General features: G+C 45.9%; 106 protein-coding genes, 1 tRNA gene and 1 pseudogene (2 of these 108 cut by a window edge). 73 read left to right on the top strand and 35 right to left on the bottom strand.

Annotated features, from left to right (window positions below; all coding sequences use genetic code 11):
• Nucleotides 1-403 carry the 5' portion of a glycine cleavage system transcriptional repressor gene (locus tag AC121Z_RS13080; protein WP_498124460.1) on the bottom strand. 101 nt of this gene lie to the left of the window's left edge, so 403 of the gene's 504 nt are visible here — the first part of the coding sequence; its start codon is at nucleotides 401-403; its stop codon lies beyond the left edge, outside the window.
• 131 nt (nucleotides 404-534) lie between these two features.
• Here AC121Z_RS13080 and AC121Z_RS13075 point away from each other — a divergent pair, with 131 nt between their 5' ends.
• The 9 genes from AC121Z_RS13075 (at nucleotide 535) to AC121Z_RS13035 (ending at nucleotide 10,497) form a co-directional block, all read left to right on the top strand.
• The gene (locus tag AC121Z_RS13075; RefSeq protein WP_498124459.1) at nucleotides 535-2,655 is read left to right on the top strand and encodes an ABC transporter permease subunit; all 2,121 of its coding nucleotides are present in this window, start codon (nucleotides 535-537) and stop codon (nucleotides 2,653-2,655) included.
• The gene (pstA, locus tag AC121Z_RS13070; protein ID WP_498124458.1) at nucleotides 2,655-4,253 is read left to right on the top strand and encodes a phosphate ABC transporter permease PstA; all 1,599 of its coding nucleotides are present in this window, start codon (nucleotides 2,655-2,657) and stop codon (nucleotides 4,251-4,253) included. Before AC121Z_RS13075 ends, pstA begins: the two co-directional genes overlap by 1 nt.
• A 6-nt stretch (nucleotides 4,254-4,259) precedes the next feature.
• A complete protein-coding gene (pstB, locus tag AC121Z_RS13065; RefSeq protein ID WP_498124457.1) occupies nucleotides 4,260-5,066 on the top strand; it encodes a phosphate ABC transporter ATP-binding protein PstB in 807 nt (268 codons plus the stop codon).
• Between the two features lie 14 nt (nucleotides 5,067-5,080).
• Nucleotides 5,081-5,800: a phosphate signaling complex protein PhoU gene (gene phoU, locus AC121Z_RS13060; RefSeq protein ID WP_100656016.1), complete on the top strand. Its 720-nt coding sequence runs from the start codon at nucleotides 5,081-5,083 to the stop codon at nucleotides 5,798-5,800.
• 168 nt (nucleotides 5,801-5,968) lie between these two features.
• Nucleotides 5,969-7,240 carry an inorganic phosphate transporter gene (locus AC121Z_RS13055; RefSeq protein ID WP_498124456.1) on the top strand — a complete coding sequence of 424 codons (1,272 nt, stop codon included), beginning with the start codon at nucleotides 5,969-5,971 and terminating at the stop codon, nucleotides 7,238-7,240.
• Between the two features lie 88 nt (nucleotides 7,241-7,328).
• The gene (locus AC121Z_RS13050; protein WP_498124455.1) at nucleotides 7,329-8,246 is read left to right on the top strand and encodes a hydrogen peroxide-inducible genes activator; all 918 of its coding nucleotides are present in this window, start codon (nucleotides 7,329-7,331) and stop codon (nucleotides 8,244-8,246) included.
• A 95-nt stretch (nucleotides 8,247-8,341) separates the two neighbouring features.
• On the top strand, nucleotides 8,342-8,890 hold the full coding sequence (locus AC121Z_RS13045) for an RNA polymerase sigma factor (protein ID WP_498124454.1): 549 nt from the start codon (nucleotides 8,342-8,344) through the stop codon (nucleotides 8,888-8,890).
• Entirely contained in the window at nucleotides 8,883-9,569 is a 687-nt protein-coding gene (locus tag AC121Z_RS13040; protein WP_498124453.1) for a hypothetical protein, read from the top strand. The genes AC121Z_RS13045 and AC121Z_RS13040 overlap by 8 nt, the downstream gene beginning before the upstream one ends.
• Before the next feature lie 10 nt (nucleotides 9,570-9,579).
• Entirely contained in the window at nucleotides 9,580-10,497 is a 918-nt protein-coding gene (locus tag AC121Z_RS13035; protein WP_498124452.1) for a hypothetical protein, read from the top strand.
• Nucleotides 10,498-10,618: 121 nt separating this feature from the next.
• Here the strand turns inward: AC121Z_RS13035 and AC121Z_RS13030 are convergent, their stop codons facing one another.
• Nucleotides 10,619-11,701, bottom strand: a complete 1,083-nt coding sequence (locus AC121Z_RS13030) for a hypothetical protein (RefSeq protein WP_498124451.1) — start codon at nucleotides 11,699-11,701, stop codon at nucleotides 10,619-10,621.
• 425 nt (nucleotides 11,702-12,126) lie between these two features.
• On the opposite strand from AC121Z_RS13030, the gene iscR reads away from it, so the two are divergent.
• The 9 genes from iscR (at nucleotide 12,127) to trhP (ending at nucleotide 20,285) form a co-directional block, all read left to right on the top strand.
• Nucleotides 12,127-12,609: a Fe-S cluster assembly transcriptional regulator IscR gene (gene iscR / locus AC121Z_RS13025; RefSeq protein WP_498124450.1), complete on the top strand. Its 483-nt coding sequence runs from the start codon at nucleotides 12,127-12,129 to the stop codon at nucleotides 12,607-12,609.
• Between the two features lie 226 nt (nucleotides 12,610-12,835).
• Nucleotides 12,836-14,272 carry a Fe-S cluster assembly protein SufB gene (gene sufB / locus AC121Z_RS13020; protein ID WP_498124449.1) on the top strand — a complete coding sequence of 479 codons (1,437 nt, stop codon included), beginning with the start codon at nucleotides 12,836-12,838 and terminating at the stop codon, nucleotides 14,270-14,272.
• Between the two features lie 2 nt (nucleotides 14,273-14,274).
• Entirely contained in the window at nucleotides 14,275-15,036 is a 762-nt protein-coding gene (sufC, locus tag AC121Z_RS13015) for a Fe-S cluster assembly ATPase SufC (RefSeq protein WP_498124448.1), read from the top strand.
• A complete protein-coding gene (gene sufD / locus AC121Z_RS13010; protein ID WP_498124447.1) occupies nucleotides 15,033-16,292 on the top strand; it encodes a Fe-S cluster assembly protein SufD in 1,260 nt (419 codons plus the stop codon). Before sufC ends, sufD begins: the two co-directional genes overlap by 4 nt.
• Nucleotides 16,289-17,506 carry an aminotransferase class V-fold PLP-dependent enzyme gene (locus AC121Z_RS13005; protein ID WP_498124446.1) on the top strand — a complete coding sequence of 406 codons (1,218 nt, stop codon included), beginning with the start codon at nucleotides 16,289-16,291 and terminating at the stop codon, nucleotides 17,504-17,506. The genes sufD and AC121Z_RS13005 overlap by 4 nt, the downstream gene beginning before the upstream one ends.
• Before the next feature lie 9 nt (nucleotides 17,507-17,515).
• Nucleotides 17,516-17,872 (top strand): HesB/IscA family protein, encoded by a 357-nt coding sequence (locus AC121Z_RS13000; RefSeq protein ID WP_498124445.1) that lies wholly within the window; start codon nucleotides 17,516-17,518, stop codon nucleotides 17,870-17,872.
• 12 nt (nucleotides 17,873-17,884) lie between these two features.
• Nucleotides 17,885-18,418 (top strand): putative Fe-S cluster assembly protein SufT, encoded by a 534-nt coding sequence (gene sufT / locus AC121Z_RS12995; RefSeq protein WP_498124444.1) that lies wholly within the window; start codon nucleotides 17,885-17,887, stop codon nucleotides 18,416-18,418.
• Nucleotides 18,419-18,433: 15 nt separating this feature from the next.
• Nucleotides 18,434-18,841 carry a SufE family protein gene (locus AC121Z_RS12990; RefSeq protein WP_498124443.1) on the top strand — a complete coding sequence of 136 codons (408 nt, stop codon included), beginning with the start codon at nucleotides 18,434-18,436 and terminating at the stop codon, nucleotides 18,839-18,841.
• Between the two features lie 70 nt (nucleotides 18,842-18,911).
• On the top strand, nucleotides 18,912-20,285 hold the full coding sequence (gene trhP / locus AC121Z_RS12985) for a prephenate-dependent tRNA uridine(34) hydroxylase TrhP (protein ID WP_498128253.1): 1,374 nt from the start codon (nucleotides 18,912-18,914) through the stop codon (nucleotides 20,283-20,285).
• On the opposite strand, the gene AC121Z_RS12980 is transcribed toward trhP, so the two are convergent.
• Nucleotides 20,282-21,172, bottom strand: coding sequence for a glucosamine kinase nucleotide-binding domain-containing protein (locus tag AC121Z_RS12980; RefSeq protein WP_498124442.1), 891 nt, complete (start codon nucleotides 21,170-21,172; stop codon nucleotides 20,282-20,284). The genes trhP and AC121Z_RS12980 overlap by 4 nt on opposite strands.
• 310 nt (nucleotides 21,173-21,482) lie before the next feature.
• Between AC121Z_RS12980 and AC121Z_RS12975 the strand changes: the two genes are divergently transcribed.
• Nucleotides 21,483-22,184 carry a hypothetical protein gene (locus tag AC121Z_RS12975; RefSeq protein WP_498124441.1) on the top strand — a complete coding sequence of 234 codons (702 nt, stop codon included), beginning with the start codon at nucleotides 21,483-21,485 and terminating at the stop codon, nucleotides 22,182-22,184.
• Nucleotides 22,185-22,242: 58 nt separating this feature from the next.
• Here the strand turns inward: AC121Z_RS12975 and tmpT are convergent, their stop codons facing one another.
• Both tmpT and chrA read right to left on the bottom strand, forming a co-directional pair.
• Nucleotides 22,243-22,878, bottom strand: coding sequence for a thiopurine S-methyltransferase (gene tmpT / locus AC121Z_RS12970; RefSeq protein ID WP_498124440.1), 636 nt, complete (start codon nucleotides 22,876-22,878; stop codon nucleotides 22,243-22,245).
• Nucleotides 22,879-23,002: 124 nt separating this feature from the next.
• Nucleotides 23,003-24,171, bottom strand: a pseudogene (gene chrA, locus AC121Z_RS12965) (chromate efflux transporter).
• Between the two features lie 400 nt (nucleotides 24,172-24,571).
• Here chrA and AC121Z_RS12960 point away from each other — a divergent pair.
• A complete protein-coding gene (locus AC121Z_RS12960) occupies nucleotides 24,572-25,033 on the top strand; it encodes a GAF domain-containing protein (protein WP_498124439.1) in 462 nt (153 codons plus the stop codon).
• A 220-nt stretch (nucleotides 25,034-25,253) separates the two neighbouring features.
• Here the strand turns inward: AC121Z_RS12960 and AC121Z_RS12955 are convergent, their stop codons facing one another.
• Both AC121Z_RS12955 and AC121Z_RS12950 read right to left on the bottom strand, forming a co-directional pair.
• Nucleotides 25,254-25,937 carry a helix-turn-helix domain-containing protein gene (locus AC121Z_RS12955; protein ID WP_498124438.1) on the bottom strand — a complete coding sequence of 228 codons (684 nt, stop codon included), beginning with the start codon at nucleotides 25,935-25,937 and terminating at the stop codon, nucleotides 25,254-25,256.
• A gap of 406 nt (nucleotides 25,938-26,343) precedes the next feature.
• Nucleotides 26,344-26,829 (bottom strand): DUF2505 domain-containing protein, encoded by a 486-nt coding sequence (locus AC121Z_RS12950; protein ID WP_498124437.1) that lies wholly within the window; start codon nucleotides 26,827-26,829, stop codon nucleotides 26,344-26,346.
• A 235-nt stretch (nucleotides 26,830-27,064) separates the two neighbouring features.
• On the opposite strand from AC121Z_RS12950, the gene AC121Z_RS12945 reads away from it, so the two are divergent.
• The 5 genes from AC121Z_RS12945 (at nucleotide 27,065) to AC121Z_RS12925 (ending at nucleotide 34,335) form a co-directional block, all read left to right on the top strand.
• Complete coding sequence (locus AC121Z_RS12945) at nucleotides 27,065-27,940, top strand: WYL domain-containing protein (protein ID WP_498124436.1); 876 nt, start codon at nucleotides 27,065-27,067, stop codon at nucleotides 27,938-27,940.
• A 90-nt stretch (nucleotides 27,941-28,030) separates the two neighbouring features.
• Complete coding sequence (locus tag AC121Z_RS12940; protein ID WP_498124435.1) at nucleotides 28,031-31,720, top strand: ATP-binding protein; 3,690 nt, start codon at nucleotides 28,031-28,033, stop codon at nucleotides 31,718-31,720.
• The gene (locus AC121Z_RS12935) at nucleotides 31,717-32,352 is read left to right on the top strand and encodes a condensin complex protein MksE (protein ID WP_498124434.1); all 636 of its coding nucleotides are present in this window, start codon (nucleotides 31,717-31,719) and stop codon (nucleotides 32,350-32,352) included. Before AC121Z_RS12940 ends, AC121Z_RS12935 begins: the two co-directional genes overlap by 4 nt.
• The gene (locus tag AC121Z_RS12930; RefSeq protein ID WP_498124433.1) at nucleotides 32,349-33,569 is read left to right on the top strand and encodes a phosphoenolpyruvate carboxylase; all 1,221 of its coding nucleotides are present in this window, start codon (nucleotides 32,349-32,351) and stop codon (nucleotides 33,567-33,569) included. Before AC121Z_RS12935 ends, AC121Z_RS12930 begins: the two co-directional genes overlap by 4 nt.
• A 382-nt stretch (nucleotides 33,570-33,951) precedes the next feature.
• The gene (locus tag AC121Z_RS12925; RefSeq protein WP_498124432.1) at nucleotides 33,952-34,335 is read left to right on the top strand and encodes a tellurite resistance TerB family protein; all 384 of its coding nucleotides are present in this window, start codon (nucleotides 33,952-33,954) and stop codon (nucleotides 34,333-34,335) included.
• Between the two features lie 82 nt (nucleotides 34,336-34,417).
• On the opposite strand, the gene AC121Z_RS12920 is transcribed toward AC121Z_RS12925, so the two are convergent.
• The 4 genes from AC121Z_RS12920 to AC121Z_RS12905 form a co-directional block, all read right to left on the bottom strand.
• A complete protein-coding gene (locus AC121Z_RS12920) occupies nucleotides 34,418-36,985 on the bottom strand; it encodes a zinc-dependent metalloprotease (RefSeq protein ID WP_498124431.1) in 2,568 nt (855 codons plus the stop codon).
• Between the two features lie 322 nt (nucleotides 36,986-37,307).
• A complete protein-coding gene (locus AC121Z_RS12915; RefSeq protein WP_498124430.1) occupies nucleotides 37,308-39,065 on the bottom strand; it encodes an ABC transporter transmembrane domain-containing protein in 1,758 nt (585 codons plus the stop codon).
• An 84-nt stretch (nucleotides 39,066-39,149) separates the two neighbouring features.
• The gene (locus tag AC121Z_RS12910) at nucleotides 39,150-40,121 is read right to left on the bottom strand and encodes a universal stress protein (protein WP_498124429.1); all 972 of its coding nucleotides are present in this window, start codon (nucleotides 40,119-40,121) and stop codon (nucleotides 39,150-39,152) included.
• A 138-nt stretch (nucleotides 40,122-40,259) separates the two neighbouring features.
• A complete protein-coding gene (locus AC121Z_RS12905) occupies nucleotides 40,260-40,532 on the bottom strand; it encodes a hypothetical protein (RefSeq protein ID WP_498124428.1) in 273 nt (90 codons plus the stop codon).
• A 436-nt stretch (nucleotides 40,533-40,968) separates the two neighbouring features.
• Here AC121Z_RS12905 and AC121Z_RS12900 point away from each other — a divergent pair, with 436 nt between their 5' ends.
• The gene (locus AC121Z_RS12900) at nucleotides 40,969-43,059 is read left to right on the top strand and encodes a TonB-dependent receptor (RefSeq protein ID WP_498124427.1); all 2,091 of its coding nucleotides are present in this window, start codon (nucleotides 40,969-40,971) and stop codon (nucleotides 43,057-43,059) included.
• Between the two features lie 120 nt (nucleotides 43,060-43,179).
• The gene (locus AC121Z_RS12895; protein WP_498124426.1) at nucleotides 43,180-43,914 is read left to right on the top strand and encodes a Tim44 domain-containing protein; all 735 of its coding nucleotides are present in this window, start codon (nucleotides 43,180-43,182) and stop codon (nucleotides 43,912-43,914) included.
• Between the two features lie 64 nt (nucleotides 43,915-43,978).
• On the opposite strand, the gene AC121Z_RS12890 is transcribed toward AC121Z_RS12895, so the two are convergent.
• Entirely contained in the window at nucleotides 43,979-44,578 is a 600-nt protein-coding gene (locus tag AC121Z_RS12890) for an IMPACT family protein (protein ID WP_498124425.1), read from the bottom strand.
• 121 nt (nucleotides 44,579-44,699) lie between these two features.
• Between AC121Z_RS12890 and AC121Z_RS12885 the strand changes: the two genes are divergently transcribed.
• The 3 genes from AC121Z_RS12885 to AC121Z_RS12875 are packed head-to-tail and all read left to right on the top strand — an operon-like array spanning nucleotide 44,700 to nucleotide 47,579.
• A complete protein-coding gene (locus AC121Z_RS12885) occupies nucleotides 44,700-45,605 on the top strand; it encodes an aminotransferase class IV (RefSeq protein ID WP_498124424.1) in 906 nt (301 codons plus the stop codon).
• Complete coding sequence (locus AC121Z_RS12880) at nucleotides 45,602-46,336, top strand: sulfotransferase-like domain-containing protein (RefSeq protein ID WP_498124423.1); 735 nt, start codon at nucleotides 45,602-45,604, stop codon at nucleotides 46,334-46,336. The genes AC121Z_RS12885 and AC121Z_RS12880 overlap by 4 nt, the downstream gene beginning before the upstream one ends.
• A gap of 55 nt (nucleotides 46,337-46,391) precedes the next feature.
• On the top strand, nucleotides 46,392-47,579 hold the full coding sequence (locus tag AC121Z_RS12875; protein WP_498124422.1) for an integrase core domain-containing protein: 1,188 nt from the start codon (nucleotides 46,392-46,394) through the stop codon (nucleotides 47,577-47,579).
• Between the two features lie 38 nt (nucleotides 47,580-47,617).
• On the opposite strand, the gene AC121Z_RS12870 is transcribed toward AC121Z_RS12875, so the two are convergent.
• Both AC121Z_RS12870 and AC121Z_RS12865 read right to left on the bottom strand, forming a co-directional pair.
• Nucleotides 47,618-47,694, bottom strand: a tRNA-Ile gene (locus tag AC121Z_RS12870).
• A 130-nt stretch (nucleotides 47,695-47,824) separates the two neighbouring features.
• Entirely contained in the window at nucleotides 47,825-50,545 is a 2,721-nt protein-coding gene (locus AC121Z_RS12865; RefSeq protein ID WP_498124421.1) for a choice-of-anchor B family protein, read from the bottom strand.
• A 73-nt stretch (nucleotides 50,546-50,618) separates the two neighbouring features.
• Here AC121Z_RS12865 and AC121Z_RS12860 point away from each other — a divergent pair, with 73 nt between their 5' ends.
• The 13 genes from AC121Z_RS12860 (at nucleotide 50,619) to AC121Z_RS12800 (ending at nucleotide 61,036) form a co-directional block, all read left to right on the top strand.
• Entirely contained in the window at nucleotides 50,619-51,371 is a 753-nt protein-coding gene (locus tag AC121Z_RS12860; RefSeq protein WP_498124420.1) for an MbnP family copper-binding protein, read from the top strand.
• 4 nt (nucleotides 51,372-51,375) lie between these two features.
• On the top strand, nucleotides 51,376-52,497 hold the full coding sequence (locus AC121Z_RS12855) for an MbnH family di-heme enzyme (protein WP_498124419.1): 1,122 nt from the start codon (nucleotides 51,376-51,378) through the stop codon (nucleotides 52,495-52,497).
• An 84-nt stretch (nucleotides 52,498-52,581) separates the two neighbouring features.
• On the top strand, nucleotides 52,582-52,911 hold the full coding sequence (locus tag AC121Z_RS12850) for a hypothetical protein (RefSeq protein ID WP_498124418.1): 330 nt from the start codon (nucleotides 52,582-52,584) through the stop codon (nucleotides 52,909-52,911).
• A gap of 226 nt (nucleotides 52,912-53,137) precedes the next feature.
• Nucleotides 53,138-53,476 carry a DUF3718 domain-containing protein gene (locus AC121Z_RS12845; RefSeq protein ID WP_498124417.1) on the top strand — a complete coding sequence of 113 codons (339 nt, stop codon included), beginning with the start codon at nucleotides 53,138-53,140 and terminating at the stop codon, nucleotides 53,474-53,476.
• Nucleotides 53,477-53,706: 230 nt separating this feature from the next.
• A complete protein-coding gene (locus AC121Z_RS12840; protein ID WP_498124416.1) occupies nucleotides 53,707-54,471 on the top strand; it encodes a LytR/AlgR family response regulator transcription factor in 765 nt (254 codons plus the stop codon).
• 99 nt (nucleotides 54,472-54,570) lie between these two features.
• The gene (locus AC121Z_RS12835; RefSeq protein WP_498124415.1) at nucleotides 54,571-54,942 is read left to right on the top strand and encodes a CidA/LrgA family protein; all 372 of its coding nucleotides are present in this window, start codon (nucleotides 54,571-54,573) and stop codon (nucleotides 54,940-54,942) included.
• The gene (locus AC121Z_RS12830) at nucleotides 54,939-55,637 is read left to right on the top strand and encodes an LrgB family protein (RefSeq protein ID WP_498124414.1); all 699 of its coding nucleotides are present in this window, start codon (nucleotides 54,939-54,941) and stop codon (nucleotides 55,635-55,637) included. The genes AC121Z_RS12835 and AC121Z_RS12830 overlap by 4 nt, the downstream gene beginning before the upstream one ends.
• Before the next feature lie 160 nt (nucleotides 55,638-55,797).
• The gene (locus AC121Z_RS12825; protein ID WP_498124413.1) at nucleotides 55,798-56,787 is read left to right on the top strand and encodes a response regulator; all 990 of its coding nucleotides are present in this window, start codon (nucleotides 55,798-55,800) and stop codon (nucleotides 56,785-56,787) included.
• A gap of 2 nt (nucleotides 56,788-56,789) precedes the next feature.
• Nucleotides 56,790-57,290 carry a PAS domain-containing protein gene (locus tag AC121Z_RS12820; protein WP_498124412.1) on the top strand — a complete coding sequence of 167 codons (501 nt, stop codon included), beginning with the start codon at nucleotides 56,790-56,792 and terminating at the stop codon, nucleotides 57,288-57,290.
• A gap of 86 nt (nucleotides 57,291-57,376) precedes the next feature.
• Nucleotides 57,377-59,065, top strand: a complete 1,689-nt coding sequence (locus AC121Z_RS12815) for an Lcl C-terminal domain-containing protein (RefSeq protein WP_498124411.1) — start codon at nucleotides 57,377-57,379, stop codon at nucleotides 59,063-59,065.
• Nucleotides 59,066-59,067: 2 nt separating this feature from the next.
• The gene (locus AC121Z_RS12810) at nucleotides 59,068-59,601 is read left to right on the top strand and encodes an Lcl C-terminal domain-containing protein (RefSeq protein WP_498124410.1); all 534 of its coding nucleotides are present in this window, start codon (nucleotides 59,068-59,070) and stop codon (nucleotides 59,599-59,601) included.
• 52 nt (nucleotides 59,602-59,653) lie between these two features.
• Complete coding sequence (locus AC121Z_RS12805) at nucleotides 59,654-60,148, top strand: DUF2937 family protein (RefSeq protein ID WP_498124409.1); 495 nt, start codon at nucleotides 59,654-59,656, stop codon at nucleotides 60,146-60,148.
• 105 nt (nucleotides 60,149-60,253) lie between these two features.
• A complete protein-coding gene (locus tag AC121Z_RS12800) occupies nucleotides 60,254-61,036 on the top strand; it encodes a DUF2884 family protein (protein ID WP_498124408.1) in 783 nt (260 codons plus the stop codon).
• A 21-nt stretch (nucleotides 61,037-61,057) separates the two neighbouring features.
• On the opposite strand, the gene hemW is transcribed toward AC121Z_RS12800, so the two are convergent.
• From hemW to srmB, 3 genes are read right to left on the bottom strand one after another with little or no spacing between them, the layout of a single operon-like run.
• Nucleotides 61,058-62,197, bottom strand: coding sequence for a radical SAM family heme chaperone HemW (hemW, locus tag AC121Z_RS12795; RefSeq protein ID WP_498124407.1), 1,140 nt, complete (start codon nucleotides 62,195-62,197; stop codon nucleotides 61,058-61,060).
• Nucleotides 62,190-62,789: an RdgB/HAM1 family non-canonical purine NTP pyrophosphatase gene (gene rdgB / locus AC121Z_RS12790; protein ID WP_498124406.1), complete on the bottom strand. Its 600-nt coding sequence runs from the start codon at nucleotides 62,787-62,789 to the stop codon at nucleotides 62,190-62,192. Before rdgB ends, hemW begins: the two co-directional genes overlap by 8 nt.
• A gap of 16 nt (nucleotides 62,790-62,805) precedes the next feature.
• Nucleotides 62,806-64,050 carry an ATP-dependent RNA helicase SrmB gene (gene srmB, locus AC121Z_RS12785; RefSeq protein ID WP_498124405.1) on the bottom strand — a complete coding sequence of 415 codons (1,245 nt, stop codon included), beginning with the start codon at nucleotides 64,048-64,050 and terminating at the stop codon, nucleotides 62,806-62,808.
• Between the two features lie 150 nt (nucleotides 64,051-64,200).
• Between srmB and AC121Z_RS12780 the strand changes: the two genes are divergently transcribed.
• On the top strand, nucleotides 64,201-65,112 hold the full coding sequence (locus AC121Z_RS12780) for an ExeA family protein (protein ID WP_498124404.1): 912 nt from the start codon (nucleotides 64,201-64,203) through the stop codon (nucleotides 65,110-65,112).
• Complete coding sequence (locus tag AC121Z_RS12775) at nucleotides 65,105-66,229, top strand: general secretion pathway protein GspB (protein WP_498124403.1); 1,125 nt, start codon at nucleotides 65,105-65,107, stop codon at nucleotides 66,227-66,229. The genes AC121Z_RS12780 and AC121Z_RS12775 overlap by 8 nt, the downstream gene beginning before the upstream one ends.
• A 68-nt stretch (nucleotides 66,230-66,297) precedes the next feature.
• On the opposite strand, the gene AC121Z_RS12770 is transcribed toward AC121Z_RS12775, so the two are convergent.
• The 5 genes from AC121Z_RS12770 to leuA all read right to left on the bottom strand — a co-directional run bounded on the left by AC121Z_RS12770 (nucleotide 66,298) and on the right by leuA (nucleotide 72,360).
• The gene (locus tag AC121Z_RS12770; protein ID WP_498124402.1) at nucleotides 66,298-67,500 is read right to left on the bottom strand and encodes a cyclic di-GMP phosphodiesterase; all 1,203 of its coding nucleotides are present in this window, start codon (nucleotides 67,498-67,500) and stop codon (nucleotides 66,298-66,300) included.
• A 183-nt stretch (nucleotides 67,501-67,683) separates the two neighbouring features.
• A complete protein-coding gene (leuD, locus tag AC121Z_RS12765; protein ID WP_498124401.1) occupies nucleotides 67,684-68,289 on the bottom strand; it encodes a 3-isopropylmalate dehydratase small subunit in 606 nt (201 codons plus the stop codon).
• Between the two features lie 5 nt (nucleotides 68,290-68,294).
• Nucleotides 68,295-69,695, bottom strand: a complete 1,401-nt coding sequence (leuC, locus tag AC121Z_RS12760; protein WP_498124400.1) for a 3-isopropylmalate dehydratase large subunit — start codon at nucleotides 69,693-69,695, stop codon at nucleotides 68,295-68,297.
• A 4-nt stretch (nucleotides 69,696-69,699) separates the two neighbouring features.
• On the bottom strand, nucleotides 69,700-70,800 hold the full coding sequence (gene leuB / locus AC121Z_RS12755) for a 3-isopropylmalate dehydrogenase (protein WP_498124399.1): 1,101 nt from the start codon (nucleotides 70,798-70,800) through the stop codon (nucleotides 69,700-69,702).
• Nucleotides 70,801-72,360, bottom strand: coding sequence for a 2-isopropylmalate synthase (gene leuA / locus AC121Z_RS12750; protein WP_498128251.1), 1,560 nt, complete (start codon nucleotides 72,358-72,360; stop codon nucleotides 70,801-70,803).
• Nucleotides 72,361-72,888: 528 nt separating this feature from the next.
• Here leuA and AC121Z_RS12745 point away from each other — a divergent pair.
• The gene (locus AC121Z_RS12745) at nucleotides 72,889-73,896 is read left to right on the top strand and encodes a M28 family peptidase (protein ID WP_498124398.1); all 1,008 of its coding nucleotides are present in this window, start codon (nucleotides 72,889-72,891) and stop codon (nucleotides 73,894-73,896) included.
• Between the two features lie 117 nt (nucleotides 73,897-74,013).
• On the opposite strand, the gene AC121Z_RS12740 is transcribed toward AC121Z_RS12745, so the two are convergent.
• From AC121Z_RS12740 to mutS, 4 genes are all read right to left on the bottom strand, one after another.
• Nucleotides 74,014-74,691 (bottom strand): hypothetical protein, encoded by a 678-nt coding sequence (locus AC121Z_RS12740; RefSeq protein ID WP_498124397.1) that lies wholly within the window; start codon nucleotides 74,689-74,691, stop codon nucleotides 74,014-74,016.
• 83 nt (nucleotides 74,692-74,774) lie between these two features.
• Nucleotides 74,775-76,067, bottom strand: coding sequence for a phosphopyruvate hydratase (gene eno / locus AC121Z_RS12735; protein ID WP_498124396.1), 1,293 nt, complete (start codon nucleotides 76,065-76,067; stop codon nucleotides 74,775-74,777).
• Nucleotides 76,068-76,082: 15 nt separating this feature from the next.
• On the bottom strand, nucleotides 76,083-77,714 hold the full coding sequence (gene pyrG, locus AC121Z_RS12730) for a CTP synthase (protein ID WP_498124395.1): 1,632 nt from the start codon (nucleotides 77,712-77,714) through the stop codon (nucleotides 76,083-76,085).
• Between the two features lie 153 nt (nucleotides 77,715-77,867).
• A complete protein-coding gene (gene mutS, locus AC121Z_RS12725; RefSeq protein ID WP_498124394.1) occupies nucleotides 77,868-80,468 on the bottom strand; it encodes a DNA mismatch repair protein MutS in 2,601 nt (866 codons plus the stop codon).
• A gap of 36 nt (nucleotides 80,469-80,504) precedes the next feature.
• Here mutS and AC121Z_RS12720 point away from each other — a divergent pair, with 36 nt between their 5' ends.
• On the top strand, nucleotides 80,505-81,041 hold the full coding sequence (locus AC121Z_RS12720; protein ID WP_498124393.1) for a CinA family protein: 537 nt from the start codon (nucleotides 80,505-80,507) through the stop codon (nucleotides 81,039-81,041).
• 111 nt (nucleotides 81,042-81,152) lie between these two features.
• Nucleotides 81,153-82,181, top strand: a complete 1,029-nt coding sequence (recA, locus tag AC121Z_RS12715; RefSeq protein ID WP_498124392.1) for a recombinase RecA — start codon at nucleotides 81,153-81,155, stop codon at nucleotides 82,179-82,181.
• A 70-nt stretch (nucleotides 82,182-82,251) separates the two neighbouring features.
• On the opposite strand, the gene AC121Z_RS12710 is transcribed toward recA, so the two are convergent.
• Both AC121Z_RS12710 and AC121Z_RS12705 read right to left on the bottom strand, forming a co-directional pair.
• On the bottom strand, nucleotides 82,252-82,572 hold the full coding sequence (locus AC121Z_RS12710) for an EscU/YscU/HrcU family type III secretion system export apparatus switch protein (RefSeq protein WP_498124391.1): 321 nt from the start codon (nucleotides 82,570-82,572) through the stop codon (nucleotides 82,252-82,254).
• 1 nt (nucleotide 82,573) lies between these two features.
• Nucleotides 82,574-84,754 carry a hypothetical protein gene (locus AC121Z_RS12705; protein WP_498124390.1) on the bottom strand — a complete coding sequence of 727 codons (2,181 nt, stop codon included), beginning with the start codon at nucleotides 84,752-84,754 and terminating at the stop codon, nucleotides 82,574-82,576.
• A gap of 175 nt (nucleotides 84,755-84,929) precedes the next feature.
• On the opposite strand from AC121Z_RS12705, the gene ccmA reads away from it, so the two are divergent.
• The 10 genes from ccmA to AC121Z_RS12655 are packed head-to-tail and all read left to right on the top strand — an operon-like array spanning nucleotide 84,930 to nucleotide 92,786.
• Nucleotides 84,930-85,565: a cytochrome c biogenesis heme-transporting ATPase CcmA gene (ccmA, locus tag AC121Z_RS12700; RefSeq protein ID WP_498124389.1), complete on the top strand. Its 636-nt coding sequence runs from the start codon at nucleotides 84,930-84,932 to the stop codon at nucleotides 85,563-85,565.
• Complete coding sequence (gene ccmB / locus AC121Z_RS12695) at nucleotides 85,565-86,233, top strand: heme exporter protein CcmB (protein WP_498128249.1); 669 nt, start codon at nucleotides 85,565-85,567, stop codon at nucleotides 86,231-86,233. Before ccmA ends, ccmB begins: the two co-directional genes overlap by 1 nt.
• On the top strand, nucleotides 86,233-86,976 hold the full coding sequence (locus tag AC121Z_RS12690; protein ID WP_498124388.1) for a heme ABC transporter permease: 744 nt from the start codon (nucleotides 86,233-86,235) through the stop codon (nucleotides 86,974-86,976). Before ccmB ends, AC121Z_RS12690 begins: the two co-directional genes overlap by 1 nt.
• A gap of 25 nt (nucleotides 86,977-87,001) precedes the next feature.
• Nucleotides 87,002-87,214 (top strand): heme exporter protein CcmD, encoded by a 213-nt coding sequence (gene ccmD, locus AC121Z_RS12685; RefSeq protein WP_498124387.1) that lies wholly within the window; start codon nucleotides 87,002-87,004, stop codon nucleotides 87,212-87,214.
• Nucleotides 87,215-87,228: 14 nt separating this feature from the next.
• Nucleotides 87,229-87,693: a cytochrome c maturation protein CcmE gene (ccmE, locus tag AC121Z_RS12680; RefSeq protein WP_498124386.1), complete on the top strand. Its 465-nt coding sequence runs from the start codon at nucleotides 87,229-87,231 to the stop codon at nucleotides 87,691-87,693.
• Between the two features lie 2 nt (nucleotides 87,694-87,695).
• Nucleotides 87,696-89,696 carry a heme lyase CcmF/NrfE family subunit gene (locus tag AC121Z_RS12675; protein ID WP_498124385.1) on the top strand — a complete coding sequence of 667 codons (2,001 nt, stop codon included), beginning with the start codon at nucleotides 87,696-87,698 and terminating at the stop codon, nucleotides 89,694-89,696.
• Entirely contained in the window at nucleotides 89,696-90,295 is a 600-nt protein-coding gene (locus AC121Z_RS12670; RefSeq protein WP_498128248.1) for a redoxin family protein, read from the top strand. Before AC121Z_RS12675 ends, AC121Z_RS12670 begins: the two co-directional genes overlap by 1 nt.
• Nucleotides 90,292-90,765 carry a cytochrome c-type biogenesis protein gene (locus tag AC121Z_RS12665; RefSeq protein ID WP_498124384.1) on the top strand — a complete coding sequence of 158 codons (474 nt, stop codon included), beginning with the start codon at nucleotides 90,292-90,294 and terminating at the stop codon, nucleotides 90,763-90,765. Before AC121Z_RS12670 ends, AC121Z_RS12665 begins: the two co-directional genes overlap by 4 nt.
• The gene (ccmI, locus tag AC121Z_RS12660; protein WP_498124383.1) at nucleotides 90,766-92,010 is read left to right on the top strand and encodes a c-type cytochrome biogenesis protein CcmI; all 1,245 of its coding nucleotides are present in this window, start codon (nucleotides 90,766-90,768) and stop codon (nucleotides 92,008-92,010) included.
• Entirely contained in the window at nucleotides 92,007-92,786 is a 780-nt protein-coding gene (locus AC121Z_RS12655) for an MlaA family lipoprotein (RefSeq protein WP_498124382.1), read from the top strand. Before ccmI ends, AC121Z_RS12655 begins: the two co-directional genes overlap by 4 nt.
• 106 nt (nucleotides 92,787-92,892) lie before the next feature.
• Here the strand turns inward: AC121Z_RS12655 and AC121Z_RS12650 are convergent, their stop codons facing one another.
• The 4 genes from AC121Z_RS12650 to AC121Z_RS12635 form a co-directional block, all read right to left on the bottom strand.
• On the bottom strand, nucleotides 92,893-93,390 hold the full coding sequence (locus AC121Z_RS12650; RefSeq protein ID WP_498124381.1) for a GNAT family N-acetyltransferase: 498 nt from the start codon (nucleotides 93,388-93,390) through the stop codon (nucleotides 92,893-92,895).
• 64 nt (nucleotides 93,391-93,454) lie between these two features.
• The gene (gene galE, locus AC121Z_RS12645; RefSeq protein WP_498124380.1) at nucleotides 93,455-94,483 is read right to left on the bottom strand and encodes a UDP-glucose 4-epimerase GalE; all 1,029 of its coding nucleotides are present in this window, start codon (nucleotides 94,481-94,483) and stop codon (nucleotides 93,455-93,457) included.
• Nucleotides 94,480-94,779, bottom strand: a complete 300-nt coding sequence (locus AC121Z_RS12640; protein ID WP_498124379.1) for a DUF6170 family protein — start codon at nucleotides 94,777-94,779, stop codon at nucleotides 94,480-94,482. The genes galE and AC121Z_RS12640 overlap by 4 nt, the downstream gene beginning before the upstream one ends.
• Nucleotides 94,776-96,281: a peptide MFS transporter gene (locus AC121Z_RS12635; RefSeq protein WP_498124378.1), complete on the bottom strand. Its 1,506-nt coding sequence runs from the start codon at nucleotides 96,279-96,281 to the stop codon at nucleotides 94,776-94,778. Before AC121Z_RS12635 ends, AC121Z_RS12640 begins: the two co-directional genes overlap by 4 nt.
• 191 nt (nucleotides 96,282-96,472) lie before the next feature.
• Here AC121Z_RS12635 and rfbA point away from each other — a divergent pair, with 191 nt between their 5' ends.
• The 15 genes from rfbA (at nucleotide 96,473) to AC121Z_RS12560 (ending at nucleotide 112,290) form a co-directional block, all read left to right on the top strand.
• Complete coding sequence (gene rfbA / locus AC121Z_RS12630; RefSeq protein WP_498124377.1) at nucleotides 96,473-97,354, top strand: glucose-1-phosphate thymidylyltransferase RfbA; 882 nt, start codon at nucleotides 96,473-96,475, stop codon at nucleotides 97,352-97,354.
• Nucleotides 97,355-97,903, top strand: a complete 549-nt coding sequence (gene rfbC, locus AC121Z_RS12625) for a dTDP-4-dehydrorhamnose 3,5-epimerase (protein WP_498124376.1) — start codon at nucleotides 97,355-97,357, stop codon at nucleotides 97,901-97,903. It abuts the gene before it with no gap.
• Nucleotides 97,904-97,905: 2 nt separating this feature from the next.
• Nucleotides 97,906-98,799, top strand: coding sequence for a dTDP-4-dehydrorhamnose reductase (gene rfbD, locus AC121Z_RS12620; RefSeq protein WP_498124375.1), 894 nt, complete (start codon nucleotides 97,906-97,908; stop codon nucleotides 98,797-98,799).
• A complete protein-coding gene (gene rfbB / locus AC121Z_RS12615; RefSeq protein ID WP_498124374.1) occupies nucleotides 98,792-99,865 on the top strand; it encodes a dTDP-glucose 4,6-dehydratase in 1,074 nt (357 codons plus the stop codon). Before rfbD ends, rfbB begins: the two co-directional genes overlap by 8 nt.
• A 225-nt stretch (nucleotides 99,866-100,090) precedes the next feature.
• Complete coding sequence (gene wecA, locus AC121Z_RS12610) at nucleotides 100,091-101,155, top strand: UDP-N-acetylglucosamine--undecaprenyl-phosphate N-acetylglucosaminephosphotransferase (RefSeq protein ID WP_498124373.1); 1,065 nt, start codon at nucleotides 100,091-100,093, stop codon at nucleotides 101,153-101,155.
• A gap of 80 nt (nucleotides 101,156-101,235) precedes the next feature.
• On the top strand, nucleotides 101,236-101,592 hold the full coding sequence (locus tag AC121Z_RS12605) for a hypothetical protein (protein WP_498124372.1): 357 nt from the start codon (nucleotides 101,236-101,238) through the stop codon (nucleotides 101,590-101,592).
• Complete coding sequence (locus AC121Z_RS12600; RefSeq protein ID WP_498124371.1) at nucleotides 101,589-103,349, top strand: polysaccharide biosynthesis/export family protein; 1,761 nt, start codon at nucleotides 101,589-101,591, stop codon at nucleotides 103,347-103,349. The genes AC121Z_RS12605 and AC121Z_RS12600 overlap by 4 nt, the downstream gene beginning before the upstream one ends.
• Before the next feature lie 15 nt (nucleotides 103,350-103,364).
• Entirely contained in the window at nucleotides 103,365-104,156 is a 792-nt protein-coding gene (locus AC121Z_RS12595) for an ABC transporter permease (protein ID WP_498124370.1), read from the top strand.
• The gene (locus AC121Z_RS12590; protein ID WP_498128246.1) at nucleotides 104,153-104,803 is read left to right on the top strand and encodes an ABC transporter ATP-binding protein; all 651 of its coding nucleotides are present in this window, start codon (nucleotides 104,153-104,155) and stop codon (nucleotides 104,801-104,803) included. Before AC121Z_RS12595 ends, AC121Z_RS12590 begins: the two co-directional genes overlap by 4 nt.
• A gap of 2 nt (nucleotides 104,804-104,805) precedes the next feature.
• Nucleotides 104,806-105,963: a KpsE/RkpR family capsule polysaccharide export protein gene (locus AC121Z_RS12585; RefSeq protein ID WP_498124369.1), complete on the top strand. Its 1,158-nt coding sequence runs from the start codon at nucleotides 104,806-104,808 to the stop codon at nucleotides 105,961-105,963.
• Between the two features lie 170 nt (nucleotides 105,964-106,133).
• Nucleotides 106,134-107,729 carry a glycosyltransferase family 2 protein gene (locus tag AC121Z_RS12580; protein ID WP_498124368.1) on the top strand — a complete coding sequence of 532 codons (1,596 nt, stop codon included), beginning with the start codon at nucleotides 106,134-106,136 and terminating at the stop codon, nucleotides 107,727-107,729.
• Nucleotides 107,730-107,886: 157 nt separating this feature from the next.
• A complete protein-coding gene (locus AC121Z_RS12575; RefSeq protein ID WP_498124367.1) occupies nucleotides 107,887-108,768 on the top strand; it encodes a glycosyltransferase in 882 nt (293 codons plus the stop codon).
• A 44-nt stretch (nucleotides 108,769-108,812) separates the two neighbouring features.
• Nucleotides 108,813-109,646, top strand: a complete 834-nt coding sequence (locus AC121Z_RS12570; RefSeq protein WP_498124366.1) for a glycosyltransferase family 2 protein — start codon at nucleotides 108,813-108,815, stop codon at nucleotides 109,644-109,646.
• A 212-nt stretch (nucleotides 109,647-109,858) separates the two neighbouring features.
• Nucleotides 109,859-110,491 (top strand): sulfotransferase family 2 domain-containing protein, encoded by a 633-nt coding sequence (locus AC121Z_RS12565; protein ID WP_498124365.1) that lies wholly within the window; start codon nucleotides 109,859-109,861, stop codon nucleotides 110,489-110,491.
• Between the two features lie 44 nt (nucleotides 110,492-110,535).
• On the top strand, nucleotides 110,536-112,290 hold the full coding sequence (locus tag AC121Z_RS12560) for a sulfotransferase family protein (RefSeq protein ID WP_498124364.1): 1,755 nt from the start codon (nucleotides 110,536-110,538) through the stop codon (nucleotides 112,288-112,290).
• A 74-nt stretch (nucleotides 112,291-112,364) separates the two neighbouring features.
• On the opposite strand, the gene AC121Z_RS12555 is transcribed toward AC121Z_RS12560, so the two are convergent.
• The 3 genes in view from AC121Z_RS12555 to AC121Z_RS12545 are tightly spaced (at most 44 nt apart) and all read right to left on the bottom strand, a layout consistent with a single transcriptional unit that may run on beyond the window.
• The gene (locus tag AC121Z_RS12555) at nucleotides 112,365-112,823 is read right to left on the bottom strand and encodes a ribonuclease E inhibitor RraB (protein WP_498124363.1); all 459 of its coding nucleotides are present in this window, start codon (nucleotides 112,821-112,823) and stop codon (nucleotides 112,365-112,367) included.
• Between the two features lie 44 nt (nucleotides 112,824-112,867).
• Nucleotides 112,868-114,907: a secretin GspD/PilQ domain-containing protein gene (locus AC121Z_RS12550; protein ID WP_498124362.1), complete on the bottom strand. Its 2,040-nt coding sequence runs from the start codon at nucleotides 114,905-114,907 to the stop codon at nucleotides 112,868-112,870.
• A gap of 44 nt (nucleotides 114,908-114,951) precedes the next feature.
• Nucleotides 114,952-115,343 carry the 3' portion of a hypothetical protein gene (locus AC121Z_RS12545; RefSeq protein ID WP_498124361.1) on the bottom strand. Its footprint extends 73 nt past the window's final position, so only the last 392 of its 465 coding nucleotides appear in the window; the start codon falls outside the window, past its right edge; the stop codon is at nucleotides 114,952-114,954.

Here is a 115,343-nt window from a genome sequence, read left to right as displayed (position 1 = left end):
CAGCTTGAAACATCAAATTCCCCCAATTCGGGGCACTTACGCATTCAGAGCTGAATTTTTGTATGTTAATGTTGAATTGCTGCAAGATCGCGGTGATTTCACTAACAATTCCCGGTTTATCATTACCCATAACGCTAAAGTGAACGACTTTGCCAGATGGCTTTTCTGTCGCTTTAACGGTAACCATTTGAATGGCTACGTGAGGTAACTGATTGATAGCTTCGACCAACTCGTCAGCCTGCTCTTCGGCGATAGTGACTTCGACAAAACCGGCAAACTGACCGGCCATATGGGCAAACCGACTGGCTTGCCAATTACCACCATGGTTGCGCACGGCTTTTGCTAAACTATCAACTAACCCAGTTTTATCTTCGCCGATCAATGTCATCACCAAGGATTTCATAAATTCTCCATTGCAAATCAGTAGGGGAGACTCTGCTTTAACAGAATCTTAACTAATTAATACTTGCTATTACCATAGCACGACTTACACTGCTGCAAGACGTTAAATAGTAACGATGTTTTATCTTTTTCATGCAACACGCCACGCTTTCCCGCCAACGACATCGCGACAGAATAGACTATTTTGCGCAACGAGTTGTTGTGTTTTTTGGTTGGGCAGTACTGCTCACGTTGGGCGTGCTGATTTGGCATTTGCTAAGTCAAGCTTTACCTTTGTTCCAGTCCCCCAAAATTGCTGCATTAGGTGAGTTGAATATGCCCCCGCACGACTCGGTGGAGTATATTGGCGATCTGGACCAAGGCGGGTTGCTAATCACTAAGAGTAATGATTGTGCCTTACATTTTTATATTTTATCCGTTAGTAATCAGTTTAAGTTAGTAAAAAACACACCACATTCCTGCTCATCTTCTCTACGCGTCATTGGACAGGGGGAAAATATCTATGTGGTTGAAGTATCTAATCAGCAACTAGCGCGCGTGCAACAAGTAGTTACTGCTGGCAGCGACCTGACGATACAGCCGATTCTTTCACGCGCAATACCGCATGAGTATCATCAAGCAACGATTGAACAGATCGAGGTTACTGATGCATGGGTTATCCTGCGACTGCGCGATGGTCAACAGAGTCCTTTACTTTGGGTTGAGCGAGACAATCCGTCAGTCGTGCAGACGCAGAATTACAGCACTGATGATTGGTATGTGGCATTGCCCTCGGCGAACGCATCTGCGTATGTAACAAGCGGCGGGGTTGAATTATGGAAGCTGGGCGATGCAAAGCCCAGCATCGAACGCCTGGCACAACCAGCCGCTGGATTTTTGCTCGCAACCGACGACCCTCGCTCCTTGTATCTTAGCGAAAGCCCGGGTGGTGTTAGCAAGTGGACGTTATTTAACCGAGAAGGACAATTCTTACTTGCTGAATTGTATCGCATCGCTTTAGACACGGGAGAGAATCCGTTAAGTGTGCATATTGATCCGAGTGTAAATCTCGGACTGATCCTAACGGATCAAGCGCGCACTTTGCTTTTCAACCGAGTCAGTGGTGAGGTGCTACACCGTTACCAATTTGCAGAGCAACCTGCGGCGCTCGCTTGGTTTGGTAATAATTTGTACATGCACACTGGCCAGCGTGTGACGCAATGGTTGGTGAAAAACCGGGATAGCACGGCGACCTTCTCGACATTGTTTGAGCCACAACTGTATGGCGGTTACCAACAACAGGATTATGTTTGGCAAACAACTAATGCTACTGATTATCAGCTGAGTAAATTTAACGTTGTTCCGCTAATTATCGGTTCGTTAAAAGCATCGTTAGTGGCGTTGCTGATAGCCATTCCACTAGCACTCGGGGCTGCTATATATAGCGCCTTTTTTGTGCATCCAAGCTTACGCACAAAAATCAAACCCGCGATCGAAATGCTGGAAGCAATCCCATCGGTGATTATCGGCTTTATTGCTGCAATTTGGTTAGCACCACTTGCCGAACAGTTTTTAGTAGCAATCTGTTTTTTCGTTGTTTTAATGCCGTTGGTGCTCATGGCGATTGCCTCAATCCACGCATGGCTTGCTGGCTCATTGCCTGAGCGAATACGCAAGTATTGGGAATTACCTGCTGTTAGTATAATCGTTATTGCTATTGCGATGATTTGTCTATTTTTTGCATTTGATGTTTTTGTTGCTTTGTTTAATGCCTTCGACTTTATGCAAGGTTATCTCAGTATTAGTGCGCAAATCAGTAAGACGACGCTGGTTGTTGCAATTGCTTTAGGTCTTGCAATTTCACCAACGATTTATTCACTCGCTGAAGATGCCATCGAAGGGGTGCCTGAAAGTTTAAAGCGGGCCTCTTTTGCACTAGGAGCAACACGTTTACAGACCTTGCGTAATGTTGTAATCAAAGTAGCCTTTCCAGGCATATTGGCAGCCTTAATGCTCGGGTTTGGGCGCGCCTTTGGTGAAACTATGATTGTGCTAATGGTAACTGGCAATACGCCCGTGGCTGATTGGGATCTATTAGCCGGATTGCGAGCAATGACCGCCAATTTAGCCATAGAATTACCTGAGGCGGAAGTGGGTAGTGCACATTATCGGGTGTTATTTTTGACGGCTTGTTTGTTATTTTTGTTCACCTTTGTGATAAATACATTCGCAGAGTTGCTGCGCATGAGAGCGCGGCGAGGTCACTTAAGCTGATGAAGGAAAAGCTATTTAGTCATACTCAGCGGCAGTCACTCGCTATAGTTACGGCAGCCACAATGACCGCAATTTTATTGGTCGCTTTAGTCACTCTATTGCTTTTTATCATGATCCGTGGGGCTGCATTTTTCTGGCCGCAAGAAATTGAGACTATTAACTTTCGCGAGCTCGAAGGACAAACTCGCCACGTGTTTGCCAAGAAACAGTTGACCAACGCGTCGGCTAACCGCTGGGGGCAACATGCTAAAAACCAGGAACTCGATCTTGAGTATAGTTTGCAGTCGAGTTTCATAATGGCCGGTGGGATCCAATCTGAGACCGTGATCATCAACGCTCAGCAGTTAATTGAGAGCCGCATTGATCCCAACGTTATCGAGCTACACATGGATAACGGTGATCACTTTTTCTTTCTAGCGCAATCGCTGAAAACTCCCAGCCAAAGCATGGTAACGATCACTCAACTACCTTCAGTGCGAGCCCAAGTTGAGGCTTTGGAAGTACAGATAACACGTATCCGGGACGGACATTTATCACCAATCCATCGGCAAATCGCACAGCTTAATCGCTCAGGAGTTGCTGATGATGCGCCAGCCCGCGAGAAACTAGAGCAACAATTTTTCCATTTCCAGAATGCAATCAATGAATTACAGAACTCATTGAATGATTATGCACTGCAGGTCGCGGATGCTACAGGACAACAAGCAACCATTCGCTTGTCTGAAGTGGCCCATGTGTATTTTCCTAATCGTCTATCAACGTTAAGTAAGATCGGTCTCAGTTTATCGCGCGTCGCTGTTTTTTTGCTTGAGTCACCGAAGCAAACGAATACAACGGGTGGGATATTTCCTGCTTTATTCGGCACAATTCTGATGGTTTTATTAATGACCTTAATTGTTACGCCGTTCGGTGTGCTAGCGGCCATCTATTTAAGTGAATATGCGCCCGCGAATGCCTTTACTAGTGCCTTGCGTATAGGCGTGAGTAATATGGCCGGTGTGCCTTCAATTGTGTATGGCGTGTTCGGGCTGGGATTCTTTGTATACGGTATTGGTGGCAGTATTGATAGTTTGTTCTTTGCCGAGCATCTACCCTCGCCAACTTTTGGTAGTCCAGGACTGTTTTGGGCGTCGCTCACCATGGCACTACTCACACTACCGGTAGTGGTGGTGGCCACTGAAGAGGGGCTGAAGCGTGTGCCACAAGGGATCCGCAACAGTAGCTATGCGTTAGGTGCAACTAAAATTGAAACCATATGGTATACCGTGTTACCCATTGCGAGCCCAGGGATAATGACTGGTATGATCCTGGCCATCGCTCGAGCCGCTGGCGAAGTTGCACCGTTAATGCTAGTAGGCGCAGTCAAGTTTGCGCCGTCGTTACCAGTGGATGGCGAGTTTCCTTTTTTACATTTAGAGCGTCAGTTTATGCACCTAGGCGTATTAATTTATGACGGTGCGTTTCATAGCCAAACCAGTTTGCAGGGCACATCAATGATGTTTGCGGCTTGTCTGTTGCTGCTAGTCTGTGTGTTTGGGCTGAATTTGATTGCAATTAACTTACGTTCTCGGCTTCGACAGCGCTATTCGCAGGAATAATTGACCATGTTAAACCTCTTTGAGCATGACAAACTAGATCTTACTGAACTGTCTGACGAGCAAACCGCCATTAACGTCAAGAATTTAAATCTATGGTTTCACAAAAAGCAGGTGTTAACGGATGTTTCGATGCGGATCCCGCGGCATCAGATAACTGCGTTAATCGGTCAAAGTGGGTGTGGTAAGTCTACTCTTATCGGTAGTTTTAACCGGATGAATGATTTGATTGATGGGTGCCGTTATCAAGGAGAAGTCGAAATTGATGGGCGCAATATTAATCATCCGCGCGAGAACGTCGCACGTTTGCGCGCACGAGTGGGTATGGTATTCCAGCGGCCCAATCCATTTCCAATGAGTATTTACGAGAATGTCTGTTACGGCTTAAAACTGCAAGGCATCAATCAACGCCGCAGTTTAGACGATGCGGTGGAGCAAGCATTGCGCGATGCTGCACTGTGGGACGAAGTGAAGGATCGGTTATTTGATTCAGCCAATATTTTATCGGGTGGTCAACAGCAACGTTTAGTGTTTGCTCGCGCGCTTGCGCTACAACCCGAAATATTATTGCTTGATGAGCCGACTTCAGCGCTAGACCCGCTAACGACGTTGTACATTGAAGAGCTTATGATCAGTTTAAAAAAGCGCTGCACGGTAGTCATTGTGACACATAATATGCAACAAGCTGCTCGGGTCTCTGATTACACGGCATTTATTCATCAAGGTGAAGTTGTGGAATATGCGGACAGTGATTCTCTGTTTACAATGCCGAAGAAGAAACAAACTGAAGATTATATTACCGGCCGTTACGGCTAACGATTGGGGATACTATGCGCCAAGTAAAATTTAATACCCATATTTCAGGTCGGTTTAATATTGAATTGGAAAATCTGCGCAACTCGGTTTTAACCATGGGCGGCGAGGTTGAGCAGCAAATGGTCGATACATTGCGAGCCATACGCGAAAATAATGCCGGTTTGGCTGAAAAAGTGGTTCTTAATGATCTCAAGGTCAATTCGATGGAAGTACAGATCGACGAAGAATGCATGCGGATAATTGCCAAACGTCATCCAACCGCTAGCGATTTACGTTTAGTTATGACTATTTCCAAGGCAACCACTGACATAGAACGGATCGGCGATGAAATTGAACGCATTGCTAAGTTGGTGACAAAAAATAACTTGCCAGCTTCAGAAACGATAAAAAGCAGTATGTTGGCCATTGGTGAGCACATTATTCACATGATGCGAGGCACGTTTAACGCATTTGCTCGGCAAGATGAACAAGCAGCGCTTGATGTATACGAACAGGATAACCGAATTGATAGCCAATATAAGGCCTTGCTTAGTTATACGTCGAAGGAAATGCAGCAGCATCCAGAGTTGATGGATGACTGGCTTGAAGTACTTTGGGCATTGCGCTCACTTGAGCGAGTGGGTGATCGCTGTAAAAATATTTGCGAATACGTGGTGTATTTATCCGGCGGAGCTGATGTGCGTCATGCGTCCATTGAAAGCATGCAAAAGAAAATAGATGAGTTGTCGGAATAAAATTTTCGACAAATATACTATGGCTTCTTATGTGCTTAAGGTATCATGCGCGGCAGTTTGGTTTTCAGTAATGCTTCTACAGCGGCAATACTATGGTTATATTCAACAGTGAACACGTACATCGTGCGTCTAAACTGGAAGTGTTTTCAACGATAAGGGCCTGATAGCGTGGATATTATTCAAAGTTATGGCCTCATTCTTATTGTTCTCGCCGCGCTATTTGGCTTTGTTATGGCGTGGGGTATTGGCGCAAACGACGTCGCTAATGCAATGGGGACGTCTGTCGGCTCTAAAGCGCTAACGATCAAGCAGGCAATTATTATTGCCATGGTGTTTGAGTTCGCTGGCGCATACTTAGCGGGTGGTGAGGTCACTTCGACCATTCGCAAAGGGATCATCGACGCAGATTATTTTATTCCTACGCCTGAGTACTTGGTACTCGGCATGATTGCTTCGCTCCTAGCGGCGGGCATATGGTTAGCGGTCGCCTCATTTAAAGGTTGGCCGGTATCAACTACCCACTCAATCATTGGTGCAATCGTAGGTTTCACCGCGGTTGGTGTCAGCTCAGACGCGGTTGCTTGGGGTAAAGTTGGTGGGATCGTAGGGAGTTGGGTTATTACGCCGGCTATTTCCGGATTGATCGCATACGGCATATTTATGAGTGCCGACAAGCTAATATTTCAAACCAAAACCCCATTTCTTAATGCGCGTCGCTATGTGCCTTTTTATATGGCGCTCGCCGGTTTTGTCATGTCTTTGGTTACGATCAAGAAAGGTCTCAAGCACGTGGGCTTGGGTCTGCCCGATGCACACGGCTATTTACTGGCAGTGGCTATCGCAGTTGGTGTAGGGCTATTGGGTGTGTGGCTGATCAATCGGATTAAATTCGACGCCAATGACACGCTCGAACATCAACAATCGAATGTTGAGAAAGTATTCGCGATCCTGATGATTGTGACTGCCTGTTGTATGGCATTCGCACATGGGTCAAATGACGTCGCTAACGCAATTGGTCCCCTCGCAGCAGTAGTCAGTGTTGTAAGCAATGGTGGACAAATAACGTCCAGTGCAAGTCTCGCTTGGTGGATCTTACCCTTGGGCGGTATCGGAATTGTTGCTGGTTTAGCCCTGTTTGGTCACCGAGTGATAAAAACTATTGGTCAAGGGATCACGCATTTAACGCCCAGCCGCGGCTTTGCGGCTGAGATGGCAGCGGCAACGACAGTTGTGATTGCTTCTGGTACCGGATTACCGATATCAACAACACAAACCTTGGTAGGTGCGGTATTGGGCGTTGGTTTAGCACGGGGTATTTCGGCGCTGAACTTTGGCATTATTCGTACAATCGTCGTTTCCTGGGTAGTCACGCTGCCGGCGGGTGCCGGTTTAGCGATTATTTTCTTCTTCTCACTCAAGTGGATTTTCGGTGTTGCCTAACCAGAGTGGTAAACCGATTTAAAACGGTTTTAATTTTATAAACGATTGGTTAGTCTATTAATAGTTTGAAATTTAATAGACTAACTCAATGAAGTGGCCGAATCTTAAACACCTCCATTACCTCGTTGTGCTGCATCAAGAGCAGCACTTTCATCGCGCCGCAGAGCGGTGTCACGTTACTCAGTCAACACTCAGTACTGCAATTCAGAACCTAGAGGAACATTTTGGCGCTCAGCTGTTGGAAAGAGAGCATAAGTCATTTGTATTTTCTGCCTACGGCCTTGAAATTGTTGAGCGCAGCAAACGAATTATCAATGAGGCTCGCGAGCTGATGGAATACGCCACACATGCGGGGGATTGGCGTCGTGGCACGCTTAAACTGGGCGTGATTCCCACTATAGCGCCATTTATGTTTGAGGGGCTAATCAAATCGGTAAAGCGCATCTATCCAGAGCTGGCGCTTCACCTACAAGAAGATACAACCGATAATCTATTGGCGCAGTTAAACGAAGGTACGCTAGATTTATTAATCTTAGCATTACCGTTTGAAACACCTGGGTGCAAACAACTGGTCATCGGTCATGATCCTTTTCATCTGGTTATGCATCGATCAGTCAGTCCTTCCGAAAATCAGGGTATTGAAGTAAAAGACTTGCCCAAAAACAGTATATTTTTATTGCAGCAAGAGCATTGCATGACCGGCCATGCAGTTAGTGCGTGCGGCTTAAAATATAGTGAACAAGTCAATAGTCTGGCCGCCACGTCGTTGCACACGCTGGTTCAGCTTGCCAATGCAAAGCTTGGGTATACGTTTATCCCTGAATTGGCCTTACAGCAGGATATTCTTGCACGCTCTGAACTGGTCGCTTTACCTGCTGAAGATAATGCTTATCGAGAAATTGGACTGGTTTGGCGTAATGGTACAACCCGAGTCCAGTTATTTCGCTCGTTAGCTGAATGCTTGGCACCACTAATGCCGATCGACACACTCACTGCTAGTCGTTAAGCCAATAAAAATGGCCAAAAAAATAAAAAATAATCAAACTTTTTGGCCAATCCCCTCGACTTTAACTGCACATAACCAATTTCAGGAATAACTAGGTGTTCACCAAGACCGATGAACAACTAATTAGTAAGGCATTAACCGGTAATAAACGGGCTTGGTTTGCTTTGATTAATCGTTACGAAAAATCAATTTTTAACTATGGCATTCGAATGACGGGAAGCCGAGAGGATAGTCTGGATCTAATGCAGGAAATTTTTGTCTCTGTATTTCGCAATTTAGCCAGTTACCAGGGCACTGGAGCCTTTAAAAGTTGGCTCTTTAAGATCGCGCATTATCGTTGCGTTGAGTTTTATCGCCGGCGTAAGCCAAATCAGAGTTTGGATGATACGCCTGAGCTTGAGGTGCAATCCGAACAACGCTGTCCAGAAGGCGAACTGACGGACACACAAGATAATGCGCAACTGCATCGCGCGATGCAGCAGTTACCGGTGAATCAACGTGCAGTAGTTGAATTGAAATTTTTTGGTCAATTTACTTTTGACGAAATTGCAGATCAATTAGGGGTGTCTCCTAATACCGTAAAGTCTCGCCTTTACAGTGCATTAGATAAGTTAAAAGGGCAATTGGAGGTGGAGTATGTATAACGAAGAGCAGAAATCCGAATTATTCGCTGCTTGGTTAGACGATCGTTTGAATGATGAGCAACGCAAGATCTTTGAACATCTGTGCATTGATGATGAAGAATTTTCGGCACGCGTTGCCAGTGCAAATTTACTGAGTAACTTAAGCGATAATTATGTGCCCGGGAGTGCTCCACAGTGGGACAAGTCGGCAACCTTTGTTAGTCCGCAGCCGAGCCCCTGGTGGCAATCACCCAAGCTATCGCTAACTTCACTGGCTTGCTCGGTGTTGGCCATTGTGCTGACCCTAGGTAATGTGCAAGTCACAGTAAACGACGGCGCATTATCCGTGGGTGTCACAGAGGCTGTGAGTGATGCAGAGCTGAATGCCATAGTCGAGCAGCGTATAAGCGCGTACCAAGCGTCAAACCAAGCAATGTTTGCGCAATATGTTGATGCGCTGAATCAGCAGCAACAGGAAAGCAGTGTGAAGCTAGCAGAATATTTGTTGTCATCGAGCCGCCAAGAGCGGCGCGAAGACTTTGCTGAATTGATCAAGTTTATCAATGAGCAACGCAGTGACGACCAACTGTTTTACGCGCGCCAGTTAAATAATTTACAACAAGAAATTGATGCGCAGAGTGGAGTCCGCGCGAATCTACCGTCTTTAAATTCTGGTGCAAGCCAGTTACCGAATGAGTAATGTGGAGTTTATGATGAAAAAACAGCTATTAATATCGGGAATGGTGGCAATGTCGGTGGCTTTGCAAGCCAGTGCTACGACCAACTATGACGAATTACGCAAAGAACTCGAAATCATGGATAGTGTGCTGGTAACGGCATTTAGACAATCAGATAATACGGCGGCAATTCGATTCAGGGGATTGGAGACCAGTTATCTTGCCGGGCAAGGTGTGGTCTTCGAGATCAACACTTCGCGCCGCAGATTAGGACTGGATTTAGATCTACGTCGATTCATTCCCCGGGCGCCCGAAGCGCCAACACCCCCAGTGATTATCGGCGAAGATGGTGATGGTATCAGTATTGAGATTGCTGAAGATTGGGAACACATGATTGAAGATACTATGCGTAACTTTGAGGAAGTGTTTCGTGAAGCTCATGAGCAGATGCGCGACGTGCGTTCAGATGCGCGAGAATTGGAATGGGAAGCGCGGGAGTTAGAGCGGCGTCAACGTGATTTAAACTTTGAATTACGTAGTGCTGATAAAGAGCGCAAAAAAGAACTTGAAGAAGAGTTAAAAGAAATTCGCCAAGCCAGTGATAAATTGCAAGCTCGAAAACAGGAGCTAAATGAATACGCTGATACTCTCGAAGCTGAGCAGAAAGCTCAAGTTGAAAAACAGCGGCAAGCGCGCCTACAAGCTGATAAAGCCTTCTTATCGTCGTTTGAAGAGCGTATAGGTGACACGTTATGCCGCTTCGGCTCAGGAATAAGAGCATTACCGAAAAATGAGCATATTAGTTTTGTATTAAAACAATTTGATGTGGATGAGCAGCGCCAAGCTCGTGATCGGGTATACGTTTTCGCCCTTGATCAAGTTAAAGCCTGTGTGCAGGAAAAAATTGATGCCAACAAATTGTTAAGCAACGCCACTATATATTCTTTCTAAACTTTCTGTTGATTAATGTTGGAAATGACACAAAATAAGCCCCTGCAACAGGGGCTTATGCGTTTAAAGTTGATGGCTTATCGCTAGAATTTAGTGTGGCTTTAGATCCGAACGCGCAGTACTAACGACTTTTCCGTTTAAACGTATCATCACCTGGAGAACCAGTATAGGCTCCGCGATCCTGGATCACTCCCCAGTTTTGCCGCATCAGCGTATTGATCTGATTGTTAGTCGATGATGCCGAAGGAGCGTCTAACGAAGTATAGCGAACGTCTAAGGTATCAAATGCCTTGGACCAGAAATACCAAGTGACTGCGGCTAAATGCTTTTCGGTGAGCTGCCACCAAGAAAAATTCCAGGGCTTCAGTTCGCTAAACGCGGTTTTACGCAATAACGCAGTATTCGCATCTCCTACAAAGATCGTGCTAGTTACTGGTGAAGAGCGGTATGCCTCGATAACCACGCCGGCACTAATTAACTGATCAGTGTTATCGCGAGCAACTTCCCCTGGCCATTGACCGGACAAGTAACTCTTTGCACCATTGGAATAAAAAGGGTCAAGCAGGGCGATACGATCAGGGCGAAGGTGGGCATTCAGTTGACCAGCGTTTACGGCTGCTAGCAATTGGGTGCCGATGGCTAGTGCGACTTGATTACCCAAAGAATGCCCTGCCAAGCGCAATTCGCTGTTATTGAAATCAGCCATATTGTCGCGGATCGCCTCAAACAAAAGTTGCGCAACGGGCTTATTGGGTCCGCTCGCATAACTACCGTTAAGGCGCTTCCAGCGCATGCCGCGCGGTCCATTTGTCGTATAAATCTTTGCTTCGGCATCTTTAACTTCAGACTCATCAGCAAACTGATTCCAATACAGAATGCCGACATTGTAGCCCTGATCGAGCCAATACCAGGCTAAGTCCTCAGCTGGCCCGCCGCTACCTCGTCGATCGAGTGTTTCGCGCTTGGCTTGCGTGACTGAATTGTTTTGCCAGCCATGAATATAAATGACGGTTTTTTTATTGCGGTCGTAGTATCGGTTTGATTGCCCTGGGACAGCTTTATCGGCATCAGTGTATCCAAACCAGTAGAGGCCATAATCTAAATTTTGAAAGACGCTGTCTGGAAATTGCACTTCCGCTTTGGCTAGAGACGAGAAGAGCATTATGAATAGGCAGATTATGCTCAGGCGTTGTTTGTTTTGCATTGTTATGTCCTGTCGATTTTTGTGCTTGAATTACTTTGCTTAGACAGTTCTGTGCTGCTCTGACCAGAACGCAACAAGACTAATATAATGTTATTTATATGTTAAATAAACGTTTATAACTTTTTAAACTGGTACACCTAACTAACCGCATAAATCGAGTGTTCTATGACCCCGAGCACAAAAAGTGGGATTCTGGAACGCCAATCAGATTTTTTTGCTGCAGATTAATACTAGTCACTGATCTCATTAAATCTCGAGCAGTAAAGGAGTTGAATAAGCTTTTTCCAAATCCCTTAATCAGGGGGGGACTTCGCTGCGGGTTACTAGGGTCAATATTAATACCTGACTAAATCAGTAGGGTAAATACTTGACCAAAATACTAGGTTATGACACAATCCACGCCTCTATCAATGGGGATAATAACCATGAAGCTGACCTCTAAAGGGCGCTACGCCGTGACCGCGATGCTTGACTTAGCGTTGCATTCCACCAAGGGGCCTGTACCTCTTGCTGATATCTCTGAACGCCAAGAAATATCCTTGTCTTATTTGGAGCAATTGTTTTCTAAGCTACGTAAAGAGCAGTTAGTCGACAGTGTGCGTGGGCCGGGTGGTGGTTATTTACTGGGTCGCGACGCTCAGACTATCTCGATTGGTGAAGTCATTCGTGCTGTACATGAAAGCGTTGACGCTACGCGTTGTCACGGACAATCCGATTGTCAAGCCGGAGAGCGGTGTTTGACCCACAGTTTGTGGCAAGACTTAAGTGACCGAATCAATCATTTTCTTGATGCCATTTCCTTGGGCGAGTTAATGGCCAAACGCGATGTGAAGAAGGTGGCTGGACGCCAAGATAAGTGCCAATCAATCAGCCTAGGTAGCGACATCGAAGTCAGCATCCAACTTTAACCACTGAAAGCGGCTATAAGCCAACCAAAGCGTGGTTAATTAACCCCGTTAAATTTTGAGTAAATGACTCAGGTATTATAAAATTGCGGATTAATTTTTTGTTGTGTGGGGCCTGCAATCTCTAACGTCAACACGCGGTTTTTTGCAATCTAACAACCGCTAAGCACGACCATTTATCAATGGCATCGACGTTCAGGCACAACAGTCAAATAAGCGAGTTCAAAGTATGAGTGAACAAATTGAACAGGCATTAGAACGGAAGTATGAAGCCGGTTTTTATTCAGAGATCGAGTCTGAAACTTTTGAGGCCGGTTTGGATGAATCCGTGATCCGGCGAATTTCAGCAATGAAAGGCGAGCCAGAGTGGATGTTGGAATGGCGTTTAAAAGCCTATGAAGCCTGGTTAAAAATGGAAGAGCCTGATTGGGCTCATGTGGATTATCCAAAAATCGACTACCAAGCCATTTCATACTATTCCGCGCCAAAAAGCATGAAGGACAAACCCAAGTCATTGGACGAAGTTGATCCTGAGCTGCTGCGCACTTACGAAAAATTGGGCATTCCGTTGCACGAACAGGAGATGCTCGCGGGTGTCGCAGTTGATGCTGTGTTTGATTCAGTGTCGGTGGTAACCACATTTCGGGAGAAGCTAGAAGAAGCAGGGGTTATTTTTTGCCCGATTTCCGAAGCTGTGCACAAATACCCAGACCTAGTGAAAAAGTATATTGGCTCTGTCGTACCGCGCACTGATAATTTTTTTGCGGCGCTGAATTGTGCTGTGTTTACTGATGGTTCCTTCGTTTATATTCCTAAGGGTGTGCGTTGCCCAATGGAATTGTCGACCTATTTCCGCATTAACGAAATGAATACCGGGCAGTTTGAGCGGACATTAATTGTTGCCGATGAGGGCAGCTACGTGAGTTATCTTGAAGGCTGTACTGCACCGCAACGTGATGAGAACCAATTGCATGCAGCAGTGGTTGAGTTGGTTGCGTTAGATAACGCAAAAATCAAGTACTCTACAGTGCAAAACTGGTATCCGGGTGATGAAAACGGTAAAGGCGGGATTTATAATTTCGTAACCAAGCGCGGTGTGTGTCATACCAATGCGCACATCTCATGGACGCAAGTCGAAACGGGTTCTGCAGTCACCTGGAAGTACCCCAGTTGCATTTTGAAAGGTGATAACAGCGTCGGCGAATTTTATTCTGTGGCGCTCACACGCGGGCGTCAACAAGCGGATACTGGTACTAAGATGATCCACCTTGGCAAGAATACGCGTTCAACAATCATTTCAAAGGGTATATCAGCTGGTAAGAGTAACAATGCCTACCGCGGTTTGGTCAAAATGGGGCCAAAGGCTGATGGCGCACGTAATTTCACTGAATGTGATTCGTTGCTAATCGGTGATCAATGCGGTGCACATACATTCCCCTATATTGAAAGTCGCAATCCATCGGCGATTGTTGAGCATGAGGCAACCACCTCGAAAGTCAGTGATGAACAATTATTTTTATGTCAACAACGCGGTCTTGATCCTGAAAAAGCAGTATCAATGATCGTGAATGGTTTCTGCAAAGAAGTATTTAAAGAGCTGCCGATGGAATTTGCTGTCGAAGCAGGAAAGTTACTTGAGATTAGTCTTGAAGGGTCAGTGGGGTAGTAATGTTAAAGATCAATAATTTACATGCAAGCGTGGAAGATAAGGCCATTCTCAAGGGCTTAAACCTCGAAATTAACCCAGGTGAAGTACACGCTATCATGGGGCCAAATGGTGCCGGTAAGAGTACGCTTGGCTATGTTCTGTCGGGTCGAGAAGGCTACGAGGTGACGGATGGGAGTGTCACCCTGAATGACCAAGATCTGCTCGACATGGAAGTGGAAGAACGCGCCTGTAACGGCTTGTTCTTAGCGTTTCAATACCCCGTTGAAATTCCAGGTGTCAGTAACATGGAATTTATGAAGGAGTCAGTCAATGCGGTACGTGAAAGTCGCGGTGAAGAAGCGCTATCAGCGGCTGAATTCCTAAAACTCGCCAAAGAAGCCTGTAAGCAAGTGCATTTACCTTTAGAGTTTCTTAAGCGTGGTGTAAACGAGGGCTTTAGTGGAGGAGAGAAAAAGCGTAACGAAATTATGCAGATGATCTTACTGCAACCCTCCTTATGTATTCTTGATGAGTCAGACTCTGGACTCGACGTTGATGCGTTGCAAGTAGTTGCTGATGGTGTCAACAGTCAGCGTGATGGCAAGCGCAGCTTTATTGTGGTCACTCACTATCAACGTCTTTTGGATTATATCAAGCCTGATTTCGTACATATCCTTGCCAATGGTGAAATTGTCAAAAGCGGAGATGCGTCACTTGCCCTGCAAGTTGAGAAAGAAGGATATGCATTTCTAGGTAAAGCGATTGCGGAGGCAGAGGCATGAGTCAATGGCTTGAACAGGTCATTGCGGCGGCCGACGGAGTCGACGATTATCTCTCGCCAGCAAGAGAGCAGGCCTTAGCTAAGCTCAAAACTGACGGGTGGCCAAAGGCTCGCAGTGAGGCATGGCAATTTACCCCGCTAACATCGGTCGCTAATCGCTCAATGACTACCCGTGCTGCTGTGGCGGTTCATTCAGCCCCTGAAATCACTGGGCTGGGGGCGCTTGATCTAGTGTTCTGCGACGGTCAGTTAGTGACTGATATAGAAAGCCTAGAATTACCCGAGGGAGTTAATATTATCTCTCTAGCGACAGCGGATAGGCAGGCTCAGCAAGCGATATTAGATGTGTTTGCAAAAGTGAAGCCTCAGCGCCATATTTTTGGTTTAGTGAATGACACCTTATGCCAACAGGGTGTTTATATCGATATTGCGGCTAACACCAAGATTGAACAACCGCTCCGTATCGTAAATATTGCTACGCAAGATATTGATGCCCATACGCGTGTGTTAGTTAACCTGCAAGCAAACAGTCAAGCCACTGTAATCGAACACGGCAGTGGCGATGCTGCAAGCTTTACCACGGCTTTTGCTGAATACAGCATTGGCGAGCAAGCAAGGCTTGAGCACTACCGGTTTGCTATGCATTCAGGTGCAGCTAAACAAGTGGGAGGCAGCCATTTCAATTTGTTGTCTAAAGCTAGGCTTAACAGCACGTTGGTGGGTTTTGGCAGTGAGTTATCGCGTATTGATGTGGATATCATTCACGCGGGTGAACATGCCAAAGCTAAAATGAACGCGATTTATTTGTTGGCAGAAGGCGAGTTATTTGATTTGCACTCGACCATCGAACATGCGATGCCCAATGGGACTACTGAGGAAAACGCTCGCGGTATTATTGGTGACCGCGCTCGCGCGGTGTTTAATGGGCGTATTCATATTCATCGCGATGCCCAAAAAACGTTGGCAGAATTAAATAACCGAAACCTGCTACTATCCCGCCGCGCCTTGGTTAATACCAAGCCTGAGTTAGAAATTTACGCAGACGATGTTCAGTGTGCCCATGGTGCTACGGTGGCGGAAATTGAAGAAAAGGCGCTGTATTACCTATTAAGCCGCGGCATTGAACGCTCCAAGGCGTTGATAATGCTGAATTTTGGTTTTATCCAAGAACTCGTGAATGACATGCCAAATGCAGCGTTAAGAGATTGGTTAACACCACTGTTGCGCAATCGCTTTGCTGAGATGGAGGTCAAATGAGTTTTGACGTTCAGGCTGTGCGCGCTGAGTTTCCATTGCTCTCCAAAGAGGTCGATGGCAAGCCGCTGGTGTATTTAGACAACGCTGCTACAACGCAAAAGCCACAAGCCGTTATTGATGCATTGGTTGATTTTTATACTAACTGCAATGCCAACGTGCATCGCGGCGCACACCATTTATCCGATGAAGCCACGCGACGCTATGAGAAAGCGCGTGATACGGTGGCGTCGTTTTTAAATGCCGAACACCGTGAAGAAGTGATTTGGACCAGTGGCACGACAGAAGCGATCAATTTGGTCGCCAATGGTGCTGGGCAGTTACTCAAGCCAGGTGATGAGGTATTGGTAACCGAGCTAGAACATCACGCTAACTTAGTGACTTGGCAGCAAGCGTGCAAGCGCAGTGGTGCCACGTTAAAAGTTGTTCCTATCTTCGAGAATGGTGAGCTTGATATTGCCGCTTTCGATAACTTGCTAAATGAAAATACGCGTTTGCTTGCCATGCCACATGTATCTAACGCATTAGGCACAGTCAATCCAATTAAAGAGCTGACTGCAAAAGCCAAAGCTAAGGGCGCTTGGGTGCTGATTGACGGGGCGCAAGGTATAGCTCATGGCGGCGTTGATGTGCAAGCCATAGGTTGTGATTTTTACGCTTTTTCTGGGCACAAAATATTCGCCCCTACGGGTATTGGCGCTTTATGGGGTAAACGTAGCGTGCTTGAAACCTGGCCGGTTTGGCAGGTTGGCGGTGAGATGATCCAGGATGTGGAATACCAAAGTGCTACTTGGGGTTCATTACCCAATCGTCTAGAAGCTGGCACACCCAACATCGCTGGAGCGATTGGCTTGGGGGCTGCTATTGCGTGGTTTAGTGAGCTAGATTTAGTAGCGGTTCAGCAGCATGAGCAACATTTACTGCAATATGCCACCGCCAAGGCTGAAGCGTTTGCAGGCATGGAATTGATCGGCACTGCTGCGCATAAAGTGGGTGTATTGAGCTTTATGCTAACTGGCGCACATCCGGCAGACGTTGGATTTATCTTAGATAAACAGGGCGTGGCAATCCGTACGGGGGATAATTGTGCGCAACCGTTAATGAAGCGGCTAGGAATTCCAGGTACGGCGCGAGCGTCCTTCTCGTTGTACAATACGACCGACGATATTGACCGTTTCTTTGTCGCCCTAGGTAAAGCCAAAATGATGTTGGCGTAGGAGAATTCTATGAGTGTTGAAACTTTTGTACCAAGTAAGCAAGTCATTTCACTAACAGACAGTGCTATTCGTCATTTTGAAAGTAAGTTAAAGCAACATCCAGAACAGCTTATTCGTTTGTCGACTAAGGCCAGTGGCTGTACCGGTTATGCCTATGTTCTTGATTTTGCAGATAAAGCTCAAGAAGGTGATGAAGTTATTACGATTAACGATCGCCTGACCGTGGCAGTGGCAGCGGAAGCTATGGATATTGTGCGGAATACTGAAATTGATTATGTCAAAGAGGGTATCAACGGTGTAATCAAGTATAATAACCCGAATGTCGTTGATGAATGCGGCTGCGGTGAAAGCTTTAACGTCGGATAAACACTAACCAATATGCAACAGAAAATGGTAGTCACTGAGCGTGACTGTAAAGCGCGTTTGGTGCCGGCGGGAAATCCAGTCACCATCCCTGAAGGTGAATTCGTTAATATTACCCAAGATTTAGGCGGTAACTATACCGTTACGTGGCGTGGTAATATGTATCGTATTGACGGTACTGACGCTGATGCTATTGGTCGTAAGGTCACCGAACTACGTTTCACACCCCCGACGGATGGACAAATAGATGAACAACAAGTGTGGGACGCATTAGAGTCAGTTTATGATCCTGAAATTCCGATTAACTTGGTATCTTTGGGCTTGATTTATAGTGTTAATATCGATCAAAGCCAGCATTTAGTAACCATTGCGATGACTTTAACTGCCCCCGGTTGTGGCATGGGGCCAGTATTAGTCGGGGATGTCGAGTACCGTGTTAAGATGGTGCCATTTGTCAATGACGTAAAAGTTGAATTGGTGTTTGATCCACCATGGTCACGCGAGATGATGAGTGAAGAAGCGCAGCTCGAAGCGGGCGTCTTTTTTTAACTGCAAGGATAAATAATGGCATTGCCAACGAGTGAAGAAATTGTCGATGATTTGGCGTTTTTTGATGACTGGGAACAACGCTATCAGTACATCATTGATCTAGGCAAACATCTATCAGGACTGCCAGAGAATGAGCGAACGCCGGATAAGTTAGTTAAAGGCTGTCAAAGTAATGTGTGGCTAAAGGCAAATCATTCCAATGGGAACTTCGAATTTGAAGTGGATAGTGATGCCGTCATCGTACAAGGCCTACTCGCCCTAGTAATGGCTGCATATAACCATAAATCTGCTGCGCAAATTTTGGCCTTCGATATTGACGGCTACTTCACCGAACTGGATCTTGAGCGACATATCACTCCAACCCGTGGTAATGGCTTGCGCGCCATTGTTGGTAAAATCCGCGAGATGGCTAGTCAGGCATAGATAATCTGATCTTGGTCAATACAGGCCAGATCCTCTTAGGGTATTCTCGCGCGTTTTTAGTCTAGCGAGAATAATAATGCCCGAACTTCTTTCTCCAGCGGGAAGCTTAAAGAATATGCGCTATGCATTTGCTTATGGCGCGGATGCTGTCTACGCCGGTCAACCGCGCTATTCATTGCGCGTACGAAACAATGAGTTCAGCCTTGATAACTTAGCCGTCGGAATTTCTGAGGCACATTCAGCAGGCAAACACTTTTATGTGGTGAGTAATGTTGCGCCTCATAATAATAAATTAAACACTTACCTATCTGACATTGCGCCGGTTATCGCGCTGAAGCCAGATGCTTTGATCATGTCTGATCCGGGCTTGATCATGCTGGTCAGAGAAGCCTTTCCCGAGCAAACTATTCATCTTTCGGTACAAGCTAATGCGGTTAATTATGCCAGCGTGCAGTTTTGGGCCAAGCAAGGGATCAAACGGGTGATCTTGTCGCGTGAATTAGGCTTGTCTGAAATCGCTGAAATCCGAGAACGCTGTCCAGATACAGAATTGGAAGTTTTTGTTCACGGAGCACTGTGTATGGCTTACTCGGGGCGTTGTTTATTATCGGGCTATATGAATAAACGCGACCCTAATCAGGGCGCGTGTACCAACGCCTGTCGTTGGCAGTACAGCGTGCAACCTGCACAGCGTGATGACGTAGGAAACGTAGTTGCTAAATGGACACCTCAAGGAGAGCGAATAGAGCCAACTTTAGGTTTAGGCCCAACAGCCGCAAATGAATATTTGCTGACGGAAAAAATGCGTCCAGAAGAGAATATGAGTGCGTTTGAGGATGAACATGGTACTTACATAATGAACTCGCGTGATTTGCGAGCCGTTCAACATGTGCATGAATTAACCCGGATTGGCGTTGATTCTCTTAAGATCGAAGGACGTACCAAATCGTTTTATTACTGCGCCCGCACTGCACAAGTTTATCGGCAGGTAATTGAAGACGCCAAGCGTGGTGAAAAGTTTGATCCTGAATATTTGTATGAACTCGATAAATTGGCGAATCGCGGCTATACCGAGGGATTCTTGCGACGCCATACCCATGATATGTATCAAAACTACAACCAGGGAGCCTCGGTCTCGGATAAACAGCAATTGGTTGGCGAAGTCATCGCAATCGAGGACGGAATAGCAACGATTGATGTTAAGAATCGTTTTGCTATAGACGACTCCTTAGAATTAATGTCACCACAGGGAAATATTACTTTTATTCTGACCACAATGACAGATGCTGGAAAGCGACCAATTTCAATTGCCCCGGGCTCAGGCTATCAAGTCAACATAAAGCTGCCGAAACACGCAAAGCCCAATGCTTTCAGTATCTTACTGCGCAACTTACCCGAGGGAGAGACGACCACAGGAGTAAAGTCGTTAGCGAATATATGTTAGTTAACTTGAGCTTGGTGCCAAATGACGGCACCAATTTCGGCGCCATAGGCGGACTCACCCAGTGCGGATTGAATGTCTTTTGCCAGCCACTGACTCATCGTCTCGCTCATACCACCCGACACAACCAACTGCCCGCCGCTGTTTTCCAGAGCGTGGGACGCAATAGTCGAAAGGTATTCTGCGCCCTCATGCACGATTTGTGACGCTGTTTCTGAACCTTTTTCAGCTAGGTTCATGACGGTTGGTGCTAATTTAGCAAAAGTCGCAGGTGATGCTTGGCAGAATTGTTCGACAAGGCCAGGTGCTTCTCGTGTGCCCACTTGGTCACATAGCGTGGAAAAAAATAACTCGTCAGTTTGTATTTCGGCATTATCGATGGTGAGTAATACTCGCTTGATGGCTTGTTGCCCCAACCAGGCACCACTACCTTTATCACCGATCAGAAAACCGTGGCCACCCCACTGCTCAATATGGCCGTTATTAAGTGCAGCGGAGCATGAGCCTGTACCAATAATCAATACACTACCATTTTTTCCGGCATGAGCGCCGTAAAGAGAGGCTTCAAGGTCACTCGTCGCATGAAATGAGGGAAACTGGGTTGCCCACAAAGCCAGCTTCTTTTGTGCACTTTGTACATTGTAGCCAGCAAATCCTGCGACAATAGGAGGCATTTCAGAAGCTGATGTGATCAATAAACTCGCATCATTGAGTGCCGCTTTGATCGCTGATTCGATGGATAGGCTAGCATTATCAAAATCGCGTGCAATGTTAGCTGAACCTGCAATGCCTCTGCCAAGTATCTGTAATTCACTATTGATTACATAGGCACTGCATTTAGTACCGCCACCATCAATGCCAATGCAGAGGTTATGATTTAATGTCGCCAAAAAATTTCAACTTTCTTCGTTATAAATTAAGCGATTATGTATACCATTAGGTCATGCGACAGTAAACTTGCGTATAGTAACATCAGTATAAATTCTTAATCATACGCATGTTTATCATGGGTGTTTAAATAAGTGCTGTCTGTTTTTTCGTGCGATTTTTAACCAGAATTGTCAGATATTTTTACATAAACTCTCTCCCATCCCTTAAAAATCACTCTAACATTATGATTTTCAACATTTATATTTTTTGGCGTTGATCTTGCATTGTTTGAATAATTATAAAAAAGCGTTAAAAAAAAGGATAGCGAATATGTTAAAACGAATTTTGTTTTCTGCGGTGTTGATGAGTGTGACTTTGTCATCGGCTAATGCTGCATTCATTCAGTTTTTTGGTCAGGGTGGCAATGTAGCTGCAGGGAGCGCTGCAGATGCGCGGGCTGACTTCCTAGCGGGCTTGAGTGCGTTGGTTGGCACGGAAACATTCGAGAGTTTGTCAGTTGGAGCGACCAACCCTGTGTTATCTTTTCCTGGATCCTCGGGTAGTATCACGGCAACATTAACTGGTGCAGGTAGCGTTAATACGAGTAATGCTCAGCGTTATAATACGTCGGCTGGTGGCAGCAAGTATTTTGATACGGGTGCCGGTGGCGATTTTAACATTGTATTCAGTAGCGGTATTGCGGCATTCGGTTTCTTCGGCACAGACATTGGTGACGTAAGTGGCGATCTTGCGTTGGGATTAACAGGTGATGTAGCTCAAAATATCGTTTTAGACACGTCAGGCTCAGCAAATGCTAACCTACTGTTTTGGGGATTTATTGACACAGTTAACACATACTCTGCAATCTCTTTCACCAATACTGCTTCTGGTGACTACTTTGGTTACGATGACATGACGATTGGTGACTTGAAACAAGTGACAATCAATCAAGTTCCAGCACCAGCAACTTTTGCATTGTTTGTGCTTGGCGTGCTTGCTACGGGCGCTATGTCACGCAAGAAGAAGGCTTGATTATTTTTGACCGGCGATGATTAGATGCATCGCCGGCAAGTTGCCCGAGAGGTAACTATTAAGCTTGTAATTTAAATACCAGCGCTGATGCTGGTATTTTGCCTTTTAGGCCACCTGCAATCTGTTTTTCCTCCAATAGATAAATCTGGTAATTCGCTCTGTATAAGCTCTCTACCTTTGAGCAGGATACAGCAAACGGCGGTCCCTGCATCAGCGACTGTTGATAATCAAAGGTCAAAAGCAGTTGCGGTGCTTGACCGGTTATCTTGGCAACGTGGTTGGTGTATTGTTGCTGCATCTTCGGCGGCAACGCGACAAGTGCTGCACGGTCATAGACTGCGGTTACACCATCCAAATGACTTGCAGTCAGTGCAAATACGTCACCGACAAAAATTTTGATATTGTGCGCTTGATAAACCGTAAAAAAAGAATCGTGCGTAATCTTTGGCTGTATTTGGAGCTCATTAAACAATTGCTCGATTGCCAGTTCACTAAGCTCTACGCCAATCACTTTGCAGCCTTGCGCAAGTAAATAGGCAATATCCTGGGTTTTTCCGCATAACGGTACAAAGATGCAGGGGCTATTAGTGGTGGTAAGTAGTCCAATATATTTGCGTAATAAAGGATTACCCTCTGGCTCATGAAATCCTATTTCATTGTTCTGCCAGCGCTGATGCCAAAAATCAGGTTCCATATAAATTCTCTATACAAGTAATAACGACTTAAGGGCTTAGTTTATAATCCCGGGACAAATTTTTAACCCAGTGATATAACAAAATGCGTTTCTGAGAGACAGCAGTTAGCCAGATAGAAATGCATCAAGGCTTTATCTGCACCATTCCCAGTGCAAAGGCTAAAGCACAAACAATAATCCAGCCAGGATGTAGGTTTAATCGCAACATAGCCACAGTTGCTGCAACAAAAAAGGCAATGTCAGTCCAATTTGTAAAAGCATCTTTGAGCAGAGGGTCGATAAAAATTGCACCGAGTATTCCCACCACAACAACGTTAATACCGGCTATTGCGCCCTGTAATGCAGGCCTGGTTTGCATCGATTTCCAAATGGGTAGGGCGGCAAATAACAGCAACATGCCGGGCAGGAAAATAGCGACAGTAGCAAACACAGCATATATCAGCGGCGCTGAGCTGTCGACGCTTGCCCCGATGTAAGCGCTCAAAGTGAAAAGCGGGCCAGGTATGGCTTGGGCAGCACGTAACCCGTGATGAATTGTGAGTTGTTCAACCAACCCGTCGGAACAAATTCAGCATGGAGTAAAGGTAATACAACATGACCACCGCCAAATACCATCGCGCCGCTGCGATACAAGCGCTCACAGAGGTCGAGGAGCGAATAATCCGCTGGCGAAACAAAGGTTAACGCCAGTAGAGTAAAAAAAGCCGTCAAACAAAGTTTACTTGCTCGGCCAATCCTGAACTTTGGCTTGGTATGCACTGCTTGCTTTGGCGCTAGGATTTGCCATCCGAGGAGCGCGCCAATGAGGATCAATACCAGTGGTGTCAGAACATTGGCAAACAATACTAGCCAGGCTGCACAAATCAGAGCTGAAATCTTTCGGTAACTGGTTGGGCACAGTGAACGCTGCATTCCCCACACTGCGTGCGCAACAATCACTGCAGCTACGAGTTTTAATGCATGCACTGTTGGTTGTAGCAGGCTCGATTCCAATTGGACTATAGACAATGCAAATCCAGCCATGAGTGCGGCAGAGGGAAGGGTAAACCCAACCCACGCCATAAATGCGCCCCAATAACCGGCATGATAGTAACCGATTGCAGCACCGACTTGGCTACTCGCCGGACCTGGAATGAACTGACACAGCGCTACGGTGTTGGCAAAGTCGCTTTCCGTTAACCATTGTCGCCGATTCACGAAGGCATCGCGGAAATAGCCAAGGTGAGCTACTGGGCCACCAAAGCTAGTACACCCTAATTTTAAGAAAACCCAAAAAACTTCTAGCCCGCGCATTAACTTTAAGTGTCGGTAAAGATGACGACAGTGTAATACAAATCATGCTTATTGGTAGCTTGAAGCGATTACCTGCGGCCAACAAGAGTATAGGTAGTCTGGCAATGAGCAACTTTTGGACTATTTGTATTCTGAGGTTAGAGGATCGATTTTTGGCCCGATTTTGTAAAAGCACCAAATGGTTGGGAACTGTTTTTTTAGGGACGCTTAGTGCCAGTAGTTGCCGTTGATAGGTAACCTAGCGAACGGCAGCTGCTTTAAGCTTTGCGGGCTGTCAGATTTTGATGATTCCCACTGGTATTAAAGTGTTAGCTCTAAATACTGTTAATCTAAAGTTTTGTTGCATGTGCTCTTTTTCTAGTCTTAAATTGTAAGCGTTGCAATCTGACGAGTTAGTAAGTTGGACTGGGAATCAAAGTTTCAGAAAATCATCTCCGAACCAGACCAATCAAAAAAAGAGAAAATAAACTCTTTACTTGAACTGGGATTAAATATTTTAGGGCTTGGCATAGGGTTGGTAAGTCTTGTCAAGAATGAACTCTATGAAGTCGTTTACGCCAATAGTCCTGGAGACATAATCGAGCCAGGCGCAACGTTTGCAGTTGGTGAGACCTATTGTTGCCATACTTTGCTAGCGAATGACACCGTTGGTTTTCATGATGCAGGTAACAGCGATGTTGCAACGCATCCATGTTATAAAAATTTCAAACTTGAATCGTACATAGGTTCTCCTATCACAATGGATGGGCTAGTCGTTGGCACCGTCAACTTTTCTGCCGCAGCTCCGAGAGACCCTTTTACAGCGGAAGATTTTCGTTTTGTAGCTTGTTTAGCAAGCTGGCTAGGAGAGAATATGAGTTAATTGAAACAAGAAAGTTGTAGAGATCTATTTTGACCAATGACAGAAATCCAGTGTCATTAGCCTGACCGTCTGCAAATTGTCTAACTGAGCCAGTCAGCGCTGGCCGTGGGGCAGAAAAGTACGTATTTCAGATCTTGATGACATTGATATTCAGTGTCGGTAATTAACGATTTATTAGTCAATTTTTTAGGTGTAATTTCTGCTTCGGAAAATATAATGACTACTGAGTCATATCGCAGGTGAACAGTTTAGTTTTTAAAGGTCTTAAAACAACTTCGCTAAAAACAGCGGCCCAGAATATCGCCAGTAAGTTTATTGCCCAAGTATAGTGAAGAGAGAATTTTCCCACCTCGTAACTACTGTGGATACCGATACTGCCAATAATCAATGCTAACAACGCGGACGCATAACAGAATTTAATCTGCGCTCTCAAGATGGTTGCAAGATAAGCCGCTTTTGCTCCACCGACCATCTCATCTGTAAATAGATATTTAAAACAAGTTATAGACTTTGCTGCTCCATCGGTGCCAAAGGTAATTATAGTTGCTGAATACGTAAATAAAAAAACAAATGCGATTGACGGAACATTGACGTAAAAGTAAGGATCGTTCCCCAAACCCATAGCGGTTAAGACTGTTGCTACTAACAGCAAAAAAATGATTAGATTCTTCATAACTTTTTTCCTCGACCAATTGACTTGAATTTCATTGGGTGTGGCCTGCAATTCTTTCGGAGATAAGTCAAAAACCGCAGCGATAGACAACATAGTTTCGGCTGATGCATTACCATCAGATTCAATGCGCTGAATTGTACGCACAGATAACCCGGACATCTTGGCAAGAAGCTCTTGAGACCAGCCTTTTTCCTGTCGCAGTGTTTTTAACTTGTTAGTCGAAATGAACATGAAACAACTCCAGATGTTAGCCACGTAGTGCAGCAGAATCAGTATCGAAAACATTGTGACTGTAAGCCAGAAGTTTATCACGACAAAAACCTGACATAACCCGACAATCGAGGGAAGATAGCTAAGTTTTGGTGGCAATTTATAACACTTTGGAAGAGACAGGGGGGGGATTAAATCAAAGATAGACATTGGATTTGATGAACGACCGCTCCTTGTCTTTAGCGGTAATTGGTTGAAGTTCTCGTGAGTGTCGCCTTATCGCTCATTGCAGACTAACGGACGGTACTTTTTAATGACCAAAATCAGTCCTTCCGAATCGTTAGCGGATTTATGGATGAGTCCGACTCTTGTTGATAGAAGTAATTCACAATAGGCGTTGGAATTGTCGGCTGGTTCAATAATAGTTTTAACCAAGGTATTGTTTTAAAAACGTAAACTCTTGTGCGATAGACTTTTCAATACTACTCGCGACAAACTTTTCCATCTGACCGCCCAGCAATGGAATACTAGAGGAAATCTCAATTTCAACTTGGTTGGTGGTTAGGATTCCGGATGACGTTATTGTCATGTTTCCGGTGATTTTGACGGGTACGCCGTCGATCTCAATGTTTAATGCACATTCGTAACCGTGTTCAGGAGCCCTAGTCCAAGTTTCGGTCTGTTTGACAATATTCCATTCGCCCAAGACTGGTTTCAATACGCTCGGTACTTCGGCAGGCATAGTGCGTTCAATACTTGCGGTAAAGCCTGCTTCCAAATGTGTCAGTTCGACGGTTACATTTTTTGCTCCAGAGTCTAAAAGCTTAGCTTTAACGACACTGGGGTCTTTAAACGCTTTGATCAGTGTATCGCTGTCAAACGAATAGAAGTGTTTTGCAGTTACTTTTTTCAAAGGTATGACTCCAGTTATTGTTGCGGGAATGCAAGAGGCAGCCCCTCAAGTTGCGTTGCTAGGTTAAGTTCAACATACCTCGCTATGATTTTAACATTTTGACCTGACTCAATGACCGAGCAAAATTTACGTAGTTTGTATGATTTTAATAAAATCAAAATGGTCGCATCATAATGATTGCATTGTGCCGCGAGAATAAATATAGTGGTTCGAAAGTTACCGACAAGAGTAAATTATGGACTTAGATACACTACCGCATGCGCAACGCGAGAGACTCGCGTTTATCGATTTTTCACTGCAATATTTTGGTCAGGTTGCAAGAACTGACTTGATCCAGCGTTTTCAAACCGGATTAGCGGCGAGCACGCGTGACTTTTCGTTGTATCGCTCATTGGCACCGGATAACTTACAGTTGGTTCACCAGGATAAGCGTTATCATCGTACAGCTGCATTCAGCCCTGTTTTTAATCATGATCCCGAAGTGATTTTACAAAACTTAAGTCGTGGTTTTGGCGATGGTATTTCGTCACCTGTGCAACCCTCTGCGCAATGCTTTGATGCCGTGCGTTTGGTGCACCCGAATGCCCAAATCATAGCTGCTTTGATGCGCGCAATCCATCAACAAAAAGCGATTACGTGTGACTATGTCTCAGCCAGTTCGGGAGAGCACGAACGTGAGTTAGTGCCACACGCTTTGGTCAATAATGGTCACCGTTGGCACGTGCGCGCTTTTGACGTTTCGCATCAGGCATTTCGTGATTATGTGTGTACACGATTTACTCGCATCAATTTATTGACCCGTTCTTTACTACCGTCAGAAGAAGCGAAGGCCGATGATCAATTTAACAGCACGGTGAAATTAGAACTTATTCCTCATCCAAGTTTGCAACATCCGCATGCAGTAGAGCTGGACTTCGACATGCAGGATGGGCGCTATGAACTGCACGTAAAGGCGGCTCTGGCGGCGTACGTTTTGCGTCATTGGCAGGTTGATTGTTCGCCTGGATATCGCTTTACTGGGCAAGGATGTCAGTTGGCGCTTGCTAACCTAGATGTGCTTAAAAATATTGAAAATCCGACACTTGCGCCGGGTTACTCGCTGGCGCGATAAATTTATCGCAAAAGCGGGTTGCATCCGACTTTGCGGTCAGTATAGTTGAGCCTTCGCGCAACGCGTATTGATAATAATTACAGGACAGATATGCCCGGTTTACATCGTATTATTCTTATCGACACACATTTACCTGGCGTGGTCGAACTCAAACTCAGTGGACACACAAATATTTGTGGAACTAATGCCTCGGGCAAAACCACTTTACAGCGCTTGATCCCGGTCTTTTATGGCGAATATCCCAGTCGGGTCGTACCGGCGACGCGCGACAGTTTTGAACGGTGGTACTTACCGCGTGAATCCAGTTACATCATTTATGAATTCATCAATCATGACGAGAGTTTGTGTCAAGCCGTCTTAACCTCAACCGGTACGGGCGTTACCTACCGCTTAATTGGCAAACCTTTTGAGCTGGACGACTACGTGTTTCAAAACAAGGCGGGTGAACACGTGCCGACCAGCCCGCAAGATGTCGTGCGAAGCCTAAAACGTAATAATGTGATGGTTACCAACCAGCTCAACACCAAGGATTTCCGCGCGGTTATACAGAATGATCTGACGACAATGCAGGTGTCCAGTAGTGCGCGTGAACTGATTGGCTATGCACGCATATTTAGTTTGTGTCAAAGCAAGCAGCATATCCGGCATATCGAAAAGTTGGCAAAAGCCGTGCACTCGAAAGAGGGTAAGATGGAAACCATCAAGGCCATGATTGCTGCGATACTCGAGGAGGATGGCGTGCAACCCCCCACCTCCAATTTAAGTCGCAAGCACGTTGATGACTGGTTGCGCGAGCGTCAGTTGATCCAAGAGTTTGATGTGATCCGGCCAGAATTCAGTCAGCTAGAGTCAGCAGATGTGCAACTAACGGATGCGGAACAGCGGTTAGCCGAGCTGGCTTCGGTGTTTACCCATGACCAATCATTCCTCGCAGCCACGCAAGTTGAACAAAGTGCGCTCGTGGATGAAACCCGTCAGGCGATTAAGCAGTTAGAATCTGATTGGCAGCAATCACGAGAGACGCTGAATCAAACCCTTTCTGCGGCCAAGGGCGATATTGCGAAGTATGAGCAAGAACTCGACAACGTTGAAGACGAATATCAGCGTTGGCAGGATCAAGATATTGATCAATTGCAAAGTAATGTTAAGAAACTAGCACAATGGCAAGATGACTTGCACACGGCACAGTCACGCTATCAATTGATGACGGATAAACATCAGGATATCCAAGCGACGTTTGATAAACGGATAGCGGAATTAACGGAAAAATTAAACCGTCAATTGGATTCGTTGAACTCACAACAGCGTGAATTGTTGGCCAGTCAAGCGCATAAACAACGTGAAGGACAGCAACAACGAGATGCGATCAAAGATGATTTCATTCAGCAAAAAGATCATTTAAAAGAAACGCATCAAGAACAACTAGCCGCTACTGTTGAGCAGCGCGCGAATGTCAATGCACGTTTGCAGAACGTCGGGTTTTCAGAATTTGAACAAAGCCAGCTGGATCTGCTAGATGCGGCGATTGATGAAGCTGTGACTGCCGAAGATATTGCGCGCGACAACCTGCGCAAACAGCAAAAACTGTTAGCTACCGAGCAACAACAGCGCAATACCAACAATGAACGCTTGCAAAAGATTAGTCGTGAAGTGATGGCGTGTCAGGCACGCTTGGATAAGGCAGAAGCATTATTGCATCCTAAAGACGACACGCTCCTCGCGTTTTTGCGTGAAAATGCCGCAGACTGGGAGCAAACGTTAGGTAAGGTATTGGCTCCCGAGTTACTAGCACGTAAAGACTTAAAGCCTGCAATGGCGAAAAAAACGGCGCACTCGTTGTTTGGATTGACGCTTGACCTGAGTCATCTTGATTTACCGGAATATGCGCAAACAGAGCAACATTTAAAGCAGCAACTGCTCGACATTCAAGCCGAACTTGAACGCTCCGTAGCGGCGCAAAGCGAGGCTGAACAAGCATTAACCCAGGCCAGTGATCGTGTGCGTCAGGCTGAACTTGGCGTGAGCAAGGCGGAGAGCCAGCTAAAAAGTGCAGAAGCGAATCGCAAGCGTAGTCAGCAAGATCGCCATTCATTGCACCGTGAGTATCAAGCGGCACTGGCTGAGCGTAAGCAAGCCGGTAAACAACAATTACAACAATTGGAAACCCAACAAGCCAAGTTAAAGGCGCAATTTAGTCAAGCCATGGCTGAGATCGACGACCAGCAGCGTGAAGCATTGTCCGAGTGCGATTTCCACTGGCAACAAGTGGTAGACGATATAATCGCTGAGGAACAAGCGGTTGCGGAACAACTTGCTGAGGCTAAAGCTAATGCGAAAAAGGATCGGAAAGCAATAGAAAAATGGTTAGCGGATGAACTTGCCAATCGTGGAGTAGATATCGATGAGATTGGCACGCTTAAGAAGCATATCGAACAGCTCAAGCAAGATATTGACTACACCGAGCGTCACCGTCACTTAGTGGTTGATTATCAGCGCTGGTATAAGCATGTGTTCAGCGAACAGAAAGTAACGTGGCAAAAGTTATTAGCCGCAGCCAAAAAAACCTCTAGTCAGGCCGAGCGCGAACTTAACGAACGGATGCAGCAGGTTAAGACGCTGCGCGAACAATTAAATGAGGCGCAAATCCGCTCAGAGCAACAATTGCGTCAGGCAAATGAGGCCATTGGCAGTGTTGAACAATTGCTAAAATCCTTACAAAAAATCAATTTGAAGGGAGCTAAGACTGGAGCAGCGGATACGGGAAGTGATTTAACCTCGATTGTGCAACGGGTCACAGAAACCAATGAACTGCTGCAACAACGCGAGCGTTTGTTAGGGGATATCCGCGCCTATGTTGAACGGTTTGATCAGCTCATTGCGGCCCAAGCCGGCACCGGGTTGTCGGATACATGGGAGCGTTCACGTGAAGAATGTACGCAGATAGACAAGGACGGCGGCAGACACATTGACCACCGCCGTTTGGTCAGCCACCTTGCGCGTTTACTTAATGAGATCGTGCCACAAAAATTACAGGGGCTACGTGAACAAGGGCGGATTTTTGGTGCAGACCTCACCCAGTATTATCACGTGTTAGATGATATCGATAAGCGCATTGCTAGCCAAAGTCGCCGCATCAGTAAAGAAGTTGATGAAGAGTTGTATCTTGATGGTGTGTCTGACTCTGCAGTTAAAATACGTTCTAAAATCAGCGAGTTGGAATTTTGGCCAGAGCTGGAAGCCTTTCAAAAGCAATATCGGCAATGGATGGACTCGGGCGCAACAGAGTTACCCGATGAGGAGTACGGCCACTCGATGCGCCGGGTATTGGATATCCTAGGCCGTGCCGCGCTCAGCGGCGGAATAAGTAAACTATTGGATATTGAGCTGCACTTACGCGAGGGCAACTCTAATCTGGTTATTCGCACCGACCGTCAACTCAACGAGAGTTCGAGCCACGGGATGGCCTACTTGATCCTGTGTAAATTCTTATTAGCGTTTACGCGGTTGTTGCGCGATGACGCCGCGGTGACCATTCATTGGCCTATTGATGAGCTTGGTACCTTACACCAAAGCAACGTTAAGAAAATATTCGATGCCTGTCAGAACAATGCCATTTCGGTCGTTGGCGCTTTTCCTAATCCCGAGTCAGATGTTTTGAAATTGTTTGAAAATAGGTATCTGATCGATAAAGCGACGCGCAAATTGCAGGTAGTGCAACCGAAAGTTAGTCAATTAAGCGAACGCTTGAAAGCCCGATTAGCAGAGGAGGCAAGCGCATGATCAATGAGCAAGGCCGCGTGTTGACTCACTTACTGGAAGGCCAGTTTATATGTCAGATCAGTGATGAAGAAGCGTGGCGCTATTTAAAACAAAGCGCTAACCGTGACGCCATTGAACCGCATCTCAATTTATTGAATCGTACCTTGGCAACGACGGTTGAGGGCGATGTGTTTTACGCTGCCTATCAGTCGTTGGGTGAAACAGAGCGCAAATATGTGGGCAGTCAATTTCAAGAGGTCGCCAGCAGTCTACGCCCCTTGGTTGATTGGTTGTTGCTCGTACAGCAAGCGAATGGAAGTGATGTGCCCGTCACCATGGGGACACCTATACGTTTGGCAGAATTACAAACGATTATTGAAGATACTCCCGCCTTCGCAGAGCAGCTTGAGAAGCTTTCTCGCTATCGTTTATTTAATTCCACGAGCACTCAAACCGATGGTCAACTAAAGCAAGTCTTCAAGCGTTTAACGGATCTCGGCTACTTGCTCAAACCAAATCCAGAGAAGCAAATTTACATTGCGACTGGGAAATTGGATTATTTGTATGAGGTGTTGCGGTTTATTGATGAAACCGAGTCACTTTCACTGGCAGAGCAAGCGCAGTCTGCCAGTCAACAAGGTAGCTTGCTGTGAATCAGAATCTCTTCCAGGCCGGGGTCAAACTGCTGAATGCTCTGAGTCGGCATAGTGATGTGATTATGCGTGCCTACTTGGCCGGTAGTGTCAGTGAGCGAGATGTGAATCCTAAAGTGCTAGAAGCACTGATCCAGCAAGGTGTGCTGTGGCGTCCAGAGCCTGATGCAGAGCTGCGGTTAAAGAGTTCAGTACGTAATCTACTGGAAGGTAGCTTGCAAGACGAACGGAACCGCCAAATCGATACCAATATGGCCAGTGCTTTAGCGGCGATTAAAACGTTAGCGCAACATTACAAAGAGGCACTACATTACGGCCGCTTTGTCGAGTCACAGGGGCATTTAAGTGATCTGCGCGAGCATGTTTATGGCCTCACTGAATCGTTGGCGAATCATGTTCGTGTTTTGTTTAGCCGGATCAACAATGAGTTTGGTTATGTCGCGTCAGTCGATGCCAAGATTCGCGAAAATGAACTCGCTCAGTCACAGGTCAGTGATTTGTTGAATCAACTGGAATTATTGCGCTTTGATGAATTGGGGCAATTAGCCGGTAACAATCGGGATCTCAGGCATCTATTAGTGGTCGCGTTGCAACAAAGTTTTACTCGCGTCACTAAAGAGTTGGCGGCAGCTCAAGCGCGATTAATTGAATTAATTGGTCGCTTTCGTGAATTCAGAGGTAAGACACGCTTACTTAAAGGGTTTGTCCTGCATTGCGAACAACACCCTGACTTCGCGCCGCGGGACTACACCACGCAAAGCCAGGTACCGATGTTATTTAATCAGGCTAAGCCTATTTTAGCTCCAGCCAGCGTTGATGTGAATAATGTTGAACAAGAGCTCGAGTTACAACAGCTAGTGAGTCAAATTCGACAGGTCAATCGAGTGCGGAACCAAACTCAGCGCAACAAGGCTGCGGTGCGCATTAATATTGAGCAAATAGCGGCGATTGAAATGGATGACTCGCAGCTTAGAGAAGCCGTTGAAGCTTACTTTTGTTACGTGATTGACAGTGGTGAACCCATCACGGCATTACAATACATGCAATGGCAGTCACTGGAGTTTGATCCTGAAGCTTGGCTGTATCAGGTCATCGGTGGATATCAATCATTGGATGACGAGGAACAGCGTTACTTTGCTATCGAAGCAACAGGCGAAGTGCACCCCCAATATTCCGGGAATTACTTAATTCATGATGTTTATCTGGGATTGAGGTAGTCAATCCCAGCCTCCATAACGCCAATCAACTGACATGCAATGATGTTGATTTATGCAGTGCAGCGATGATAATCACTCTCACATAGTTGCAGAGTCATTGCTCTAATGCGGGATTCAGTTGTTGTAGACCCATTACTGAGATAGCGGTAGGCGTGTCCTTTTATTTCAACCTAGTCATTCAAGTTATAGGGAATAAGCAGTCCCAAACAATACACCATGGTCTCAATGGTTCTTTGGGCCAGACCGCCATGCTCTGCAAGACCACCCATTAATTGGATAATTTGTTAACAATTTTGCAACTTTCTTTGTGTGCTCCAGTCTAAATGCCATTGAACTGCTATTCGTCAACCCCATATTCCTTTGAGTGCAGTAAGGAGTGAACATGCAGCTAACCGAAGAACAAGGCTTTAACGAAGCATTAATAAAATTATCGGTTTTACTCTACCAAGTGGATGGAAGAGTTACCTTAAGTGAACAGGATTACTTGGATGAGATTTTAGCCACATTAGATTGGGGCAGCACTATCTGTCGCCAAGCGTTTCTTAATGACGCCATTCATCAAGCCAGACAGGCGTTGGACAACAATGATTGCAAGGCGTTTATGCAGTCATTGAGCGAAGAGCTTAATCAAGATGCTAATAAGGCGTTAGAAGTTGCTATGGAACTTACGGCAATCGATGGCGAGCGCAGTGAACAAGAAACAGAACTGCTGGCGTATCTCACCAATCGGATCTTGGGTAAGTCATTAACGGCCCAGATGGCCTAATTCCAGGGGCGATCTCCCAAACAAAAAGCCCCCGAAAGAGGGGGCTTGCATCACTATTGGCACTATCGCCTAAAGCTAGTCGTTAGCTCATACTTTTATGAAACGCACGATTAATACGATCCGTTAGGTAAAAGCGATGTACTTTAGTGGCTTGATCACCGCGTTTGCTACTTACCATATCACGCACTTTATTCAGCTCATAAAGGGCAGCTGCTTTAGCGAAGTTATCGTGCTTACTGGCTTGCTCTAGTCCACTGATAGCAATGAGTCGTTCAACGTACTCGCTTTGCAGGTTACGCCGGAAACTATTCACATCACGCTTTATGTCGGCAGCAAAAACAGCGGCAGTCAGATCGGAGAAGAGTTGCTCTACCTTGTACTCGTTGCCATATAACGCCGTATCGCTTAGGCGCAATGTGACCGCGGGATGTAACAAGTGATTTAAAACGTTCTTCTGTGCACCGAGAAGCATATCATGCAGTTTAGGATCTTCGTTTTTACCAAAGTGGTCGAAACCCCTGCGCTGCCGCTGAATATAGGCAAACAGTGGTTCCATTGAGCTAATCGCGTCGGGCGCGAAAACATAATCACGTAGCGTTTGCATGGCTCGTTGCTGGTCGGCTAGGGCCACTGGAGTGAAAGGTTGTTGATATCCTTCTTGGCCAACCAAGCTACGATCCACATAGACACCGCCAACATAGCGCGACACCACGCTGGCTTGGCGAGCGAATTCACCAAACACCACATTCACCCCAACCACGAGATCGTTGTGAGAGCGACCATCGGTTAGCGTTTTTTCCTTGAGCTTCGTTGCCGTTGATTTGATCAAGCCGAAACGATCTTGTGCGTAGGCAATGGCATCGCTCGACATATCAAAAATGTTGACCCGTGGATCGAGGTGCCGACCCGGTGCGCGCATGTCGTCGGCATCGTTACCAAAGGCCAGCTCAGGTTCTGCACTACGGGCTAGGATAGCTGACAAACGGGCTTCTTCGGCAACAGGGTCAGCGAGAGCAGTTGAGTACCCATACTCAATCACCCAATCGTCGTAAGGGCCAGGTTTTTCACTGTAAAAGTCACCTTGCTCCATTCCCTCAGGTGCGTAGTTTACTGATGGATAGTCCATAACTGAGCCCGCTAAGATGCCTTGAGTAATACTTGCATCATGGGCTTCCTTTGGACCATGCAATTGCGTGGCTTTCATATTGTGGTTGAGTCCCAAGGTGTGACCCACTTCGTGCAAAATCAAATAGTACATGGATTGACGAAGAAGCTTGTCTTGCTCAATGTCGCCCATATCATGGGCTAATCCGGCATACTGGCCGAATAACATACCCGCATGCAATTGATGGCCAAGTGAACACAAATTCATCTGCTCAGCTTCAAGGCCTGCAGGGAGGGGATTCTCCAACGCATTGACACCGTCAGTAAACATTTGCGCGGCTAACCAGCGGCCTTTCATAAAGGTATATTCAAGCATGATGTCAGCAGAGATAATTTGCCCGGTAAGCGGGTTCGCGATGCTTGGTCCGTAGCCACCGAAAGGAGGGGTTGGTGAGGAGGTCCAGCGCAACACGTTATAGCGCACATCTTCAGCTTTCCAATCTGCATCATCCGGTTGTACACGTACTTCAATGGCGTTACTGATCCCGGCTTTTTCGAACGCTGAATTCCAAGCTAAGGTGGCATCGCGAATAGTATCGCGCCACTCCATGGGAGTGGTGTTCTCGATCCACCATACGATGGGCTCGACTGGATCGGATACTGCAGCATTAGGGTCTTTCTTTTTTAAATGCCAGCGATTAATCACATCACGACCAATAAATGTTTGGTCTGAGGTTAGGTCGTCAAATTGTTGGGTAAAGTAACCTACCCGTGGATCATCGCGACGTGGTTGAAAATCGCTTTCCGGTAGCTCTATAAATGCATGCTGCAAACTAATAGTCGTATAACGGGGGTCAGTAATTTCATTCCCACCGCGCACTTTTGGCGTGTCATTTTCATACACATAATCGACCACAACATGGGTGTTTTGCGCAAAGTTATCGATGCTAGCGACCTTGGTTTTATCAGCACTAAGCTTGCCTAACTTGAAGCGTTTTTTGTCGGCCTTTGGGTCGTCCGCAGGCATTGGAGCAATGCGATGCAGATTTTCGTTAGCAACTACGTCATCCAATTTTATGGCTATCTTGCCATCGTCTTCATGGGCGATTTTGGCAGAAACTAAAATCGCTTCACTGATATTGGCATCGGCAGCTTTGCTGATCGCATTATCGGGGTCAAAGTAGTAACGCGGTGTAGTCGCGACAAATTCGATACGATCAAAATCACGGCGCATTTCAATTAAGCGATATTGACGGAAACCGCCACGAAAGTGTCCAGCGGCAACGGGTCCATCTACCGTTTTGGCAAAATATAGGAAGGGTTTGTTTAACTTTTCTGTGTCGATGACGAGTAAACTGGTACCATCTTTTTCGTCTTGGTAGATGGGTAAAAAACCGTTATAAGCTGACTTATTCTCAAGGACTTGAGTCAACGTTTTTTCTTCTTTCTTTTCACTTTTCTCGTCGTCGGCGTATACCGCTGTGTGACCAATCGCAAGGCCAATAGCGAGTGCTAACGATGATGCCTTTATCAGGGTTTTCTTCATAGTGGGTCCTTTTCATTGTTAATTGCTGAGCGGTCGTATTCCATCTTAAAAACGGGTACTCTCGTCAGCCCAGATGCTGAAATGTAGGGCATATGCATCTATCTAGGTTCGCTGACTATTGTTGAGGATCTGAGCGGTCCAGTGCGGTCGCCTGTCGTAAAAAATCGGTCAACTAACGTACTGGTAGGGATAAGTGGAATGGACAAAACTAGCGATTACTTATTGGGGCTGGCTTAGGCGTTGATGACCATGTGTCCGGTACGAGTAGTCGCAGAGTGATAGCAATATCGTGTTAATTGAATATGGGGCCTGTTTTTTTTCTTCAATCCAATAACTGCAGTTCGGCCAGCTCTCGATACAGCGGGCTTTGTTGCAACAACGCTTGATGGCTGCCTTCGGCAACAATTTCTCCGCGTTGCAACACGACGATCCGGTCAGCATTGATCACCGTGGATAATCGATGGGCGATGATCAGTGTTGTTCTGCTTTGCATCAGATTGTCTAACCCTTGCTTTACCGCTTGTTCACTCATGGCATCCAGTGCGCTGGTGGCTTCATCTAAGAGTAAAATCGGGCGGTCGGCTAAGATAGCGCGGGCGATGGCAATGCGCTGTTTTTGTCCCCCAGATAATTTAACTCCGCGCTCACCCAGATTTGTATTGTAACCGTCAGACAAGTCCAAAATGAATTCGTCAGCCATCGCCGTTTGGGCAGCCGCATGCACTTCGTCATCAGATGCGTCAGGTCGACCATAGCGAATGTTAGCTAACACTGTGTCAGCAAAAATTACTGATTCCTGTGGCACCAGCGCGAAATGTCGACGTAATGTGGCAACGGGTAATGTGTTGTGTGCCTGACCAAAAAGGAGAATGTCACCTTCGGTTACATCATAAAAACGCATCAAGAGTTGATACAGTGTTGATTTACCTGCACCACTGGCACCAACTAGGGCGACTTTTTCTCCTTGAGTAACCCGCAAATTGATCTGTTTCAGTACTGATTTGAGTGGGTCGCTAGGGTAGTGAAAACTTACGTTTTTCAGCACTAATGCGGCTTCTTGGCTACAGTCTACAGGTGCTGTAGGGAGTGTTTCTGCGTTGGACTTTTGTTCAATGCTTGGGGATTGAGCCAATAATTCCATCAACCGTTCAGACGCGCCAGCCGCTTTTTGGATCTCACCAATCACTTCACTAACAGTGGCAACGCTGCCGCCTGCTAACACGGCATAAAACATAAAAGCGGTGAGCTCACCGGCTGACATATCACCCTGCAGTACGTCGGTTGCGCCGAGCCAAGCAACGATGACAATGGCACACATACTAATGGCCATGATACTGACGATGAGTAACGAACGATAGTGAATCCGCTGCTGCGCAACTGACATCACTCGCTCAATGCGTTCACTAAAGGCTTGGCGATCAATATTTTCATGATTGTAGGCTTGTACCGTTTGGATTTCGTGCAACGTTTCATCAACGTAGGCACCGATATCGGCAACACGATCCTGACTAAGCCGCGAAAAATGTCGGACTTGTTTACCTAACAGTTTTATCGGTAATAATACGATGGGTACTGCGATTAAAACATACAGGGTTAGCATTGGGCTGGAGAATAACATCAGTAATAATGCGCCAATGAATGTTACGCTTGAGCGCAGAGCCATGGATATACTCATACCAATCACACTTTGTAACACTGTTGTGTCAGCAGTAAAGCGTGATATCACCTCGCCGGTGCGTGTCTGGCTGAAGAACTCTGGGCTCAAGGCTAACAAATGGTGATAGACAGCAATGCGAATATCCGCGCTGACACGCTCACCGAGCCATGTCATTAGGGAAAAACGAAAATAGGTGGCTAGGCTGGCAAGCAGACTAATGATCAACACACCGAAAAGTAACTGATCCAGTTTCGCCGCGTTGCTGGCAACAAAGCCTTGATCAACGGCTAAGCGAATCCCTTGACCAAGCAGTAACCAGGCAAAAGAGCCGACAAACAACGCCATGATTGCGGCAGCAACCTTGCGTTTGTAGGGCCGTAAATAACCGAATAACCATGCGACTACTGACGTTGTTTGGATCACGCGTCGTTACCTTGTTTACCGAATCGATTGCGAGAAGATTAAGTTTACGCGACAAAACGACGCTTGTATCAGTTAAACCCTAAGTTAGGTGATTAACGGCGAGGTGAACCCATGTGGTTTCAGTGCCAATACGCTGCAATTGACTTGGTTTAAAATGGCTTCAGCGGTATTACCCATAAAGAAACCCGGTATACCGACACGTGCGACCGTTCCCATTACCAGTAAGTCAGCATTTAGCTCTTTGACTGCGCGCGGAATGTCTTGGCGGGCGTTACCACTTAGTATACTGGTTTGAATATGCAAATCTGCGACCACATCCTCAGGATTCGCAGAGGTCACAAGGTCAACTAAAGTCTGAACTGCAGCTTGCCGTTCTTGCTCAGTGTCCTGTTGATTTTCAATAAATGCATTGGCACCGATATCGACAATTCCGTCGTAGACTACCATATCAATGTGATTGTCGATCACGTGGACGATATGCAATTCAGCCTGTTCTTTGACGGCAATTTGTGCAGCTTGAATGACCACATTTTCGTTCAACTGTTTGCGGATCTTAAGTTCGTGTTCAGGGTAATGATAATTCACATCTACAGCAGCAACGACGCGTTTGTACTGTGTGGTGTCGCCTTTGTGGACAAGCCATACAGGAGCAGGGCACTTAGAAAGAAGGCGCATATCTTCATGCCCGAATAAGCGGTCAAGAAGATCTGTTTTGGCTTTTTTGAGGACGAGATCAACATGCAATTCGTTGGCTGTTTTAGCGATCTCAACAAACCCATGGCCAATCCGTAGCTGGGTTTCTAATGGCATGGTTTGACGCCATTCTGCGGCCTTTTTATCGAGTCGAGCTTGCGCAGCATTTTGCATACTTTCAAAGGTGTCAATATAAGCAAATGACTCCATGACCATATTTGCATTCGGTGGTAGCGGCTCCAGTGTTAACAGCACCGTCAACTTAGCGTTGTGTTGCTGACAAATGTGCATTGCATGCTGAACCACTTCGTCGGGGGCTTGTAATTCTGTTAATACGCATAAGACATGTTTAAATGTACTCATAGATTCCTCAAAGACTGGGTAATAAGACCGTTCGCCGCTATTCCATAATTAACTGTAGCATAAGCTTTTTTACAAAATGTTGAAGATCAGGGTTTTTGATTTAGTTTATTGATTTAAGACAATTAAGTAAGAGTCGATTCAAGCAAAATCACAAGCGGAATAGACGTCCTTGAGTAGCTGTTTGATACGCTCAGTATCTAGAGAATGCGCGTCAGCAAACTTAATATGTCTGGCGTGCTTCCCTGTTCCTTCCAGCCTGAAATCATTGGTGTTCACCGCAGCAAATTGATGAATAAATAGCTTTACGTTTTGATTATTTACTTGCAGCCCACAAACCACCTGACTGTCGATATTTAAACTGTACAGCGCGTTGGCCACTTTTAAACCGCCTGACACTGTTTCTGTCAACATAGGTAATGCGCTATTGATAATGCTTCGCAGCTGCTGTGCGGTCGCTTGAATATTAACAGGGACCGGCGCGAGCATTTCCGAAAATGTGGTAGGTGCATTGGTGTAGATACGTGCGATACTCCTCTCCCGTAAGCTGTCACTTTTACATCAAATTTCGGTAGATAAGTGGTGTTGAATAGGCAAAGTATAGATGAGTGTGGTGTGTTAAATGGTGATTTTTGAAATGCTGAGACAACTCACTGATTAGTCAATGCAGCAAGCGGTTATGGATTAAATATTCGTCAAAAAACCAATTTTTACTCGCAAATAAGAATAATTCGTATTAAGATTTGCGAAATCATTCAGTTTATACGCCGATAACGTCTCTAGTGCCTAATCAATTTGGCTCTAGAGCGACAGTTATCTGAGCTTTTTCCAATAACAGCAGAGGTTTGCTTTGAAATTGAAATTAACCGGTGTTGCTACCGCACTATTGTTGAGTCAGTCGTTAGCTGCAGAAACACTTGCAGAATTTGAACGCATTGTGGTCGAAGGTCGTTATCTTTCTGTCAACGAGTCAAACTCGGTTAAAACCCCAACTCCAATTATTGATGTACCACAAAGCCTCTCAATTATGACCGCTGATGAATTAACCCAACGCGGGATAAACAGCATTGGTCAGATTATTGATTACACGCCAGGGGTTAATACTTCGCAGGGCGAAGGGCATCGCGACTCGGTGGTTTTTCGAGGGGTTCGCTCAACGGCGGATTTCTATTTAGACGGTAACCGCGACGATGTGCAATATTATCGAGCGTTATATAATGTTGAACAAGTCGAGATCCTGCGTGGCCCCAATGCCTTGTTATTTGGACGCGGTGGCACCGGTGGGATCTTGAATCGTGTTGCTAAGAAAGCACAGCTAGGCGAGGAGTTTACTGGGTATAAAGCCAACTTGAATAGTTTTGGTGGATACGGTGTCGAATTGGATACCAATGTCGCAAGCAGTGAAAGCTCTGCATTACGTTTAAATGCAATGTACGAGCAACTAGAGAACCATCGCGACTTTTATGACGGGGAAAGGATTGGCTTTAATCCAACCGCTCGGTTCGAACTCGACCGGGATACCACGTTGGACGTATCTTACGAGTACATCAATCATGAACGTTTCATCGATCGCGGAGTACCTACGGGCGCTGATGGACGCCCTGTGGAAGCCTTTGAAGATATTGTTTTCGCTGATCCAGACAACAATTATCATGAACTAGAAGCCCATATCTTTCGCGCCAACATTGAGCACCAGTTTACTGACTTTATCAAAGGTAACTTCAACGCCTTTTATGGCGATTATGATAAGGTTTACGCCAACTTTTATGCCAGTAACTATGACCCTGTTGCCAACGAAGTTGAACTCGATGGTTATATTGATGAAACCGTGCGAGATAATCTTATCCTGTCGGGAAATATTGTAAGCGAGTTTCAAACGGGTGGTATTGGTCATACGTTGATTGTAGGCGCTGAATGGATTGATACCAGTTCAGATCAATTCCGTTTTAATCCGGTTTTTTCAACCAACAATTCCGATCGTGAATGGTTCGATATACAACGCCCATTGAACTTTCGCGCAATGGCTGGAGTTAATGCACAGGGTGAAAACTTCACTGTTGCATTCAGCAGCTTGAATGATGATACGCGTGTTGATCTCGGCGTAATGTCGCTGTACGTACAAGATGAAATCGAATTATCTGAAAACCTCGATATTGTTATCGGTGCACGTTTTGATCGCTTCGATATCGATGTTTTTAACGTGAAAACCGATGAATCTCGCAGCCGCACCGACGAAGAAGTATCACCACGTGCCGGGATCATCTACAAACCGCAAGAAAACATTTCTTTATATGCCAGTTACAGCGAGTCTTTCTTGCCGCGCAGTGGTGAGCAATTCACTGATATCAATGGTGATAAGGCCCAGCTCGATCCTGATTCTTATTCGAATCGTGAAATCGGCCTGAAATGGGATTTTGACGGGGGTTTAAGTTTCACTGCGGCGATTTTCGAAAACGAACAAAGCTCCCCTCAAGTGGCTGATAATGATCCAGCCACACTGGATGTTATCGACTCAGAAATTTCAGGTTTTGAATTACAATTGAGTGGTTATATTAATGAGGGTTGGTCCCTCGCTGTGAACTACAGCAACTTGGACGGTGAAATTGTTGACCGTACAGGACCTACAGGGCGCGCACCGCGCGAACTTCCTGAGAATATGTTCTCAATTTGGAGCATGTATCAAGTCAACGACGCGTTTGGCTTTGGTGTGGGTGCCACTTATCAAGATGAAAGTTTTATTGATAATGGTAATTCAGCCGTGTTACCAAGTTATACTCGCGTGGATGCGGCGGCATTCTATGACGTGTCTGACACCCTGCGGGTTCAGTTGAATGTCGAAAACCTGACTGACGAATTATATTTCCCGAATGCCCATTCGACGCATCAGGCGACAGTCGCTGCGCCAATCAATGCGACGTTGAGTGTGATTGGTTCTTTTTAGTCTAGTGAATTGGTTACCGTTACATAACGGTAGCCAATTGCTTTAAAATCGTGACTTTTGTCACAATCATCCTTTCAATCACGCTGATAATCTGCATAAAACTTTTACTTAAGGATTATTATGCAGACACTACAACAGCTCTCGCGCGCGTTCGCGTACCTTTTATCTATTGTTCTTTATCTTTTTCCCATTATCGCCCAAGCAGCCCCCAGCGGCCGGATTGCTAATACGTTATTTGATGGTCCATTAGGTAAGATTTTATTGGGTTTATTTATCGTTTTCTTCTTACCGCTCATTGTGTTGCGTATGTTCAAAACTCGCCGACTCAGCCGTTTGGCAATGCGCAATTTAACAGTCCTAGGGCGTAAACATCGGGAATTCGAGTGGCTACATTTAAAGCAAGTGGCACAAACCGCCTTTCAACGTATACATCAAGCATGGACGTCTGAAGATTTGTCGATTGCTGCAGAGTATTTGGAAGAGAGTTTTATGCAACACCAACAGGTCACTTACTTGGATGATTGGCGGCAGCGCGGATTGAAGAATATATGCCGAATCAGCAAGATAACTAAAACGTTCCCGGTTTTGGTGTTGCCACGCAATGACGAGGGGATCACCAATAATCAAAGCATTGTAGTTTTGTACATGGCAGCCAATATGCAAGATTACTTGCAAGACAAAACCAGTGGCGAAATTGTAGAAGGCAATGACAAAGACAAGGACGTCGCCAGTATTTGGACATTGACCTTGATCGAGGGTAAGTGGCGAGTGAGTAATATCGAGTCGGATGGATTACTTGAAGACTATCTGGATATTGCTAAGCAACAACCGCCGTTGAGTGTTGAGTTGGTATAGGTGCTAGGTAGTGGGCTGCTTTTTCTTTTCAACCGAAATTGGCATAAGAAACGATGACAACAGCCTACTCGTTAACTTGCCATTGCAGGTTCATGCTGGCGCACACACCCGCGAGGTGCCCGAGTTCTGCGGTCGCAATTTCCGCCTCAAGGCATATCTCAGTACTGTAGATGCAATGCTGAATCGAACCGCCGCGTTGCTCAAGCCAATGCCGAAGGTATTGCTCATGCTTAAAATCGGCTGTGATTTGGACACGTGACGTTGGTACTAAAATGCGAGTTGGTATGTTTTCAATCACTTGTTGAGCAGCACTTGAATAGGCCCGCACCAGTCCTCCTGCACCCAACTTAATACCGCCAAAATAACGGCTAACAATGACTACTACGTCACCAACTGGATTGTGCTGGAGAACATTTAGGATGGGTTTGCCTGCGGTACCACTAGGCTCACCATCATCCGACATCGCCATACTTTTTGGCTGGTCAGCCCTACCAAGCAGATAGGCCCAGCAGTGGTGGCGCGCGTCTGGGTAGCGACTTTGCATCTCTTGCAACCAGTGCATCGCCATCTGCCGATCACTAGCGGGGGCAGCGAGCGCATGGAATTGGCTCTTTTTGACTTCAAGCAATGCATATTCGGCTTGAGTTGGAATAGTATAACTCATGCTACAAGTATACTGCTCTTAACCTATTCCAAACTATAACTATTTGAACTTAGGCAGAATATTATTGCGTTGTTCGGCATTTACTTTTAGTGTGAGTAAACCCTCAAGTGAAGGAATTCTGATGGCGACGCACCAATACCATGATGACCCCCGCAATGCTGACATTGTGATCAATATTAATGGTCAATTGTTTAAGCGAGATGAGGCAAAAATATCGGTCTTTGACAGTGGCTTTATTCTTGGTGATGGCGTCTGGGAAGGGCTTCGAATGCACGCTGGCCGACTGGTATTTGCCCGCGAGCATATGCAGCGTTTGTACGACGGGGCCAAAGCGCTCGATATGGACATTGGCCTATCGAAGCAGGATTTGGTCGACCGAATTATAGCCACATGCCAGGCCAATAATATGCATGATGATGTGCATATTCGGCTGATGATAACGCGAGGGATCAAAGCAACGCCGTACCAAGATCCGCGGGTGACAATTACGCCACCTACCATTGTTATAATACCCGAATACAAGGCACCCAAAGTGCCCAGTGACGAAGGCTTACGATTATTTACTACCCATGTGCGGCGGGGGTATTCTGACGTGCAAGATCCGAAGCTTAACACCCATTCTAAGTTAAATTGCATCTTTGCCTGCATTCAAGCAGCTAAGGCGGGTGTTGACGAAGCGCTAATGCTGGATCCCCACGGTTTCGTTGCAACCTGTAACTCCACCCACTTTTTTATTGTGCGCCATGGTGAGGTTTGGACTTCTAGTGGTGATTATTGTCTCGATGGGATCACGCGTCGCAAGGTTATCGATTTATGTAAAGCGAATCAGATCCCCGTGTTTGAAAAAAACTTTACTTTATCAGAGGTGTATGGCGCGGACGAGGCCTTCATTACAGGCACTTTTGCCGGACTATCTCCGGTCGGTGAAGTTGATGGGCGGCGAATTGGCGAGGGCGATTTTACCTTAATGAAGCAACTCCAAGACTATTATAAGCGGGCAATACAAGCCGAGGATGGTCGGTTGTGACACATCGAATAGCCATGTGGTCTGGTCCACGCAATATTTCGACGGCGATGATGCGCAGTTTTGAAAACAGAGCAGATTGTGAGGTTGTGGATGAGCCCTTCTATGCGTATTACCTCACCAAAACGCAGAGTCCACATCCTATGTTTGACGAAGTGGTTGCCAGTCAGCCAGCCGCCTATATTGATGTAGTGAAGCAGCTCACTAAGGCGCCATGCCCGAGTCAATATCAATACCAAAAGCTAATGACGCATCATATGTTGCCTGATGTTGACTTGGCCTGGACACAAAAACTGACGCATTGTTTTTTGATCCGCGATCCTGCGCAAATCATTGATTCTTATACCCGGAGTCGGGGGGTATGTTGTGCAGAGGACATTGGCATTATTCGCCAATGGGAATTGTACCAAGCCATCTCTGAAATTTCGGGGCAAGATATTCCGGTAATCGATTCAAACTGGGTGTTGAAAGATCCCGCTCATGCCATGCAGTCTCTGTGCAACGCCCTTGGCATGCCCTATTCAGAACACATGTTAAGCTGGCCGGCAGGTCGGCGCGATAGCGACGGTGTATGGGCCTCGCATTGGTACCACAATGTTGAGAAGTCGACAGGCTTTGGTGAATATCACGCGCGCGAGGTTACCCTTACAGAGCAGCAACAGCGAGTTTTGGCCGAGGTGTTGCCGGCGTATGAGGCGCTTAAACAACATCACATTGAGCTTACCGATAGATAGGTTACATTTCATTCCGATTACATAGGTTACACTTTTAGCATTTGGAGTAATCCAGATGCCTTGGACAGTGAGTAACCTGATGGATGAACGAATTAAATTTGTCGGTCGCCTGTTAGAAAGCGAAAAAATGGCACCTCTGTGTCGTGAGTTTGGTATTTCTCGTAAGACTGGCTATAAGCTTTTTAGCCGTTACAAAGAGGCCGGACTCGATGGCTTGAAAGATCAATCCAGAGCCCCTTACAAGCACGGAATGAGGATACCTTTTCAAGTTGAGAGAAGTATCTTAGGTCTTAAAAAAGAGTACCCACACTGGGGGGCTCCTAAGATACGCGAAAAACTCCAACGCCAATATCCTCAAGTGAAGCCGCCAGCCATCAGTACCGTGCATGCAGTGTTATCACGTCACGGACTCGTCAACAGCAAGCGAAAGCGCCGCTATAAGGCTCGTGGCACAACATTAAGCGACCCTAAACGCGCAAATAGTCTATGGTGCGCCGACTTTAAAGGCGAGTTTTTGTTAGGCAATAAGAGGTACTGCTACCCTCTCACCATCACGGATTATAGCTCGCGCTATTTACTCGCCTGTGACGCCCTTGACTCTACTCGCACCATCGACTCATTTACCGTGTTCGAGCGCGCATTTAAAGAATACGGACTACCTGACGCTATTCGCACTGATAACGGTCTACCTTTTGCCTCGCCAAACGCCCTGTTTGGTCTAAGTCGCCTCTCCGTTTGGTGGTTACGGCTAGGCATTAATATTGAACGCATTAAGCCAGGCAATCCCCAACAAAATGGCCGCCATGAGCGTATGCACCTGACCTTAAAAAAAGAGGCCACAAAGCCTGCACAGTTTAACTTTTTACAGCAGCAAGAACGCTTTGATAGTTTTATTGAGCAGTATAATAACGATAGACCTCACCAAGCCATTGGCATGCGTTACCCTGGTGAACTGTATACACCTTCTACCCGTGAATTCTTTCACCCTGAAGCCCTAGAGTATCCCATGCATGACAAAACGCTATTAGTCACTCAATGCGGGCGAATTTGTGTACGTCGAAGAAAAATCAATCTTAGTACCGTATTTGCTGGGCAGCACGTGGGGATCAGTGAAGTCGATGACAAAATATGGTCTGTTAATTTTATGGAATATGAACTAGGATTTTTTGATGAAGAAGTTGGCCGGGTCGAACCAGCTAACAATCCCTTTTTACCGAAAGTGTCACCTATGCATCCGGTATAAAGTGTTACCTATGTATTAGGTAAGCACCCATTTAAAAATGGTGGCCCGACCCTGACTTGAACAGGGGACCTGCCGATTATGAGTCGGATGCTCTAACCAACTGAGCTATCGGGCCTTTGTGTAGAATAGCTTGAAACAAGCGTGGCGCAGTATAAGCAGTTTTAAAAGGCTTGTCATCTGTTGTGTCGCTTGGGTAGGTTTGCCTGAGTGTTTTTTAACCATTTCACTCAGGCATACTCTTTTGATTAGCTGCGTCTGCGGACAAATATTAGTGTGAGTAAACCGGCGAGTAACCAATAAACCGCCCCGCCTGAACTGCCATTTGAGGTCACAACTTCTGCACTGCTCGCATTGACAGTGATGACGATGGTATCTGTCGTGGTGGCACCAAAATCATCCTCTGCAGTCAATTGTAACTCAATCGTTGTAGCATTCGCCGGCGCTGAGAAGCGAGGTGACAAGGTATCTGTTTCACCCAAGGTAACGCTGCTACCACCCGTTTGTTGCCAGCTGAAAGTCATAGGTTGTTCTTCTGGATCACTTGCAACCGCAGTCAGCACCACGGTTTGGCGGGTATTTACATTAATATCTGTGCCTGCATCAACGGTGGGCGCAAGATTAGTCTCATCGTCCCGAATGGAGACTACGGTAGAGATTGATTCACTCAGCACGTTTGGGTCGGTTGCACTTAAAGTCACTTGCAGTTGTTCAAGTCCTTCACTTTCTTCATCGTTGAGTATAGTGAGCGAAATTTGCTGAGTCTGGTCCTCGCCGTCGTTCCAGGTTAGCGTACCATTGCTAATCTCTACATCACTACCGAGCGTCGCGCCTTGCGCGGTAACTGTATAATCAACCGTTATACTTTGGTCGGAACCGCCATTCCTAAATACCGTTAGGTTGACGACACCATCAATTTCTTTAACGACATACTCGGCCTGCTCAAACCCGACAAGACCGCGGACAATAGGTGAACCATTGATAGTCGCGAACGCTAAGTTTTGATTGTCTAAGCTCCCCCCAGAAGGATTACTTAGGCGCACGAAAAACAGCTCGTCATGCTCTTCTTTGTCGTCTGTATTCAAGGTTATTGAGATTGTGCGATCGCTGGGATCATTTGCCGACCAACTAAGACGGCCATTGCTATAATCAATATCACTAGTTGTTGCAGAGCCTGTCACTACTTGGTAATCGACACTCATTGCGCCACTACCTGTTCTGCTGACTACAACAGACAGTTCTTCGCCTTCGTTGCCAGCCACTTGTGTCGTGACAAATCCAACGCGGTTGGTTTCACTCGAGCGAGTGTCATCGCTTAAAATATACAATCCGCCCTGAATATCACTCGCAAGAATAATACCGCTAGGGAGATACGGATAGACCCCCCAAGTACCATTAAATGACGGGCTATTAGAAGTACCAAAGGTGTCAAAATAGCCGACCTCTTGCGGTGCAAGTGGGTTACTAATGTCTAGAATGGTTACGCCTCGTTCATAGTTCGACATGTAGTAACGGTCACCACGTACGAAGCCGTTGTGGTCGATCGCGCGCGTCGGGCCAACCCATGAAGAAACTAAAAGTGGTGCATTTAAATCGCTAATATCAAAAAAATGTACCGTGGTGTTTATACCAACCCGTTGCTCATCGAGTTCGTCATGCAAGATTACATATTGTTTATCTTCACTCCACCATCCCGAGTGCACGTATTGAGCGTTGGGGTAGGTCTGCTTACCCAGTTCGGTCGCCTTGGAAGGCGCAGTATGGTCCCACAGAATTAACTCATCTTCATTAAAGTCGAGCATGACATTACACACGCCGTTTTCTGCATCGGTGCAATCACGTTCTGCACGGTGATCGTCAATTAATACGCTGGATGCATCGTGCGTATAGTAGCGACTGGGAGTTTTACTGTTGTTACTGTATTCAGCATCGGGATTCGTGGGATCTTTAAAACTAAAGGTCCGCCAAGCGCCACCAAAGTTATTGGTGCCTGCGGCGTGCAGTAACGGCGTCCGCCCGGTTAATGCCGTGTTAGTGGTGTAATCCACGTTACTAATGTAAACATTGTGTGCGCGACTATCGTCGGTGGCGCGATTTGCCAAGCTAATACTCTCTGGCAAGCCGGATAAATCTATGATGGCGAGGCCTTCGGTGACACTGTCTGCACCGGCGTATGCATAAGCTAACCAGCGTTGTTCAGCAGCAGAATAATATTGATACACTTTAATGTCGCGCCACGTCGTTGCTTGCCCTGTTACTGAGCCAATCACCTGCGGATTCTCTGGATCGCTCACTTCCACAACGGCGATACCGCGGCGTAAACCAATAATGGCATATTCGCGCATGGTATTGAGATCAACATGGCCCCATATATCATTGGCCGAGCTACTGTTGGTGGGAAGAGCGGAGAGCGGTAAGTGCGCTAGCAAGCTGATATTGTGGCATTCAAACCCAGCCGCCTGGCCATCCACACAGGCTGCACGGCCATGCGCAGTGGTCATGCGTTGCACCGAATCCAATTTTGCATCTAATACGCTGGTAGCGGCACCTTTGGTGTCGACTATCACATCAAAACCCTTGGCGTAAAGTGCGTCGGCATAGTGTAATGGCACACCGACCAAGGTGGTTGAAGATACGGAAGGTTGCTGTACTTGATAGTTGTCAATCGTGCTGTACCCGCCTAACACTGGCTGCAGTTCCGATACTAGGTAAAGGAGCTCTTGCTCATCCTGAATGTTATAGGTGCCAGCAGCGACCAAAATGTTGTCACCTTTGTTGGCTTGTTGCACCGCATAGCGAATACTTGCACATGGCCTGAAACGATTATTACACGTCCCGGCATCAATGCCCGACTCTGCAACAAAGCGAGCTTTTTCCTTGTCACTGTGTGCGTGCGCAGCTTGACTGAGGGTGATGGTGCCAAGCATCATAGTGACACTTAATAAACGAAGTAGAGTAACGGACGACATGCTGGATTCCTTGTCTTTGCGTTGGGCAATCATAGCGCTGTTATTAATGTTTAGCCAGTTTAGCTGCAAGCCTGTGCCGGTCCAGACTAGTACAATTACTGAGTCGTTCGATGTGCCTTTTGAACTGGTTTATGCGGATAGCGCAATCGAATGCCCTGCAACCTTTGTGCACAACCAACAGAATTGGCAAATCGACCGATTGGCTCTGTTTATCTCCGATATCGCCATAAAGGAAGCGCAAAATGAGCAATGGACCCGCGTGTCTCTGCTCCCCAATGACTGGCAAACCAATGATGTAGCGCTACTTTGGTTTGCAACTGATTGCCCACCGACGGAGATAAATTCAGTCAGTAATACACAGCTTTCATTGGCTAGCGCTGGACACAACCTAGCAACGGCAACAGCATTGCGCTTTTCTTTGGCGGTTCCCTTCGCGCTCAACCATGCAAATCCGTTGTTACAATCAACACCGCTGAATATTCCGGAGATGTTTTGGTCGTGGCGGATGGGTTACAAGTTTTTGCGTTTTGATATCAGCGCAGTGCCAACCAATGCGCATGCGCCATGGTCATTTCACTTAGGGAGTGTGGGCTGTGTCAGCGAGTCCGTGGTAAGGCCGCCTAACGAAGCTTGTGCTCAGCCGAATCGATTTACTGTGGAAGTGGAGTTAACTCGCCCGCTTGCGGGGCTAAAGTTTGATTTAGCGACTCTGTTACAAACGGTGCACCCTGAAAGAGTGGGGCATTGCATGTTACAACCGGCAATGCAAAAAGAATGTGCGCAGTTATTTGCTAATCTGCAACAAGAAAACCTGATTAGGCAATAGACGCATGCAGCGACTTCTGATTTATTTTATTCTCGGACTGCTCACGGCAGGTGCAATTTACAGTGGTCTGCCACAATCACCTACGCCGTTTGTATGGCAACTACCTGAAGGCTTTCCGGAGCCTAGTGTGCCCAAAGATAATCCAATGACAGAAGAGAAAGTTGCGCTAGGGCGAGCCTTGTTCTTCGAACCCGGGCTCAGTGGCAATGGCGCAATGAGTTGCAGCACTTGTCACATGCCAGAGCATGCCTTTGCAGAACCACGAACAACATCCTCAGGCTCTACAGGGGAGCCCTTGCGACGCAATGCGTTGGCGCTTGTCAATGTTGCTTACAACGGCAGTTTAACCTGGGCACACAACGGATTAAAAACGATCGAACAGCAGCTACTGATCCCGTTGTTTGGTGAGCATCCTGTAGAGATGGGGATCACGGGGAATGAAGAAAAGGTATTAACCCGCTTTGCTACTGATGAGTATCAGGCTCTATTCAGTGCCGCATTTGGCGATGACAGCATTACCTTTGACCGTATAGTTAAGGCATTAGCCAGTTATGTGCGTAGTTTGGTGTCATTTAACTCAGCGTTTGATGATTATGCTTACCGCCAAATTGACGGTGCATTATCACCCTCAGAGTTGCGCGGGATGGAGTTGTTTTTTTCTGAACGGCTTGAATGTTTTCATTGCCACGGTGGCTTTAATTTTACCCAGTCCAGCCAACATGCGTTTCAGCAGTTGGATCTCAAGCCCTTTCACAACACCGGATTGTATAATGTGGATGGACAAGGGGCATATCCGAGCAAAGACACCGGCTTGATAGAAATCACGCTTGAGCCACGTGATATGGGGCGATTTCGCGCCCCAACCCTACGTAACATTGCACAAACTGCGCCCTATATGCATGACGGGAGTTTGCCCTCATTGGATGCAGTCATCGCTTTTTATGCGGCTGGTGGCCGCGGCGAAGGCACAAATAGTCCATTCAAAAGTCCGTTTATGCAAGGTTTTGAGTTAACGACACAACAGCATGCCGATCTAAAAGCGTTTCTGTTAAGTTTGACGGATCATAGTTTTTTACGTGACCCTAGCCTCCATGCACCAGTAAACCCACCATCTATCAGGGATTAAGCGCACATTAGCTAGTGCATCAAGGATTATTCTTTGCTATCTTCGAAGAATTAAAAGTCATACTTGTGCGTGGAGATAATAATAATGACAGAAAAGCCATTTTTGGTGAGTGGGCGTAACACCATCATTCATAAAATTCGTAAACTTGATTTGTTGATCTTAAACGGCGAAGACTATCCACCGGTAGTCGTAACCCATCGGGGCATCAAACAATACGAAGGTAAAGTACCGGATAATAAGCGTGAAGCTAAATTGATGGACATGGAATTGGTTGACGTGACAACCAGTGACGTATTTGGTGATGAAAAGACACTGTTATTTATCCAAACGCTAAACGGTAAAGAATACAAAATTGATTATTCAAAAGTCGGCACACCACTATTCATAAAAATTCACCTCGATAGCGCACTGTAAAAAAAGGACGATTTATCGTCCTTTTTTAATGTGATCATCGCTCGCGTTACAAAATATGTCTTAGGCAAGGCCAATCCCTCTTCCTTACAGACCAATTATCGTGCTCATCAGCAGATTTGTCGCGCCGTCGCAAATAATTTGCCCTGACCGCAAATGGCAGGCGTAAAGCCGTTCCATCCATTAGTTTTTGTTCTGCACTATCCCATTGTGCCGAAAAGAGGAAAAAATGATGAGAACAACCGTACGTAAATTAATGACTTTCAGCACCGTAGCAGCCGCCACGGTATTAGTGTCAACATCCGTAACTGCGACTCCAATGGATGACACACTCAAGCAAGATCTCGTGAATATATGTGTCGCTCTAAAAAGCGACAGCAAGCTGGCCTTACACCGGGCAGTGAAACGCAGTCGACTAACGTACCAGCAAGTCAATGAAGGGCTGGTATGCAATGGTGAATCTGCACAAGATTTTGCCCTAAGCCATAATGCAGAAACCACCGCAGCTCTGCTGGAACGCAAATCTAGAGTGAATACCCAAATGTTAACAGCAAAGCGATTTGAGTGAGGGAAAGAGCGAATTCGACACATTTTGTCGTAATTCGGGCAGTTCACCCCTCAACATCGGTATCTAATCACATCGGTATGGAAGGAATTGAAGGGTGGACTATAGTTTAGTTGTCGGCGTAGTGAACCGGCCAATACATATAGCAGTAAGTGTGTATTTATTCCTGGTATGTTGGGCTGATTGGTAACAAGCAGCCCTTTTTTTTCGCAAACTCTCAGGTGACCAGATTAGTGTATTCTTTTCTAATCATAGATGATGACCATAAATCCAGACAAGCGCTGCAACTGCAACTGAAATCTGCTTGTACGGACGCAGTCAGCATTTGTTGTGAGGACGCACAGCAGGCGCGACAATACATGCAGGATGAACGCATTGACGTAATATTCTTGGATATTGACTTACCCGGCGTCAGCGGTTTTGGCTTTCTCGATTCTCTAATGGCAGAACGTGCATCGTTGCCGCCGATTGTGTTTACTACTGGGCATGCGCAATTTGCGCTTAAAGCATTTGAGTATCCGGTCTTAGACTATTTAATTAAACCGTTGCAGACGTCGCAAGTACGTCGGGCCTTGAGCAAAGTTGAGCATTGGTACTTGCGGCGTGTTGACTCGTCTACGCCAGTAAAAGAGCCGCCACTGAATGCATCACAAGCGGCGGCAAGAGTTCAGTTTCGTAACGGCTCTTCTTGGCTTAACTTATTGGTTACGGATATTTTCTGGATTGAAGCCGCAGGTGATTACATGTGTATTCATGCCCATGATAACAATCACATTATTCGGGCGACATTAAAAGCACTGGAACAACAACTATCCGGTCACCACTTTGTGCGCATTAACCGCTCATGTTTGGTCAATTTACAGCACGTCATTAGTTGTCATCCCAACGCCAATGGCAGTTATCAACTGTGCCTCTCTGATCAGCAATCCTTGCGAGTGAGTCGCAAGTATAAAATGTTGATAGATGAAGCCAACGAAGCGTTACTCGCAATAAGTTAAATTGGCGCTTAAGCTTTTAGTCGTATCTCGCATTCTAGATAGCTGCTTAGTGTATTATTAGTTACCATCTTAGCCAGTATGTTTTGGTGCGTAACTATTGTGAAATCACACCTATTATCGTTGTTGACTGTATTGTCGGGATTGTTAATTGTCGTGGCTTGTTACCTCGGCGGGCGTTGGTTAGCTCCCGTATTACCAATACCTTTACCCGGTGCACTGATTGGCCTGTTATTGCTATTGTCCTTGCTGCTATTGATGCGCAAGGTGCCTAAGTGTATCGCGCAGGCAAGCTCGCCTTTACTCTCGCACATGTCTTTATTTTTTGTCCCCGCTGTGATTGGCATCTGGCATTTTCGCACAATGCTAATGACGCAGTGGCCAAGCTTTGTTGCAGTGATTGTCATCTCGACAATAGTGGCATTAGCAGTGGTAACCTACATAGCGCATCGTTTTACCCGGAGAAGCCAATGAATGATGTGTCATCACTGATGGCTGTGGTTCTTTGGCTAGCTGTAACTGGCGTTTGTTATTGGTTGGCGCTGCAAGTCTTTAAAATGACTGGACGCAACCTACTATTTCATCCAATCATTATAACGGTACTATTTATTGCTTTGGTCTTAACGCTCGTTGAACAAGATGTCGCTGGCTATCAAAGCTACGTGGCAGTGTTGAATTGGCTATTAGGACCGGCTACAGTCGCGTTGGCAGTGCCCATGTACCGTCAACTGCATATAATCAGAACACTCGGTTGGCGAGTGATTGCGCCCATATTATTAGGCGGGATAATTGCTCCGTTACTTGCACTGGCATCAATCAAGCTGTTTAACCCCGCATTAAGCTTGCAAATGACCGTGCTTGCTAAATCAATAACCACGCCTTTGGCGATGGATGTGGCGGAGGTTATTGGTGGGATCCCGGCAATGGCTGCGGTTATCGTTATTCTTACCGGCATTGTGGGAGCCATGGCTTCACCCTGGGTATTTCGTTGGCTAAGCCCTCGCAACAGCGTGGCACAAGGTATTGCCTTGGGTACTGTTGCGCATGCAGTCGGCACTGCTCGTGCCTTACAGTTAAATCCCACGACTGCAGCTTTGGCATCCTTGTCGTTATGTCTAAACGGTGTATTCACTGCAATTTTATTGCCGTTAATCTTTTCGAGTGTTTAATCTAAAGCTGCACAAGGAATAGCCGTTAACTAGGTAGGCGAATGTGCTGCAGCGCTGATAATGCATAGCGCTTTATTTGCATTGGCAATATTGCTGCACTCGACTAATACTTAACAACAAACATAACCAAACTCATTCCGCGTTTAAGGTGTTATCAACGATGTACTCGGTTTTAATTTGTGATGATTCTTTAGTGGCACGCAAACAGGTCGCTAAATGTTTGCCACAAGATTGGGAAGTAGCAGTGCACTTTGCTAAGCACGGGCGTGAGGCGATAGAAGCACTGGAAAGCGGCAAAGGGCAACTGCTACTTCTGGACTTGAATATGCCAGTTATGGATGGTTATGAAACCCTCAAGGCCATCCAAAGCAAAGGCTTGGCAACCAAAGTTGTGGTGATTTCTGGCGATATTCAGCCAGAAGCCCATGAGCGAGTAAAAAATCTGGGGGCTGTTGATTTTATTAAAAAGCCAGTGAACGCAGCGGTCCTTCAGCAAGTTCTAACGACTAATCATATCCTCAAAGCAGAAACCGAAGAAAGCGAAGCACCTGAGCTTGACCCTGAGATTCGTGATTGTTATCAGGAGATTACGAATATCGCCATGGGGCAAGCGGGTGACCATTTGGCGCGGATCATGAACGTCTTCGTGGAGCTTCCAATCCCCAACGTCAATCTAATTGAAGTGTCTGAACTGCATATGATGCTTTCGGATATTGAAACCCATGAACAAGTATCCGCGGTATGTCAGGGATTTTTAGGCCCGGGAGTAAGTGGTGAAGCGCTATGTATTTTAAGTGATTCCTCGTTCGGTGATTTTGCCAAAATTTTAAATATCGATGGTGAAGTTGATGACCAGTTGCAGCTTGAAGTGTTGATGGATGCCGCAAGTATTTTAATTGGTACTTGCCTGTCAGGTCTTGCGACGCAGATGGACTTGGCATTTAGCCAAGGCCATCCAGTGGTGTTAGGCCAGCACCAAAGTGTGAGTGATATCATCAATGCTAACAAAATGAAGTGGAAGAGAACCTTAGCCATTGAGCTGAGCTATGGGCTAGAGGGGTATAATGTACAGTGCGATTTGGTACTTCTTTTTACTGAAGACTCGATGACAACCATGAATGCAAAATTAGCGCATCTGCTAGAGGATTAACAATGGCTGACGAAAATCTCAAGGAGCTGTTGGAGTTCCATTGGATGATGGATATGCTGCAAACCGTTGATGTCGGAATTGTGGTGTTGGATCGTGAGTTTAAAATCAAAGTCTGGAACGGTTTCATGGAGAGCCACAGTGGGCTATTGCCCAGTGAAGTCCGCAATAAATCCCTCTTCGAACTGTTTCCCAAAATTAGTCAGGATTGGTTTGCACAAAAATGTAAACCCGTATTCGAGTTACGTACTCGGGCATTTATGACCTGGGAACAGCGCCCCTATTTATTACAATTTCCCAATTACCGTCCGATCACCGGTGGCGAAGACTATATGTATCAGAACATCACACTCGCACCTTTAGTGTCGGCCACCGGAGCGGTAGAGAATATCAGTATGATGATTTACGATGTGACTGATATTGCGGTGGGAAAGAAACAGTTGGAATCCTTGCAAGTTAGCGTAACCGAAGACAGTGAGCGTAGAGCCAAGGCAAAGCGCGCTTGATAAGTCGATTGAACTTGCGCTCTAACCATTCTGGCAAGTGATTTGCTATAAAGCTCATAGCGCGATGTTCTGTAGGTTTTCAGTTTATGCTTCAAGTTGTTTTACGCTGCTGTTTTTTGAGTGTTTTATGCACGGGATTAGCTGGGTGCGGTGGTGGCAGCTCCAGCGATGCACCGGGTCCGTCATTATTTGTTAATGCTGGACCCGACCGACAGGTGTCTGAACTCACAACAGTATCCCTGTCAGGCCAAGTCCAAGCGGATAGTGAGAGTCTTACCTATACATGGACTTCGTCACCCATGGTAACCATTGACCATCCTGATCGTAACGCATCCAATGCAACCTTCATCGCTCCAGAGGTGACACAGGTTACGCCCTACACATTGACTTTGCGGGTGACTGACGCTTCAGGTAACACCGCATCTGATGACGTTATTATTTCAATTGCGCCGGTCAATGAAGCGCCAGTTGCTGATATACAATTAGCACCTTGGCCCGGTCTTGATAATGGCGTGTATCCAGCAGGAGAGACACTTCTCCTCGATGGCAGTGGCAGTACTGATCCAGATAATACCAGTAGTGATGCGATTGTTGCCTATGAGTGGCAACAGCTTGCCGGAGCCAACGTACTTGAGGGCGTAATAACCGATGCAGTAACGTTAGCTATCACCACTCCAATCGCCTTACAGTCGCAACAGTTAGATTTTCGCCTAACTGTAACCGACAGCGAAGGTGCTCAATCCAGTGATGAAATTAGTTTCTTTATTCAAAGTGAATCGGACACACTCCCACAAGTAATGGCAGGCGTTGATCATGCGGTTTTCAGTGGCGAAACGATCATACTCAATGGTACTGCAACGACTTCAGTGCCACGCGCTGAGCCACTCGAAGTCGTTTGGCGTGTAGACAGTGGTCAAGTCGTGAGCATTGCTATGCCAAATAGTCGACAGACCTATGCCATTGCGCCACAAGTCGACTCATTAACGACAGTACGTTTTAGTCTCAGTGCAACCGATGCGTTTGCTAACCAAGTAGAAGATACCTTGATTGTTCAGGTGCGCCCGCAGCCATTAACGGCGTTAAATGATACCGGCGTCAGTCAGCAGGCAACAACCGATCAAAACACTCAGGTTCATCAAGGTGATTACCCTGGGCAGGATGGACAACGCGGACAGGATATTATTGCCCTCAATGGCCAATTAGAAAAGGCCGGTAGAGGTGACCAAGGTTTTGATTTCACCCGCTTGAATCAAAATGGCGATGAAGTTGACGACATTACACAGGCTTGGCGCTGTGTGCGCGATAACATCACCGGTCTAGTATGGGAAATCAAAACGGAAGATCCTGGTCTGCATGCGGTCGACAATACCTATAGCTGGTATCAAGAAGACGATAATGGCGGCTTTGCAGGAGCACTTAATGGGCCAGATACGCAATGCACGTTGCCTAATTGTAATACGACGGATTTCGTGCAAGCAGTCAATGCCGAAGGTTTATGCGGGTTTTTCGATTGGCGTCTGCCACGCCATGATGAGTTGTTATCAATCATCCACTACGGTTTGAGTAATACGCCAATGGTTGATGCAGATTATTTCCCATACAGCGGCGCTATAAGTGCGGCACCACTGTGGTATTGGACGTCACAACCGAACGCTGATGGTGTGCAAGACGACGAGGCGCGCAGTGCCTGGGCAATTGATTTTGCTACTGGCACAGATAACTTTCTCAATAAACAGTCGGCGGGAAGAATACGCTTAGTTAGGGCAGGTCGATAATCATGAATAAGCTAACTCGTTGGATCCGCATCCTCACCTGTACGGTTTTCGCTCTGGTCACGCCGCTAGCGGTGGCTCAGGAATGTCTATCGAATAGTCCAGAAACAACGCCAAGTGCTGAATTTAGTGAGCTCACGGGGCAACAAATCAAACATGCACGTACAGGACTGGTTTGGATGCGATGTGCGATTGGTCAGGCATGGGATGGCAATAGCTGTGAAGGCGATGCATTGCAATTGACTTGGCAGCAAGCGTTACAAGCCGCCCATGGCTTCGAGCTTGAGGACACGCTAGGGTGGCGAGTGCCTAACCTTAAAGAATTAGCGACCTTGACTGAGCGGCGCTGTGTTCGCCCATCAATTAATGAGCAATTTTTCCCTAACACGCCCGCTGATGATTTCTGGACCTCAACACCCTCTGTCGCAGACCCGCAGCGCGCTTGGGTTGTGGCTTTTTTCAATAGCAGTAATTCGATTAAAGACAAAGATCGCTTTGTATTCCTGAGACTTGTTCGTACTGCGTTGCCAAATGAATAAGTACGGTTCATCATAGCCGCTATTGAATGCCTGAAGCAGAGTCGCACAAGTCATGTTTAAAGATACGCTGAACAAGTTATGGTTTGCATTATTGTTGATCGCGTTGCTACAGGTTCCCGTGCTTTGTACTCAGTATATTCAATACCTCGGTGGTTATGTCGAAGCCAATCAACAACAGATCAGGCAATGGCAGCTAATGGGGGAGCGATATAATTTAACCTCAGTTGCAGCACTGTTGCAGCGCTTGAGTGAAAATGCTGATGCCGTGGTGCGCCAAGACGCCAAGAATAAACTGGCGTTACTCGAAGAAACCAAGCAACTAGAGGCTGATCTAGCGCATTTATCTCTCGCCAATTATCCGCAGCAATTGATTTATCTGCTTAATCCCAGACAATATGAGCGTCTCAGTGCTGTACTAAAACGCTTCAAACCAGGCATTCCCCTAACTTTGCAGCAACTAGCATGGAGTTTTGGTCTTGCCATAGGTCTTAATTTATTGCTTTTGCTGCTTGGCCGCGGCGTCAAGCGGATAGTCGCGCGCCACTAGCGTAAAACTGTCAATGAGCGAATATTTTGCAATTCTTATCTTAACTCAGTTGAATTTTCACCCCAGCACGCCACACTAGCAGAACAAACAAGTGGTAATGTTGAAATGAAAAGATCTGCGGTACTGACATTGTGTATTTTGTTGACGACCTTCGTTGCAGCTCAAGCTGTCGCGGGCATGAAGTGCCGTATTGATTTTAAATACGGGGTGGTTGTTAATAACAGCCACATTCGCGTTCTAGAAGAGTCACGCACAGTGTTGCAGATCAACAATCGCCAGCAACTGTTTATTCGTGGTGAGTGGATTGATTTGGATGCACAGCAAGAGAAGCTCGTATCGCAATATGCTGAGGGGTTGCATTATGTCGTGCCCAAAATGATAGTGTTGGCGACCGAAGGCGTCGATCTGGCGATCGATACTATCGACCAAGTTTATCAAGGCATCGTTGGTGTTGACCATGATAGTTACCAACGTTTACACCGGGCAATGGACCGCGCCAAAGATAAAATCCAAGGTAAATTTCGCCATGCCAGCAACCATTACTTCATCGGCCCGGGATCTCTGGAACAAGTAGACGATTTTGTCGATGAACAGATTGAAGCACAGTTAGGTGAAGCCATTAGTACCTCGTTGGGTGGTATTTTGTCTGCGATTAGTGGCCTAAATAGTGGTGATGGAGCCACCGAGGAACGCATGCAAGCACTATCTCAGCGTTTGGAGCAAATGTCTGTAGAGTTAGAAGATGAAGTGGGTTCACGAGCTGAAAACCTGCGTGATAAAGCCAAATGGTTTTGTAAGAAAATTGAACAGTTGAATCGAGTTGAGGAGCGTATGCGCGACTCGATCCCACAATTTGCCGCCTACGACATCATTATTGAGGCGAAGTAGTTACCTCAGAGCCGAGTGCTACTAGACAAACATTTCCAATAGCGAATTCAAATAACGGCGCCCGTGCTCAGTGACGGTCAGCGTGTCAGAGTTGAGGGTAATAAGCCCAAGCCCGTCAGCCCGTTGGAGAATCGTGTTTAAATTTTTATCAATATCCAAGCCTGTAAACGCATTAAATTCTTCTAAAGGACAGGGCTCGCACAAGCGTAATCGGTTCATGAAAAACTCAAACGGCCGCTCTTCTTCGCTAACCTCAGTCAGATGATCAGTATATGCGCGGCCTATTTGCATGTAGCCTCTGGGGTGTTTGACTTTAACGCGTCGTTCAATGCGCCTGTTCGAGGCATCGGTAATTTTACTGTGTGCGCCACAACCAATGCCTAAATAGTCACCAAAGCGCCAATAATTAAGATTATGCTGGCATTGGTGCCCGGGTTTTGCATAACCTGAAATCTCATAATGTTGGTACCCCGCAGCCACTAGACGCTGGTGACCTTGCTCTTGAATTTGCCATAAGATGTCATCATCAGGTAGCACTGGCGGTTTGGAATAAAACGGTGTATTCGGCTCCAAGGTGAGTTGGTACCAGGATAAATGTGGCGGTGCTTGTGCAATCGCCAGAGAGAGATCGGCGAGTGCATTCTCAACGTTTTGCTGCGGTAATCCATGCATCAAATCAAGATTAAAGGACTGTAAACCGGCACTGCGCGCATAGCCCGCGGCATCACTTGCTTGTTGACTGTCATGGATCCGACCCAGTGCTTGCAAGTGCTTGGCTTGGAAGCTCTGCACACCGATTGAAATGCGATTCACACCAGCTGCTTGAAATCCGTTGAAGCGACCGACTTCAACCGTCCCCGGATTGGCTTCTAGCGTAATTTCTGCTTGGGTGGCAAGATTGACGCGCTGTTTTACTCCGCTAAGTAGGGTATCTAGGGCTTCTGGCGACAACAGACTTGGCGTACCACCGCCAATAAAAATGGTCTCAACAGCACGGTCACCGACCAATTGCGCATCATTGGCAAGATCATCGAGTAAGTGCGCAACATATTCTTGCTCAGGTAATGCCTGCTTTAGAGTATGTGAATTAAAGTCACAATACGGACACTTTTGCACACACCACGGAATATGAATATATAAGCTAAGCGGAGGATTACGCAAAATAGTCGTTAACCTGAGGTAGCAGTATTTCTAAGGCCTTGGCGCGATGACTAATGGCGCTTTTTTGCTCTTTACTAAGCTCAGCTGCTGTGCCGCCTAGCGAGGGAATATAAAACACAGGGTCGTAACCAAACCCCGATTGTCCGGCGCGTTGTTGTGCGATTTCACCCTGCCAAATGCCCTGACTAATCAGTGGAACAGGATCATCCGCATGCCGCATGAATACTAAACAGCAATAAAAGTGAGCACAGCGATTGGTTTGCGTTTGCAGCGCAGTGAGGAGTTTGTCGATATTGTCACTGTCACTGGCATCTTCCCCAGCATAGCGCGAGCTATAAATACCTGGGGCCCCTTGCAACGCATCAACCACCAGTCCAGAATCATCGGCGATGGCTGGCATACCGGTTTGCGCCGCTGCATGCCGGGCTTTTATAATCGCATTCTCGATAAATGTGGTGCCGGTTTCGGGCACTGAACATACGTTTAGGTCGGTTTGTGCGGTAACAGTAATCTGTTGAGCACTAAACAAATGATTGAATTCAGCCACTTTTCCAGCATTACCTGACGCCAGTACGATGTGTTTCTTATGCATAGTCTTAGTATTGGTATTAAGGTTTACTCAAATTAGGACGTGGTCCTTTGGCTTTTTTCCGAGCCTTTGATTTTTTGGCGGCTTTCTTAACCTTATTTTTGGGTTTTTTAGTAACCGTCGGCGCTTTATTTTTAGGGCGCAATTCGTCGATCACCCGAGCTTTAAATGCCTCTTGGGTATAACGTGCTACTTTGCCCACCATTAGGAAATCATGGGCTTCAACCAATGAAATCGCGATACCTTTTGCACCAGCACGACCGGTCCGGCCAATTCGATGTAAATATACGTCGGCTTTTCGCGGCATATCAAAATTGATCACGTGACTGACATTCGGTACATCAATCCCGCGCGCGGCAACATCGGTTGCGATTAAGATCGGCACTTCGCCAGATTTAAACGACGCCATTGCTGCGTTACGGCGATCTTGCGGCATTTCACCCTGTAACCAACAGGCTTTAAAACCATCGGCTAGAAGTTTATCTTTTAACTGCTGCAAGCGTTCTCGGGTTTTTACGAACACAATCGCTGTTTTAATGTCATGGGTTAGGATGTGCTTCAACAGGGCGTACTTATGATTGGTATCATCAGCCAAGTGATACCACTGCAAGATTTTGGCTTTTTCTTTACGCGACGGCGAGGCGCTAACTTCTACCGGTTCATTCAGTAGCTCATCAGCAAAGCGCCGGATCCCGCCACCCTCAAGCGTTGCTGAGAACAATAAAGTCTGTTTACGCCAACGTGCTTCAGCAGCAATTTGATTAACAATGGCCGAGAAACCCATATCCAACATGCGGTCTGCCTCATCTAAAATGAGCCATTCAATATCGCGACAATCTGCACTTTCTTTTTCAATATGTTCAAACAACCGCCCTGGAGTCGCGACCAAAATATCCAGATTCTGACTTAAGGTTTCTTTATCCGTGCCATAGTTTATACCGCCAGTAATAACCCCGCAGGTTAACCCCGTATTTTGTGTGACCGCCACTGCTTGTTGGTGTATTTGCAGCGCTAGCTCTCGTGTGGGAGATAGAATCAAAATCCGTGCTGTCCCGGGTTTTTTGCGCGGAAAGTCCAGTAAAAACTGACAGGCTGGTAATAAAAACGCCAACGTTTTACCGGTGCCGGTAGGCGCTGAAGCAAGGACATCTTTACCGTCCAGTGCTGCGGGAATTGCCATCTGTTGAATTGTGGTGGGTGAACTCAATCCCATGGCTGCTAGCGACGCGCACAACGAGTCATCTAGCTCTAATTGATCGAACATAGTGATAAACCTTAAATAAACTGCGCCGATTATAGCATTACCCGCAGTTATTACGCGTGTTAATACTACTTTAAATTGCTAAATATGATATTTTGACTTCTCTTGAGCAAGCCGCTAGTTTAACCCCGACATTTGACTTAACGACGTTCCATGTATCTCAATTATTTTGGTTTAAAAGACAACCCTTTTTCGATTGCGCCGAATCCCGCATATTTGTACATGAGCCCGCGCCACAAGGAGGCGTTAGCGCATTTGACCTTTGGTTTGCGCGAAAGTGGTGGCTTTGTGATGTTGACCGGCGAGGTAGGCACAGGCAAAACCACGGTCTCGCGTAAACTATTACAACAATTGCCGGACTCAACCCAGGTTGCAATGATCCTTAACCCAACCCTGTCGGCACTGGAATTATTGGCCACTATTTGCGATGAACTTGGAATTGAGGTTCCTGAGCACAAACAAAGTCTAAAGCAACTCACTGACGCGATACTGCAGCAGCTAGCGAATAATCATCAACAAAATAAAAATACGGTTTTAATTGTGGATGAAGCGCAGCACTTACAGCCAGAAGTGTTAGAGCAGTTACGTTTATTAACCAACTTAGAAACCAATCGGGAAAAGTTACTTAAAGTCGTATTGATTGGGCAACCCGAGCTACAACAATTATTAAAGCGCAACGAGTTGCGGCAATTAGCACAGCGAATAACGGCTCGATACCACTTGTTGCCATTAACCGAAGAAGAAGTTAAGTCGTACATTGCCCATCGTTTGGAAGTGGCGGGTGGCGACCCAAGCGTATTTCAGCGCAGCGCTATGGAGGCTGTTTTTCGGATCACCGGCGGTATTCCCCGAGTGATAAATCTATTGTGTGACCGTGCTCTGACATTGTCATTTACTATGCAAGCGCCGCTGGTTAGAAAGCATGTTCTTTTGGCTGCGGCAAAACAGATCCTCGGTGACGATGTGGTGGCACAACGCCGTAGTCGTGGGTTTGATTATTTACTGGTGACATTGTTTCTCGTCGCCCTGGGCGCCGGTTACGGTTTAGGAGCTTGGTATGCTTAAGGTTATTAACATCCAAGATCTGCGTCCCGGCATGATGATCACCCAGGTGATTGAGCAAAATGGCCCGGTTAAAATCCGCAAAGTTGGCTTGGTACGCAGTCAAGATATGTTGACTGGTTTAGCAGAGATGGGGGTGCTAAAGGTTGAAATTGATACTGAGCAATCACTGGAACTAGAGCCTGAAGCTACGCCAACATCAATGACACAAAAGTTGCTACAGGGCGAGTTTGACCATGCGCAGTCAGTGGATAGCTCACTGAGTGAGTCCTTCAATCGGAGCTTATTTTTGCCGTCGGTCAGTGAATTACCTTCAATGTGGCAAATACATGCACGTCAAGGTAGCTTGCTAGCGCTGGTCATTATGTGTGGTCTAAGCCTTGGCTTTGCCGCAGCAGTATTGCCGCCATGGTTCACTCAACGGGTAGCTGGCACTGCGAGTATTGAACACAGTGCAGTGAGCCAACCGCCAGCTCAAATTGATGATACAGAGTTGGCAACATCACAGCATGATGCCCCTGAAAAAATTGAAAATGGCAGAACCGATAGTGCGTCGACAGGAGCACCGGAAACGCAGCAACCGAGCCCAAACAGTTCTGTAGAGCAACCATCGACAGAGCGTGCGGATACGCAATTGGAGACTCCCAGCGACGCTGAGGATTTAGCGAATACAGGTACCTCAACAGTAAACTCTGCACTCACTAATACTCCGAGCAATGATACGAATAGTGATGCAGGGCGAATACTCAACCCAAGTCAGACAGAAGAGCCTGTCAGTGGAGTTTCAGCTGAGTTATTGGCGCGTTTTAATCAAGCATTAGAAGCGATAGAAAATGAACCGGAAGACGAAGTTCCAGAGACTCAAGTCACGGTACGGAGTGATCTTCCACGGGTTGATCAGCTGCCAGCAAGGCTGTTAACCCGTTTACCTGCAATGTCGTTCTCTGCCCATATGTATGCATCTGCTCCACAAAATCGTTGGGTGAGGGTGAATGGTCAACAGCTTTTCGAATCTGAGTGGATTAACGATCAAGTACAGTTGATTAATATTGAGCCACAGCGGGTAGTTTTGTCATTTGAGGGCGAGTTATTCACCATGGCGGCACTAACCGACTGGTGATGGGAGCATAGGGCCATGCTCCCACAGCTTTTTTTGCAGTTGCGCTGATGCGAATGACTGCTATGTGCTTAATCTGGCATTTGATGAATAAACACCTCGCGGAAAAACTTAGGTAAGTTCATCTTGAACTCGCTCGGCTTTACCGCTGCGACAATTTCATCATCAACTTTAGACAAATCGATGCGTTTGATTTCTGAATGCGTGTGAGTACGGATACTGTAGAAACTCATAACCACAGGGCTTAGCGGATCTTTTTTACCCGGCGAGCTGACCAAGGCTAACCGTTCGCTGCGCAGTTTCACCAATGAGCCCACGGGATGTACACCTATACACTTGATAAATTGTTGCACTAACGCTTGATCCAGTGAGGTGTCAGTTAATAATTTACGCAGCACTTGGGTTGGCGTCTGACTTTTCTGGTGCGCACGGTCCGATATCATTGCATCGTAACAGTCGACAATGGCCGCCATGCGCGCATACGTAGAGATATCTTGGCCTTGCTTACCGGCCGGATATCCAGAGCCATCCATACGCTCATGATGATTTTGGATCACGTCAAGAATAATGTCGGTTACATCGTCGCATTGTTCGATTAACTCTACACCAGAGTCCACATGCCTTTGGATTATTTGCCAGTCCTGTTCGCTTAAATTTCCTGGTTTATCGAACACATCGCGCGGAATGATTGCCATCCCGACATCCATCAGCAGGGCACCTAAACTCAACTCTTCAATCAAAGACTTATCAAATTGCATATGGCGCGCGAATATTCCCATTAAGATCGAGCAATTGATGCTGTGCTCAAGTAGATATTCATCGGCGTTTTTGATCAGCGTTAAGCAAGAAATGGCGCTGGTGTTTTCAAAGATAGAATCAATTAAATCTTGGCTCAGTTCACTGACCTTTTCTAAATTAGCGGGGCCACCGTTTTCAAGCTCAGTCACAAAGTCGCCCTGGATCATGACAGCCTGCAAATACAAATCATTGGCTGCAGCTAGTGCTTCAGAGTCAGTTTTGTTGATTTTCTGTGGTTGCTGTCTTTCGCGTAGAGATTTGCTCGGAGTTTTGTTGACGGGTTGGGTTTCCTCCGGCAAGTGACTCCGACTCAAGTCAACCTCGAGTAACTCGATGCCTTTTTGCTTTAATTGCTCGATAGTCGCTGATGACTTGACTAATCCCTTGGAACGCATTTTCAAGTGACCGGATTGTTTCAGTACTTGATTGACATACATGCCGGGAACTAATTCAGAAATGGGGACTTTCTTTAACATCGATAAACCTTGCTACACCATGGATCTTGAGTGTAGCAAAGATTATAGAAAACGGAACAATCTGATTGCATCCAACTATCGGGATAGTTGCTTAATGGGCTTGCGGTGCATAAAAAACGAACTGCCAGCCGCTCAGTTCTGAAATTGGCCTTACTAAAATACGGCTTAGCAAGGCGGCTTAGCTTAGATCCAAGTTGGCATCTTTGCTTCAAATGCGCTGATCGCCTCGTGGTGTACTAACGTTTGACCAATCATATCTAACCCATTGATTAAATTATGTTTATGCTGAGCATCAATAGTGAACGGATGGCTCTGATTGTGCCAAGTTACCACTTGTTCGGGTAAATCAACGCAGATTTGTAAGTTTGGATCTGCTGCTACGGCCGCAAATAGTGCATCCATAGCAGCCGGATCTAGGCTCACTGGGAGTAATTGGTTATTGATGGCATTGCCATAAAATATATCGGCAAAACTGGTGGCAATGACAACATGAAAACCATAGTCGGCCAGCGCCCATGGCGCGTGCTCACGACTTGAGCCACAGCCGAAATTCTCGCGCGCTAACAATATACTAGAGCCGGCATACACCGGATCATTGAGCACGAACTCGGGATTGGGTTCCTTCTCATGCTGGTCAAGATAACGCCAGTCATGGAATAAATGCTTGCCGTATCCCTCGCGAGTTACACTAGTGAGAAACTGCTTCGGAATGATTTGGTCAGTATCCACATTGGCTTGGTCAAGCGGACATGCGCGTCCAGTATGCTGCTGAAAACCTTGTTCACTCATCTTTGTTACTCCTGAAATTCTCTTACATCAGCAAAGCGGCCCCGCAGTGCAGCTGCAGCGGCCATGGCTGGACTAACCAAATGGGTACGCGCTCCGCGGCCTTGACGCCCTTCAAAATTCCGGTTACTCGTGGACGCACAGCGATCGCCTGCTTGCAATATGTCATCATTCATCCCTAAGCACATGGAACAACCGGGTAACCGCCACTCAAATCCAGCTTGGAGGAAGATCTCATGTAATCCTTCTTGCTCAGCTTGTTGTTTAACTGCTACAGAACCTGGTACCACTATGGCCGTGACATCGGAAGCGACTTTACCGCGCTGCGCGATTTGTGCGGCTGCGCGCAAATCTTCGATGCGACTATTCGTACAAGACCCAATAAATACATGGGTAATGGGAGTGTCGGTTAGGCGTGTGCCGGGCACTAATCCCATGTAACTTAATGCCTTACGTGCGGATTCAACGGCGACTGGATTGGCGGCCTCTTCAGGCGCGGGAATGGGCATATTTACGCCCACCACTTGGCCTGGATTAGTCCCCCAGGTGACTTGTGGTTCAATCTCCGCTGCGGCTAAATGGACAACGGTATCAAAGGTCGCATCGGGATCCGTTTGCAATGTCTGCCAATAGGCAACCGCTTGTTCAAAGCGTTCGCCTTGTGGCGCATATTCTTTGCCTTTGAGGTAATCGAAGGTGGTCTGGTCAGGGGCTATCAACCCTGCTTTTGCGCCTGCTTCAATACTCATGTTACAGATCGTCATGCGCTCTTCCATGCTCAGTGCTTGGATTGCGCTACCAGCGTATTCGATGACGTGACCAGTCGCGCCAGCATGGCCAATTTTACCAATAATCGCGAGAATGATGTCTTTCGCGGTGACGCCCACAGGTAATTTTCCGTCAACCTGGATCAGCATGGTCTTCGCCGGATTTTGCTTAAGGGTTTGCGTCGCCAGTACATGTTCCACTTGCGAGGTGCCTATGCCGAACGCCAAAGCGCCAAATGCACCATGCGTTGCTGTGTGCGAGTCGCCACATACAACGGTCATACCAGGTAAGATAAGGCCTAATTCTGGCCCCATGACATGCACGATCCCTTGTTTTTGATGCCCGACAGGATAAAGCGTTATCCCATGCTGTTCACAGTTGCGCGCAAGGGTTTGTAATTGCAGCTGATTCTCTGGACCGCAGGCGTCTAAAGCAAGAGAGCGGGTTGAAATCGAATGATCCATAGTGCCAAAAGTCAGGTCAGGGCGGCGTACCTTACGGTCTTTAGCGTCGAGCCCAGCAAACGCTTGTGGCGACGTCACTTCGTGGATCAAATGGCGATCAATATAGAGTAACGCTTCATTATCCTGCTGCTGCACAATATGCGCCTGCCAAATCTTCTCGAATAATGTTGAGGCCATTAACTTACTCCTGTGACGATAAAATATGGGCGACGATAGCATTGCCGACTTGTGCGGTGGTACTCGCTGCGTGCCGTTTCTCTGGGGCTAATAATTCACCGGTTAATACACCATCCGCTAAGGTTGCTATAACCGCTTGATCGATCGCGTCGGCCGCCTCGCTGGCACCCAAACTGTAACGCAGCATCATTGCCGCAGACAGGATTTGGGCAATAGGATTAGCAATGCCTTTGCCTGCGATATCCGGCGCAGAACCGCCAGCTGGTTCATACAAGCCAAAACCATCGGCATTGATACTGGCAGAAGCCAAAAGCCCCATTGAACCGGTCAGCATAGCGCATTCATCGGAGATGATATCGCCAAATAAGTTCGAGCACAGCATTACATCAAACTGGGCGGGATCTTTGATTAGTTGCATCGTTGCGTTATCAATATAGATGTGTTCGAGAGTGACATCTGGATACTCTTGCGCGACGTCTTCCGTGATTTCACGCCACAGTCGTGAACAAACCAATACATTGGCTTTGTCGACTGAGGTCACTTTTTTCTTGCGCAATTGCGCTGCTTGAAAGGCACTATGGGCGATACGACGTATTTCTGCGGCGGTGTAGCGCATGGTGTCGAATGCTACGGTCTCATCACCTTCACCTTCTCGCCCTTTCGGTTGACCGAAGTAAATACCGCTGGTTAATTCGCGTACCACTAATACATCCACACCGCTGGCGGCGATGTCTTGGCGTAATGGCGATAACGCCTCCAAACCAGGATAAATTTTTGCCGGACGCAGATTACTGAATAAGTCGAAATGACTGCGTAAAGTCAGTAATGCGGCACGCTCAGGTCGCTGCTCAAGCGGTAATGCATCCCATTTCGGGCCACCAATCGAGCCGAATAGGATCGCATCAGCGGCTTCACAGCCGGCCAATGTTTGTGCTGGGAGTGCATGTCCATGCTTATCAATTGCACAGCCTCCGACGTCAAAAGCGGTACGCTGTAATTTGATTGCAAAGCGTTGCTCAATCGCATCTAAAACCTTGATGGCTTCGGCCATAACTTCTGGTCCAATGCCATCACCCGCTAATACGGCAATGTTGTATTCACTCATTCATACGCCCTTAATTTTGACTTGCTGTTGTTTTTTCTCATCGATTTGGTCGGCCAGATGAGTATTGTTGAGTACGTGGATAAGTGCCTTAACGCCAGACTCGACGATATCCGTTGCCAAACCAATGCCGTGAAAACGGCGACCTTTATATTCAGCAACGACACTAACTTGGGCCAATGCGTCAGCACCTTCGCCTTTCGAGTCCAATTTAAAATCAACGATTTCAATATCATCATGACCGAGAACTCGAATGATAGCGTTAAAGGCGGCGTCAACAGGGCCGTTACCAATCGCTGATTCAGTAACAGAATCAGCACCAACTTTTAAGGTTACTGTAGCGCTAGGGACAATATTACGCCCCGCATTGGCATGTAAGTATTCTAACGCGTAGTGGGCATGTTCTTGCTTTTGCTGATCAAAGAACAATAGCGCTTCCAGATCGTAATCAAACACCTGCCCCTTTTTGTCCGCCAATTTGAGGAAGTCGGCATACAGCGTATCTAGATCATAGTCAGTATCTTGATAGCCCAATTCATGTAATCGATGCTTGATCACATGGCGACCCGAGCGCGAGGTGAGGTTAAGATGATTTTTGTTTAGGCCAACGCTCTCTGGCGTCATAATTTCGTAGGTGTTTTGCGCTTTGAGTACGCCATCTTGGTGGATCCCTGAAGAGTGACTAAAAGCATTGGCACCAACAATTGCTTTATTGGCCTGCACTGGCATGTTGCAAAGTTGACTAACTAAGCGCGACGTGCGGGTAATTTCTTGGGTGTCAATGTTGGTGTCTAAACCAATCAGTGCATAGCGGGTTTTGAGCGCCATGACGATTTCTTCTAATGAACAGTTACCGGCACGTTCACCGATACCGTTAATGGTGCACTCCACTTGTCGCGCACCATGCTCCACCGCACTTAACGAATTGGCTACTGCAAGACCTAAGTCATTGTGACAGTGCACTGAAATAATCGCTTTATCGATATTCGGTACACGCGCGAACAGTTGCTGAATAATACCCCCAAATTCACTTGGGATGGTGTAACCCACAGTATCAGGGATGTTAACTGTAGTGGCACCTGCTGTAATTGCAGCTTCCACCATACGGCATAGGTAATCAATATGTGTGCGACCTGCGTCTTCGCAGGAAAACTCAACGTCATCAGTATATTGTCGCGCATGTTTAATGGCTGCTACCGCCATTTCGACGATATCGTCTTGTGACTTACGTAGTTTGGCATTGACATGAATATCAGAGGTTGCAATAAATGTATGAATACGAAACCGTTCGGCCACGCTCAATGCTTGACCGCAAGCATCGATGTCTGCAGTCACGGCACGCGAAAGGCCACACGGTATTGATGTTTTTAAGGTGCGAGCAATTTGTTGTACCGAGGTGAAGTCACCCGGAGAACTAACTGGGAACCCGGCTTCGATAATATCCACACCGAGTCGCTCGAGCGCTAGCGCGATTTGCAGTTTCTCGCGTGCACTCAAACTCGCAGGCAATGCCTGCTCGCCATCGCGAAGTGTGGTATCGAAAATTTTTACTTGGCTCATGATCCCATGCTCCCTGTTATGTGCATAAAAAAACCCGTGCGGTGCACGGGTTTTTGTGTATTGCTAAAAAGATGCAATCTACCCGTGCAGTCTTGCTGCCATCAGAATAAGTAGGAGTAGAGAGTTGTGTCTTTTCATTTTGTAATTTTCATATTGCTTAGCTGCACTTTACAAACTAACGTGCACTTAGGCAACCATTGTTTACAATGCTCGATATAACGAATGGTTATATCGATAGGTGAGAGAGTAAACTGAGGCCTCAATGCTGATATAAACTGCGCATGTGTAGTGGGGCAATGTCAGCTAATTGGTCTAGGCGTAGACTAATTTTGCATTTATATTTCTGCACACCAGTGTTTAAGCCGCAGATGCATGATATCTATTGATTTAGATTCAACCTACAATGACCGAGTATTTTCTCATCCAGCAGAGTTTTGCAACGGCGATGGGCGTCAGCGTTATGAGGTAAATAAACGCATTTGGTTATAGTCATCAATATATTTTGCCGCGAGTCGGCCATTTAGGATCAAGATGTTAAGAAATTATAAACCACTGTTAATGATCGCACTTCGCCTGAGTGTCCTTATTGCTTTATTGGTAGGGCTGGGGATAGGGACGTTAAAGTTTTTAACCGTACAAGAACAACAGCGGATTGATAGCTTAATACAACAACGGATGACAGTTGCACATCCATTACGGTTGGAGTCGCAAGCCCTGCTGAATGACTTGAAATGGTTGGCGGATGAAGGTTTAGCCGGTCGCTTTCCTGGTTCGCCTGGCAGTTTACAAGCGCGAACCTTCATTACTGAACGTTTTCAAAATTTGGACCTACTGCCCGCCGGTAGTGAGGGATTCCATCACCCTTTTAGCTATTTAGAGGGCACCGCCGTCAATGTACTTGCAGAGGTGACCGGCACTGAACAACCTGAGAAAATGATTGTGGTTACGGCGCATTATGATCACTTAGGCGAACGCCATGGCCAGATCTATCCCGGCGCGGATGATAATGCTTCAGGTGTGGCGGCTTTGCTTGCCATGGCTAAATATTTTGCGCAACACCCACCAATGCATACAATTATTTTTGCCGCTTTAGATGCCGAAGAAGATGATTTAAATGGCGCGCAAGCGTTATTTACCACAGGATTATTGGCACCTGATAAAATCCTGTTTAACCTGAACTTAGATATGTTAAGCCGGGATACCGATAACACGTTATTTGCTGTAGGAACTTACCATACCCCCTGGTTAGCCAGGGTAATTGATATAGCCCAACTGGAAAGTTCAGTTAGGTTAGTGGCTGCTCATGATAAGCCGATGTGGCAAGTCGGCTGGGTTCCCGATTGGACGGATGACTCTGATCACTTGGCGTTTCATCAACGGGATATCCCGTTTTTGTATTTAGGCGTCCCTGATCACGCGGATTATCATCAACCAACAGATACCTTCGATAAGGTCGACCAAGGCTTCTTTGTGGCTGTTAGTGAGGCGGCGCTGAGTGTGCTCATCAGCGTAGATGAGTCTTTGCAACAGGTTAACTAGCTTTACTTACTATCGTTCAAGGTTGGCATAACTCGGTGAAACGTGTTTTACCAGAATGCATTTGGCAACATCGGGAACAAAGCATCTGTCTGAAGCCGGCTAAACTGCACGCGCCATCTAAAAGTACAGCGGCTTGCCACTATAGGTGAAGGTTTTCCAATCGATCAACGTGCTAAGTAGCAGTTCACGTAATGTAAGCGTGCGTGGTGCCAACTTACCCTTATGATTCCAGCAATGTCCCGCGCACGCTGCGGCCATGGTACGTTTATTGGGGAGTGTCAGTTGCAACTCTGTGGCTTCTAATAATCGTTTATGTGATGAGTCATCAACGTACGCACCGTCAAAAGAAAACCAGCCGAACCGATTGAGGTGCAGGGTTTGATTCTCTGGTTGGATCCGATCGACGCAATCTAGCTCCAGGTGCTGATGGTCATAGTGCGTGACACTAACGCAAACCGGCAGGCCAATGCTGGCTTTCTGCGAAAACCAGGTTTCGGTTTGTTCTGCTGAAATAGCATTTGCAGGGTTTTTACCTGCTTGCTTGTTGCGCCAAGAGCCATTGTGGGCATCAACGTCTAGCGGCGTTGGATTATTGACCAAGTACTCTGCGGCCCGTTTGACATGATGTGATAGCCCGCCTAGTTTGCGTCGCATAAGCGCGGCCTGACCCGGTCCTTGCTGCGCCAGTACCATTAACTCGCGTTCATACAACGCATTGCATACATCGGCGAACAACGGTTGTTCACTGATCTGGGCAAAAATATCGGTTTGCGGTGGCTGTTCTGAACTGGACATAGTGGCCGCTGATGGCGGGGTTATTGAACGATCTGGATAGCCTGCCTGACAAGCAGGCTATCATCAAGCAATAATCGACTAAATTATTGACCTTTTATTTCACTGCGACCTTTATAAGGCGCTTTTTCTCCTAGCATTTCTTCAATGCGTAAGAGTTGGTTGTATTTTGCGACGCGGTCAGAGCGACACAAGGAACCGGTTTTGATTTGACCGGCTGCCGTACCCACTGCAAGATCGGCAATCGTGGCGTCTTCAGTTTCACCGCTGCGGTGCGAGATCACTGCAGTATAACCGGCGAGTTTAGCCATCTTGATGGCGTCCAGAGTTTCACTAAGGGAGCCAATTTGATTGAACTTGATCAAGATTGAGTTGCCCACGCCATTGTCGATGCCGCGCTTCAGAATTTTGGTGTTGGTAACAAACAAATCATCACCCACCAATTGCACGGAATCACCGATCTTCTTAGTTAGACTGCTCCAACCATCCCAGTCACTTTCATCTAAGCCATCTTCTATCGAAACGATTGGATAACGCTGAGATAAATCGGCTAAGTAATCACCAAAGGCTTCAGAATCAAATTGCTTGCCTTCGCCAGATAAATCATACACCCCGTTTTTATAGAACTCAGACGCCGCGCAATCCAGTGCTAGAGTAATATCGCTACCCATTTGGTAGCCGGCATTTTCAACCGCTTCAACAATCACTGATAACGCCTCTTCATTTGAGGCTAGGTTGGGGGCAAAGCCGCCTTCATCCCCGACGGCAGTATTTAGGCCTTTGGCATTTAGCACTTTCTTAAGGGAATGAAAAATTTCCGCGCCCATGCGCAGTGCTTCGGCGAAGTTCTTTGCACCTACCGGTTGCACCATAAACTCCTGAATATCAACGTTGTTGTCGGCATGTTCACCACCGTTGATGATATTCATCATGGGTACCGGCATTGAGTATTCGCCCTCAGTACCATTGAGTTTGGCAATATGTTGGAACAGGGGCATATTTTGATCGGCTGCTTGCGCTTTTGCGACCGCCAATGAAACCGCTAAGATGGCATTGGCGCCGAGGACTTCTTTGTTTTCAGTGCCGTCTAAATCAATCATGATTTTGTCGACCGCGCGCTGATCGGCCGCGTCTACGCCAGCTAATGCCGGTGCTATGCGTGCATTAATCGCATTAACCGCTTTTAAAACACCTTTGCCCAAATAGCGCTCTTTATCACCATCGCGCAATTCTAACGCTTCGCGTGAACCGGTAGATGCGCCAGAGGGAGCCGCCGCTCGACCCATTGCGCCAGAGGCTAAATAAACGTCAGCTTCAACCGTTGGATTACCGCGTGAATCTAATATTTCACGCCCGATGATACGACTGATGGTTGCCATGCTGATTTCTCCTAATTAATGATGTTTTTTCTGGTATTCGCCTGCAGCTGCGACGAAACCGGTAAATAATGGATGCCCGTCCCGTGGCGTCGAAGTGAATTCCGGGTGGAATTGACCAGCGACGAACCAAGGATGATCCGGAATTTCGATCACTTCTACAAGTCGTTTATCGGTGGACAAACCACTCACAACCAAGCCTGCAGCTTCAATCTTTTCGCGCAGATTATTATTAACTTCATAACGGTGGCGATGGCGCTCATGGATTTCATCAGAGCCATACAGTTGGTGCACCTTACTGCCAGGGATCAAATGGCAAAGCTGACTACCTAAACGCATAGTTCCGCCAAGATCAGAGTTATCATCACGATACTCTTTTTGGCCATCGGCATCTAACCACTCAGTAATTAAGCCGACTACCGGGTAAGGGGTTTCAGGATCAAACTCAGTACTGTTGGCGTTTTCCATGCCCGCAACATTGCGCGCGAATTCAACCAGAGCAACTTGCATACCCAAACAGATCCCTAGGTAGGGGACTTTGTTTTCGCGAGCATAGCGAGCAGCCGCTATTTTGCCTTCAATTCCGCGCTCACCAAACCCACCAGGCACCAAAATCGCATCAAGATTCTCTAGGATTTGGGTACCTTTACTTTCCACGTCTTGCGAGTCGATATGTTTGATATTCACCGTCAAGCGATTCTTTAACCCGGCGTGCTTAAGGGCTTCATTGACAGACTTGTATGCATCGGGTAATTCTACGTATTTGCCCACCATGCCAATGGTGACTTCACCGGTTGGATTAGATTCGGCGTACAGTACCTGTTCCCACTCAGTTAAATCCGCCTCAGGGCAATCTAAGCCAAAGCGCTCGACTACGAGACTATCCATGCCCTGCGCTTTCAGAGCGGCAGGTATGCGGTAAATGCTGTCGACATCTTTTAACGAGATAACCGCTTTGTCGGCAACATTGGTAAACAACGCAATTTTTGAGCGCTCGTTGGCAGGTAGCGCATTGACTGAACGACAAACCAGAATATCAGGCTGAATACCGATGGAGCGTAGCTCTTTTACTGAGTGCTGGGTTGGCTTCGTTTTTACTTCACCCGAAGCTGGCATATAGGGTACCAGAGTTAGGTGCATATACATGGCACGTTCGCGCCCGATTTCCGTGCCAAGCTGACGAATAGCCTCAAGAAACGGTTGTGATTCGATATCACCTACCGTGCCACCAATTTCAACAATCGCGACGTCACTGCCTTCTGCACCAGAGATAACCCGGCGCTTGATCTCATTTGTGATATGCGGGATCACTTGGATTGTAGCACCAAGATAATCACCGCGACGCTCACGTTTTAACACTTCTTCGTATACCCGGCCAGTAGTGAAATTATTGCGTTTAGTCATGCGGGTGCGAATGAAGCGCTCATAATGACCAAGGTCAAGGTCAGTTTCGGCACCGTCATCGGTGACAAACACTTCGCCGTGTTGGATTGGACTCATCGTGCCCGGGTCCACATTGATGTATGGGTCAAGCTTGAGCATGGTTACATTTAAACCACGCGCTTCAAGAATAGCGGCTAATGAGGCAGCGGCAATACCTTTTCCAAGTGATGATACAACACCACCCGTGACGAAAATATAATGTGTCATGCGAAACCTAAGGCTTAGAAATTGAACAGGCTGTTGCCACTCACGCACTCATAAGTGTGGAACGAGATTTGTGCAGCGGACGGCGCAATAGTATACGCCCAAAGCGCACCCGACACAATCATTGAGTCGGGCGAAGTTGGGCTTTTTTCAGGCTTAATCGTTCAGCAACTGGCGTAAATGATAGAGAGTCTCTAGTGCTTGCCTTGGGGTCAAGTCATCGGGATTGATGGCTTCCAGTGCGGTGATAACAGGATGGTTATCGGGGAGCATCAGTTGCACAGGTTGGGATGCATTGAGATCAGTGCCAGATGCTGCAGAACTCACGGATTCAAGTTCCAGCTGCGCTAGCTTATGCTTAGCTGCCTTGATTACATCCTTAGGCACGCCAGCCAATTGCGCCACATGCAAGCCATAGCTCTGACTGGCAGCCCCTTCTTGTATGCTGTGCATAAAGCGGATGGTATCGTTATGCTCAATTGCACTCACATGCACATTAACGACGTTACGAAATTGCTCTGCGAGTTGGGTCAATTCAAAATAATGGGTCGCAAACAGGGTTAACGCGTTAATTTTTTCTGCCAGATGACTAGCTGTCGCCCATGCGAGAGATAAACCATCAAAGGTACTGGTACCGCGTCCAATTTCGTCCATTAATACCAAACTCTTAGGCGTGGCGTTGTGTAGGATGGTGGCGGTTTCAGTCATTTCGACCATAAACGTCGAGCGCCCTGAGGCCAAATCGTCAGAAGCACCAATACGTGTAAATATACGGTCAATTTCGCCGATGCGTGCGTTTTCTGCAGGTACATATGACCCGATGTGGGCAAGTAACACGATCAACGCTGTTTGCCGCATGTAGGTACTTTTACCCCCCATGTTTGGTCCGGTTATGACTAACATCTGACGTTTATCATCAAGGTCAAGCGGATTGCCAATAAACGGCTCTTTCATCACTTGTTCAACCACGGGGTGACGACCGTTGGCATAGCATATTGAGGTGCCAGCCACCCATGTGGGCGGATGGTAATCCAGAGTTTCCGCGCGTTCAGCTAAACAATGCAGTACATCGATTTGGGCAATGGCTTGCGCGCAATGCATAAATTCCGCTAATTGCGGCATGAGTTTATCGAATAATTCATCATACAACGCCTTTTCCAGCGTCAGTGCGCGGCTTTGGCTAGTTAATACCTTATCCTCATGCGCTTTTAACTCGGGGATAATATAACGTTCATTATTCTTCAGTGTTTGGCGGCGAATGTAATCTGCAGGCACTTGTGCACTTGAGGCTTTGCCGATTTCAATGTAAAAGCCATGGACTTTGTTGTAGCCCACTTTGAGTGAGCTGATCCCTGTACGGACTTTTTCTCTGGCTTCCAGTTCTTCCAAATACTGCGTGGCGCCGGTAGCTAAATCACGCAATTCATCAAGTTCAGCACTGTAACCGGTGGCAATAACGCCACCGTCACGAATAACGACGGGGGGATTTTCATTGATGGCGTCAGATAACAGCGCTGCGGCAGCGTCAAAGCCTACACAAGCATTCGCTAAGCGAGTAAGACAGGAGGATCTAGCGTTTGCGGTACTTTGTTCAATCGACGCTATTAATGCAGGCAATACCTGTAACGCATCGCGTAAGCGTGCGAAATCGCGAGGCCGCGCGGAACGCAAGGCCAAGCGTGATATGATCCGTTCGATATCACCAATCTGTTTGAGTTGCCCGGTTAAACTATCGTCATACTGGATTAAACAGGCTATCGCGGCTTGGCGCTCGGTTAACTGGTGCTTGTCAGTAATTGGATGGTGTAACCAGCGGTTAAGCAGTCGCCCTCCCATGGCGGTGGCAGTCGTGTCGAGTGCTGAGAGCAGAGTATTGTCGCGCCCGCCGGCCAGATTGACCGAGATTTCCAGATTGCGCCGTGTGGCTTCATCGAGTTGCACCCAATGTTCTGAATTCTCAATGATCAACGCACGAATGTGCGGTAGTGCGCTGCGCTGTGTGTCTTTCACATACTGTAAGACGCAACCTGCCGCCCCAATACCAGGGTGATCGTTGTTAACACCAAAACCACTGAGATCATTGGTATTAAACTGTGCGGTAAGTTGTTCAATTGCGCTTTGGCATTCAAACTCCCACACTGGGCGTCGCCTTGCACCTTTAACATTTGCCACAAGATGTGCACAGCTAAAATCTTCGGAATACAATAGCTCTGCCGGTGATAACCGAGCTAAGTGAGCTTTTAAGCCACTTTCGTCACTGGCATCACATAAACTAAAGCGGCCGGTCGATAGGTCGAGTGCGGCGAGTCCAAACGACTGCTCACTCTGACACACCGCCACGAGTAAGTTGTCTTTGTGATCGTCAAGTAGCGCTTCATCAGTTAAGGTACCTGGTGTAACAATGCGCTGAACTTGGCGTTCAACGGGGCCTTTGCTGGTGGCTGGATCGCCCACTTGCTCACAGATGGCAACTGAAACGCCGAGTTTGACTAATTTGGCTAAATAGCCTTCCACGGCATGATAGGGAACGCCAGCCATGGGGATCGGATCGCCACCCGACTTGCCGCGCGCAGTAAGGGAAATATCCAGTAACTGAGCAGCTCGCTTGGCATCATCATAGAACAATTCATAAAAATCACCCATGCGATAAAACAATAGGGTGTCGGGGTGTTCCGACTTGATACGCAAATATTGTTGCATCATGGGCGTGTGCCCAGCGAAGCTTTGTTGTTGAGTTGCAGGTTTGTTCGACGGCATACTATCGCTTGTATCGATCGTTAAAGGTTATTATTCATGGCTGACCTACACCCTGCTATGGCAGATGTTCAAATGTCCGTTAACCCAACACAGTGTGATCTTGACGCCTTGGCAACGCGACTCGGGGAATTACTGGCACTTAGGGAGAAGCAATTCTCTTGCGCCGAGTCGTGTACCGGCGGAGGCATAGCTTACGCGATTACGAGCGTGTCTGGAAGTTCTGCGTGGTTCCAACGCAGTTGGGTTACTTATGCCAATCAAGCCAAGATCGATGAATTGGGTGTATCTGTCCAAACCTTAAACAATTATGGAGCGGTAAGCGAGCAGACTGCTGCTGAAATGTTGCGGGGAGTGCAACAACGTTCAGGCGCTAACATTGCCATAAGCGTCACGGGTATCGCCGGGCCTACAGGAGGCACAAAGGACAAACCTGTGGGGCTTGTGTGGTTTGGTTTTGCAGTAGACAAAAAAGAATGGCTTATTGCTCAACAATTTAGCGGTGATCGCGCGCAAGTCAGACGACAAGCAATTGCTTTTGCGTTAGCATTTCTGGTCGAACGTCTAGTTGAATAAACCCACACATCTAGCATAATTCCAAAAAAACACTTGTAACTGTATAGCTATACAGTATACTGCATGGGTATACAGTACTTAGCCAGTTTAATGAATAAGAGGATTACTCCGGTGGATGATAATAAATCCCGCGCACTGAGCGCCGCTCTAGGTCAAATCGAGAAGCAATTTGGTAAAGGTGCCATCATGCGCCTTGGTGATAACCAAGCCATGGATATTGAAGCCATTTCAACGGGCTCTTTGAGCATCGATATTGCGCTGGGTATTGGCGGTCTGCCGTGTGGCCGCGTGGTTGAAATCTATGGTCCTGAATCTTCGGGTAAAACAACCCTCACACTGCAAGTCATTGCTGAGGCGCAAAAGAAAGGCAAGACTTGTGCATTCGTCGATGCTGAGCACGCATTAGATCCTATTTATGCTGAAAAATTGGGCGTTAATATCGATGACCTCTTGGTGTCACAGCCTGATACGGGTGAACAAGCGCTGGAAATTTGTGACATGTTGGTGCGGTCTGGAGCGGTTGATGTGGTGATTGTTGACTCGGTTGCGGCTTTGACACCGAAAGCAGAAATTGAAGGTGATATGGGTGACTCGCATGTTGGTCTACAGGCGCGTCTTATGTCACAAGCGTTGCGGAAGTTAACAGCAAACATCAAGCGTTCTAATACCTTGTGTATCTTCATTAACCAGATCCGGATGAAAATTGGGGTTATGTTTGGTAACCCAGAAACCACGACGGGTGGTAATGCATTAAAATTCTATTCCTCAGTACGTTTGGATATTCGTCGTATCGGTTCGATCAAAGATGGCGACGAAGTCGTGGGTAACGAAACTCGGGTTAAGGTCGTCAAAAATAAAGTGGCACCGCCGTTTAAACAAGCTGAGTTCCAAATCATGTATGGGCAAGGGATATCAAAGGAAGCCGAGTTAATTGATCTGGGTGTGCAGCAAAAAATGGTCGAGAAGGCAGGAGCTTGGTATAGCTACAATGGAAATCGTATTGGTCAAGGTAAGGCGAACGTAGTGCGCTTCTTAAAGGATAATCCAGAGATTTCAGCGGAGCTAGAAACTCGGATCCGGAACGAATTGTTGCTACCTAAAACCAAGGCCAGCGAAGAAGCCGTTGCTGCTGAAGAATAACTTTCAAGCTCCCTAGCTTATTAGCCGCATCAACATCGATGCGGCTTTTTTATGTGTGCTATCCAAGGGGTTACACATTGGTATTAATCGATGGGTTTGGATCCTGCCAGTTTGGCGGGGTTTTGCCTTGCAATAGGTACGAAAACGCAATCAGTTCAGCAATCACATAATATAATTGCTCTGGAATTTCCTGGCCGAGATCCAGTGTACTGAGAAACTCAGAGAGGTATTGGTCTTCGTGAACGAACACGTCATTGGCTTTCGCAACCGCAATAATTTCTTCTGCTAATTCACCGAAACCTTTAGCTATTATCTCCGGTGCACTGCCTGCATGTTCGGTTTTATATTTTAACCCGATAGCACGTTTATTTTTATCTTTCGGTTTAGTCATTTCACACCTGAGTATGCAGTATCTGATAGGGTTTTGTCCGCAGTGTTTCAGGGATCACACCGAGCTGGCAGGTCGTTGCCGGCATTTCCAATCCTAGTGCGGTCAATCGCTGTTTCAAGGCCGGTAAATATTCCAAAACGCGTATACGAAGCGCCTCATTACTGGTATACAAATCTAGATTAATGGTTGTATCTTGCAAGCGACATTTAGTTAACACGTCGCCATATTCACCAACTCTTAAAAGCATAGTGAGGTGCCAGGTCTGTTGGGTATGTGCATTGTCCTGTTTATCCTTGCCCGCATGATGTTCACGGCGGATCAAAAACTCAGTATCTTTAAAGTGAGGCTGCCCGGTGCCAGGGATCGTATAAAAAATACTCTCTTGACCTTGGAGCGCAGTTTCTATTTGACTTAGTTTATTATAACTGTGTTGACTCAGCGCTTTGCTGAGTGTGCGTAACAATTGTTGGCGTTGCTCTATTTGGGTAAATTCCTGCGCTGAACGACGTATGTTAGCGGTTGGCGCAGCGGCAGGTTGGGTTGTGCTTTGTACCTGATGCAAAGATTGTATTAATTGACCAACGCGTTCTTGGGCTATGTTGAAGCTTCGGCCTGAGCGCGCCGCTAAACTCAGTTGCAATAATGCAACGAGCCCACTCACCAAGCTATTGACGGGGCTCATTTGTCCTAGTGCTTGGCTGGTGACAGGTGTGGCTGGTAGCTGCATTAATTGCTGCAATTGTTGAACGTCGGGTTGCTGGGTGGTAAGCGGCACCAGCGCTTGCCTAATTTGTTGGAACATAGGTCGAATGTCACTATCAACTTGCTGGGTCAGCATTTGTAAGGCTTGATTAAGCGTTTGTGCAGTTTGACTACTGGATTCGGCGTTTATAAATTGCTGCTTTATTGCTGTGCGCATTTGCTGCAATAGTGGTGCTTCAATACGACTGTCCCGAGCAGCAGTGCCCAAACCAGGCCTATTTGATTTCGCTGTCTCCCCGATGGTGGGCAGTATTGCGCTCGAGTCGGTCAAGCTACCACTGGCAGGGAAGCGTTCAATAGCCCGAATAAATTGCGTTTGCTGTTGGTTATTCAAGGTAAAAAAAGTATTTAGCTGCCGCGATTGCAGCGCTGGCAATTGAGGCACATTTTTTAGCACGGTTTGAGCCTCGCTAGTAAGCGCTGGAGCGGAGTTCGGCAAAACGTTTGTCGCGCTGGTAGTTAATGCTTGTTTAGCGAGAGGAAGAGCAATATCTAACGCCACACGCTGGTTATCATAGGCTCGCAAGGTCACCTGTAATCCAGCCGTTTGTGCAGCTTGCTTCAATAAACTAAGAGTTTCGGGTTTGAGCAATGGAGATAGCGCTTGAGTCACGCCATCGTTGAGCTTTAGCGGGACTCCTTGGACTGCCAGCTGAGGTAAACCTTTCGGTAAGATGGATTGGTCCATAAGAACAGCAGTCTGCACGGTTTTTACGCTTGTTCCTGATGGGGCTGTCCCACTGTTATTAGAAAATGGGGGATCGATTGAAGGCTTTGATTGTGCTTGGGGCGCGAGTGTAATTTTGCCAACAAATTTATCGCCCTGTTGGTGGATTTGCAATGTCACGGTTTGCCCCGGTGTTAATGGCGCTTGCGATTTTGGCCATTGCACTGACAGGGTATTGAGATTCGCGATTGGTGGTTGCAATTGCAGTAGTACCTTAGTGCCCTGCACATTGAGCACTTTGGCTTGTCGGATTTGGCCAAGGTTGAGGTTTTGGGCAACAAGTTGAGTTATCCCTGTTTGGTTTGCGAGTGCCTTGAATAAGGTTTGTTGTTGCTGATAAGAAACAATAGCATCAAACAACTGCTTTCGTTCTGTGGTGACGAACAGGCTTTGCCCGTCTGCGCTGCGGGCGATTTGTCCACCACTAATACCTTGTAGGTTTTTATTCTCAAGGGTTAACAACGGTGTGCGTGCGCTATCTTTGAGTTGTATTTGCACTTGCGCTTGCATAGGCGCAAATGTAACCGGTAGTAGGCGCGTGGCGGCTAAGCTTTTACCTTCAACAGACGCAGGTGTGGCGCTTGTATGAGAAAGTGACGCTAGAAGGTTGCCTAAGTTAACATCTTGCATAATAACGTTATCGGTAGAGTTAGCGATCCCTGCAGACCTAAATGGTGTGTTGATCTCGCGCAAAGTAACATCAGTCAGAAGTATTAGAATACGCCGCCTTGACCGAAAAGATAGCGATTTTCTGTTAAATTATTCAGTTAAATTGACGGATCAGGTGCCGAACCTCGTGAACAGTTATGCTACACTCTCGCGCCAGAATTAGGCTGAATAATCCCCTTAGCAGATTAAGGAATTGTTGTTGTCACAATTAGATGCTGTTGACTTGACATGTGTGCGCAGAGATCGGGTCCTGTTTGAAAACCTCAGCTTCACAATTGAAGCGGGCGAATTGGTCTATCTCACTGGGCAAAACGGTGCTGGTAAAACGAGTTTGTTGCGCACTGTCGTTGGGCTGCATCAACCCTATAGCGGTGACTTATTATTTAATGGGTGCAGTATTCGGGAGCCCGACGCGCGGCGTGAGTTTGCCCGAGCGTTGGTTTATATCGGGCACAAGTCGGCAGTTGAACCACACGCGACGGCTCTGGAGAACTGTCAATTTTGGTGTGCTCAGCAGGGCATCAAAACCACCGTCAACCATATTTATACTGTGCTTGAAGAGTTGGGTTTGGTCGGACTTGAAGATGTGCCATGCGGACAATTATCAGCCGGTCAAAATCGCCGTGTCGCGTTGGCACGGATGTGGTTAAAACCGTCTGCCAGCGTTTGGATTTTAGATGAACCCTTTACGGCACTCGATGTCTACGGTATTCAGTTAATTGAACAACAAATGCAACGATTTATTCAGCAAGGTGGGTGGGTGTTGTTAACGTCGCATCAAACGCTACAGTCTGTAATTCCATCCAAACAAGTCGATTTGGCGTATCAATTATGATGAGTAGTCCCTATAAGGCAATGTGGCGACGCGAGTTTACGCTGGCATTCAGACAAAAATCTGAACTGGTGCAGCCTTTGGTGTTTTTTGTTCTTGTGGTTAGCTTGTTTCCACTCGGGGTGGGGCCATCGCCCGAAACACTGCAGCGAATTGGACCTGGTGTGATCTGGGTAGCTGCTATTTTAGCGTCCCTGTTAGGAATGGAGCGTTTATTTCGCGACGATTTTCAACAAGGCTGGCTAGAGCAATTAGCGCTCACGGATGCTTCTATGGCGGGATTAATGGCGATAAAAGTTGCTTGTCATTGGCTCATGTCGTTTATTCCTTTAGTCATCATTTCGCCATTGTTAGCCTTGTTCTTAAATTTAACCGAGAGCATGTATTGGGCGTTGTTAGCGACTCTGACATTAGGTACCCCATTGATCAGTCTAGTCGGCGCAATTGCAGTGGGACTGACTATGGGCCTTAATCGCGGTGGTGTGCTGCTCGCCTTGTTGCTCATTCCGCTATTCATCCCGCTGTTAATTTTTGCTACCGCAGCAATTGAAGCAGCGGCGATGCAATTACCCTACTTGCCACAGTTGGCGGTGATAGGGGCGTTATTACTCTTGGCAATGGCCATTACGCCCTTTGCTATAAGCTATGCAGTTAAAGTGAGTTTAAACTAATGTGGAAATGGCTACATCCATACGCGAAACCAGAGCGTGCTTATCAGTTATGCAATACCTTGATGCCTTGGTTTGCAGTTACTGCAATTTTGAGTTTGTTAATTGGCACCCTTTGGGGCCTGTTATTTGCCCCCGCTGATTATCAACAAGGCGATTCATTTCGCATCATCTATATTCACGTACCCAGCGCAATGTTATCGATGGGAACCTATGTGGCAATGGCCATTGCTGCGGCAGTTGGAATGATATGGCAATGGCGTACCGCTTATATGGCGATGATTGCGATGGCTCCAGTTGGGGCTGTCATGACATTTGTGGCGCTTTGGACCGGGGCTGCTTGGGGTAAACCTATGTGGGGTACTTGGTGGATATGGGATGCGCGACTGACCTCTGAGTTGATCTTGTTATTTTTGTATTTGGGTGTCATGGCCTTGTATGCGGCTTTTGATGACAAACAACAGGCCGGCAAGGCCGCAGGTGTAATGGCATTGGTTGGTGTCGTCAACGTTCCGATTATTCACTTCTCGGTGGAGTGGTGGAATACCCTTCACCAAGGTGCAACGATAACCAAGTTTGGCAAACCGTCAATTGCCCCAGAAATGCTCTGGCCGCTGTTGATTAATATTCTCGGTTTTGCTGCATTCGTGGGGGTGGTCACTTTAGTACGCATGAAGAATGAAATATTGCGTCGTGAGTTACACCGGCCCTGGGTTGTTGAAATGGTCAGCAAAGCTAAAGAGTAACGTGGATTAAAGAGATTAAAAGCACATGCAGTTTACGAGTTTCAGTGAATTTTTAGCGATGGGGGGGTACGGCTTTTTTGTCTGGCTTTCTTTCGGTGTAACCGCGTTGGTTATGACTTTATTGGTGGTCGAGAGTGTGTGGGCAAGACGCCAGTTGATAGCCCAAGTTAACGCCGAACAAGCGCGCAAAGCGCGTATTGCTCGATCACGTCAAGCGTCTGCAACGCATACAGAATAAAGGTTGTTGATGGTATGAATCCAAGAAGACAAAAACGTTTAGTCGTCGTTAGCAGTGTATTACTGCTGATTTCCGGTGCGATTGGCCTGATGCTATATGCATTGAATGAAAATATTGACCTTTTTTATACTCCATCAGAAGTCATTGATGGTAAGAATGGCAGTGTGCCCAGTGTCGGTCAGCGTTTACGCATTGGTGGTATGGTGGTTGAAGGCTCGGTGCGAAGAGAATCCGAGTCTCTTGCTGTTAGCTTTGACCTGGTCGATGTCGGCGAAAAGGTAACCGTCAGGTACGCAGGGATCTTGCCTGACCTTTTTCGTGAGGGGCAGGGAATTGTCGCCACCGGCGTACTGGTTGAACCGCGTATGATCGAAGCGCACGAAGTCTTAGCCAAACACGATGAAGAGTATATGCCGCCGGAGTTAGCTGAAAAGATGAAAGGTATTAAGCACGTCAAACCTTCAGAGGCAGGTTACTAAGGATGATCCCAGAACTAGGCAATATTGCCCTAACCATCGCATTAGTTTTATCAATTTTGTTGTCGGTCTATCCATTATGGGGTGCACAAACCAATAATCAGCCGTTGATGGCAACAGCGAAACCATTAGGTGTTGCGCTATTTTTGTTCACTGCCATTGCCTATGCTTGTTTGACATACGCCTTTGTCGTTGATGATTTTAGCGTTGCTTATGTTGCCCACCACTCCAACAGTTTATTACCGATTTACTACAAGGTGACTGCAGTCTGGGGTGGGCATGAAGGCTCATTTCTGCTGTGGGTGTTGATGTTATCTGGTTGGATAATCGCGGTAGCGGTATTTAGTAAAGGGATCCCGCAACCGATGGTCGCGCGCGTGATGTCGATTTTAGGCATGGTTTCGGTGGGTTTTTATTTATTCATGCTGCTAACCTCCAATCCTTTCGAAAGCTTATTGCCACTGTTCCCCGTTGATGGGCGAGATTTAAACCCATTATTGCAAGATTTTGGCATGATCATTCATCCTCCTATGCTGTATATGGGGTATGTGGGCTTTTCAGTCGCTTTTGCCTTTGCTATCGCAGCATTGATTTCAGGGCAACTCGACAGTACATGGGCGCGCTGGTCTAGACCTTGGGTGATTTCAGCCTGGGCATTTTTAACTTTAGGCATTGCCTTAGGCAGTTGGTGGGCATATTACGAACTTGGCTGGGGCGGCTGGTGGTTCTGGGATCCGGTGGAAAACGCGTCATTTATGCCTTGGCTGGTGGGTACGGCCCTGATGCATAGTTTGGCAGTGACAGAAAAGCGGAAAGTGTTTAAGTCATGGACAGTGTTATTGGCGATAGCGGCCTTTTCGCTGAGTTTGTTGGGGACGTTTTTAGTGCGCTCTGGCGTTATTGTTTCAGTCCATTCTTTTGCCAGCGATCCCGCGCGCGGTCTGTTTATACTCGGCATCTTAATTGTGCTAAGTGGCTTTGGTTTATTACTCTATGCGCTTAGAGCTAAAGAGTTACGTAGTCGCGGTAACTATGACAGTTTCTCGCGCGAAGTGTTGTTAATTGGCAATAACGTGCTGTTATGCGCAGCGACCCTCGTCGTGCTGTTAGGAACGCTTTTTCCTCTGGTGCATAAAGAATTAGGTTTAGGCACTATTTCAATTGGCGCACCCTTTTTCAATCAAATGTTCGTGGTATTGATTGTTCCCTTTGTGTTCATGTTAGGGATCGGTCCTTTATCACGTTGGAAGCGTCAGCCGGTAGGGGATTTGCGCAACCATATGCTGATTGCCTTTGGAATTAGTGTGAGTGCTGCTTTGTTGGTTAACTTTAATTACGACCAACCGACATTTATGGCGACGTTGGGGATGATTTTAAGCTTTTGGATCTTGGTGAGTACTGTGCAAGAGGTCCGACAGCGCGTGGCTGCTCAGCAAAATAAAGATACTGTCGCAGCACTGCGGAGTCTTACGCGCAGTCATTGGGGAATGGTCTTAGGGCATGTTGGTTTCGCGATTACGCTAATTGGGATCACTTTAGTGAGCAATTATGAGCAAGAGCGAGACGTGCGTATGCTACCGGGCGATACAGTCTCTCTCGCAGGTTATGATTTTCTGTTCACCGGCGTGAAGCAAGTGGATGGGCCGAATTATCGAGCCGATGTAGGCGTGTTCGACGTTTTTAAGGACGGTGAGAAACTTGTGCATCTGGAACCAGAAAAGCGTTTTTATCCGGTACAACGCACCACGATGACGGAAGCAGGTATTCATGCCACGCTAACGCGCGACCTGTTTATTGCATTGGGTGAGCCGCTCGAAGGTGATGCCTGGGCGGTGCGTTTGTATATCAAACCTTTTGTGGTTTGGATTTGGGCTGGGGCTTTTGTGATGGCATTAGGTGGTGCTATGTCTATAGCGGATAAGCGTTATCGTTTAAGTAAAGTGGCACGACGAGAAATTAACTCGCAAAGTCTGGAAGTAACACGCGCACATGTTGGAGCAAAATGATGAAAAAAGCCTGGTGGTTTGCAGTACCTGTCAGCATTTTTGCCTTGCTAGTTGTATTTCTTTTTCAGGGGCTGTTCAGTGATCCGCGCGAACGCGACTCAATGGCATTGGGTAAGCCACTGCCGCCGTTTGACTTACCTGATTTGTTTCAGCCGGACATTCGCTACACGCCCGCCGATCTGACCGGAGAAGTTAGTATTCTTAATGTTTGGGGGGTTTGGTGCGTGACATGTGCTGTGGAATTGCCCTATCTAACTCGGCTTAGTGAACAATTCGGCGTGCGGTTTGTTGGCTTGTATTATGACCAAGATTTAGATCCTGATTTTGGTACCAAGACATTGCAACGCGTGCAAGGTGAAGTTACACAAATGCTGAATCGGTTGGGAAATCCTTATCAATTCCAAATCTTCGATGTGGTACGCGATTATTCCCTCGACTTGGGGGTTACCGGCGCACCGGAGCATTTCGTTATTGATACACAAGGACGGATCAGACTGCATCACGTAGGGGACATCAATGAGCGAGTGTGGACCCACAAGATCAAACCGGTGTATGACCAATTAATTGCTGAGCAAGCAGGCGCGGAGGCAGGGCAATGAGATTGTACCTATTTGCCACTTTAAGTGTCTTGTATGCTTTCTGTATTACGGCGCAAGCGCAACAAGTGAATGCGCAGGACGGTGTTGATAGCTATCAGTTTGATTCCCCTCAACAGCGCGAGGTGTTCCTGGAACTAACCGCAGTGTTACGCTGCCCTATGTGCCAGAATCAAAATATCGCTGACTCTGATGCTATGATCGCACATGATATGCGACGGAAGGTTTACCAATTACTCAAGCAAGGCAAAAGTAAACAAGAAGTGATTGATTTTATGAAATCACGCTACGGTGATTTTGTTTATTATCAACCACCCGTTACCGTTTTTACATTATGGCTTTGGGTGCTGCCAGTTGTCTTCGCCTTAGTCGCTTTAATTCTAATCTCTCGCAAGCGTTCAGTTAATCATGAACAGGACGATATTGCAGGCAAATTGAAGCAAGCAGATGCCTTGCTGGACCGAGAAAAATAAATGAGTTGGACTGTTTTTACTATTATAGTGGCTGGGTTCCTCGCCTTGCTTGCTGTGCTTGTTGCTTTGCCATGGATCCGACAACGCAACCAACAAGTCACTGATCAATTGCGCAACGCACAAATTGTTAAGCAACGTTTAAATGAGATTGAGAAAGAATATGCTGAAGGTTTGATTGCTGAGTCTGATAAAGAGCAAGCCATTCTGGAATTAAAGCTTGCGCTTGTGGATGAAGCAAAGGCCGAGGCTAGTGGGGAAAAGAGTGGCGTTTGGTTACCGATTTCTGTCGGCTTAGTGTTGGCTTTTAGTACAGGGAGCTTGGTCTATTATCAAACTAATCATCTCAAAGCCGTTGATACCCTGTTACAGGCGAACGCGTCAATTGGCGCGTTGAGCGATAAGTTAATTGCAGTAGCCAACAACCAAGCGGATATAACTCCGGAGGAACTGCAGTTACTCGCATTAGCTATACGTCAACGCTTACGTGCTACGCCAGATGATGATCAAGCATGGTTAAACCTTGGTCGGCTGTACATGAGTATGGGCTTTTCAGAGCAATCGATTGAAGCCTTTGAGCGGGCGTTTACGTTGGCGCCAGAAGATGTCAATACACGCTTGAGCTTTGCGCAAGCCTTAATGTTAACTGGTGAAGATGAGAACCTACAACGCTCTGAGCGGATCCTAGATTTCGAATTAACCCAACAGCCCCAAAACGATAATATTCGTTTGATGCTCACCGTGGTAACAGCACAATTGGGGAAGCTTGCTAAGGCGCAGGAATATTTTGACTCCATCAAAGCAAAAATGTCACCCGATAGTGATATGTATCAGTCGCTGACAGCACGTTTGGCTGAACTCGGTGGCGAGCCAGTGAAACAAGATGAAACAAATTTAACTGGCTTTAGTGTGCAGGTATCAATAACATCCGAACTGCGGGAAAAGTTACCGACCAATGCATTTTTGTTTGTGTTTGCGCAAGATGCCGAGGGTACCATGCGAGTACCGGCTGCTGTCGTAAAGTTACCACTTGCGGCACTACCTACTACGGTGCAACTCACAGAGAAGCAGGCGATGCTCGCGACATTTACATTGAACAACATTCAGCAAGCACGCTTGGTCGCAAGGATTTCTCGTGATGAAAATGTAGAAGCCATGCAAGGCGAACTTCAGGGGATGACAGAAATTGCGGTTTCGGCCGGTCAGATTGTCGCGACTGAAGTATTAATCGATCAGGAAATACAATGAATAAACTAATCGCCATTCTCGCGAGCGCTTCACTGTTGGTGCTCGGAGGCTGTGCTACTCAATCTAGTCAAGAGCAAGTGGCTGCAGAGCAAAACTCAGGCGATCCACGCGATCCCCTAGAGCCGGTTAACCGAGTGCTTTGGGATTTTAATTATGAGATCCTCGACGAGTTTATTTTACGCCCAGTCACTGTCGGATATGTGACTGTAATGCCAAAATTTGCCCGTACAGGCCTTTTAAATGCGGCACAAAATTTAGAAGAGCCGGTGAATTTTGTAAACAATCTGCTACAAGGAAAAGTCGGCGGTTCAATGGACAGCATGGTGCGTTTTTTGTTGAACTCTACCATCGGTGTGTTTGGCATTTTTGATGTCGCAGAAAAGATGGGCGTGCCCAGACATGATGAGGGGTTTGATGAAGTGCTTGGAGTATGGGGTGTTGGCAATGGCCCCTATTTGATGCTGCCAGCCGCAGGCCCCAATGATGTGCGCGGTGTGTCGGGCGGATACGTCGATAATGCTTATTTCCCAATTACCTACTTGAACGGCAATTTTACCTTACTACGATGGAGCGTAGAAATACTCGAAGCGCGGGCGCGAGTCATGGAGCAAGAGCAACAGCTAGAAAACTCGGCTGATCCATACGCATTTGTCAGAAACGCCTACTTTCAAAATAAAGCGTTCCAAGTCAGTGATGGTCAGATAGAACAACAAGAGCCTGAAGAAGAGCAGTTAGAAGACTTTGAAGACTTCGAAAGTATGTTAGATGATCTTTGAGTACCGGCTCAGGATATGCTGATACTGTATCAACTAAGAAGGGGCGAAAACGCCCCTTCTTAGTGTTTAAACGAAGTGCCAATGCAGCATAGTTGCTATCGATATGTCAGCTAGCGGCGTTTAAGCGCATATCGATATGCATAATGCCGTCTTCATCATAAGCTTCACTGCAAATGCTAAAACCTAGCGCTGCATAGAAATCCCTAAGGTAGAGTTGGGCGCCGATTTCAATCGGCGCATTTGGCCAATGCTCTTGGCAGGCTTGAATGGCAGCTTGCATAAGAGCTTTGGCGAGTCCGTTCCCCCTTTTATCTGGTGCAACTGCTACACGACCTATACTGCAACCAGGGTATGAAATGCCCGGTGCTAGGCAGCGTGCATAGGCAGCGATTATTAGCTTGTGGTTTTCATCCTGTTCTGCATAAAACAAATGCAGCGAGTCGGGCGCGGTGTCTTTGTCATCAAGGTCGGGATAGACACAATTTTGCTCAACCACAAACACGTCACTGCGTAATTTCAATATCTGATACAGCTGGTGTACGCTTAATTGCTTAAAGCGTAACAGGGTAAAACGAGTTGCCGGATTAAGTGAATTATTCGCCATTGATGCAAACTTGCGAGAAAAAAGTTACTTTACTTTAACGGATCCCAAGAATAAAAAAAGCGGCTTATTTGCCGCTTTCTGTGTATCCGTTTGGATTTTGTGATTGCCAGCGCCAAGAGTCTCGACACATATCGACTAAGCCTTTCTTGGCAGACCAGCGCAGTTCGCGCTGTGCGAGGGTTGGATCGGCATAACAAGACGCCACATCGCCACTGCGTCGGGGAACTATTTTATAGGGAACAGATTGTCCGCTTTCTTGCTCGAAGGCCTTGACCATGTCCAACACACTATAACCTTGGCCGGTGCCCAAATTAAAGGTACATAAACCGGCGTTGCTAGCGAGTTTGGCCAGTGCCTTTAAGTGTCCATCGGCAAGGTCTTCAACATGAATGTAATCGCGCACACCAGTGCCATCAGGGGTGTCATAATCATCCCCAAACACACTGAGGCATTCGCGTTTGCCTGTGGCGACCTGAGTGATGAACGGCATTAGATTATTGGGAATACCGCTGGGATCTTCACCAATTTGCCCAGAAGGGTGTGCGCCTACTGGATTGAAGTAACGTAACAGTACGATATTCCAAATATTATCTGACTGATAAAGGTCACGTAACACTAGCTCAACCATTAATTTAGACTGACCGTAGGGGTTAGTCGGCGAACCGGTTGGCATATCTTCACGTAGGGGTAACTCAACGGGATCGCCATATACAGTAGCTGAGGAGCTAAACACAAGATTCTTCACATTATGTCGCTGCATGACTTTGCACAGTTGCAAGGTGCCAAACACGTTGTTTTCATAATAACGCAGCGGCTGTTCGACCGATTCCCCCACGGCTTTTAGACCGGCAAAGTGGATAACCGCGTCTATATTGTGCTGGGTAAACAGCGCATCCAAATCAGCTTCAGTTCGAATGTCACCCAGCTTAAATACAACGGACTTTCCGGTTAGTGCTGTAACACGCTGGAGTGAGACTTCAGACGCATTGCTCAAATTATCTAACACGACCACGTTGTAGTCTTGTTCAAGCAGTTGCAGCACAGTGTGGCTGCCAATGTAGCCTGCGCCACCAGTGACTAAAATGGTTTTCATATCGACTTTCCTGTGTCTTCAGTGAGGTATTTCGCGCTTAGACTGTATTGTAAGGGTTTTATCAATAAAGGGTACACAAGTAACACCAAAGCTGCCCAAACCAAGGCAAACCAGTTATCTGATGCCTGCAAAATGAACACAAACACCGGCACAATAATCAGGAGCTTGAGTACATTTAACAGTGAACGTTCAGGTACCGTCATTTTCAGGGCGGCATGTTCGAGTGCAATCATCCGTTGCTGTAATGGCAAATCCCTCAGTTGAGGGATTTGCTTGGTCGAGAAGTAGAACTTCATGCGCTTGCTTGTTTCTCTTCACTTGCGGGGAGTTTTTCCCACTGGCGGGTTTTCAGTACGAAAAGTAACACGACGATACCGATAGCGATGCTAAACAGGCTGATTTGCATATAAAGGCCCGGCATTTCATCAAGACGACTAGGATCGAAATTACCTGCCAGCAAGCCAGCTACAACGTTACCAATTGAATAGGTGAGTACAAATACCCCCATCATTTGGCCGGCGAAACGTTTGGGAGATAGCTTGCTAACTGCACTTAACGCTACTGGACTTAGGCACAGCTCACCAACAGTATGTAAAAAGTAAGTCATCACTAACCAATAAGGGGCTACTTTTAAGCCACTTGCCGCTAATTGTGCTGCGAAAAACATCACAATAAAGCCAGTCGCCATAATAATTAAGCCGATCGCACATTTAAACCCATAAGAGGGGTCTAACATCCGCTTACCGAGGTTGATCCATAGTGCGGCGAAGAAAGGCGACAAAATAATGATGAAGAAAGAGTTAGCGGATTGAAACCAAGCGGGTGGAATTTCAAAGCTGCCCAGCATACGGTCGGTATAATCACGGCCAAACAAGTTTAAAGAAGACCCTGCTTGTTCAAAGCCAGCCCAGAAACAAATAGAGGCGATACAGACTAAAAACAGTGCTCCAAGTTTGCGCTTTTCATGCCCATCAAGGTTACCGAAGAAAAAGATCGCGGCGTAGTAGGCGAGGAACACCAGAGTAAAGAATATCGCGACGTATTTCGCCAGTGCGACGGCATCGATAATCATCGCACCAGTAGAAACCATAAAAGTGACCAAGGCCAGTGCAATTAAGAAACCAACAATCACCATCCAGCTCAGACGCTGTGCATTCGGTGATAAATCGACTGTTGGCGTCGCGGCAGCGCCTTCGAGCTTCGGTTGAGTCATTTTATATTGCACTAACCCAATTGCCATACCGACAGCGGCCGCACCGAAGGCATAATGGTAGCCCCAGTTGGTAGCAAGATAACCGCACACTAGATAACCAATAACCGAACCGATGTTAATACCCATATAATAAAGCGTATAGCCACTATCACGACGTTTATCTTCATCGCTGTATAACATGCCGACCATAGCACCAATGTTGGGTTTTAGTAGGCCAGTGCCGAGTACAACTAGAATTAGACCAATAAAGAAGGTTTGGGTGCTGGGTATGGCCAACACAATATGACCTGACATGATAATAATGCCGCCATACCAAACGGCTTTTTGCCCACCAATAAGGCGATCTGCAAGCCAACCACCGGGTAAGCCCATGAAATACACTGCGCCGGTGTATAATCCATAAATCGCCGTAGCGGTTGCTACGGTAAACGCAAGGCCTTCTTCCTGTAGACTTGCTGTCATAAACAAGACCAATAGTGCGCGCATACCGTAATAACTCATGCGTTCCCACATTTCAGTAAAGAATAGCGTTTGTAGGCCGCCTGGGTGGCCGAAGAAACTGGTGTCGTTGGTTTTTGTTGTCATAGTTTTTTTATCGTTATAGTTGTTAGTTTATTTAAAGTTTACGGTTCATTATGCAAGACTAAAGTCTTAATACGCAAGGTTAAAGCAAACTCATTAGATGGATTGGCGAAAACGGCTTATTTTTGGGTCGAGAATTATGTCTCAACACGTTACAATTACTGGTTGATTTGTGTAGCTCATCGGAGAATTAAATGGCGAGAAAAGGGATAATTTTGGCTGGGGGATCTGGCACTCGATTGCATCCCCTTACACAAGTGGTGAGTAAGCAGTTGATGCCAGTCTACGATAAGCCAATGATTTATTATCCGCTGTCGACACTGTTACTCGCTGGCATCAGGGATATTCTAATTATTTCAACACCACATGATCGGCCTCGCTTCTCGGACTTATTGGGAGATGGTTCTCAATTAGGGGTAAGTATCACATACGCTGAACAGCCATCACCTGACGGTTTGGCGCAGGCATTCATTATTGGCGAACAGTTTATAGGAAGTGATCCCGTTACGTTGATTCTTGGTGACAATATTTTCTACGGGCATGAATTTCAAGATACATTAAAGGCCTTATCGCAACAGGCGGAAGGCGCAACAGTGTTTGGTTATCACGTCAATGATCCCGAGAGATACGGTGTAGTGGAGTTCGATAATGATTGGATGGCGGTTTCAATTGAAGAGAAACCCGTAAAGCCAAAGTCAAACTATGCTGTTACAGGGTTGTACTTCTATGACAACAAAGTGGTTGATATTGCCAAAAATATTAAACCTTCAAAACGTGGTGAACTTGAAATTACTGATGTCAACAGTGCCTATTTGGCAGATCAAAGCCTAAGTGTAAAACTGTTGGGGAGAGGTTCTGCTTGGCTCGATACCGGAACTCTTGATAGTTTGCTCGATGCGGCGAATTACATAGCAGCGATTGAAAAAAGACAAGGACTGAAAATTTGTTGTCCTGAAGAAATTGCTTATCGAAAAGGTTTTATTAGTAAAGAGCAGTTGCAGCAACTCGCAGAACCGTTGTTAAAAAGTGGTTATGGCCAATACTTGATAAAAATCCTACATGAGAGAAGTCTGTAAGTGGAAATAATAGATGTTGCTTTGGGTGACGTTAAGCTACTTAAGCCCAGAGTCTTTGGAGATGAACGCGGCTTTTTTATGGAAACATTTCGTGAGGAATGGTTTCGAAAAAATTGTGAAGACGTTCAATTTGTACAAGATAACCATTCATTGTCACAGAAGGGTATTTTGCGAGGGCTGCATTATCAAACTGAGTATACGCAAGGTAAACTAGTGCGTGTGATCGTGGGCGAAGTATTTGATGTAGCTGTCGATATGAGACGTTCGTCGCCAACATTTGGTCAATGGTATGGCGTAAGACTATCTGCAGAAAATAAACACCAACTTTGGGTGCCTGGAGGATTTGCACATGGCTTTTATGTGTTAAGTGAGGAAGCAGAGTTTAGTTATAAGTGTACAGATTATTACCATCCCCAATCAGAAGTTTCTATTCGTTATGATGATCCTGAATTGGCAATAGATTGGCCACTCGTCGATGGTCAAGTTCCATCTCTATCTGCAAAAGATGCTGAGGGAACCCCCTTCTCAGACGCTTACAAGTTTGACTAATTATGATTGTTGTTATTGGTAAAAACGGTCAGTTGGCGCGCGCCTGTGCGGAGTTGTTTACTCAGCAAAATATCCCATTTGAGTGCTTTGGACGGGAAGATATTTGCATCAAGGAGCCAGAGTCAATAGCAGCTGTACTCGGTGGTTTGAGGAGTATAACAGCCATTATTAATGCTTCTGGGTACACGGCTGTGGATATGGCTGAAGAGGATTACGATGAGGCCTTTGCAATAAATGCAACTGCGGTTAAAAACCTGTGTGAGTACGCTAAATCTCTCGGTGTATACTTCATTCATATCTCAACAGATTATGTGTTTTCTGGCTTAGCAAATACGCCCTACCTCCCAGACACTTCATATGCGCCTATCAACGCCTATGGGCAAAGTAAAATGCACGGAGAAAAGTGGGTTTTAGAGAATTATCCAAACGGTGCGTGTGTTTTACGCACAAGTTGGGTGTATTCTGAATATGGGCATAATTTTGTCAAAACCATGTTACGACTGATGAAAGAGCGACCTTCACTTAATGTTGTGATGGATCAAGTGGGGGCGCCCACATCGGCTCACACGTTAGCAGATGTATGCCTTCAATGCATCGAACAACGGATAACGGGTGTCCATCATGTGTGTGACCTAGGCGTAACAAGCTGGTTTGATTTCGCTGTTGCGATTCATGCCATAGGGTTATCAAACAAGCAGTTAAAGAGCCCCGTTAAAATCGCTCCTATTCGTTCATGTGAATATCCAACCCCAGCGCCACGTCCCCATTATAGTGTGTTGGATACAGCTTCATTACGAAGCGCATTACCTAACTTATCACTCCCGCACTGGCAGGGCGCATTGAAAACCGTATTAAAGAACTTACAAGAACACGACGTGAGAAATTACAATGAATAAGTCATTATTAGTGACAGGGGGCGCTGGGTTTATTGGTGTGAACTTTGTGCACTATTGGCTCAAAGCTCATCCTGGAGACAGGGTGGTTGTATTAGATGCTCTTACCTATTCAGGAAATTATGAGAGCCTTAGGGTCTTAGAAGATAAAGACAACTTCGTGTTTGTGCAGGGTAATATATGCGACCAAGCGTTTGTCGAGTCCACTATGCGCAAATTTCAAGTCGATACGATCGTACATTTTGCAGCAGAGTCGCACGTTGATCGTTCAATTACTGGACCTAGGGCGTTTATTGAAACCAATATAATTGGCACATTTAGCCTATTAGAAGCTGCACGGAATCTATGGTTAAGTAATGAGCCTATCGTACAAAAGCATCGCTTTCATCATGTCAGTACTGACGAGGTCTATGGGACGCTAGAACCTTGTGAACCCGCGTTTACTGAAGCAACTCAGTACGCACCTAATTCGCCATATTCAGCCAGTAAAGCCGCGAGTGACCACCTTGTTCGGTCATACGTACACACCTATGGCTTGCAGGCGACAACGAGCAACTGTTCAAATAATTACGGCCCATATCATTATCCTGAGAAGCTCATACCACTGGTATTAACGAACATATTATTTAATGAGCGACTTCCCGTTTATGGTGATGGAAAGCAGATTCGAGATTGGTTATATGTTGAAGATCATGCCAGAGGCATAGAGTTAGTGCTCGCCAAAGGCGAGATTGGCGAGTGTTATAATATTGGTGGGATCAATGAGTGGGCCAACATTGATATTGTAAATCTGCTTTGTGATAAGGTCGATCAGGCCTTTGCTATTGACCCTTCTTTGTTTGAGCGTTTCCCATCAGCCCTGAGTGCCAAAGATGGTTGTTCAAAATCACTGATTACTTACGTAACTGACCGACCTGGACATGATAGGCGATATGCTATTGACCCAACCAAAAGTCAGAGAGAACTTGGATACAATCCGACAGAAAGTTTTGAGACAGGGATAGAAAAAACTGTTGACTGGTATTTGCAAAACCCTGATTGGTGGATGCCATTGCGTGATAAAAACTAACTGATTGCGAACGTCTTACCGGCTATTAGTGCTAGATTCTTAGGGGCGAGTATTGTTATACTCCCCGCGTCAAGGAAGATTGGGTTTAAAGTGGAACATAATTAGCGCTTGTGAGGGATATCTCACTTGAACCATCAGAAGTGGCAACCTAATAACAAAAATAAACACGAACCGTATCCTGGGGCTAGTTAGGCACAAGAGTAACCGCAAGGGACAATAGATTTTATGTTTGCATATTTGGAATTTTTTCCACTTTTTACTGCATTTTTTGTCGCGGTAATTCTTCTTATTTTAATGACCCCCTTCGCACATCAATTGGGCTTAGTTGACCACCCTACTTCTCGTAAACAGCACGCAGGTGTTATCCCTTTAACCGGCGGGGTTGCAGTGTTTGGTGCAGTACTCATCGCGAGTATTCTCACTGACGTTTGGATCAAGAACGGTTCATGGTTTTTTACTGCCTCATTTTTTATTGTGCTGTTAGGTATGCTGGACGATAAATTCGACCTAAGCCCTAAAGGGCGTTTGATATGTCAATTTTGTGTTGCGGCAATTATGGTCCTAGCGGCACAAAACTACATCACATCACTTGGCAATATTTTAGGAACTGGGGATATTAGTTTTGACTGGGCAGGGTACTTTTTTACCCTCATTTGTGTGGTTGGGGTGATCAATGCATTTAATATGATTGATGGGATCGATGGTTCCGTTGGTGGTATTAGTTTAATAGTTTTGCTGGCAGTTGTATTCTTACTGGTTGCAGGCGGAAAAGGGCAAGCCATAATGGCCCCAATGCTGATAGTTGCCGCATTAGTACCATTTCTTGCATTTAATCTCAGCTGGAAAGGCTTTAAAGGTAATAAGATTTATATGGGCGACAGTGGGAGCATGTTTGTCGGTTTGACTATCGTGTGGCTTATGGTTGATTTCACTCAAGGACACGATGCCGCAATGCGCCCAATCACTGCTGTATGGATTATTGGATTACCATTAATGGATATGGCTGCGATTATGTATCGCCGCGCGAAAAAGGGACAATCTGTTCTGAGACCTGACAGACAGCATCTACATTTCATATTCATGCGGGCAGGGTTATCGTCGCGTCGAGCGCTGGGCATGATACTCATGTTAGGTGTGGTTTTCGCTACGGTTGGTATTCTCGGCGAACTGTATCATGTACCGGAATATGTGATGTTTTGGAGCTTTATTGCATTATTGGTCATCTATAGTGCAATTCTACAGAATATTTGGACGATATTACGCTTCATCAGGCGGAATAAGAGCGCATAAGGACGCACATCTATTCGTAAGATTGCATGTGCCAGATTTAGCGGTATCATAACCGCCAAAGTACTAAAAAATCAGGGTTTATGATTAGACTAATCGCAACGCTGGGGTGTGCATCGATGCTGATTGCCTGCTCCTCAACTAAGCAGCCCAACGCTCAGCTACCACTTGTTGACACCTCGAATCAGAGCATTGAAGTGCGTTTAACCTCTTCTCTTAATGCAACTTTAGAAAAGGCCTCGGCAAATCAGGTAATCGCTGTAGGTGATGAAAATGCTGTCTTATCGCCGGTTTTTTATTCTGCGCGTGGTAACTATTGTCGCTTTCTAACCAGTGTCAGTAAAAAAGAGCTCTTTTGTAAAGCTGAGGATGGTAACTGGTTTGCTGTTCCTTCTGTACTGTCTGATATTCATACCGTTGAAAGGGGCGAAAGCGAATGAAGAGCATACAGATGAACTTGGCTGAAATGGCTTTCAGAATTATTGTTCTGAGTATGTGTGCAGTTCAAGCCGTCTGCGCACAAGATTTGACTCAGCAGCAGTTGTTACAAGCTCAAATGGCGGCACAATCTCAGCAAGTTGACCTCTCACAATATATTCAGTCTGATGGCCGCAATATAGGAAGAAACCCCACTAACATAGCGCCACATGAACAAAGTGTTTCGGAAGAGGAGAAAGGGCTTCCGAAGTCTTTTGGTAGTGATTTGTTTCGTGGTGGGTATGTGGCTGAAAGAAGTGATGGTCTGAATAGTCAATACCGAATAGCGCCCGGGGACAAAATCGCTATTCAAATGTGGGGAGCGGTAGTTCGGTCACAAGTGGTGACGGTTGATAATCAAGGGAATATCTTTGTACCGGATGTTGGCCCAATAGTTGTTGGTAACGTACCCGCAGCAAATCTAAACGCTGTAGTGACTAAAAGCATTAAGCGGATATATCCAAATAATGTGAACGTTTATATTAATTTGCTCACGGCAACGCCAGTTAGTGTTTATGTGGCTGGTCCCGTCAAGAGACCAGGGCAGTACGCGGGATTGGCGTCTGACTCAGTTTTATTCTTTTTAAATCAAGCTGGAGGAATAGATCCTTATCGGGGGAGCTACAGAAATGTCTCTGTATTACGAGATGGCGAAGCTGTTATCAGTTACGACGTTTATGAATTCTTGAAAGAAGGAAAGCTACCAGACTTTTCGTTTAAAGATAATGACGTAGTCTTTGTGTCTGAGCAAGGGCCTATGATAACGGTAGAAGGGGCAGCGCGTTACCCATTTCGTTTCGAACTCAAACCAGAAAAGCGTGCTGGCAGTGACCTAATTCATTACTCAAGGCCGTTGAATAAAACGACGCACGTTGCAATTACCGGGAATCGTTCACAAGGTCCCATATCGGTGTATGTTCCATTTGAAGAGTTTCAAGATTTTATTGTTGAAGATGGCGATGTAGTGCTGTTTAACGATGATATCCGTCCTAAAGTGATTAGCGTTCAAATTTCAGGGAGTTACGAAGGTCCCTCATTTTATACGTTGAAAAAAGGTACGCGGTTGGTTGATTTGTTAAGTTACATAGCCGTAGACCCGAACTCTGCTAATTACAAGAATGTTTACATCAAGCGCGAGAGTGTAGTGGAGCAACAGAAGTATTTGATTGAACAATCACTACAACGACTTGAGCGCAGTATATTTACGGCGCCAGCCTCAAGTGATGGTGAGGCACTCATTCGCTCAAGAGAAGCACAGTTAGTCTCACAATTTATTGAGCGTGCCAGAAAAGTAGAGCCTTTGGGTAAGGTCATTGTGGCTGACAATGAAAGTGTTGCGAATATTCGCCTCGAACAAGGTGATGAAATCGTAATTCCAGAAAATACAGACCTGATTCAAGTGTCTGGTGAAGTGCTTATGCCTCAGGCCTTGGTTTATAATGAAAAGGCACAAATTGCTGATTATATTGCTTGGGCAGCTGGATTTACCGAGCGTGCCGATACGGACCAGATTGTCGTAGTGAGAGCAAATGGACTTAGTCGATTCGTATCAATTGATGAGAGTGGTTATTGGTTCTCTGATAATGATGAATTCGCATTGCGGCCCGGTGACCAGATTTTGGTGCTGCCCAAAGTAGATAGCAAAATTATGCAAAGCGTTAAAGATATCACGCAGATCTTGTATCAAATTGCGGTAACAGCCAATGTGGCACTCGATTAGAGACGTTAACTAATTTTGGCAACTGTAACACTGCAGCAGCGAAGCAAATGGGCGATATGGCGTGATGTCATCTTTGCGCTTTTTGTAAGAGAAATACGAACCGGATTTAATGACCGGTTCGGTATGAGCTGGGCGATCGTTAATCCTGTTGTGTTTATTTCGGTCCTTGCTTTCATCCGTGAAATCATAAATGGTCCATTAACTCATACTTTGCCGACTTTTACCTTTATGGCGATAGGGGTATTGTATATTCAGAGTTTTCTTAAGACGCTAAGTTCTTGTGCAAACTCCATAAAGAAAAACAAAGCCTTGTTTGCATTTAGGCAGGTACAGCCCATCAGTGCAGTCGTAGCCGCGATGTTATTTGAGTTTCTTGTTAAAGTCTTTTCGCTTATCAGTATTCTGATGATTATGTATTTTCTTGGTATTAAAATTACTGTTAATGACGGATTGCTTTTTATTACGTGTTTAATGTTACTAATTGGACTCGCGGGGGCCCTCGGCCTGCTCTCAGGTATCGTTGAGCTATATGTCGAAGAAGTGGGTAAAATACGGGATTTGGCGTCACGGCCACTTTTTTTTATTTCAGGTACCTTTTTTTCATTGCAGGATATTCCTCAGGAGTTCTGGTTCTACCTTACCTGGAATCCAATTCTGCATGCCATTGAATTGAGTCGATACGCTTTAGCCAATAGTTACGGTAACGAAGGCGTAAGCTTGTTATTCCTGTTTGCCATCGTGCTATTTACATTATTTATATCTTTGGCGGTCTATTTTGTTTCATGGAAACAGGCGATCAGTCGATGATTCGTTTAGATAAGGTTACTAAGTATTACTCAGGCCCGCTTGGGAACCAGTATATTTTTAAAGATCTTAGTTTTGATATACCTACTGGCCACAATATAGCTATTTTAGGTGCCAATGGTGCTGGTAAATCGACTCTATTCAGATTGATTGCCGGCAGTGAATACCCCAATTCAGGCAGTATTCGCACAGACCTGAGTTTATCTTGGCCTGTAGCTCTGGCTACTGGTATCCATCCGCAGATGACGGGGAGAGAAAATGCACGTTTTATTGCACGGGTGAATGGTGTAGAAAACTTAACGCTATACGAAGACAGAGTATTGGCATTCTCTGAATTAGGCATACATTTTGATTTGAGGGTAAAGGATTACTCCAGCGGTATGCGCTCAAGGTTAGCGTTCGCCTGTTCTATTGGTATTGATTTTGACGTTTATTTAATAGATGAAGTTACCTCTGTTGGAGATGCGACTTTCAGAAAGCGAGCTAAAGAGGCTCTCATTGAAGTCAGCGGCCATGCCAATGTGATTATGGTCAGTCACCAAATGAATGAATTAAGGCAGTTTTGCGACAGTGCAATTGTATTGCATGAAGGAAAGTTAACTTTTTACCACGATCTCGAGAGCGGGATTGAACGATATCAGGCGCTTTAAGCATGACAGTATTATCTTTACCAACTGATAAGTCTTCGATGAATCGATGGATGAGAAAGCCCTTTGTTGCTTTTGTATTGGTCCCATTCGTAGTTTTTACATTTTATCAAGTTTTCTGGGCGTCGGACCGTTTTGTAAGTCAAAGCAAATTAATAGTTAAAGAGCCTGATTCATCGACTACTCTGGATACTTCGTTTGCTCTGTTAACCGGCTTAGGTGTTAGCTCCGGAGGCTCCGATACCGAACTCGTAAAGGCGTTTATTCATTCAAATGATATGTTGCAGCATTTGGAGACATCATTATCTCTTGTTGAGCATTACTCTGACGGTCGCTATGATATTTTTAGCCGGTTAGATTCGGATCCCACAAAAGAAGAGTTATTGGAGTACTATATATCTCATGTAGAAGTTAAAATTGATGAAACTTCTCAGGTGATCAGTGTGAATGTTCAAGCATTTGAGGCTGAATTTGCTCACCAAGTATCAAATGCCATTGTTGATAGGGCGGAATGGTTTATTAATGAAATTGGCCACAACTTAGCAAAAGAACAGTTGTCTTTTATTCAGCAAGAGCATGCAGTAGTTGATAAACGGCTCCGCGATACAAAAACGAAATTGTTAGCGTTTCAACGTCGTCATAATTTGTTGAATCCAGAAGCTGAAGGTATGGCTTTTCAGGAAATTGCTTATAATATCGAAGCTCAACTTGCGGCTAAACAAACTCAATTAAGATTGTTACGTTCAAGTATGAGCTCAGAAGCGCCTATGGTTGTTCAAACCCAAGCTGAAATCAATAGCTTGGAAGAGCAGTTAAGTACTGAACGGGCCCGTTTGACTCAACAATCGAGTCAAGATCCGTCTTTCCCTGATGAAGAACAAAACTTAAGTGTGAGTCAGTTATTGGCAAAATTCAGTGAATTTAAAATTGACCTTGAGTTAGCGTTACAAGCGTATGCGTCTTCCCAAGTGTCATTAGAAAAGTCTCGTATTGAAGCATATCGACAATTGAAATATTTGGTGACGGTTGAATCGCCAACATTACCAGAGGAAGCCCTTTATCCTGATAGGCTTTATAACATTTCATTGTTTTTCGTATTGAACATTCTTGGATTTGGTATCGGACGAATATTTTTTGCTACGATCAATGAGTTAAGACGTTAAGTCGCTTCACGATGAAAATTAGTTTACGTAGTATCTTACGTTTCTTTTTGTTGGCATTCAGGAAAATACTGCATAGTTTGCCTGAAACGTTGCGAAAGGGCCTTAGAAACCAGCACTGGTTGCTCGAACTGTATTCAAAAGCGTTACACAGGTCACATCTGTTCTATGGTATGTTGCCGCCTAAAAAGCTTAATGCTCGGTATAAAAAGCTAATTGTCACTCAACAGCGCCATTTAGAGGCATTAGCAGTAGATACAAGCCACACTTATCAGGCCAATGTATTGTTATTGGTTTCCCAAGTTGGTAATCCATCTGAGAGTCTGCAAGCGTTACAATCAAACAATGATATCAATACTGTATTTGTAATAAATGCCGACGAGCGCGTTATACTGGATATAGCATCTACTACTGATAAAACTAGGATGTTACAAAGCTGTGATGAATTTGCGTCGGGTTCACCTTTGGTGGTACTTCGCAGTGGTGAGTGTTTGCATAAGCATGCTGTTAAAGCATTTGTGAACAAAGCGCAATCTCAGTTAAGCGTAGTGACCTGTGACACCGATTGTGTTCTAGCCGACGGAACTAGAGGTGACCCTGAGTGTTACCCTCAATGGGACCCTGATTTACAGTTGTCTAGTGGGTACATTGATTCGGGCTTTTGTGTGCTAGATCCAAGGTTGCAATCTGATTTAGTTGAATTCGCTTTAGAGCATAAACATCCGTTGTGTTTAGCACTATGGATGGCGCAATTGAGTTTTAATCTACCTACAGCACAAGTTGGCCATGTTGCGCTAAGTCTGTTGCATAGAAAAAGCTTATATGACAAGGCTTGGGGACAATATGCACCAAGTGCATATGATGAATTACACTGGCCTGTAAAACTTTCAGAGAGCGCCACTTCAAAGACCGCTATTGTGCAATGGCCATTGGATATTTCACCTCTAGTTTCTATTGTTATTCCAACAAGGAATGCTCGAGCATTGGTTGCAATGTGTATTCAATCAATTATCGATAAAACTACCTATAGTAACTATGAAATACTATTAATTGACAATCAATCTGACGAATTAGAATCGATCCAATATTTTCAGTGGTTACAAAAATATGAAGCAAAAGTGCGCGTCATCGAGTATCCATTTGAATTCAATTATTCCGCGATAAATAACTTCGCAGTTGAGCACGCCAAGGGCTGCATTTTGGCGTTCGTCAATAATGATATTGAAGTGATTTCGCCAGATTGGTTATCGCATATGGTTATGCATGTTATGCGCGATGGAATAGGGTGTGTTGGCGCGAAGCTTTATTATCCGAATCGACGTATCCAGCATGCAGGTGTAGTGTTAGGTTATGGCGGAGGGGCTGGACATGCGCACAAGTATTTTCCTGATTACCATGCAGGGTATCTTAATCGTCTGATTTGTACACATGCCTATAGTGCTGTAACGGCTGCTTGCTTGTTAGTTAAAAAATCCGACTTTGACAAAGTGAGTGGATTTAACGAACAGGCTTTAGCTGTCGCGTTTAATGATGTGGATTTGTGCTTGAAGGTTGCATCTTTAGGTCGGCGCAACATTTATTGTGCTGAGGCTGAGCTATATCATTATGAATCGATTTCCAGAGGTTCAGAGAATACGCCCGAGAAGCGCGCTCGATTTGAACGAGAGCTTAGTTATCTAAAGCAACAATGGTCTGGCTACATAGAAGCGGATCCAGCCTACAACCCAAACCTAACACTTCGGCAAGAAAACTTTGCTATAAAAGAATAAACTTTCGCGACAAATAGCGTCACATTTTGTCACGCTTTTAATGCGCGATTCTTTAGTATATTCAACCTTTAATTTTGCTATACTTGCGCGATTAATATTTGGCTGTCGTTGTTGTGTTTTTTATACAAGCAACGAGAGCGTAAGGTGTAGTCTGTAATTGAGTAATTCTTATACAATCAGCGGTGCTGCTGAATTGTCGTTTCAGGTTGAGTCAGTAGTCGCAATGGCAGTGTATGCCGAGGATCGGCTCGATTGGGTATCCCGGGCGGTTGACAGTATTCTCCATCAAGATTATCGCGATTTTTTATTCGCTATTGTTGTTGATGGTGCTATCGATTCCTCTATGTTTGACTACCTAGAACGCATTAGGGCACAAAATGAAAACTTAATCCTATTCAGGGGAGAGCAAAATGTGGGACTTAGTCAATGCATGAATCATGTTATTGATTTTACGCTCGCTAATGTTCCAAGTGTGAAATACTTTTTCAGGATGGATGCTGATGATATTTCAGAGTTGAATAGGTTAAGTAAACAAGTTTACTTTCTGAAAGAACACCAAGATGTATCGATTCTCGGTAGTTCCTTAGTCGAAATCAATGAGAATGGACGCGTCGTTGGGCAACGTCAACTTCCGTTGGATCACGCTCAGATCAAAAAAGTGTTACCAAGACGTTGCGCATTAAATCACCCAACGGTAGCTGTGCGGATGGATGTTTTTGCAAAGGGATATCGGTATAGACCTGAGTTGAAAAATACGCAGGACTATTTTTTATGGATTGAATTGTGCGCCGAGGGCTTCAAATTTGGCAATCTTCCCGATGCATTACTTAAATTCCGACGCGTCAATGATTTTTATAAACGCCGAGGTTTCAGTAAGTCGATGAACGAGTTTAAAGCGCGTTTTTACGCTATGAAGGCATTGAGAAGTAGAACGTTTTTCAATGTCTTTTACGCATGCGCTGTTATACTGTTACGACTCATGCCGGCGAAGTTAATTAAGCTGGCATACAAAATCGATCGTTACTTTTTAAATAAGTGAGATAAAAATTGATTGGTGCTGCCGTTGTTTTATACAAGCCTGATATGGCGCAAACTGCGCGTTTGTTGCGTTCGGTAAGTCAACAGGTAGACGTAGTATCCATCATAGATAACTCACCGTCGGCAACACCTATTGACCTCGATTTGGACAATATTCATTACCATCATTTTTCTAATAATATTGGCGTTGCTGCGGCTCATAACGTGGGATTGCGTGATCTGATAACGGCTGGATGTGAATTTGCCATGTTGTTGGATCAAGACAGCGAAATAAACGAAGATCTCGCATTTCGTTTATCCTCATTATTGGTTGCCTCTAGGCATCGAGACCGTCCATTAGTCGCGGTAGGACCACGTATCATCTGTTCTTTTTCAGAAAAGACTGTTCGACCTAGAGTGCAACGAGAAGTCGCCCGATATGATGAATTGGTGTGTGTCACCCAGATAATCTCTTCGGGTATGATGATTGATCTATCTAAGGTTGAGCGTATCGGTCTCAAAGACGAATCTTTGTTTATTGATGGCGTTGATCATGAGTGGTGTTGGCGTGCGAAAGAGCAAAATTTGCTAGTGGCCATTGCCGAGAAAGTAGAAATGGTTCACCGTTTAGGAGATGCACGCAGTAAGTTTGCTGGCGTGACATATAAAGTCGGTTCACCGGTAAGGCTGTATTACCAGTTCAGGAACATATTTCTTTTGCTGCGCAGAGGCTATGTACCCAATTATTGGAAAGTACGAAATTTATGTGTATTACCTATTCGTTTTTTCGCTAATAGTATATTGCAGTCTAGAAGAAGAGAACGTATCAAGTTTATGTTATGCGGCATTTGGGATGGATTGTGGGGTGCTAGTGGAGCCTATTCTGACAATTGGAAGTAAGTCCTGAAAGTATAATATTGTATTCAATACGGAAAATAGGGTTTGGCAAAATTTAAACTTGCCTTCTTTTTGATTTTTAACGAGCTCCACTAATATCAGCTGTAAGCTTTGTGGAAGATGCCCCTAAAAAATTCACTCAAGCGTTTGCTCAAGACATTTGATAACATATCATAATAAAAACAAGTCCCTACTCATTCAAAAACACATTCCATATGCTGCTCAGTCATAACCATTCACTATTATTCGTTCATATTCAAAAGACTGCGGGCACGAGTTTGACACGCTTTTTAAAAAGCGAACTCAATGATCTACAAGAATTTCTGCGTCCTCATGATCCTCTTCGTTTTGCAGAAGACGTTCTAGGAGAGGAATTTGATCGCGTAACTAAAGTTGGGTTTGTGCGCAATCCTTTCGACCGACTAGTTTCTTGGTACAGCATGATCACTGAGACCGGTAAGTTATTGAGTGAAGAAGAAAAAATCATTAATCCTGACTACAACAAGATATGGCAATATGTATTGAGCCATTCATCATCGTTTGAAGAATTCATCATGTATTGTGCGGATGCAACTGATCGATCAGGTTGGAAGCCGTTTATGTACAACCAGATAGATTATTTAAAGAGAGCTGATGGCACGATTGGCGCAGATTTTATCGGCCGCTTTGAAAGATTGCCTCAAGATGTTAAAAATCTTTGCAGTCTAAAAGAAATTCCCTATACACCGATACCGCACGTGAACACATCAAAACATGTTGATTACCGAAAGTACTACAACAAAGAGATGAGAGTGATCGTTGAGAAAAGATTCGCGGAAGATCTGGAGTATTTTGGCTATGATTTTTGACGGACGTTTATGCGCGCTCGATTGCAGTGCCGCTAAGAGGTTTTATGACTGACAAATTGTGTGTTGTTTTCGTGTGTCAGGCCGGTGAGTTGGAGTTGAAAGGAACATTACTTGCAGCCTCTCTTCGTAAGAACGCAGGATTAGAAGATTTAGACCTGGTTGCCGCAATTCCAGATCCAAATGTATGGGGAAATTTGTCTTCCGAAACACAGATGATTTTGGACACGCTGGCCGTCAGAAAAGTGGTTATTGAGTCTCCTTTCGGTGAAGATTATCCAATTGGCAACAAGCTTGCCGCTATAGGAGTAAAGACTAAGGCCCCGGTTACAGTGTTCATGGACAGCGATATATTATGTTTAGGGCCTATCACGCATGCTGAATTAAATACCGATGGATTAAAGGCAAAGCCCGCCGATTTAAACACCTACGAGGGAAGCATAAATCAGTGGAAGTTGGCATACGGTTTTGGTGGAGTGGAGATTCCGCAATATCGAGTATTATCAACGGTATCGAAGCAACTCATGCTCCCTTATTTTAATGCTGGTGTAGTCGCAGTAAAAGATGGCGAAGCGTTTTCAGCAAAATGGCTGTCAGTTGCAAAGAAAATAGACGCGTGCGACGATATTCAGCACAAAAGACCTTGGCTAGATCAGGTCGCCTTGCCCGTGGCCGCAAAAGCGTTAGGCTATTCGTTTGAGGTATTATCTGAACCTTTCAATTACCCTGCACATTTGAAATGTATTAAGGCGACAAGTAAACCCAAACTTTGCCATTACCACTCCCCTGAGGTGGTCGCGCAAGAGAAGCTTTTGAGTGAACTAGTACTGCACATTTGTAATCAGTATCCGGCAGTCAATGAATTGCTCAATCAACATGATAATTGGAAACCCATATTAGTCAGGGCTAAACGGCATGCCAGCGATGCCAATCAAACGAATGTAAGGGTTCGCTTGCCTTTTTTTAAAGCGAAATCAAAGTCTACGATTGATTCATCGGATTTTTTGATCACTGGATTGCCGCGTTCAGGCACTAGTTTGCTCTGTAATTTATTGCATAAAGTGCCGAACACGATTGTTATTAATGAACCACAAGAGATTTTTACTGCTTTACATAATGACTCAGAAGGACTTGAGTTAGAACTATTGTACCGAAAAATCAGAACGGATATTTTATTGGGAAAGGGGATAAACAATAAGGTAAATGAAGCGGGCGAAGTCATTGAAGATACGCGCTTTAATGATGTTAGACGACATTACTTGCCAACCGTAACGCGCACGGATTTTCCACTGGCGGTTAAAAACCCTCTGGCATTCATCTCGCGCTTAAGAACTTTGTGCGATGCCTTGCCCAACATGCCGAAGATTGTAATGGTTCGACATCCTCTGGATGTTATAACTTCTTGGCGCAAGAGTTTCGATCATCTTCGTGACGTGGATTTCAATGTCATTCCATTTGTTAATCAGGATGATCTCCTTTTAGATGCTGTTCAACATCGGCTGCTGAATTCCATTCGTCAGGAATCTTATTTACCCGTAAAGCGAGCATTATACCTCAATTATTTGGCAGAAATGATCAGGCGAGACAAAGATAGAATTCACGTTATCCGTTACGAGGATTTGATAGCAAGCCCAGAAGCTACAATGACTCTTATTTCAAGGATAATTAATAGCGATAAGATTCCAAAAAGTGTGTTTAGCGCTATTCGCAATGATTCGACTGCTAAAGTCTATGCGCAAGAGGATGTGACTGCCGTAGAAGCATTGTGTGGGGATTTTATGCGAGAGTGGGGATACATTTAGGTATTACATTAAAAAAGCCACAAACGCAGTTGAGCACTTGTGGCTTGCTATTTTGTATTTAAGTTAACGGGCGTCTAATTAGCAGCTGTAGTATCCGGCTTATCAATACTAAAACCGTCAAAACTGTCTAGATTTCCATAATCTGCCATCTTAAATAGGGTTGTTACTTCATCAACAAATTCACTTTTGGTGTACTGATGAGTTTTCTGAATATACAACCAGTATTTATCCCCGTTTACGTCACTTTCCAACGCGACAGGCCAAAAATCCATGGCATGGGCCATCTGCGCAAAGTTTTCTAAATTCGACATCACTTTTGCGGTAAATCTAAATTCCCATTTGTACGGTAGGTTTGTGTCAATGCCTTGTGCCTGGATGGCTTCAAATTGCTCCATCAATTGCACTGTTGAGAGGTGACCATCGAGTACGATTTCACGTTTCTGTGAATCTTGTGCGTTGGCCGATTCTGCACCGCCATCTGATGCGAAAACAGCTACAGAGAAACTTAGTAAAAGTAAGGCAATAATCCGCATTGTATCTCCTTTTAAATGTCTTGGTTAATTTCTACTACTGAGTATTAGTTATGCAGGGTTAACTGCTCTTTAAATGCATCCGTAACGGCATTTGCATCATCTGCACTGCTTACTACGTAAGGTGCAATAAGAATCATTAATTCTGTACGTGATGTTGATTTTGACGTTGTGGTAAACAGTTTGCCTAGAAATGGAAGATCACCGAGAAAAGGAACTTTGCTTTCTGATTCATTTTCACTGTTATCAATAAGTCCGCCTACGAGTACAGAGCCTCCGTCTTGAATACTCAAGGATGTGGATACGCGGCGAGTAAAGATTGTAGGAGATCCTGTATTATTGGTGCTGTCGGGGATCGACGAGCTAAGCTCTTGTGTCAACGAAAGGTCGACTTCGCCGCCAGCGTAAATAACGGGCTTAACTGATAAGCTGTTACCAGTACTTCTATATTGAACTTCTTGGGTTATTGCGCCGCCTTCTTGGCTGCTCTGTGTAGAGGATATAATAGGCACTTCATTACCCACGTTTATGGTTGCTTCTTGTCCGCTTCTAACCAATATTCGAGGGGTTTGTAAAATATTCACCTTGCTATCAGTGGCAAGCATCTCCAGCACGGCACGCGTATAGCCAGATGAACTTATCGGATAAAAGGTTAGTGCACCACCAGAAATTGCGATTGATTCAGGTGAGGCTCCACCGAAAAGGTCTGAACCCACGTTATTTATTGCCCAGTCAACACCAAATGAAAAGCTATCGCTTAATGTTACTTCCGCAACGATGACCTCAATGAGAACTTGCAAGGGACGCTTATCAAGCTGTTCAATCGCGGGTAGCATCGTAACCCAGTCGGTATTAGACCCATAGAACAAAAGAGCATTTCTTCCCAAATCTACAACCAGTTGTCCCCGGTTTGATGCTGTAAGTGAATTTGCTGTATCACTATTATTTGATGTGGTGGCATTTCGACTAGACGACAGTAGCTCATTAATTGCATCGGCCACTTCCTGTGCGGACGTGTTCTTAACTTCATAGTAAAAAACACTGTCCCCTTTAGTCTGCTTGAGGGGTTGGTCAAGATCGCGAACCCAATTTTCAACATAATTCAATACATTTTTATCATTTGCGAAAACAATAATGCTGTTAGTTTCTTCGATAGTGAAAAGGCTAACCGAGCCTGGTTTTCCTTGTTGAGCGAAATAACCTTGAGCTTGCAGCATTTGAGTCAAACGATTTGAAAGCGTATCAGCCCCCAAATAACGAGGCTCTATTCGCATACTGTGTCGACCGCGCATCAATGGTTGGTCAACTAGTTTTACTACCTCTGCCGCTTGCTTGACGATATCCAGGGAACCTCTGAGCCACACAGCATTCCGTTCTGGGTCTGAACTGAACTTTGCTTTTTGTCCTTCAAAAGCTTGAGCTAGCCAACCAACGGCTCTTTGAGCTTGTACAACATTTAAGTCCATCAAATAAAATACTGGACGGTGTGTTGCCGGCACAGTTGGGAGAGCCGCGCCACTGACTAGGATTGGAGGCTCAGTGCTTGCTCCTGAAGGAGAAAACTCGACGCGCACAAGGCCCTCATCGTTACGTAAAGCGACGCCGTAGGCTTGTAACACAGTTTGCACCGTTCGATACATTTCATTTGGTTTTAGTGGCTTTTCGATATTTAACGTTACCAAATCCTTTTTATCTTCAAGTCGAGGGTCTAAATGGTACGAAAGGCCCATTTGATTACTTAGGATTTCATTGATGAATTCAGGTAAAGGTAATCCGGCTATATTTACGGCAATTTCTGTTCCTTCTAAGTTCATCGTTTCTTCAAAACTTAGAGCGGTGTTAGTTAAATTTCCTTGCGGTGGCTGCGGGAGTGAACGAGTGATTCGAGTTTCACCGCTCCCGTTGACTGAATCACTTGCTTCCGATCCTTGCTTGTTGCCGAGATTTTGTTTGTCCTTAACATTTAACTGTTGCGGAGTTAAATCATATTCACGTACAACTGAACATGCTGATACAGATGCAACAACGCTCAACAAAAGCACTTGCTTTATCCACTTATTTTTCATTTTCTCAAACTGCATTTTCATTGTTTTTCTGTCTATATGCTCGGTTTATCAGTGACTCACCCGAATTATTGATAAAGTTTCTTGACGAAAGCCTCGCCATTCATTTCAAATTCAATTTGGCTTTTGCCGATTTTCGTTACTTTAGCGCCATTTGGCAACGTATCGCCGACATTAAATCTCACGTAGCGCTCTCGCTTAATTTCTTTGCTTTCTATATCAACGTCAATAATGGCTATTCGGGTATCACCCTCTTCGATAATGCCCTTTAATGACCAAGGTGTATTAGTTGTTTGAGTCTCGAGACTGGAGCTTTCCTTCCCCCAAAGTACTTCTACATTCAGCGTGCGAAGAAGAGGCTCGCTATTGTTAGCGTATGAAAAGCCAGCGACTAACCATTCATCACTTCGCTCATTCAAACTAATGCTTTGGGTCGAGGGACGTTTATTGTAAGCTAAAA

The organism is Alteromonas sp. DYW1 (genome assembly GCF_059752595.1).
Note: the sequence above shows the minus strand (reverse complement) of the source record. Positions and strands in the feature narration are given on the sequence as shown.

What these genes read in the sequence shown, in the direction of transcription:
- AC121Z_RS12665 (WP_498124384.1), top strand. Translation starts at nt 90,292, where the DNA reads ATGAGATTGTACCTATTTGCCACTTTAAGTGTCTTGTATGCTTTCTGT.
- srmB (WP_498124405.1), bottom strand. Translation starts at nt 64,050, where the DNA reads ATGTTCGATCAATTAGAGCTAGATGACTCGTTGTGCGCGTCGCTAGCA.
- AC121Z_RS12990 (WP_498124443.1), top strand. Translation starts at nt 18,434, where the DNA reads ATGGCATTGCCAACGAGTGAAGAAATTGTCGATGATTTGGCGTTTTTT.
- AC121Z_RS12585 (WP_498124369.1), top strand. Translation starts at nt 104,806, where the DNA reads ATGACAGTATTATCTTTACCAACTGATAAGTCTTCGATGAATCGATGG.
- AC121Z_RS12670 (WP_498128248.1), top strand. Translation starts at nt 89,696, where the DNA reads ATGAAAAAAGCCTGGTGGTTTGCAGTACCTGTCAGCATTTTTGCCTTG.
- sufC (WP_498124448.1), top strand. Translation starts at nt 14,275, where the DNA reads ATGTTAAAGATCAATAATTTACATGCAAGCGTGGAAGATAAGGCCATT.
- AC121Z_RS12640 (WP_498124379.1), bottom strand. Translation starts at nt 94,779, where the DNA reads ATGAAGTTCTACTTCTCGACCAAGCAAATCCCTCAACTGAGGGATTTG.
- AC121Z_RS12570 (WP_498124366.1), top strand. Translation starts at nt 108,813, where the DNA reads ATGGCGCAAACTGCGCGTTTGTTGCGTTCGGTAAGTCAACAGGTAGAC.
- AC121Z_RS12925 (WP_498124432.1), top strand. Translation starts at nt 33,952, where the DNA reads ATGCAGCTAACCGAAGAACAAGGCTTTAACGAAGCATTAATAAAATTA.
- AC121Z_RS12975 (WP_498124441.1), top strand. Translation starts at nt 21,483, where the DNA reads ATGTTAAAACGAATTTTGTTTTCTGCGGTGTTGATGAGTGTGACTTTG.
- AC121Z_RS12780 (WP_498124404.1), top strand. Translation starts at nt 64,201, where the DNA reads ATGTATCTCAATTATTTTGGTTTAAAAGACAACCCTTTTTCGATTGCG.
- AC121Z_RS13075 (WP_498124459.1), top strand. Translation starts at nt 535, where the DNA reads ATGCAACACGCCACGCTTTCCCGCCAACGACATCGCGACAGAATAGAC.
- AC121Z_RS12770 (WP_498124402.1), bottom strand. Translation starts at nt 67,500, where the DNA reads ATGTTAAAGAAAGTCCCCATTTCTGAATTAGTTCCCGGCATGTATGTC.
- AC121Z_RS12635 (WP_498124378.1), bottom strand. Translation starts at nt 96,281, where the DNA reads ATGACAACAAAAACCAACGACACCAGTTTCTTCGGCCACCCAGGCGGC.
- ccmD (WP_498124387.1), top strand. Translation starts at nt 87,002, where the DNA reads ATGCAGTTTACGAGTTTCAGTGAATTTTTAGCGATGGGGGGGTACGGC.
- AC121Z_RS12600 (WP_498124371.1), top strand. Translation starts at nt 101,589, where the DNA reads ATGAAGAGCATACAGATGAACTTGGCTGAAATGGCTTTCAGAATTATT.
- AC121Z_RS12555 (WP_498124363.1), bottom strand. Translation starts at nt 112,823, where the DNA reads ATGCGGATTATTGCCTTACTTTTACTAAGTTTCTCTGTAGCTGTTTTC.
- AC121Z_RS12650 (WP_498124381.1), bottom strand. Translation starts at nt 93,390, where the DNA reads ATGGCGAATAATTCACTTAATCCGGCAACTCGTTTTACCCTGTTACGC.
- AC121Z_RS12830 (WP_498124414.1), top strand. Translation starts at nt 54,939, where the DNA reads ATGAATGATGTGTCATCACTGATGGCTGTGGTTCTTTGGCTAGCTGTA.
- AC121Z_RS12940 (WP_498124435.1), top strand. Translation starts at nt 28,031, where the DNA reads ATGCCCGGTTTACATCGTATTATTCTTATCGACACACATTTACCTGGC.
- AC121Z_RS12605 (WP_498124372.1), top strand. Translation starts at nt 101,236, where the DNA reads ATGATTAGACTAATCGCAACGCTGGGGTGTGCATCGATGCTGATTGCC.
- phoU (WP_100656016.1), top strand. Translation starts at nt 5,081, where the DNA reads ATGCGCCAAGTAAAATTTAATACCCATATTTCAGGTCGGTTTAATATT.
- AC121Z_RS12910 (WP_498124429.1), bottom strand. Translation starts at nt 40,121, where the DNA reads ATGAGTACATTTAAACATGTCTTATGCGTATTAACAGAATTACAAGCC.
- AC121Z_RS12565 (WP_498124365.1), top strand. Translation starts at nt 109,859, where the DNA reads ATGCTGCTCAGTCATAACCATTCACTATTATTCGTTCATATTCAAAAG.
- tmpT (WP_498124440.1), bottom strand. Translation starts at nt 22,878, where the DNA reads ATGGAACCTGATTTTTGGCATCAGCGCTGGCAGAACAATGAAATAGGA.
- AC121Z_RS12945 (WP_498124436.1), top strand. Translation starts at nt 27,065, where the DNA reads ATGGACTTAGATACACTACCGCATGCGCAACGCGAGAGACTCGCGTTT.
- sufD (WP_498124447.1), top strand. Translation starts at nt 15,033, where the DNA reads ATGAGTCAATGGCTTGAACAGGTCATTGCGGCGGCCGACGGAGTCGAC.
- AC121Z_RS13035 (WP_498124452.1), top strand. Translation starts at nt 9,580, where the DNA reads ATGATGAAAAAACAGCTATTAATATCGGGAATGGTGGCAATGTCGGTG.
- galE (WP_498124380.1), bottom strand. Translation starts at nt 94,483, where the DNA reads ATGAAAACCATTTTAGTCACTGGTGGCGCAGGCTACATTGGCAGCCAC.
- AC121Z_RS12890 (WP_498124425.1), bottom strand. Translation starts at nt 44,578, where the DNA reads ATGAGTTATACTATTCCAACTCAAGCCGAATATGCATTGCTTGAAGTC.
- AC121Z_RS12845 (WP_498124417.1), top strand. Translation starts at nt 53,138, where the DNA reads ATGATGAGAACAACCGTACGTAAATTAATGACTTTCAGCACCGTAGCA.
- AC121Z_RS12800 (WP_498124408.1), top strand. Translation starts at nt 60,254, where the DNA reads ATGAAAAGATCTGCGGTACTGACATTGTGTATTTTGTTGACGACCTTC.
- rdgB (WP_498124406.1), bottom strand. Translation starts at nt 62,789, where the DNA reads ATGCATAAGAAACACATCGTACTGGCGTCAGGTAATGCTGGAAAAGTG.
- rfbA (WP_498124377.1), top strand. Translation starts at nt 96,473, where the DNA reads ATGGCGAGAAAAGGGATAATTTTGGCTGGGGGATCTGGCACTCGATTG.
- leuC (WP_498124400.1), bottom strand. Translation starts at nt 69,695, where the DNA reads ATGGCCTCAACATTATTCGAGAAGATTTGGCAGGCGCATATTGTGCAG.
- mutS (WP_498124394.1), bottom strand. Translation starts at nt 80,468, where the DNA reads ATGCCGTCGAACAAACCTGCAACTCAACAACAAAGCTTCGCTGGGCAC.
- AC121Z_RS12590 (WP_498128246.1), top strand. Translation starts at nt 104,153, where the DNA reads ATGATTCGTTTAGATAAGGTTACTAAGTATTACTCAGGCCCGCTTGGG.
- AC121Z_RS13030 (WP_498124451.1), bottom strand. Translation starts at nt 11,701, where the DNA reads ATGCAAAACAAACAACGCCTGAGCATAATCTGCCTATTCATAATGCTC.
- AC121Z_RS12875 (WP_498124422.1), top strand. Translation starts at nt 46,392, where the DNA reads ATGCCTTGGACAGTGAGTAACCTGATGGATGAACGAATTAAATTTGTC.
- AC121Z_RS12905 (WP_498124428.1), bottom strand. Translation starts at nt 40,532, where the DNA reads ATGTTGACAGAAACAGTGTCAGGCGGTTTAAAAGTGGCCAACGCGCTG.
- AC121Z_RS12935 (WP_498124434.1), top strand. Translation starts at nt 31,717, where the DNA reads ATGATCAATGAGCAAGGCCGCGTGTTGACTCACTTACTGGAAGGCCAG.
- AC121Z_RS12820 (WP_498124412.1), top strand. Translation starts at nt 56,790, where the DNA reads ATGGCTGACGAAAATCTCAAGGAGCTGTTGGAGTTCCATTGGATGATG.
- AC121Z_RS12855 (WP_498124419.1), top strand. Translation starts at nt 51,376, where the DNA reads ATGCAGCGACTTCTGATTTATTTTATTCTCGGACTGCTCACGGCAGGT.
- AC121Z_RS12690 (WP_498124388.1), top strand. Translation starts at nt 86,233, where the DNA reads ATGTGGAAATGGCTACATCCATACGCGAAACCAGAGCGTGCTTATCAG.
- AC121Z_RS12655 (WP_498124382.1), top strand. Translation starts at nt 92,007, where the DNA reads ATGAATAAACTAATCGCCATTCTCGCGAGCGCTTCACTGTTGGTGCTC.
- AC121Z_RS13050 (WP_498124455.1), top strand. Translation starts at nt 7,329, where the DNA reads ATGAAGTGGCCGAATCTTAAACACCTCCATTACCTCGTTGTGCTGCAT.
- AC121Z_RS12885 (WP_498124424.1), top strand. Translation starts at nt 44,700, where the DNA reads ATGGCGACGCACCAATACCATGATGACCCCCGCAATGCTGACATTGTG.
- wecA (WP_498124373.1), top strand. Translation starts at nt 100,091, where the DNA reads ATGTTTGCATATTTGGAATTTTTTCCACTTTTTACTGCATTTTTTGTC.
- leuD (WP_498124401.1), bottom strand. Translation starts at nt 68,289, where the DNA reads ATGAGTGAACAAGGTTTTCAGCAGCATACTGGACGCGCATGTCCGCTT.
- ccmI (WP_498124383.1), top strand. Translation starts at nt 90,766, where the DNA reads ATGAGTTGGACTGTTTTTACTATTATAGTGGCTGGGTTCCTCGCCTTG.
- AC121Z_RS12895 (WP_498124426.1), top strand. Translation starts at nt 43,180, where the DNA reads ATGCAGACACTACAACAGCTCTCGCGCGCGTTCGCGTACCTTTTATCT.
- pyrG (WP_498124395.1), bottom strand. Translation starts at nt 77,714, where the DNA reads ATGACACATTATATTTTCGTCACGGGTGGTGTTGTATCATCACTTGGA.
- AC121Z_RS12810 (WP_498124410.1), top strand. Translation starts at nt 59,068, where the DNA reads ATGAATAAGCTAACTCGTTGGATCCGCATCCTCACCTGTACGGTTTTC.
- AC121Z_RS12815 (WP_498124411.1), top strand. Translation starts at nt 57,377, where the DNA reads ATGCTTCAAGTTGTTTTACGCTGCTGTTTTTTGAGTGTTTTATGCACG.
- AC121Z_RS13040 (WP_498124453.1), top strand. Translation starts at nt 8,883, where the DNA reads ATGTATAACGAAGAGCAGAAATCCGAATTATTCGCTGCTTGGTTAGAC.
- sufT (WP_498124444.1), top strand. Translation starts at nt 17,885, where the DNA reads ATGCAACAGAAAATGGTAGTCACTGAGCGTGACTGTAAAGCGCGTTTG.
- AC121Z_RS12710 (WP_498124391.1), bottom strand. Translation starts at nt 82,572, where the DNA reads ATGACTAAACCGAAAGATAAAAATAAACGTGCTATCGGGTTAAAATAT.
- AC121Z_RS12920 (WP_498124431.1), bottom strand. Translation starts at nt 36,985, where the DNA reads ATGAAGAAAACCCTGATAAAGGCATCATCGTTAGCACTCGCTATTGGC.
- pstB (WP_498124457.1), top strand. Translation starts at nt 4,260, where the DNA reads ATGTTAAACCTCTTTGAGCATGACAAACTAGATCTTACTGAACTGTCT.
- AC121Z_RS12675 (WP_498124385.1), top strand. Translation starts at nt 87,696, where the DNA reads ATGATCCCAGAACTAGGCAATATTGCCCTAACCATCGCATTAGTTTTA.
- AC121Z_RS12955 (WP_498124438.1), bottom strand. Translation starts at nt 25,937, where the DNA reads ATGTTCATTTCGACTAACAAGTTAAAAACACTGCGACAGGAAAAAGGC.
- AC121Z_RS13000 (WP_498124445.1), top strand. Translation starts at nt 17,516, where the DNA reads ATGAGTGTTGAAACTTTTGTACCAAGTAAGCAAGTCATTTCACTAACA.
- eno (WP_498124396.1), bottom strand. Translation starts at nt 76,067, where the DNA reads ATGGCAACCATCAGTCGTATCATCGGGCGTGAAATATTAGATTCACGC.
- ccmE (WP_498124386.1), top strand. Translation starts at nt 87,229, where the DNA reads ATGAATCCAAGAAGACAAAAACGTTTAGTCGTCGTTAGCAGTGTATTA.
- pstA (WP_498124458.1), top strand. Translation starts at nt 2,655, where the DNA reads ATGAAGGAAAAGCTATTTAGTCATACTCAGCGGCAGTCACTCGCTATA.
- rfbD (WP_498124375.1), top strand. Translation starts at nt 97,906, where the DNA reads ATGATTGTTGTTATTGGTAAAAACGGTCAGTTGGCGCGCGCCTGTGCG.
- AC121Z_RS12805 (WP_498124409.1), top strand. Translation starts at nt 59,654, where the DNA reads ATGTTTAAAGATACGCTGAACAAGTTATGGTTTGCATTATTGTTGATC.
- AC121Z_RS12825 (WP_498124413.1), top strand. Translation starts at nt 55,798, where the DNA reads ATGTACTCGGTTTTAATTTGTGATGATTCTTTAGTGGCACGCAAACAG.
- AC121Z_RS12850 (WP_498124418.1), top strand. Translation starts at nt 52,582, where the DNA reads ATGACAGAAAAGCCATTTTTGGTGAGTGGGCGTAACACCATCATTCAT.
- AC121Z_RS12775 (WP_498124403.1), top strand. Translation starts at nt 65,105, where the DNA reads ATGCTTAAGGTTATTAACATCCAAGATCTGCGTCCCGGCATGATGATC.
- AC121Z_RS12580 (WP_498124368.1), top strand. Translation starts at nt 106,134, where the DNA reads ATGTTGCCGCCTAAAAAGCTTAATGCTCGGTATAAAAAGCTAATTGTC.
- AC121Z_RS12560 (WP_498124364.1), top strand. Translation starts at nt 110,536, where the DNA reads ATGACTGACAAATTGTGTGTTGTTTTCGTGTGTCAGGCCGGTGAGTTG.
- ccmB (WP_498128249.1), top strand. Translation starts at nt 85,565, where the DNA reads ATGAGTAGTCCCTATAAGGCAATGTGGCGACGCGAGTTTACGCTGGCA.
- AC121Z_RS12550 (WP_498124362.1), bottom strand. Translation starts at nt 114,907, where the DNA reads ATGAAAATGCAGTTTGAGAAAATGAAAAATAAGTGGATAAAGCAAGTG.
- leuB (WP_498124399.1), bottom strand. Translation starts at nt 70,800, where the DNA reads ATGAGTGAATACAACATTGCCGTATTAGCGGGTGATGGCATTGGACCA.
- rfbB (WP_498124374.1), top strand. Translation starts at nt 98,792, where the DNA reads ATGAATAAGTCATTATTAGTGACAGGGGGCGCTGGGTTTATTGGTGTG.
- AC121Z_RS13005 (WP_498124446.1), top strand. Translation starts at nt 16,289, where the DNA reads ATGAGTTTTGACGTTCAGGCTGTGCGCGCTGAGTTTCCATTGCTCTCC.
- sufB (WP_498124449.1), top strand. Translation starts at nt 12,836, where the DNA reads ATGAGTGAACAAATTGAACAGGCATTAGAACGGAAGTATGAAGCCGGT.
- AC121Z_RS12865 (WP_498124421.1), bottom strand. Translation starts at nt 50,545, where the DNA reads ATGTCGTCCGTTACTCTACTTCGTTTATTAAGTGTCACTATGATGCTT.
- AC121Z_RS12720 (WP_498124393.1), top strand. Translation starts at nt 80,505, where the DNA reads ATGGCTGACCTACACCCTGCTATGGCAGATGTTCAAATGTCCGTTAAC.
- iscR (WP_498124450.1), top strand. Translation starts at nt 12,127, where the DNA reads ATGAAGCTGACCTCTAAAGGGCGCTACGCCGTGACCGCGATGCTTGAC.
- AC121Z_RS12740 (WP_498124397.1), bottom strand. Translation starts at nt 74,691, where the DNA reads ATGTCCAGTTCAGAACAGCCACCGCAAACCGATATTTTTGCCCAGATC.
- AC121Z_RS12745 (WP_498124398.1), top strand. Translation starts at nt 72,889, where the DNA reads ATGTTAAGAAATTATAAACCACTGTTAATGATCGCACTTCGCCTGAGT.